Origin of the sequence: Arthrobacter sp. ISL-28 (assembly GCF_018613875.1) — a bacterium.
GTDB lineage: Bacteria > Actinomycetota > Actinomycetes > Actinomycetales > Micrococcaceae > Arthrobacter.
In genome coordinates, this window is the sequence record NZ_JAGGPJ010000007.1 from 229,631 (window position 1) to 343,655 (window position 114,025).

Genomic DNA, 114,025 nt, shown 5'->3' on the forward strand with positions numbered 1-114,025 from the left:
CACCACCTACGAATTCGCGGTCCACCTGAGGACCCCGGCCTTCCGGCAGGAAACCAGGGCGGACGACAGCGCCGGAGACACCACGATCGGCCCGGTCGTGTTTACCGACTCCCAAAAGGCCCTGATCGTTGCCCTCGCCGAGCCCATGCTCCGCCGGGAAGGCACCGGATTCAGTGCGATACCGTCGTCCGCAGCCGCCGCGAAGACCCTCGGCTGGGCACTCACCAGGTTCAACCGGAAGCTGGACAACGTGTGCGACAAGCTGGACCGCGTTGGCGTGGCAGGGCTTAGGGGAGGCGGCGGCAAACTGGCCACCAACCGCCGCGCGCGGCTCGTGGAGCACGCCGTCACTTCGCACCTCGTTACGCCCGACGACCTGTACCTGCTTGAAAAGATGAGGGGGGTCGACGAGGGATGAGAATCCGCCTGACGCTTCGCCGTGACCCTGCCGAAGCCAAAGACCTCGCCGTCACGGTGGACGGCCGCGCCACTGTGGCCGACATCGCTACCGAACTCTGGACCGCCGACCCTGGACGGCGGGACGACCCGGTCCCGCCCAACCTCTCGCTCCGGATCGACGAGGCATTTGTGGCCGGCGGGATGCGGGGCATCGTCCTCAACCGCGGGGACCACCTCCTGGAATCGGGCCTGCGCCCCGGGTCCGTCGTCTCCCTGACGCAGGTCAGCGAGCAGTTCGGCACGCCCGGCGCCCCTGGTGCCGGCAGCACGGCCAATCGTGGACCGGCCGCCGCCACGCTCCGCATCCTGTCGGGACCCGACGTCGGCCGCGAGTTTTCGCTCCCATCCGGCACCAGCTACATCGGCCGGGACCGGGACGCCGACATCCGGCTCAGCGATCCGCTGACGTCGAAGCGGCACGCGCGCATCACTGTGGGGGAGAGCGTCGAAATCGTCGATACGAATTCCGCCAACGGGCTCCTGATGGGCGGGCTGCCCGTCACGCGCGCCACGCTCAGTTCCTCGGACACCGTCACGTTGGGCGACACGGAGATCACGGTGGTGCCGCTTGCCCGCAGCGGTGCGGCAGCACCGACGTCGCCCCTGGTTGATTTCAACCGGTCGCCGCGGGTGGTTCCCCGGTTCAATCCGGCCAAGCGGGTCCCGCCCGCTGGCCCAAAGCGGCAGGACCACCACCCCTTCCCCTACATCATGCTGATTGCCCCGCTGATGATGGGCGCCGTCCTGTTCGCCGTCACACAGAGCCTGCTGTCGATGCTCTTCGTGCTGATGATGCCGCTGTTCATCGTGGGCCATTACGTGGATCAGAAGCTGCAGAGCCGGCGGGAACGGAAGGAACAGCTCAAGGAGTACCGGGAGTCCATGGCGGCGTTCCGGCACGACCTCAGCGCGCTGCAGCAGGTGGAGCGGGCTGTCCGGCTGCAGGAGGCACCGTCGGTCAGCGACACCGTGGACTCCATCTACAAGCTCGGGCCCCTGCTCTGGACCCACCGGCCCGAGCACCCGGGCTTTCTGGGCCTCCGGTTCGGTCTTGGGACGGCGCCCTCGCGGATTCCGCTTGAGGAGCCGAACTCCTCGGAAACCGAAGCGGAGTACCGGCGGGAAGTCCAGGACTGCCTGGACCAGTTCCGGGAGATTGAGGGCGTGCCCATCGTCTCCCAGCTGCGCTCGTCCGGCGCGTTTGGATTGGCTGGCCCGCGGGGACTCGTGGATGACGTGGCCCGGGGCATGGTGCTGCAGTTGGTGGGCCTCCATTCGCCCGCCGAAGTCGCGGTGGCAGCCATCACCTCGACCCGTTCGCGGGAACGCTGGAACTGGCTGCAGTGGCTGCCGCATGTCGGCTCGAGCCACAGCCCCATTCCGGGAGACCATTTGGCGGCCGGCTCCGCCAGCGGTGCAGGCCTGCTGGCGCGGCTGGAGGACCTGGTGGAATCACGCGAAGCCGCGATGCAATCCACGGGTCCGGCCCACCGGCCCCGGATCCACGAGGAAGGCGCGGACCTGCCGGCTCCCGTGCTGCCCTCGGTCCTGGTCATCATCGAAGACGACGCCCCTGTGGACCGGGGCCGGCTCACCCGCCTGGTGGAAAGGGGGCCCGACGCCGGGGTGCACGTTCTGTGGGTGGGCACCGGCGTTGAGGCCCTCCCGGCCGCATGCCGCGATTTCATGGAGGTCGACGGCGAACATGGCACCACGACGGGGCAGGTCAGGCTGGGGCGCCACACGTATCCGGTGAGCTGCGAGAGCCTCGACGCCGAACTGGCCGGCCAGCTCGCCCGGATGCTCTCGCCCGTGGTGGATGCCGGAATGCCTTTGGAGGACGACTCGAATCTGCCGCGGGCCGTGTCGTACGCGGCGCTGATCGGCAAGGACTTCCTGGACAACCCGGACGCCGTGGCTGAGCGGTGGAAGGAGAACAACTCCGTGCGTTCCACCGCCGTCGCCAACCGCAAGGACAACGGGTCGCTGCGTGCGCTGGTGGGATCCAAGGGGGTTGAGCCGCTGTACCTGGACCTCAAGAACGAGGGACCACACGCCCTCGTCGGCGGAACCACTGGCGCCGGCAAGTCCGAGTTCCTGCAGTCGTGGGTGATGGGGATGGCCACCGCCTACAGCCCTGACCGGGTCAGTTTCCTGTTCGTCGATTACAAGGGCGGCGCCGCGTTCGCAGACTGCCTGCACCTGCCGCACACGGTCGGCCTGGTCACGGACCTTTCCCCGCACCTGGTCCGCCGCGCCCTGACATCCCTGCGCGCCGAACTCCACTACCGGGAGCGCCTGCTCAACCGGAAGAAAGCCAAGGACCTGCTGGCCCTGCAGCGCGCGGCAGATCCGGAGGCACCGCCGTACCTGGTGATCGTGGTGGACGAGTTCGCTGCCCTCGCCACGGAGGTGCCGGAATTCGTGGACGGCGTGGTGGACGTCGCCGCCCGCGGCCGGTCCCTCGGGCTGCACCTGATTCTCGCCACACAGCGTCCTGCCGGTGTGATCAAGGAGAGCCTGCGTGCCAACACGAACCTCCGGGTGGCCCTGCGCATGGCTGATGAGGACGATGCCACAGACATCCTCGGTGTCCCGGACGCCGCCTATTTTGACCCCGCCATCCCCGGCCGCGGCGCCGCGAAGACCGGCCCCGGCCGCATCCAGGGTTTCCAGACGGGCTATGCCGGCGGCTGGACTACGGAGCGGCCCCAGCGACCGCAGATCGATATCGTGGAAATGTCGTTCGGTTCCGGCCCCGTCTGGGCTGCGCCCGCGCCTGATACCGCGGCCAGGGAAGAACCCGCCGGGCCAAACGACATCGCCAGGATGACGGCCAACGTCATCCGCGCAGCCGACATGCTGGCCATCGAGCCGCCGCGCAAGCCGTGGCTGAACGAGCTTGCCATGACGTACGATTTCTCGCTGCTGCCAAACCCGCGCAGCGACGAACGGCTCCTGCTGGGAGTTGCGGATGACCCCGCCCGCCAGGACCAGCCCACCGTCTTCTACGAACCGGACAGAGACGGCAACATGGCCATCTACGGTACGGGCGGCTCCGGCAAGTCGGCGGCACTGCGGGGCATCGCCATCGCGGCCGCCGTGACGCCGCGTGGCGGTCCGGTGCATGTCTACGGCATCGACAGCGGCTCCTCCGGACTGACGATGCTCGAAGACCTTCCGCACGTTGGCGAGATCATCGACGGCGACGACGTCGAGCGCGTGGGACGGCTCCTGCGCTGGCTGCGTGACCTCGCCGAAGACCGCGCATCCCGTTTCGCCGAAGTCAGGGCATCCACGATCGTGGAATACCGGAAGCTGGCCGGCATGCCTGACGAGAAACGGATATTCGTCCTCGTGGACGGCATGTCCGCTTTCCGCGAGGCCTATGAATACACCCGGCTGTCCGGGCTGTGGGACATCTTCCTGCAGCTGGCCACCGACGGCCGTCCGCTGGGCATCCACCTCGTCGTCACCGGTGACCGCCCCAACTCCGTGCCGCCGTCGTTGCTTGCCTCCATCCAGCAAAGGCTGGTGCTGCGGCTGTCCTCAGAGGACGACTATCTGTCCATGGACGTCCCCAAGGACGTGCTGGGCAAGGCCTCGCCTCCGGGGCGCGGGCTCCTGGGTAACCACGAAGTGCAGCTGGCGGTCCTGGGCGGCAACTCCAACTTGGCCCTGCAGGCACGGGAAGTCCGCAAGCTCAGCGAGGCCATGCTGCGCCAGGGCGTCGAGAGGGCCCCGGCGATCGAGCGCCTCCCGGAGCAAGTGGACCTGGACATCCTGCCCGCCGGCGCGCCGGACCAGCCCGTGATCGGCGTCGACGACGACACGCTGCAGCCGGCTGCGCTCATGGCCAAGGGTCCGCTGCTGCTCGCCGGGCCTCCGGGTGCCGGCCGGACCGTGGCGCTGGTGACGCTGGCCTACGCACTGCGGCGTTCCAATCCGGATACCGAGCTGGTCTACATCGCCTCGCGGAGGTCCGCGGTGGCCGCTCTGCCCGTCTGGAACCGCTCGCTTGTGGGAGCGGACGACGTCGAGGAAGCGGTCGATGAGCTGACGGACCATTCCTCGGCCAATCCGGGACGGCTGGCCATTTTCATCGAGGGGCTGACGGAGTTTACGGACACCCTTGCGGAATCGGGCCTCGAACGGCTTGTCACGGCCTCTGTCAAAGCGGACCAGTGGGTGGTCGGCGAATCCGAGGCTTCCACCTGGTCCTCGGCCTGGTCCCTGGCCCAGCCGTTCAAGTCCGGCAGACGGGGATTGTTGATTAACCCCGGCGACATGGACGGCGACAGCCTGCTCAACACATCGCTCGGGCGGGTCAGTTCGGACTTCATTCCCGGCAGGGGCTACATCGTGGGCAGGGGCAAGGTGCGCAAGCTTCAGATCGCGCTGCCGCCGGAAAACCGGAAGTAGGAATTTGGTTGTCCCGCGCGGCCTATAGGAAGATACCCGGGACAAGAACTCCGTGCGGGAGAGTCCTGCGCGCAGCAGCAAAGGTGATCCCATGACCCGAATCCATTTCCTGCGGACCGCGCTGGTGCCCGGACTCGCTGCCATAGCGCTGGCCTTTGTCGCGGTGGGAGGCGTCGCCGGGACTGCGCAGGCCGATCTATGCCTGCCCACACGGCCGTGCTCGACCGATTCGCCAGCGCCGACAGCCGAGCCTTCGCCGGCACCGGCGCCTGCCAAGAAGGTGCCGGTGCCTGCGCCGCCACCTACGGTAGCTCCCGCCCAGCCTTCAGTGGCTCCGGTTGCGCCTACCGCCGCGTCCGCGCCGACCGCGCAGGCCACGGAGGAAACGACAGCGACTGCGGCACCGTCCGCTACATCCGTCCGCACGACGGCCCCCACCACAGCCAGTCCCTCGCCGAGCCGTTCGGATTCCAGCCCAACGGCCGAGTCCAACTGGAACAAGCCGATTGAATCGTCCCCGAAGGCCAGCCACGCTGCCGCCGTCAGCACCGGCGACGAAGGCCCCGGCGCCGGAACGATGAGCGTCTTCGCCATCACGGGAGGCGTCCTGCTGGTGGGCTTCGGCGTCCTCGTGTTCGCCTTCTGGAGCCGCAACCGCCTCGCAGGCCACTGGTGAGCGTGACGTTGCAGGCGCGATGTTTCACATTGTCCTTCTCCAATGGGCAGTATCCCGAATCGGCACATTGTCAGGGCTGTAAGGCAAGATAGGTCTGTGAGCACAGCATCGGGTCCCGCAGATATGACAGCATCCGTAACTGACCAGGCATCCGGAATTGACCAGCTCGAGCCGGAAGCGATTCCATCTGAGTCGGTCCGCGACGAGTACCAAAAATTGGTGGACCTCGTGCGGAAGTACCGCTTCGCCTACTACCAGGAGGATGAGCCGCTCGTCTCGGATGCGGAGTTCGATACTCTCTTCCGCCGGCTGGAGGAGCTGGAGGCGCTCCATCCCGAACTGGTGTCCAACGATTCACCTACCCAGGAAGTGGGCGGGGAAGTATCAGCGGCGTTTGCCGCCGTCGAACATCTCCAGCGCATGTACAGCCTTGAGGACGTATTCTCCCTCGAGGAGCTGGAAGCCTGGATCGCCAAGGCGGAGGCCAGCATTGCGAAGATCGGGAACCACAAGGTTTCCTGGCTGACGGAACTGAAGATTGACGGACTTGCGGTCAACCTGCTGTACCGGGACGGCAAGCTGGTCCGGGCGGCCACCCGCGGTGACGGCACCACCGGTGAGGACATCACCCACAATGTGCTCACCATCAAGGAAATTCCTCAGCAGCTCAGCGGCAGCGGATTTCCGGCGGAAATGGAAGTCCGCGGCGAGGTGTTCATACCCTCCAAGGCTTTTGCTGAATTCAACGAGGCACTGATCGAGGCAGGAAAAGCGCCCCTGGCTAATCCGCGCAACGCGGCCGCAGGCTCGATCCGGCAAAAGGATCCGGCCGAGACTGCCAAGCGGCCTCTGAGGATGTTCGTCCACGGGATCGGGGTCCGTGACGGTCTCCCGAGTTCGAGCCAGTCCGAAACGTACAAGCAGCTTGCGGAGTGGGGGCTTCCCGTCAGCCCGTACTTCGAGGTGCTCGGCAGCTTGGCAGAAGTCCTGGAATTCATCGCCAAGTTCGGGGACAAGCGCCACAGCCTGCTGCATGAAATTGACGGCATCGTGGTCAAGGTGGATGACTTCGCCACCCAGCGCGCCCTGGGCTTCACTACCCGTGTTCCGCGCTGGGCGGTGGCCTACAAGTACCCGCCGGAAGAAGTGCACACCAAACTGCTGGACATCGCGGTCAACGTTGGACGCACGGGGCGCGTCACGCCGTTCGGCATTATGGTGCCGGTGAAGGTGGCCGGGTCCACCGTGGAAATGGCCACGCTCCACAACCAGGATGTGGTCAAGGCCAAGGGCGTGAAGATTGGCGACATCGTGGTCCTGCGCAAGGCCGGCGACGTCATTCCGGAAATCGTAGGGCCGGTGCTCGCGCTGCGGGACCAGCAGGATCCGCCGGTGCGTGACTTCGTCATGCCCACGGAATGCCCCTCCTGCGGCACGCCGCTCGCGCCCGCGAAGGAGGGCGATGTCGATATTCGCTGCCCCAACGCGCGGTCCTGCCCGTCACAACTTCGCGAACGGGTCTTTCACCTGGCCGGACGGGGCGGCTTCGACATCGAGGCACTGGGCTGGGAGGCCGCCATCGCCCTCACCCAGCCGGCGGAACCGGACGTTCCCCCACTCACCACCGAAGCCGCCCTGTTCGACCTGAGACCCGAGGATCTCGCCCCGGTGAAGATCCGGCGAGAGAAGCGTTCCAAGGGCGTGGGCACGGGGGAGTACGAACTCGTGCCGTACTTCTACAGCAAGGGCACGGCGAAAGCGCCGTCCAAGCCGACGGCGACCACCGAAAAGCTCTTCAAGGAACTCGAAAAAGCCAAAACCCAGCCTCTGTGGCGGGTGCTCGTGGCGCTGTCCATCCGGCACGTCGGCCCGCGCGCCTCGCGGGCGCTGGCCAACCATTTTGGCAGCATGAACGCCATCCGGCAGGCCTCGGAGGAGGAACTCGCGGGGGTGGACGGGGTGGGTCCCACCATCGCTGCCGCGCTTAAGGAGTGGTTTGCCGAAGACTGGCACGTTGAGATCATCGACCGCTGGGCGGCAGCCGGGGTGCGGATGGAGGACGAACGGGATGAATCCACACCGCGCACGCTCGAAGGGCTGACAATCGTGGTGACGGGAACGCTGGAGGGCTTCAGCCGGGACGAGGCCAAGGAAGCGATCCTGGTGCGCGGAGGCAAGGCGGCAGGTTCGGTGTCCAAGAACACCAGCTACCTCGTCGCCGGCGAGAACGCCGGCACCAAGCTGGACAAGGCCGAACAGCTGGGTGTTCCCGTCCTCGACGAAGAGGGGTTCCGTGAGCTGCTGACCAACGGGCCCGCTGGCCCGGAAGCTGACGCAGATGCCGACGCTGAGCCTGGATATCTGGACGCTGCTGCCGGGGACGCTGACGAATGAGTCCGGACCCGCACGAGCTGCTCGAGGTGGCGAAGGCTGCGGCCGCGGCCGGTGCCGCCGTCCTGTCCACGCGGAGCAACGCTCCGCTGGATTCCGGCAACATCAGCAACAAGGGGGCCGCGGGGGACTGGGTCACGGCCTTCGATGTGGCGGCAGAGAACGCCGTCCGGAACGCCATCAGGGGTAGCCGACCGCAGGACATCATCACCGGGGAGGAGCACGGCACCACCCGCCCCGAGCATCCCAGTGGCTTCCGCTGGTCCATTGATCCGCTGGACGGCACCACCAACTTCATCCGCAACATCGTCTACTACGCCACCTCGGTGGCGGTTGCCGATGCCGACGGCGCATGGCTGGCCGGCGTCGTCAACGCCCCGGCGCTCGGGCGCGTGTATTACGCCTCCCGGGGCCACGGTGCATGGCTCGAACAAAACGGCAGCCTGACCCAGCTCACCGGACCGGTCACCGGGCGCGCCGGGCAGATCCTTGCCACCGGCTTCAGCTACGACCCCGCCACCCGGGACGACCAGGCCAGTTTCCTCGGCGGCCTCATGGAGGGCTTCGCCGACATCCGGAGGCTCGGGTCCGCCGCCCTGGATCTTTGCCTCGTGGCCGACGGCACCCATGACGCCTTCGGAGAGCGCGGCCTGAACGAGCATGATTTTTCGGCCGGCGCGCTGATTGCCGAGGAAGCGGGATGCTGGGTGCGCAGGCCCCGGCTGACAAGCCCCTTGGACGGCGGGCCCTCGGACGAGGAGCGGCTGGCGGCCTGGACGTGCGCCGGCACCCTGGAGCTTTCCGGAAAGTTCCCGCTCTGAGGCGTAGCCCCCGGCCCCACATGGCGGGGAGGGGCCAGTTGGTGATAGTTCAGTCACTGAAACAGCCGTTCCGCGGTGCGCAACAAGTGTCTGGAACTAGCATTGACGGGTGCAGCCGCAGATCATTGTCCGTCCAGCCGTCCCCGCCGATTACGAGGCGATTGCCCGGATCACCCGCGATTCCTATCTGACGGCGGGATACTTCGACAGTGCCGATCACCCCTACATGAAGCAGATCCAGGACGTGGCACGGCGTGCCGCCCAGGCGACCATCTGGGTGGCCGAGCGGGATGGGCGGATCGTGGGATCCGTGACGCTGGCGGTTGCCGGTGAGCCGTATGCGGACATCGCTCTCGACGACGAACTCGAATTCCGGATGCTGGTGGTGGATCCGGCGGTGCAGCGCAGCGGCGCGGGCCTGGCTATGGTGGAAGCGATCATCGCGCATGCCAGGTCGCTGGACGGGATTCGCGGTGTTGCCCTGACAACGGGCGGGACGTGGGAGAGCGCGCACGGGCTGTACCGGAAGACCGGATTCCGGAGGGTTCCCGAGCGGGACTGGTTCGTGCCGGGCACTGACATAAAGCTGATCGTTTTCCGGCTGGACGTCTAGCCGCCCTAGAGTGGTGCCGACTCATTTCTCCCGCCCCATTAGCCGGGCCCATTCCAGGCTGCGAAAGCGCCGGGCCGGCGTGCGGCCCCAGTGAAAGGCGCACCATGCGCAAGACTTTCGGCACCGGTTCCGTCTGGGAACAGGCCCTTGGCTACTCCCGTGCAGTCCAGGTGGACAACACGCTGTACATTTCCGCCACCGCTGCAAGCGGCGAGGACGGCATCGTGGGCACCGATTTCTATGAGCAGACGAAGTACATCCTGCAGAAGCTGGAGAAAGTCCTCGCGGACGCCGACTTCGCGCTCGCCGACGTCGTGCAGTCCAAGCTGTACCTGACGGACATCAGCAAGTGGGAAGACGCCGGCCGCGCCCATGGCGAAGTCTTCGGCGACATCCGCCCCACCTTGTCCCTCGTGCATGTGCTGCCGTTCCTGGACCCCAAGATGCTCGTGGAGATCGAGCTCGTGGCCCAGAAGGGCGCCAGCTAACTCGTCCCCCTTTCCCCTGCGCGAACGTGCAGCTAATGCCCTCAAAACCCGGTTTTGAGGGCATTAGCTGCCAGTTCGCGCGGCCTGGTTAGGACATGGGGAGGCCGTAGCGGTGCTCCGGGCGGCCGGTGGTTCCGTAGCGCAGTTGGATCTCGACGGCGCCGTCGTCCGCCAGCGACGAAAGGTACCGCTGGGCGGTGGCCCGGGACACCCCCACGCGGCCAGCCACATCGGCCGCGGAGTACTGCTCGCCCGGCACCAGGGATTCGAGCACCGCTGCCTCCGTGGCTGACCGCGGCCTTGCCGAGGGCGCGGCGTCCCCGGGAATGAGCGCGCGCTTGGCCCGCTCCACCGTGTCCTGGTCCAGCGCCCCCGGCTGGGACAGGATGCGGCGGTACCGGGCATAGGACCGCAGCTGCTGGGAGAGGGTCTCGGCCGTAAACGGCTTCAGCAGGTACCCGAGGGCACCGCGGCGGAAGGCCGTCCGCAGCGAGGCGGCATCGGATGCCGCGCTCAGGATCATCGTGTCCACGTCCAGCTGGTGCAGGAGATCCAAACCCGAGGCGTCCGGCAGGTACACATCCAGCAGCACCAGGTCCGGGCGCAGGCTGTGGATGGACTGCAGCGCCAGCGACGCCGACCCCGCAGGCGGCAGCGCCAGGAATCCCGCCACTGTATCCACGTAGGCGGCGTGGAGCTTGGCCACATGGAAATCGTCATCCACGATCAGCACCCTGAAATCCTCAGACATCATCGTCCTATCTTGCTCGTCTCTGCGCTCGTCATTGTGCGTTCATTCATCTCTGCCGTTCCGTCAGTCTTTGCGGGAGACGGTGGTCCCGGGAAGTGTCGCCATGAACACCGCGCCCGGCCCGCCCGGAGTGCCGGGTTCCAGCACCCTGACGTCGCCGCCGCGGCGGCGCGCCACCTGCCGCGCCAAAGCCAGCCCCAGGCCCTGCCCGCCGCCTGCTCGGACCGGGCCCGCCGCCGTCGTAAATCCTTCCGCAAAAACCGCCTCCGGATCAGCATCGCTCCGCAGTCCGTCGCCGGAATCGGCGACGACGATGTGCAGCGTGCCGCCGTCGTCCAACGGTTCGTCCAGCAGCTCAAGCTCCACCCAGCGCTCGCCGGCAGAGCCTGCCACCGCGGCATTGACCGCGTTGTCGATCAGGTTGCCCAGGACTGTGGTGACGTCCTGTGGATCCGTGACCTGGCCGCGCACCAGGGTTTCCGGCCCGACCCGGAGCGTCACGCCGCGTTCGTCCGCTTCCACGCCTTTCGCACCGACAAATGCCTGAAGGTACGGGTCCTGCAGGAGCTCGGCCTGGTCGACGGGGAACTTCAGCGGCCCGGTGGCGGCGAGCCGCTCCAGGTATTCACGCGCCTGCTGATGCTGGCCGATGCTCATGAACCCGGCGATAGTGTGCAGCTGGTTGGCGAACTCATGCCGCTGCGCCCGGAGCGCCGTTGACATAGTACCGACTGCGTCCAACTGGCGCGTCAGCTGCTGCAGCTCGGTGCGGTCCCGGAGCATCACCACCCAGCCGAGGTCCTCTTGGTGGTGCAGGGCCTTCCGGGCACTCGCCACCAAAACCTGGCCGCCGGCGATCAGCTCCACAGCCTCACCCTCCTTGGCGTCGGCCTGCGTGAGAGCCTTGAGCTGCGGCGGAACCGGCGCGGCCGACCACAGCGTCCCGGACAAGTCGGGCTGGCCCAGGAGCCGCTGTGCTGCGGCATTGAAGACGCTGATGCGGCCTTCGGCGGAAACGCCCACCACGCCCTCGTCCACGCCCTCCAGCACGGCGACCTGGTCGTGCACCAGGGTATTGATTTCCTCCGGTTCCAAGCCCAGCGTCAGCCGCCGCAGCCGCCGCCGGAGCAGGAACGACGCCAAGACCCCGGCCACGAGGGCGCCTGCCGCCGTCAGTGCGATGGGAACGATGTCCCTCGCCAGGCTGTCGCCGATGGTCTCGGTCGAGTACCCCACGCTGACTTCGCCCACCACGGCCGGCGTTCCGGTGCCTGAACCCGTTCCGGAGCCGGAACCCGAGCCGGAACCCGAGCCGGAGCCTGCCCCGGTCTCCACGCCCGGCGCGAAAACCGGCACCTTGGCGCCGGCCGAAGGGCCCAGCGTCCCGGTGTTGCGGGTGGTGACCTCGCGTCCGGCCAGCGCCTCCGACGGGTCAGTGCTCACCCGCTCGCCCAGCCGGTCAGCTTCGGGATGGGCCAGGCGGATTCCCTTTTCGTCCGTGATCACGACGAACAGGGCGCCGGTCCTGGCCCGCGCGCCTTCCGCCGCCGCCATCAGCGGACCGGCAAGCAGCTGGGCCCGCGGCGGAGTGCCGGCTTCCCGGCTGATGGAGGCCACATCCGCCCGGACGGAAGGATCCGAGGCCACAGTCCGGGCCAGCGTGAGCGCCTGGTTCTCCGCCTCGCGCCACGACCGTTCATACGTCAGCCAGGCGTGAACGGCGCCGCTCAGGAGCACCACCAGGAGCACCACGCCGAGCTGCAAAAGCAGCGTCTGGGTGGAGAACCTGAGCGGCAGCCGTCGGGCCGGTCTCGTCATGGCGCTCCTCTTTGGGCGGTCGTTCTGGTTGGCGGTCATTCCCGTTGGGCGGTGCTTCGGGCCTCGGGGTGTGGGGCTCCTGTGGCTTGTGCGCAGTCTGCCTGAATGCTGTGAGCAGAATGCGCAAAATGCTCCCAATAAGCAGTATGCCAATCAATTGAGCCAAAGGCACTGCCGTGACCCGGACCACTCTAACGTCTGTAGTGCGCATCACATCGAGGTGGTGCCGTTCATCAAGAAGGAGCCGGCCGTGCTGGTATTACTTGGATTCGCCATGATCGCGGTATTCATGGTCCTGATCATGACGAAGAAGTTGACGCCGGTGCTGGCGTTGATCATTGTGCCCACCGTTTTCGGTCTTTTCGCAGGCGCCGGCCTGGGCATCGGCGACATGGTCATGGACTCGATGAAGTCCATGACCTCCACCGCCGCCCTGCTGATGTTCGCCATCATCTACTTCGGCCTGATGATCGACGTCGGGCTGTTCGACCCCCTGGTCCGGTTCATCCTGCGCAAGCTGGGCAATGACCCCGCCAAGGTTGTTCTCGGCACCGCCCTGCTGGCCGCCGCAGTCTCCCTCGACGGCGACGGCTCCACCACCTTCATCCTCACCACGGCCGCCATGCTGCCGATCTACCTCCGGCTGAAGATGAGTCCCGTGGTCCTCACCTGTGTGGCCGGCCTGGCCAACGGCACCATGAACATCGTTCCCTGGGGCGGTCCCACCGCCCGCGCCGCCACCGCCCTGAAGATCGACGTCAACGACGTCTTCGTTCCCATGATCCCGTCGCTGATCGCCGGCCTGGCCGTCGTCCTCGTCTTCGCCTGGCTGCTCGGCCTGCAGGAACGCAACCGCCTCCGGGCCACCGCTCGGGAAATCTGGGGTGTGCCTGATACCGCTGAAGGGTTCGACGGCGGATCGTCCGCCGGCGGCCCCGGTTCCGGCGTCGGTGGTTCCGGCACCCGCGGTGCAGTGTCCCCCGCAACGGGAGGTCCCGCCGTCGGCGGCTCCTCGGTGGCTGTCCTGGAACATACCGCGACCCTCGTGGATGACAGCGACACCGCCATGGCGGACACCGCCCTGGACCCCAACCGCAAGACCCTCCGGCCCAAGCTGCAGTGGTTCAACCTGGGCCTCACCGTCGCCGTGATGGGCATGCTCATCGCCGACCTCGTGCCCCTGCCGTACGTCTTCATGGTCGGCTCGGCCATCGCCCTGCTGGTGAACTTCCCCAGGGTCAAGGACCAGGCCAGCCAGCTCATCGCCCACGCGCCGTCCATCGTCGCCGTCGTCAGCATGGTCATGGCCGCCGCCGTCCTCACCGGCGTCCTCACCGGCACCGGCATGGTCGAGGCCATGTCCGCCTGGCTGGTGCAGATCATCCCCTCGGACATGGGACCGCTCATGGCAGTAATCACCGGTGTCCTCAGCATCCCCATGACGTTCTTCATGAGCAACGACGCCTTTTACTTCGGCGTGCTGCCGGTCCTGGCCGAGACGGCCGGCCACTATGGCATCAGCGCCGCAGACATGGCCCGTGCCTCCATCACCGGCCAGCCGTTCCACATGCAGAGCCCGCTGGTTCCCGCAATCCTGCTGCTCGTTTCCCTGGCCAAGGTGGACCTGGGCGACCACCACAAGAAGGTGCTGTGGCGGAGCGCCCTCATCTCCCTCGTCATGCTTGCCGTCGGGATGCTGACCGGAGCTATCGGCATCGGCTAGCCTGTAGCCGCCCGCGGCCATGCCGCGTGGCCGGAAGTGCCCGTCTGGAGCCCGCTGGGGGTCGTCAGGCGGGCACTGACGTTTGCCACGTAGACTATGGGGAAACCAACTATATTGCAGGGGAGATCCATGGCTGCGATCAACCGTGACGACGTCGCGCACCTCGCGCGGCTCGCGCACATTGAGATGAGTGCTGAAGAGCTGGACAGGATGGCTGGCGAGCTTGCCGTCATCGTAGATGCGGTGAAGTCCGTGAGTGAAGCCGCCGGAGAAGACGTTCCGGCCACCTCGCACCCGATTCCGCTGAACAACGTGTTCCGCGAAGACGTGGTGGGGCACACCTTCACCGCCGACCAGGCACTCTCCGGAGCTCCGGATTCCGATGAGAACCGTTTCAAGGTCCCGGCAATCCTGGATGAGGCATAGACACATGAATGAAAACCACAGCAACCAGCTGGTCCGCCTCACCGCAGCCCAGCTTGCCGCAAAGCTTGCCGCCCGCGAAGTCACCGCCGTCGAAGTGGTGCAGGCCCACCTGGACCGCATCGCCGCCGTCGACGGCGGAGACCGCGGAGTCCACGCGTTCCTGCACGTCAACACCGAAGAGGCGCTCGCCGTCGCCGCCGAGGTGGACGCGATCCGTGCCGCCGGCGGTGCCGCAGCCGACGAACTGCACGAGCTTGCCGGCGTTCCCATCGCCGTCAAGGACCTCATCGTCACGGTCGGCCAGCCGACCACGGCCGGCTCGAAGATCCTCGAAGGCTGGTACAGCCCGTACGACGCCACGGTGGTGGAGAAGCTGCGCGCCGCGAAGATGCCCATCCTCGGCAAAACCAACCTGGATGAATTCGCCATGGGCTCCTCCACCGAGCACTCCGCGTTCGGACCCACCCGCAACCCGTGGGACCCGGACCGCATCCCGGGCGGTTCCGGCGGAGGTTCGGCAGCCGCCGTGGCCGCCTTCGAAGCCCCGCTCGCCCTGGGCACCGACACCGGCGGATCCATCCGCCAGCCCGGCGCCGTCACCGGAACCGTGGGCGTGAAGCCCACTTACGGCGGCGTATCCCGTTACGGTGCCATCGCCATGGCGTCCTCCCTGGACCAGATCGGCCCCGTATCCCGCACCGTCCTGGACTCGGCGCTGCTGCACCAGGTCATCGGTGGCCACGACCCGCGCGACTCCACGTCTCTGCCCGACCCGCTGGCTGACCTCGTCGCCGCGGCACGCCTCGGCAACGTGGACGGCATGAAGATCGGCATCATCAAGGAACTCCACGGCGAGGGCTACCAGGCCGGCGTCGAGCACCGGTTCAACGAGTCCCTCGAACTGCTCAAGCAGGCGGGCGCGGAAATCGTTGAGGTCTCTTGCCCCAACTTCAAGTACGCCCTCGGCGCCTATTACCTGATCATGCCGTCCGAGGCCTCCTCCAACCTGGCCAAGTTCGACGGCGTCCGGTACGGCCTGCGCGTTCTCCCCGAGGAACCGCCGATGACCATTGAGCGCGTCATGGGCGCCACCCGCGCCGCCGGCTTCGGTGACGAGGTCAAGCGCCGCGTCATCCTGGGTACCTACGCCCTGAGCGCCGGGTATTACGACGCCTACTATGGTTCGGCCCAGAAGGTCCGCACGCTCATCCAGCGAGACTTTGACGCCGCCTTCGCCAAGGCCGACGTCCTGATCTCCCCGACCGCCCCCACCACGGCCTTCAAGCTGGGGGAGAAGCTGGACGATCCGCTGGCCATGTACCTCAACGACGTCGCCACCATCCCGGCCAACATGGCCGGCGTCCCGGGCCTTTCCCTGCCGGGCGGCCTGGCCGACGAGGACGGGCTGCCCGTGGGCATCCAGCTCCTGGCCCCGGCCCGCGAGGACGCCCGCCTGTACCGCGTGGGTGCCGTCCTGGAATCACTGCTTGAAGAGAAGTGGGGCGGCCCCCTCCTGGACAAGGCTCCTGAACTGCCGGCTCCTGAGCTGCCGGCGCCTTCCCTCGCCGAGACTGTTACGAGCCACGGAGGTTCACACTGATGTCCGACGCAATCCTGAGCTTCGAAGAGGCCATGGAGAAGTACGATCCCGTCCTGGGGTTCGAGGTCCATGTGGAGCTGAACACCAAGACCAAGATGTTCTCCTCCGCCCCGAACGTCTTTGGCGATGAGCCCAACACGAACGTCAACGAGGTGGACCTCGGCATGCCCGGCGTCCTGCCTGTGCTGAACAAGACCGCCGTGGAGTCCTCCATCAAGATCGGCCTCGCGCTCAACTGCAAGATCGCCGAGTACTGCCGCTTTGCCCGGAAGAACTATTTCTACCCGGATACCCCGAAGAACTTCCAGACGTCCCAGTACGACGAGCCCATCGCATACGACGGCTACCTGGACATCGAACTCTCCGACGGCACCGTGTTCCGCGTCGAGATCGAACGCGCGCACATGGAGGAGGACGCCGGAAAGCTGACCCACCTCGGCGGCTCGGCCGGCCGCATCCAGGGCGCGGACTACTCGCTTGTGGACTACAACCGCGCCGGCGTTCCGCTCGTGGAAATCGTGACCAAGCCCATCCAGGGCGCCGGCTCACGCGCTCCCGAACTGGCCAAGGCCTATGTGGCCGCGGTCCGCGAGATCGTCAAGAACCTCGGCGTTTCGGACGCCCGGATGGAACGCGGCAACGTCCGCTGCGACGCCAACGTCTCGCTGCGCCCGCACGGCCGCGAACGCTTCGGCATCCGGTCCGAGACCAAGAACGTGAACTCGCTGCGCGCCGTCGAACATGCCGTCCGCTACGAGATTCAGCGGCACGCCGCCGTGCTGGACTCCGGTGAGCCCGTGGTCCAGGAAACCCGCCACTGGCACGAGGACACCCGCACCACGACGTCGGGCCGGGCCAAGTCCGACGCCGATGACTACCGTTACTTTCCGGAGCCCGACCTCGTGCCCGTGGTCGCCTCGCGCGAATGGGTGGAGGAGCTGCGCGCCACGCTGCCCGAGCCCCCCGCCGAGCGGCGGAAGCGACTCCAGGCTGACTGGGGCTATTCGGACCTGGAGTTCCGCGACGTCGTCAACGCCGGCGTCATGGACGAGATCGAGGAAACCATCGCCGCCGGAGCTGCCGCCTCCGTGGCCCGCAAGTGGTGGATGGGCGAGATCGTGGGCCGCGCCAAGAACGCCGACGTCGATCCCGGCCAGCTGGGTGTTGAGCCTGCAACCATCGTCGAACTGAGCAAGCTGGTGGAAGACGGCAAGATCAACAACAAGATGGCCACCGAGGTCCTGGATGGCGTGCTCGCCGGGGAGGGCACTCCCGCCGAGATCGTCGAGAAGCGCGGCCTCGCCGTCGTCTCCGACGACGGGCCGCTCCTGGAAGCCATCGATGCAGCACTCGCCGCGCAGCCCGACGTCGCGGACAAGATCCGCGGCGGCAAGGTGCAGGCCATCGGCGCGATTGTGGGCGGCGTCATGAAGGCCACCCGCGGCCAGGCCGACGCCGGCCGCGTCCGCGAACTGATCCTGGAGAAGCTGGGCGTCAACGCCTAGCGCTTTCACCAACTGGGTGGCAGTTAACGTCGTTTTGAGGCTCAGAACGACACCTACTGCCACCCAGTTGGGGGTTAACGCGTTTTCGGCTCCATGTTCTCCATAAGGTCCCGATTCTAAAGTGGGGACTCAGGCGCCGGAGTCCCGCCGGCGCAGCGAAAGGACATGCCATGCCGGTTCACCACCCGAACACCTTACGCCGCGCCGTGCTGGCAGGGGCGGTGGTACTGGCCTTGACCGGCGCCGGAGGTGCGATGGTTTGGGCGGCCGGCGAGCCCGCTGCGCTTCGGGATGCTACGCTCCAGGATCCTGCCCCGCAGCTGGTTTCCCCGCAGGACGCGGCGCCGCCACCGGCATCCGAGGGCCCCGGTAAATCGGAGAAATCCCAAGGCCAGGGCAAGGGCCGGGAGCTTCGCGGCGGAAGCGTGGTGAAGAAGGGCGACGGAAGCCTTAAAACGCGGATAATCCAGTTCGGCACCGTGGAGTCAGTGAGCGAGTCATCGATCACGGTCAAGAGCGAGGACGGCTTCAGCCAGGTGTATGCCATCACTGCTGAGACCAAGATTCGCAAACAGCCCGCAGCCGCTGCCGACGGCACCGCACCCAAGGGCAGCACCGCACCAAGTGACGACGCCGGCGAACGGGACGACGACGAGCGGGTCAATCCGTCTGCCGCCACCGCCGCCGACATCAAGCAGGGGGATACCGTGCGCATCAAGGGCACCAGGGCCGGCGACACCGTGACCGCGACGATGATTCGTACGGGTGCCAAGGGAAAAGGGCCCGGCCAAGGTAAGGGACTTACCCAAAGTAAAGGGCCCGGCCAAGGTAAAGGACTGGGCCACGGCAAGGCCAAAGGCGAAGGCCGGGGGCAACCCGAAGGTGGGCCAAGCCCCGTCCTGCCCAAGTGACCAGGCGCCCAAGTGACTTGCCGGCCCAACTGAGTAGCGCGCCCAATTAAGTAGCAGCTGACGTCGTTCCCAGCGTTGAGAAGCCGCGAGCTGCGACGCAGTTGGGCTAATCGTGGACCAGGCCCGCCATGATGTCCTCAAGCGCCTCGCAAACAACCCGGACGGACGCCCGCTTGAGGTTCTCCGGCCGGGCCAGGATGTCGATTCTTCGCCGGGTGCTGATGCCCCTGAGCGGCCGCAGCACGATGTCGGGGCTCAGCACGGGCCGCGCCGTATGCCGGGGCAGCAGGCCGATCACGCCGCCTGCCGCCACAAGGGCTGCCACCGTGGAATAGTCGTTGATCCGGTGGACGATGTTCAGTTCCCGGCTGGAAACGGCGGCGACGGCGGACAGCACGTCCGCCGGGGAGTAACCGGTGCGGCTGGTCACCCAGGGTTCGCCGACGACGTCGTCCGTTTCCAGCGACGCCTGGGCGGCGAGCCGGTGGCCGGCCGGAAGGGCCACGTCGAGGGGCTCATGCGCCAGCGGTATCACCGCCACCCGCTCCTCGGGCCAGCGCGGGCTGTGGTCCATGCGGTGCGCGAGAACCAGGTCGTACCGCGCCGTCAGCGCGGGGAAGTCCTGCTGCGCGACGTCCTCGTCAAAGAACTGGACCTTGGGCCTGCCGGGCCCGTCCAGGAGCCGCGCAAGCGGCGCAAACAGCGCCTGCCCGGCGCTGTGAAACCCGCTGACCGTCACCGGCGCCACAATGGAACCGTGATAGGCGCCGATCGCCATGCGCGCATCGGCCATGGCACTGACGACGGCGGCTCCGGCGTCGGCGAGCACCTGGCCGGCCTCCGTGAGGACCAGGTTCCGGCCCTCCTTGCGCGTGAGCGGAACCTCGACACTCTTTTGCAGCTGCGCCAGCTGCTGAGACACGGCCGACGGTGTGACGAGCAGCGTATCGGCCACGGCTTTGACGCTGCCCAGGGCCCCGAGTTCGCGCAGCATCTCAAGTTGGTGGATTTCCATGGCCACCATCTTATGCCTTAGCAATTCCTAAATCGTCGATTGAGAAAAATCCCCTTGTGCTAATGCTTTGAAGTGGCTCTAATGAAGGGAGATTCCCCGCATGCACCATCGTGCATGCCCAAAGTTAGGAAGCCAATGAAGGCTCTGTTCAAGGCCGGCGCACACGCCGGATTCGAGCTCGTCGATCGTCCCGAGCCGGAAGTTGGCCCCGACGACGTCAAGATCCGCGTTCTGACCACCGGCATCTGCGGCACGGATCTTCACATCCAGTCCTGGGACGCCTGGGCCCAGAGCATTATCGAGACGCCCCTGATTGCCGGCCACGAATTCTACGGCGAAGTGGTGGAAGTCGGCGAGGACGTCCGGGACGTCAAGGTGGGAAACCGGGTCTCCGGCGAAGGCCATATCGTGTGCGGGATCTGCCGCAACTGCCGCGCCGGCCGTCGCCAGATGTGCATCCACACCGTGAGTGTGGGCGTGCAGCGGGACGGGGCCTTCGCCGAATACGTCGTGATCCCGGAAACCAACGTTTGGGTCCACCAGGATCCCTCCGTAACTCCGGAGCTGGGCGCCATCTTCGACCCCTTCGGCAACGCCGTGCACACCGCACTGAGCTTTCCGCTCGTGGGCGAGGACGTACTGATCACGGGGGCCGGGCCCATCGGGCTTATGGCCATTGCTGTGGCCCGCCATGCCGGAGCCCGGAAGATCGCCATCACGGACGTTTCGGCGCCCCGGCTGGAGCTGGCCCGCCAGCTCGGCGTCGACCTTGCCATCGACGTCTCGAAGACGCGCGTCCATGAAGCGCAGCGCGAACTGGGAATGCGTGAAGGCTTTGACATCGGCCTGGAAATGTCCGGGCACCCCACGGCACTGCCGGAAATGATCGACAACATGAACCACGGCGGCAGGATCGCCATGCTGGGCCTCCCCAGCCAGTCCATTGATATCGACTGGGGCAAGGTGGTCACGCACATGCTGACGCTGAAGGGCATCTACGGCCGGGAAATGTTCGAGACCTGGTATGCCATGAGCGCCATGCTGTCCTCCAACCCGACCCTGCACACCAATATCGCTGCCGTGGTCACCGACGTGCTGCCCGCCAGGCAGTGGGAGAAGGGCTTTGAGATTGCCCGCGCGGGCGTCGGCGGCAAGGTTGTGCTCGACTGGTCAGAACTGTAAAAGCCCCAAGCAACCACAACACCAGACTTTCGACGAGCCAAGGAGCACGCCATGTATTCAGAAATCAAGGACCAGCTGCGCAACGAACTGGAGGAGATCCGGGAGGCAGGCCTTTACAAGACCGAGCGCCACATTGACTCCGCGCAGGCCAGCCACATCACCGCCGGCCAGATCGGCGAGGCCGGCTCACCCGTCCTGAACTTCTGCGCCAACAACTACCTCGGCCTTGCCGACCACCCGGACATCATTGCCGCGGCTAAGGCCGCCATGGACCAACGCGGCTTCGGCATGGCCAGCGTCCGATTCATCTGCGGAACCCAGGATCTCCACCTGCAGCTTGAAGCCCGTGTATCGAAGTTCCTCGGAACAGAGGACACCATCCTGTTCTCCAGCTGCTTCGATGCGAACGGCGGCGTCTTCGAATCGCTCTTCGGCCCTGAGGATGCCGTCATCTCCGATGCACTGAACCATGCCTCGATCATTGACGGCATCCGGCTCTGCAAGGCGCAGCGCTTCCGCTACGCCAACCAGGACATGGCGGATCTGGAGGCGAAACTCCTGGAGGCCAAGGACGCCCGCCGCAAGATCATCGTCACGGACGGTGTCTTCTCAATGGACGGCTACCTGGCCCCGCTGGAGGCCATCTGCGACCTGGCCGAAAAGCACGACGCCCTGGTCATGGTGGATGACTCCCACGCCGTGGGCTTCATGGGCCCCACCGGAGCGGGAACCCCGGAACATGCCGGTGTGTCCGACCGCGTGGATATCTACACGGGCACCTTCGGCAAGGCCCTGGGCGGTGCCTCGGGCGGCTACGTTTCCGGCCGCAGCGAAGTCATTGCCATGCTCCGGCAGAAGGCCCGCCCCTACCTGTTTTCCAACTCCCTTGCCCCGGCCATCGTGGCGGCCACCATCAAGGCTCTGGACCTCGTGGAAACCTCCGGCGAGCTGCGCACGCGGCTGTTCGAGAACGCGGAACTGTTCCGCCGCCGCATGACGGAGGAGGGTTTTGAGCTGCTCGACGGCGAACACGCGATCGTGCCCGTGATGTTCGGCGACGCCGTCCTGGCCGCAAAGATTGCCGACCGGATGCTCCAGCACGGCGTCTTCGTAACGGCTTTCAGCTTCCCCGTGGTGCCCCGCGGCGCAGCCCGCATCCGTGTGCAGCTGTCCGCAGCGCACAGTGCCGACGACGTCGAAACCTGCGTGCAGGCGTTCGTCAAGAGCCGGAACGCCGTCGCTGCCTAGGAAGGCCGAAGGACTCCGACGCGTCTGCAAGGATGGAGCCATGGCAGCAACTTATGAAGTGGTGATTGTTGGCGGCGGGATCGCGGGCCTGTCCCTCGCATCCGCCCTGGCGGGCAAATGCAGCGTGGCACTGGTCGAAGCCGAGCAGGAGTTGGCGTACCACTCGTCCTCCCGCTCGGCCCGGCAGCTCATCCCCAGCTACGGTCCGGCCGTGGTCCAGGAGCTGACAGTCCGCACGCTGGAGCTGATCGCCGCCAGGGACGCCTCGCTTCCCGAACCGGTGCTGTCCCGGCGCAGCTTCATGCTGATTGGCGATGAGGAAACCGTCAGGGCCGGGGCCAGCGGACAGATGCAGATGATCAGCCACGCCGAGGCCCTGGAGCTGTGCCCGGTACTGAAGCCAGGAGCCTTCTCCGGGGCGGGGCTGGACACCGGTTCCTTCGGCTGCAACGCACCGGTCCTGCTCGAAGACCATCGGACACGGGCCGTAGCAGCGGGAGCGGACATCGTCACCGGTGCCCGCCTTCACTCGGCACAGCGGCTCGGCAGCGGCTGGGAGATCGGTGCCGGCCAGGAGGCCTTCCAGACCGGAGTGCTCGTCAACGCCGCCGGCGCCTGGGCGGACGAAGTGGCCGTCATCAGCGGCGTGGAGAAGCTCGGACTCCAACCGTACCGGCGCACCGCGGCGGTTGCCGCCGTCGAACAATCCCTTCCCGAGGGCAGCCCCATGGTGGCGGCAGCGGACGACTCCTTCTACTTCCGCAGGGAGGGGGCCGACGTCCTGGTTTCGCCGTCGGAGCATGTCGCCAGCGGGCCGGAGGACGCGCGGCCGTTCCCCGGCGATATTGAGCGGCTGATCGCCCGGCTCAACACCCTGACCACGCTCGGCATCGGCACTGTCCGCAGGGCCTGGACAGGATTGCGCACCGAAGCGGCCGACGGCGTCCCGGTAGCGGGGTTCGACGCCGAAGCTCCCGGGTTCTACTGGCTCGCCGGCCAGGGCGGGTACGGATTCCAGACGTCGTCCGCCATTGCCGAGCTCGCTGCCGCCCAGATACTGGCAGGGCCGACACGCGGAGCCAGTCCGGAATCCCGGACAGCGGAAGCCCTGGCGGCGACTCGCTGGTCCATCCGGCGCTGAAGAATGGATCCATGAGCACCCTTCTTACCAACCTCGGCGAGCTGATGACCCAAGACCAGGAACAGCGTGTCCTGCGGAACGCCGCGGTGGTGATCGAGGGGGAGCGGATCGCCTGGCTCGGGGCCGCCGCGGCTGCCCCGGCGGCCGACGACGTTTTCGACGCCGAAGGCCGGGCGCTGCTGCCCGGCTGGGTGGATTCGCACACGCACCTGATTTTCGCCGGTGACCGGACCGCGGAGTTCGAAGCCCGGATGGCGGGCGAGAGCTACAGCGCCGGCGGCATCGCCGTCACCACCGGTGCCACGCGCAGCACCGGGGACTACGACCTCACCCGGCTCGCGCTGGGCCGGGTGGCGGAGGCAGTGTCGCAGGGCACCACGTATCTCGAGACCAAGACGGGGTACGGCCTGGACGTAGAGCAAGAGGCACGGAGTGCGCGGATCGCGTCCACAGTGGCCGATGAGGTCACCTACCTCGGGGCGCACCTGGTACCGGCGGGCATGGACGCCGACGACTACACCGACCTCGTCTGCGGCCCGATGCTGGACGCGGTCCGTCCCTATGTGAAGTGGGCCGACGTGTTCTGCGAACGGGGTGCCTTTACCGAGGAGCAGTCGCGCCGTGTGCTGCGGGCATGCCGCAACGCCGGGCTCGGGCTGCGGGTCCACGGCAACCAGCTGGGTCCGGGTCCGGGCGTGCAGTTGGCCGTCGAGTTCGGGGCCGCGAGCGTGGACCATGTGAACTATCTGTCCGACGAGGACGTCGACGCGCTGGCCGCCAGCTGGTCCGGGTGGGATGCCGGTTCCGGCGCACGCGGCACCGTGGCCACCTGCCTCCCCGCCTGCGACCTCTCCACCCGCCAGCCGCTGGCGCCGGGCCGCAGTCTCCTGGACGCCGGTGTGCCTCTGGCCCTCGCCTCCAACTGCAACCCTGGAACGTCCTACACGAGTTCCATGGCATACTGTGTGACCACCGCAGTGCTGCAGATGCGGCTCAGTGTCCACGAAGCTGTCCGGGCGGCGACCTACGGCGGCGCCCTGGCGCTGGGGCGAGAGTTGGGGAACGACGTCGACGGCGAACGCGCCGTGGGTTCCATCGCCGTCGGGCACCGCGCGGACCTGCACCTGCTGAACGCACCGTCGGCGACGCATCTGGCCTACCGCCCGGGAATGCCGCTGACGCACGCTGTGTGGCGCGCAGGGGTCCGGGCGCGGTAGCGCGTGGTACACGGCGGATAGTGACGGGAACTGATCGTTTTGTGTCTGTTACAATCAAGAAACGTCACTTTCTGGTGATGGTTTGATCTTGAGAGGCTAGTCATGACCCGCACTGACCGACTGACGGCAATCCTTGATCTCCTTGCCGAAACCGGGCAGGTTGAGGTGGAGGAAATCGTCACCCAGCTTGGCGTGTCGCCGGCAACGGCCCGGCGGGACCTGGACAGCCTGGCCAAGCGCCGGCTGCTCACCCGGACCCGCGGTGGCGCCACCACCGGTGCCTTGGCGTACGACCTCCCTGGCCGGTACAACAGGGACGACCACGCTGCCGCCAAGCAGCAGATTGCGCTGGCTGCCTCCGCCCTCATCGCGCCGGGCATGGTGATCGGGCTTTGCGGCGGCACCACCAGCACCGCCCTGGCCCAGATCCTGGCTACCCGCGAGGACCTAAATTCACCGTCCAACCAGCCCACGCTGACGGTGGTCACCAACGCCATCAACATCGCCGCCCAACTGGCGGTGCGCCCCAACATCAAGGTCATGGTGACCGGCGGCGTCCTCAACCCGCGCTCCTACGAACTCGTGGGCCCTTACACGGACATCATCATGCAGAAGGTGGTGCTGGACATCGCGTTCATCGGCGTCAACGGCGTCGATCCCGTCGTGGGGCCCACCAACACAGGTGAGGGCGAAGCGTCAGTCAATGCGCTGCTGGCCAGCCGCGCCAGCATCTCTTACGTCATCGCGGACTCATCCAAGGTGGGCCGCCGGGCTTTCGCCACCATGGACGGGTATGCGTTCACCCGGCTGATCACGGATTCCGGGATCTCCGCAGAGGACAAGGCCGCCTTTGAAGCCATCGGCACCGAAGTCATCGTGGCGCCGGAAACGCCGCGAACGCGGCTGTCATAGGCCTGTTTGTCATAAGCCCGGCCCGACCGGCATGGATCCGGGCCTAGAAAACCATGGGCGGGGCATCGAGCACGGTCTCGTCCACCCGCCGCTCCACCCATTGCGTGAACGGCTGGTCGAGTACGTACTTGCCCTCCTCGGTGCGCACCAGCATGCGAATCTCCGCGTTGTCCGGGTTGTTCAGCGACTCGAAGTACTCCACGGACCAATGGAACCAGCGCATGCAGAACAGGCGCATCGTCAGCCCGTGCGTGACCAGGAGCGCGTTGGGGGAGTAGTCCGGCTTGGCCCAGTGGCGGTAGAGGGTCTCCATGAATGACGAAATGCGGTCGTAGACATCCGAGCCGGACTCGCCTTCGCGGAACCGGTAGAAGAAGTGGCCGTAGGCGTTACGCAGCTCCTTCTGGTCTTCGATGTCGCCCGAGATCTGGAAATTGGCCCAGTCCTGCTCGCGAAGCCGGGGCTCCTCGATGATCCGTTCGGTGAGGGAGCCAAGGCTGAGCGCTTCGAGGGTCTGGTAGGCGCGCAGGTAGGGCGATACGTAGACGCTCACCTTTTGTCCGTCCAGTTCGCGCCGGATGCGTTCACCGGCCGCTTTGGCCTGTTCGACGCCCAGCGGCGTCAGCGGAATCCGGTAGTCGGGAACCCGGTTGTAGATGGAGGTGTCGGCATTGGCGGCGGACTGGCCATGCCGGATCATGATGATTTTCCCGGGCGCACTCATAGTCTCCCAGCATAGGGCCAGCATTGCTGACAGATGGAGGCGGGGCGGGGCTGAGGAGCGGGGCCCAGCAGCACAGGCCCAGGAGCACGGGCCCTGGGGCAGGGGCCCAGAAGCACGGGGCCCAGCAAGCAAACAGGAAACAACCAGCAACTGCAGGCAAGATAGGAACATGTTGGTTCCTTCCCGCCGTCGCCTGCGGATCGAAGTCTGGATTGTCCTGGGACTGTCCCTGGGGCAGTCAGCGGTGTACTCCGTGGTGCAGCTCCTGGACAAGATGACCCGGGCGCCCCTGGCCCAGGGCACCTCGACGCTGAACAGATCCCAGAGCACCCGCGAATACTTCGACCTGACGTACCAACTCCTGGACATCACCTTCGCTCTGGTACCCGTCCTGCTGGTGATCTACTTCCTCACGGACCAACGCCAGACGAAGGTCGGCATGGGCCAGGTCGGCGGCTCGGCATTCCAGAAGCTCGGCTTCAATTTCGCCCGGCCGGGCAACGATCTGCTGCAGGGTCTCGGCCTGGCTGCCCTGGTCGGAATCCCCTCGCTGGGACTCTATGCGGCGGGCCGGGCAATGGGCATCACGACGGCGATCATCCCCAGCGCCCTGGACGCTTACTGGTGGACAGTTCCCGTGCTGATTCTCTCCGCGCTGCGGCATGCAATCGTGGAGGAAGTCATCGTGGTGGGGTACCTCATGGACCGCTTCGGAAAGTTCGGCTGGTCCGTGCCGGTGTCCATTCTCGCCAGCTCCATGCTCCGAGGCAGTTACCACCTGTACCAGGGCTTCGGGCCGTTCATCGGCAACGCCATCATGGGCGTACTGTTCGCCTGGATCTACACCAGAACCCGCCGCGTGATGCCGCTGGTCATCGCCCACGCGCTGCTGGACATCGTGGCGTTCGTCGGCTTCAGCCTGTTCGGAAAAAGCATCGGGCTGGGATAAAGACGTTCCGGGCAAAATAATTCGGCCGCCATCGGCTGGGTGGCGTCGTTGGCACCCGCTGATGGCGGCCGAAGCTTGGCGGCAACACACATCCGTGGCCGGCTACGATGCCGGAACCGGGCGTGCTGCCGGATGGAGATAAAAGGTCAGATGGTGACGGCCCCCGCTGCCGTTTCAAACGTGACGGACAGGATGCCCGGGGTTCCGTGCGGGGCCACCCAGTTCACGGCGACGTCCTCAAGGGGCCGCTCCACGGGTTCGCCGAGCCATTCGGTGACGCGCTCCGCGGATCCCGCGATGGTGAGGCTGGACATCTTGACGTTGCTGTCATAGGCGTTGGAAGGGTGAAGCGAAGGGTCTCCCTCCCACTTCAGCATGTACGGAACCTGCGGATCTGCAATGAGCCCCAGGATTCCGATCTGCTTCCAGACGAGTTCCCGGCCATCCGGGAACTTGCGGTTGCCGTTGACAGCGGCGCGTCCAAGACGCTCCTCGAACGGGGCGAGGTCGTCCACTTCGACGCACCATCCCATCCAGCCGCCGCCGGCTGCCGACCGTGCACGCACAGCCTGCCCGAACGGGGCCTTGTCCGAAGCCGGGTGGTCAAGGACCTCCACAACCTCAAGATATTTGTGCCCGGCGAGCGGGATAATCATGTTCCGGGTCCCGAAACGGGGGTGGACTCCACCCTTTACGGCTTCAACGCCGAGGGCGGACGAAATACGTTCGGTGGTGGCAGCCAGGCCATCGTGTTCACAGGCGTAAGAGACGTGATCCATGCGCATGCCCTCATCTTGGCATCTTGTGACGCGGCTCTCAGCTAAGGTCACCCTAACCTCATCAGAGGTCCCGTCCATCACCTGATCCGGAGGCCCTGCGGGCGGCGGTAATGGGGGTTTTGCCGGGTCCGGGAGTCACACAACCGTCACAATCTTCGCGCAGTCGGCGCACTGTTTCGTAAGCTTGTCGCAGGTCATGAGTGCCAGCAACAGCCCCGGCTTGCTGGCCGGCAACCCTCCTTCCGCGGTGGGGTGCCCCGGGTGAAGACCTGGCCTGCCGGTCAGCTGACGGCGGGCAAGCGCGTAGAAGAGGTTTACCTATGACGATTTCTGCCACCCGCAGCGAGGTTCCGGACGGCACTGTCCGTGACGCTGCACTTCCCGAAGGCTCTGCTGTTCACGAGGGCATTGCACTTCCCGGCACTGTCCTTCCCGGCACTGTCCTTCCCGGCACTGTCCAATACGCCAACATCGGCAGCCTGGAACTCGAGGCCGGCGGGTTCCTGCCGGACGTCACCCTCGCGTACGAAACCTGGGGGACGCTCAACGAGGACGGCTCCAATGCCATCCTCGTGCAGCACGCCCTCACCGGGAGCACGCATGTGACGCGGGGCAGCGGGGACGAAGAAGGCTGGTGGGAACAACTGGCCGGACCCGGTGCACCGGCGGACACGGACCGGTTCTTTGTCATCTCCATCAACATAGTTGGCGGCTGCTACGGATCCACGGGACCGTCATCGGCTGCTCCGGACGGCAAGCCGTGGGGCTCACGCTTCCCGCTGATTACGCTCCGGGACTCCGCTGCTGCGGAAGCACGCCTTGCGGACCAGCTGGGCATCAGCAGCTGGTTCGCCGTCCTCGGTGGCTCGATGGGTGGTGCCCGCGCGCTTGAGTGGGCGGTCAGCTATCCGGAGCGGGTGCAGCGCTGCGGCGTTATTTCGGCCGGCGCCAGCAGCACCGCCGAGCAGATCGCCTTTGCGCAGGCGCAGACGCTCGCCATCCGGCAGGACCCCAACTTCAAGGGCGGCGACTACTACGGTGGTCCGCTGCCCGAGGCTGGACTCGCACTGGCCCGCCGGATTGCCCATATTACCTATCGCTCGGCCCATGAGCTGGACTTCCGATTCGGCCGGAACGCGCAGCGCGGTGAGTCGCCTTTCCAGGCGGATGCCCTGGGCGGCCGCGGCCGGTACCAGGTGGAGAGCTACCTCGACCACCAGGGGGGCAAGCTTGTGCGGCGTTTCGACGCCAATAGCTACATAGCAATCACTGAAGCGCTGATGAGCCACGACATTTGCCGGGGCCGCGGAACCCTGAAGGAGACCCTGGCGCGGACAACGGCGGACTTCTTCATTGCCGCCGTTGACACGGACCGGCTGTACTTCCCTGCACAGTCCCGGGAGCTCGCCGAGGCCCTGCCGGGAGACGTGGACGTCCACGTGATCGAGGCGCCGATCGGCCATGACGGGTTCCTCACCGAAATCGGGCAGCTGAGCCAGCAGCTCCGCGGCCACTTCTTCGGCTGAACGGTCGACTGAACTCCCACCTCACGCGCTAGTCTTCGGACCGCAGCATGTGCATTTATGCAGATGCCTTCTGCACTATTTGTCGTTGAGGTTGCAGCAACGGCAGACCATACTCATTGAAACCGGCGATTCGTGGTGCATATCACACACGTCCGCCAAGTCTGGTCCCAGTGGTGTCGACGGAGACGCCGAAGGAGTTCACAAAAATGAGTATGTATAACTCCGCCGAAAGGCGCGTAGAGGAACCTGATGTCAAGGCGTCAGGGCTGAGAAAAGTCGTCACGGCCTCTATGGCTGGCACAGTGGTCGAGTGGTATGAGTTCTTCCTCTACGCATCCGCCGCCACCCTGGTCTTCGGCAAGATGTTCTTCCCGAACTCGGGAACAGAACTGGACGGAATCATTGCCGCCTTCGTCACGTACGCCGTCGGCTTCGTCGCCCGGCCCATCGGCGGCATCGTCTTCGGCCACTTCGGTGACAAGTTCGGCCGGAAGCAGCTCCTGCAGCTGAGCATCATCCTGGTGGGCGTCTCCACCTTCCTCATGGGCTGCCTCCCAACCTTCGCCCAGATCGGCTACTGGGCCCCGGCCCTGCTGGTGTTCCTGCGCTTCGTCCAGGGCTTCGCCGTCGGCGGTGAATGGGGCGGTGCCGTGCTGCTCGTCGCCGAACACAGCCCCAACCGGTCACGCGGATTCTGGTCCAGCTGGCCGCAGTCTGCGGTGCCCATGGGCAACCTGCTGGCCACCGCCGTGCTGTTCACCCTCTCCTCCACGCTTTCCCAGGCCGACTTCCTCGGCTGGGGCTGGCGCGTGGCGTTCTGGCTCTCCGCCGTGATCGTGATCATCGGCTACTACATCCGCACCAAGGTCCAGGATGCGCCGATCTTCCTGGAGGCACGCAAGGAAGTCACGGTCGAGAAGAAGGGCTACGGCGTCGCCGAAGTCTTCCGTCGCTACCCGCGCGGCGTCTTCACGGCCATGGGACTGCGCTTTGCGGAAAACATCCTCTACTACCTTGTGGTCACGTTCTCCATCACGTACCTGAAGGTCGTGGTCGAGACCGACACGTCCCGGATTCTGCTCCTGCTGCTCGTGGCGCACTTCATCCACTTCTGCACCGTCCCGCTTGTCGGCAAGCTGTCCGACGCCTTCGGCCGTCGTCCGGTGTACATGGCAGGCGCCGTCCTCGGTGGAACCTGGGGCTTCTTCGCCTTCCCCATGATGGATACCGCCAACGACATCATCATCCTGGCCGCCATCACCATTGGCCTGATCTTCCACGCCCTCATGTACGCAGGGCAGCCGTCCATCATGGCCGAGATGTTCCCCACCCGGATGCGCTACTCCGGCGTCTCCCTGGGCTACCAGGTGACGTCCATCGTGGCCGGTTCGCTGGCACCGATCATCGCCACCTCCCTGCTGGGCAGCTTCGGATCCTCCACGCCGGTTGCGCTCTACCTCCTGGGCGCCTGCATCGTGACGGCAATCTCGGTGTATTTCCTCAAGGAAACCCGCGGCATCTCGTTGCACGACGTTGACGCCGCCGACGCCCAGGGCACCGCCGACCTCCTGGCTGCTACCAAGAAGTAAGGCCGCCACGAAGCAAGGCGACAACAGCCAGTGCAGCTGCCCGGAACCGCGCTACTAGCGCAGGCCCCGGGCAGCTGTGTGTCAGCGATTATGAAGAAGACAGGTAATCCCATGCGAGCAGCAGTCCTCTACTCGACCGTTCCGTCCGGAACGAGTTACACCGAAGCCCGTCCGCTGGTGGTGCAGGAACTGGACCGCCCCAGGCCCCGCGCCGGTGAGCTTGGCGTCGCCATCACCTACTCCAGCCTGTGTCACTCGGATCTCTCTGTGGTGGACGGCTCGCGGGTCAGGCCGCTTCCGATGGCACTCGGGCACGAGGCCGTGGGGAGAGTCGTCGCCGTAGGGGACGGCATCGCGGACATTTCCGTGGGGGACCACGTGGTACTTGTCTTCGTGCCGAGCTGCGGCGATTGCCGTGCTTGCCACGCCGGACGTCCCGCGCTCTGCCACCGGGCTGCCGACGTGAATGGATCCGGCGACCTCCTGCACGGTGAGGCGCTGCTGCGGACGCCTTCCGGGGAACGGATCAACCACCACCTTGGGGTCTCTGCCTTTGCGGACTACGCGGTGGTGGCCCGCGAATCCGTCGTGGTCATTGGCGACGACGTCCCGGACACCGTGGCGGCAATGTTCGGCTGCGCCGTGCTTACGGGCATGGGGGCAGTGCTCAACTCAGCGGCGGTCAGCAGCGGACAGTCTGTTGCGGTCTTCGGACTGGGCGCAGTGGGTCTCTCGGCAGTCATGGCTGCCGCGCTCGCGGAGGCCTCGACCGTGATCGCGATTGACCCCAACACCGGGAAGCACCGGTTGGCCCGCGACTGCGGCGCAACAGCCGTAGGCACTCCTGATGACGCCGCGCGGCTGATTGCCGAGGCAACCGGCGACGGCGTGGACGTTGCCATCGAAGCCGTGGGCTCCGCCCGCGTGATCGCCTCGTGCCTGGAGCATGTGACGCGGGGCGGTGCCGTGGTCTCGGTAGGACTGCCGCATCCCTCCGCCGAGCTGACCGTCCCGGCCCTGCAGTTCGCCGGCGCGGGCAAGCGCCTGCTGGGTTCCTATATGGGCGACGCCGTGCCCGAACGGGACATTCCCCTTTACATCGGCTATTGGCGCGAGGGACGGCTGCCCGTCGAACTGCTGCACACCGACACGAAGCCACTGGCTGAAATCAACGAGGGACTCGATGCCCTGACGGCCGGCAAGGTGGTCCGGCGGCTGTTTCAGGCCTGACGGCGGTCCTACGGCTGACGGCGGTCATGCAGGGTGAGGGCATCTCAGGCAGCCAGCAGTTCCTGACGTTGGTGCACTTCCTCCTTGAGTGCCGCGATGACAGCCTGCACCCGCTCCGACCGCAGGGATTCAGGGCGGGCCACGGCCCAGATGGGGAGCTGGCGCTGGAAGTCGTGGGCGAGTACCGGCACAAAGTCCGGCTTCCCGGCGACCATGAAGTTCGGCAGCAGGCCGATTCCCGCGCCCCGGCGCACCGCCTCCACCTGGGCGAAAATGCTCGTTGCCTGGAAACTGGACTTCGGCATCGGCAACTGCGAGGACCGGTGTCCCAGTTCTTCCACCTGGAGCGCCGACTCAACGTAAGACACGAAGCCGTGCTGCCCCACGCCGTCGAGCGTTTCAGGCAACCCTAGCTCGGCAGCGTAGCCGGGGCTGGCGTATAGCCGGAGGAAGTAGTTGGCCAGGAAGATCGTCTGCGCGCTGCTGACGTCGGCCCGGCCCACCACGACCTCAAGGTCCACGCCGGACCGGTTCTGGCTGACCTTGCGGGTGGCGCTCAGCATCTCGACATTCAGCAGCGGATGCCGGCGCTGGAGCCGGACCAGGGCGGGGGCCACGAACTCGGCGCCGAAGCCGTCCGACGTGCTGATCCGTACCAGCCCGGAGAGCGCGTTCTGGTCCTCGCCGATGAGGCCGGCCAGTGAGCCCAGCGTCTCCTCGATGGCTTCAGCAGCGGCGACTGCCGACGCGCCGAGCTCCGTCAGCTCCCAGCCATGCGGGCTCCGCTCGAGTGTGCGCCCGCCCAGTTGCTTGTCGAGGGCGAGGATCCTGCGCGAAATCGTGGTGTGCGTGGTGCCCAATGTTTCGGCCACGGCGTTGAACCGGCCAAGGCGGGCCACCGTCAGCAGAATCAGCAGGTCATCCGGATTCGGGAGCCGCCTCACTTGGTTGCGCCTTTCGCTCTATGTGCATCAATGCACATGCCGTCTGTGATTTTTCCCCTTGATTGCACTGTAGCAGGGTGTGATCGTTGACGAAGGTACTTCCGGTCTGAGCGGCCGGACACGAAGCAAAGGAGCTTGCGCATGGCAGTAATCGGTTGGATCGGTCTGGGGAACATGGGCGGTTCCATGTCAGCGAATCTGGCAAAGGCGGGGCACGACGTGCGCGGGTTCGACCTCAATCCCGCAGCCGTCGCCGCCGCTGAAGCCGGCGGAGTGAAACCGGTCAAGAGCATCGCCGAGGCCGTGAACGGTGCCGATGTCGTTTTCACGATGCTGCCCAAGGGCGAGCATGCGAAGTCTGTCTACCTGGGTGCGGACGGCGTCCTGGCGCATGCCGACACCCGCACCCTCCTGGTGGACTCCTCCACGATCGATATTGCCTCCGCCCAGGAGCTGCACGACGCCGCCGCTGCCGCCGGCTTCCGCTTCGTGGACGCCCCTGTCTCGGGCGGCATGAGCGGAGCCAAGGCCGGGACCCTCACCTTCATGGTGGGCGGCGAAGAAGGCGCCGTGGCTGACGCCACAGACTACATCGGGCCCATGGCTTCCAACATCATCCCGACCGGGGGTGCCACCACCGGCCAGGCCGCCAAGATCTGCAACAACCTGATGCTGTTCATCAACCTGGCATCGACCGCCGAAGGTGCCGTGCTGGCGGACCGGCTCGGCCTGGACAAGCAGGTGTTCTGGGACATCGCTTCGGTCTCCTCAGGAGACAGCTGGGCCCTGCGCACCTGGTACCCCGTTCCTGGCGTGGTCTCGACCGCTGCATCAAACAACGACTTTGCGCCCACCTTCACCACGGAGCTGGCCAACAAGGACATCGGCCTGGCCATCAGCGCGGCCGAGGACACCGGAACGCCGCTCGAAATCGGCAGGCACGTCCAGCAGCTGTTCCAGCAGCTGATCGATGCCGGGGAGTCCGGCAAGGACTGCTCCATGATCATCAAGCTCGTCGACGGCTCGCTGGATTCGGCAAAGTAACCGGCACGCCTCGCCTGTGCCCCAAGAAACTCCCCTCAGAAAGAGATATTCCATGGAAACCATTCCCCATTTCATCAACGGCAACCGCGTCAGCGACGCCGAGCGGTTCGGCCCCGTCTTCAACCCGGCAACGGGGGAACAGGAGAAGGAGGTTGCCCTCGCCTCAGCCGCCAGGGTCGAGGAAGCAATAGCCACCGCTAAAGCTGCCCTGCCAGGCTGGCGGGCCACCAGCCTGGCGAAGCGCACCAACATCTTCTACCGGGTCCGGGAGATCCTGACGCAGCGCAAATCCGAGCTCGCGGCCATCCTCACTAGCGAGCACGGCAAGGTGCTCTCCGATGCCGAGGGCGAAATCTCCCGCGGCCTCGAGAACATCGAGTTCGCCACCGGACTGTCCCACATGCTCAAAGGCGAGCGTTCAGAACAAGTCTCCAACGGCGTCGACGTTCATTCCGTACGGCAGCCCGTAGGCGTCGTCGCGTGCATTACGCCCTTCAATTTCCCGGCGATGGTGCCGTTGTGGATGATCGGCAGCGCACTGGCCTGCGGCAACACCGTGCTGCTGAAGCCCAGCGAGAAGGATCCGTCGTCGGCCGTGTTCATCGCGGAGGTCTTCGCCGAAGCAGGGTTGCCCGCAGGCGTGCTCAACGTCGTCCAGGGCGATAAGGAGGCGGTCGACGTCCTGCTGGAACACCCGGACGTGAAGGCTGTCAGCTTCGTGGGCTCGACACCCATCGCCCAGTCCATCTACAAGCGCGCGGCCGATCACGGCAAGCGCGTCCAGGCCCTCGGCGGCGCCAAGAACCACATGGTGGTCCTGCCCGACGCAGACCTGGACATGGCAGCAGACGCAGCAATCTCCGCAGCCTACGGTTCCGCCGGTGAGCGCTGCATGGCGGTCAGCGTGCTCGTGGCCGTGGGGAACATCGCTGACGACCTCGTGGCGGCGATCACCAGCCGGATGGCGACGCTCAAGATCGGTCCCGGCACTGATCCGTCCTCGCAGATGGGGCCGCTGATCACGGCTGAACACCGCGATAAAGTTGCCTCCTACGTTGCCGGTGCAGAAAACGAAGGTGCCACGGTCGTCGTGGACGGACGTGCTCAGCAGTTTGATTCGAATGGCTTCTTTATCGGCGTCAGCCTGGTGGATCACGTCAAGCCCGGCATGAAGGTCTACGACGACGAGATCTTTGGTCCGGTGCTGTCCGTTGTCCGCGTCGATACCTACAACGACGCCGTCCGGCTGGTCAACGAGAACGAGTTCGGCAACGGCGTCGCTATCTTCACCCGTGATGGCGGGGCCGCACGGCAGTTCGAGTTCGATGTCGAGGCGGGCATGGTGGGCGTCAACGTGCCGATCCCCGTACCGGTGGGCACCTTCTCCTTTGGCGGCTGGAAGAACTCCCTGTTCGGCGACACCCACATGTACGGTCCGGAAAGCATCCGTTTCTACACGCGGGGCAAGGTAGTCACCACCCGCTGGCCGGATCCGGCCACGTCCGTCATCGACCTCGGATTCCCGCAGGTCGACTAAGCGGAGCAAAAAGTCAGCCCGTCCCCCCGCAGTCAAAAATTGCGGGGGCACGGGCTGTTCGTTCGCCCTGCAGGTTTTAGCTAACAGCCGTGCGGCCCCAGGTTCCGCCACTCGTATTCTTTTCTGGGGGTCGAATAGCCGTCCTGCGATTGCCGAAAGTCAGCCGTTCATGATGTCGTTGCGCCGGGTCATGTACTCCTCCATGGAGATCTCGCCGTTGCTGTACTGCTGGTCGAGCTCGGCCAGCTTGCGCGCACGGAAACCCTGCGGGGCCGACGGCGGCGGGGGAGTCGGGGGAACTGCCTGCTGCTGTGGCTGGGACTGCTGCGGCCGCGAGGTGTTGGCCTGAAACTCGGGGCTGTCCTCATAAGGGACCTGGCCCGGATACGCCTGGCCCTGATACCCCTGACCCCGATAACCCGGCCCCTGGAATCCCGGCCCGTTCGGTGTGGCACCGGGGTACTGGAAATTCGGGGGCTGGGAGTTGGGATACTGGGCGTTCGGATACTGGGCGTTCGGGTACGGCGTGCCAGGGTCTGGCTGATCCATCGGCGGAAGCGGCTCCTGCCCTCGGCCCTGAGGAAGCCCAAGGCCGCCGCTGAAATAGTCCTGCTGGGTGTAGCCGTCCCGGGGCTGGTTCTTCTGTTTGCCCGAGAAGGAACCGGGGAACTGGTCCGGATACTGTCCGGAGAAATTCTGACCCTGGTCCCGCTTCTGGACGGACCGCCGGTACATCCGCATCCCCACGGGAATCAGGAGCGACAGAATAATGATCCAGAAAAACAGATTGTTCACGGTGCTGGGCCTCTCATGGGTTTGAATCCAGCTTAGCCCCGGATCAACGGGGCGGCTCTTTACGCCGGATCCTGTCCGTTGCCCAAGGCAAGACGTGCCCAGCCAGCGGGTGCTGCAGCACGTGACGACCGCTCAGATCCTGTTTGTTGGCATTCCGATGAACGCCTCATACCTCCGTACCGCGCGGTCCAACTCCCGTGCCAGGGCTTCGTCCTGCAGGCGCCCGCCCAAGGCATTGCCGCCGTCAGTGGCTCCGCCGGAATCGAACATGCGGATGTCCAGTTCGCAACGCTGGTCGCGCTTGCCGGGCTGCACAAACCTGTGCCGCCAAGAACCCGCCATCCGCCCGTCCAGCAGGACCACATGCATGGGAGCATCATCCACCGGAAGTGCCGGCGCGATCCCGCCGAGGTAACCGCGGGAGACCGAATAACCCATGATGTATTCGTCATAACACTGGACCAGGTCGATCCGTGGAGCCGGATCAGTACGCAAGGCTGGATCGCTGTTGCTGCCGCTGGCACTTCGGCGGGCGACGTTGTCCGGGGCGAAGTAAAAGACGACGCCGTCAATCACCGCAGACTCCAAGCCCGGCTGATCCTCTTCCAGAATGAGCTGCAGCCCCTGCCGCACATCGGCCATGGTCAGCCCGGACCAGTCTGCGCAGTCCTTGACGCTGGCGGGGCCACGGCTCCGGAAATACCTCAGGGCCAAAGCGGCGAGCGCCTGCTCCCTGGACAGCTCTTCGGGCGCGGCGGACGGCATCACGGACGGGACGGTTGATGGCCCCGCTGGTGCACCTTGTGTCACTGCTCGGGCCGGCACCACGCGTTCGTCGAAGGCAGCATACGTTTGCCGGAGCGCGCCCCCGGCAGTACGCACCGGCGCTCCGCTCACGAGGATGCCGCTGATCTCTGCGTGCATGATGAGGTACGCAAGAACCGGGCCGTTGGCAGCGAATCCCGCGCGCTGCAATTCCTCCGCCAGCTGCTCGCGGGTGAGATGCCGGCCGCCCGCGACTGCTGCTGCCAGCACATCGCCGCTTCTTGTTGCCGCCGCATCAATCCCTGTCCTGCGGTACATGCCGGCATTGGCCTGGTGCAGGCGCGGTGCGGACAATGCCCGGAGCCACGTCAGATCCTCTCGGTGCACAAAGTGCCACGTTGGCCGCAGGATATGCGTGCGCAGAATCCGTCCATCAGCGACGGCCTGTTCAATCTCGTTCGCCGTAGCGCCAGGGGTTCGCTGGGCCAGGGACCAGCGCGCATAAGCAAACTCCTGCGCCTGGACGGCCAGCAGATTCTTCAGGGCGTCCTCTGCCGAAGTCGCCAAGGGAGCACGGAGCTTCTGGCTTGCCAGCCGGATCCGGACGACGTCCCCGGGGCCAAGCCCGCCGTCATCGGCCAGGATCCCGGTCCTCATCAGACGTGGCCGTTCATGGCACGGCGGCTGCGGCTAATGCCGCACGGCATGTTCGGACCCGAGAGGACCCTCGCCGGAGCCCAACGGGACACCCGGCCCGAAGACGGGACCCGGCGTCGGCCGTTTTGGCGTGATTCCGTCGCCGGAGGAACGGTGGCGGACCCTGCGGACCACCCACGGCACGAAATACTCCCGCGCCCAGACCAGGTCGCCGGTGCGGGCCTCGCGCCAGCTACGCGCCGGTAGCGGTTTGGGGGCCAGCGGTTCCAGGCTGTGCTCGATGTTAAGTGAATCGAGCACCATCGCGGCGATGGTGTGGTGGCCCAGCGGGGAAAAGTGCAGGCGGTCCTCGTCCCACATCTGGGGATCCTTCAGCTGCCGAAGCGACCACATATCGGCGATGATGGCGTCGTGCCGGGCGGCGACGGTCCTGAGATTCTCGTTGTAGATGGCAACCCTGCTCCGGATCCGGCCCAGCACGGAGGACCCGGTGTCGGGACCATTGAACAGGACCACTGTTGCGCCGCTCATGGCCAGGATCTGGATCACGTGGTCCAGCTTCTCGGCCAGGGCGTCAGGATCTCCGCCGGGTCGGATGAGGTCGTTGCCTCCGGCGGACAGGGTCACAAGATCAGGCTTCAGGGCCAGGCACGGGGCAAGCTGCTGGTCAATGATCTGCTGGAGCAGGCGGCCACGGACAGCAAGGTTGGCATAGGCGAAATCGTCGTGGCCGCGCCCCAGTTCCTCCGCTACGCGGTCGGCCCAGCCCCGGTAGCCGCCCGGACTGCTCGGTTCGGGATCACCGATTCCTTCCGTAAAGGAGTCGCCCATCGCGACGTATCGGCTCCAGGGATGGCGGTCTGACGGGCTCTGGGGATTCTGCAACGATTCGGTTCCGCTCACGGTTCACATCCTGCCCTCTCCCTGCCAAGCTACGCCACCGTAGGTAGTTACCGTCCGGTAACTGTAAGAATGGAGCCATGACTTTAGCCGACTCCTTTCCTGCCCCTATTGTCGTGTGGTCCGAGCCCGAGGAAACCCGGGCTGGCAAGCCCCTGCTTGTCCTCCTGCACGGCCACGGAGCAAACGAGCAGGATCTCCTCAGCCTGGCGGACATGCTCCCGGACGACTTCGCAGTGGCGTCTGTCCGTGCCCCCATCCCCGTAGGCCCCGGCTATTCCTGGTTCCCGCTGACCAATACTGTCGAATACTCGGTGGAGGCAGTGAAGTCCGCCGCCGGCTATGTGCTCGACTGGATCGACACCGTCAAGGCCAACCACCCCTCCGTGACGCTCCTCGGGTTCTCCATGGGGATGGCCATGGCCACCACGCTGCTCCGGCAACGGCCCGCCGACTTTGCCGCCGTCGTCGGGCTTTCCGGTTTTGTTGTCGACGCCGGCTCCGACGGTGAGTTCCGCGATGCCGAACTGGACGGAACGGTGCCCCTTTTCTGGGGTCGGGACCAGCAGGACCCGGTCATCACCCCGGACAAGATCGAATACACGATGGGCTGGGTCCGCAAACACGTGAAGCTGACCAAGGTCCTGTACACCGGAATGTGGCACAGCATCAACGCACAGGAGATCGGCCACGTGTCGGAATTCCTCACGCATGAGGTGCTGAACAAGTAGCCGTTCGCGGCAAAAGCTCCAGAGTCCCCTGGGATCAGGCGCCGGGTGCGATGATCCGGACTGTGTGGTTATTGACCGTGACGGTATCTCCGTGATGGAGCTGCCGGCCGCGCCTGTCGTCGATTTCGCCGTTGACCTTGACCAGTCCGTTCTTGATCAGCTCGGTTGCCTCGACGCCGTCCTCCACCATGTTCGCAAGTTTCAGGAGCTGACCGAGGCGGATCATGTCGTCGCGGATGGGGATGTCTTCGATTTCCTGGTTGCTCATACAAGCAATGATGCCCGACGTAAGGTAAACCCAATGACCCACGCACCGCGGCTGCCCCTCGCCGCAGGCCTTCCGATGGCCGTGGCCGCCGGCCTCGCCATCCCTGTCCAGGGGCGGATCAACGGGGCCCTCGGCGCCCGCCTCGGGGATGGAATCGCCGCCGCCGTGGTCAGTTTCAGCACCGGACTCGTGCTCATGATCCTGGTCTCGCTGATCCTGCCCCGCGGACGGGCCGGTCTTGCCCGGATCCTCCCTGCCGTGCGGCAGCGCCGGTTCCCGCCCTACTACGTCCTCGCCGGCGGAATCGGCGCCTTCTTTGTCTTCGCGCAGTCCTTCACAATCGGCCTGTTGGGGGTCGCGCTGTTCACCGTATCTACCGTCACGGGCCAGACAGCCAGCGGGCTGCTCGTGGACAGGCTGGGAATTGGCCCCGGCGGCAAGAAAGCGGTGACCGGCATCCGCGTCATCGGCTGCATCCTCACCATCGCGGCCGTGGCATGGGCTGTGTCGCCCCGCTTCAATGGCGGCGGCGCCGGCGGCTCAGCGGGAGGACCGGCCGGAGGAGACCCGGGCCAGCTCATCCTGCCGGTAATCCTTCCGGTTCTGGCCGGCTTCCTCATGAGCTTCCAGCAGGCGATGAACGGCACCGCCACCATGCACTACGGAACCCCGATCGCCGCCACCCTGGTGAATTTCGTGGCAGGCACGTGTGTGCTGTGGGCCGCCTGGCTCGTCAAGGCGGCAGTCGCCGGAGTAGGCAACCCGCTGCCGGAAGAGTGGTGGTACTACCTCGGCGGGCCCATGGGCTGCGTGTTCATCGGGCTCGGGGCGCTGCTGGTCCGCAGTCTCGGTGTGCTCGTGACGGGACTTGGCATGATCGCCGGGCAGCTCCTGGGCTCACTCGGGCTCGACCTGGTGGTTCCGGCTCCGGGCAGCGTGGTGGAGGTTCCCACGGTGCTCGGCACGCTACTCACTCTGGGTGCCATCGTCCTTGCCACTCTTCCATGGCCGCGGGGAGCGATCCGCAGGCAGCGCCCGGTAGGCTAGGACACGCAGCTTTCTGCACTGTTTTCCCTTCGCACACCACCCCCGCCCGGCAACCAGCCGGGGTTTCGGGGCCATAAACCGCGGACCGCACCCAGCGGCCCTGTAGAAATTGGAGTTCCCATGGCAGCAAAATCCGTCCTCGACCAGGTCATTTCCCTTTCCAAGCGGAGAGGTTTCGTTTTCCAGGCCGGCGAGATCTACGGAGGCTCCCGCTCCGCCTGGGACTACGGACCCCTCGGTGCAGAGCTGAAGGAGAACATCAAGCGCCAATGGTGGCAGTCCGTGGTGCGCGGCCGTGAGGACGTTGTAGGCCTGGATTCCTCCGTGATCTTGCCCCGCCAGGTATGGGAAGCTTCCGGCCACGTCGAGGTCTTCTCCGACCCGCTGGTGGAATGCCTGTCCTGCCACAAGCGCTACCGCGCCGACCACCTCGAGGAAGAGTACGAGGAAAAGAAGGGCCGCCCCGCCGAAAACGGCCTTAAGGACATCGCCTGTGCCAACTGCGGCACCCGCGGCGAATGGACCGAGCCGCAGGAATTCTCCGGCCTCCTCAAGACCTTCCTGGGCCCGGTTGCCAACGAGGAGGGCCTGCACTACCTGCGCCCGGAAACAGCCCAGGGCATCTTCGTGAACTTCAGCAACGTGCTCACGACGTCGCGGAAGAAGCCCCCGTTCGGCATCGGCCAGATCGGCAAGTCCTTCCGCAACGAGATCACGCCCGGAAACTTCATCTTCCGCACCCGTGAGTTCGAGCAGATGGAGATGGAATTCTTCGTCGAGCCCGGCACGGACGAGGAATGGCACCAGTACTGGATGAAGGAGCGCATGGCCTGGTACACCGGCCTGGGCATCAGGGAGGAAAACCTCCGCTTCTTCGAGCACCCGCTGGACAAGCTGAGCCACTATTCCAAGGGCACCACGGACATCGAATACCGCTTCGGTTTCCAGGGCTCGGAGTGGGGCGAGCTGGAGGGCATTGCCAACCGCACCGACTTCGATCTCTCCACCCATGCCAAGGCCTCCGGCCACGATCTGAGCTACTTCAACCAGGCCACGAACGAGCGCTACACGCCGTACGTTATCGAACCCGCTGCAGGCCTGACCCGCTCCTTCATGGCCTTCCTGGTGGATGCTTACACCGAGGACGAAGCCCCCAACGCCAAGGGCGGGGTGGACGTGCGCACCGTGCTGAAGCTTGACCCCCGCCTCGCACCGGTCAAGGCTGCCGTCCTTCCGCTGAGCCGGAACGAGGACCTGTCCCCGAAAGCCAAGGACCTCGGCGCCCAGCTCCGCAAGAACTGGAACATCGACTTTGACGACGCCGGTGCGATCGGACGCCGCTACCGCCGCCAGGACGAGATCGGAACCCCGTTCTGCATCACCGTGGACTTCGACACCCTTGATGACCAGGCCGTCACCATCCGTGAGCGCGACACCATGAGCCAGGACCGCGTCTCCCTGGACAAGGTGGAGGGCTACCTGGCCGCACGGCTGATCGGCGCCTAACCGTGGCGATCCAATACCGTGAATGGCGCGAAGGCGACGACCTTGCGCTCCTGGAAATCTGGGGAGACCCGGAAACTGTCCAGGCCGGACAGTTCCGGGGCACCCTGGCGCCTTCCAGCAACGCACCCTGGCGGCGCTGCATTGTGGCCGAGGACGTCGTGGACGGCGTCAGCATTCCGGTTGCCGCCGGCGTGGTCCACGAGGCGTCCCTGCACCCGGAGCGCCTGTGGGTCTATGTCGAGGTAGCCCGGGACCACCGCCGCTCCGGCATCGGTTCCACGCTGCTCATGATGCTGCGCCGCGAAGCCGAAGCGTCGCCGTCGGGAGTTAACCGGCTGCGGTGCAAGGTCGAGCCGGGCACGCCCGGTGCAGCGTTTGCCGAAGCCGCGGGACTCACTCCGATCCAGCGCTCGCAGCTCGTCGTCGTGGAACCTGCGGCCCTGAAGCTTCCGGTGTTCGGGGACGGTTCTGAGGAAGCCGCTGCGGAGCGTGTGGAGGACCTGGCCACCGGTTCGGTGGAACTGTCCGACGTCGTAGGGCGGTATTACACGTCAGTCCACGGCTGGGACAGCCCGGGCGAGCTGAGCATCCCCACGGTCCAGCGGCTGTTTCTCGATGAACTCAGCGGCGCCCACGGGGCGATCGTCTTGCGTGCGCCAAAGGCCAGCGCATTCGGCCAGGGCGTGCCGACGTCGAAGAAGGGCAGGCTGCAGGCGTTCGCCATCAGCTACGCGGAGCTCAATCCCGAACAGGGACCGTCAGGCCACCCCTCGGACGTGTTCCTCGGCCATGAGCCGGAGCTGGAGCCCGACGAGGCACAGGCCGCGGTCCGTGACCTGCTCGCGCTGATCGCGTACCAGTACCCGGTCCTCATGGAAGTGGATGATTCCATGACAGCGGTGCGCTCCGTCGTCGAGCCGCTGATGGAGACGGGCAAGGCCCGCCGCCAAGGTGCCGAGACGTTCGTCGTCTCCGACTAACCCCGGCGACGACGGCGGCCCCTCGCCCGGTCCTCGGCATCCAGCCTTTGCCGTTCGGCCTCGGAGGGGGCGCCGCCGCCGAGATCGGCGGGCATCCACCAGTCGCCAGGTTTAGCGGCGACCGGAAAACTGGCGATGCAGTAATCGATCCCTGCCTGGAGTATTTCCCGGAGCCTTGCCGTTTCGGCCTCCGCATCGATGCCGGGTGCCGGCGTCATCGGCGGGCCGATATGGACGCGGACGGGAGCGCGCCAGGCGGTCCGGCCCGAAAATCGGCGGCCGCGGGTCAGGAGCCGGTGGGCGCCCCAGACGGACATCGGGATGACGGGCACGCCGGCCTCTGCCGCCATCCGCACGGCACCGGTCTTGCATTCGCGCACTTTGAAGCTGCGGCTGACGCCCGCTTCCGGGAACACGGCAAGGTATTCCCCGGCACGGAGCTTGGCCACTGCGGCATCATAGGCAGCGGAGCGGGAACCGTAGCTCACCACGACATTCCCGGTGGCACTGATGACCGGCCCCGCGAGCCAGTGATCCGCCGCGCCCTGGGTGATGAGGAAGCGGAGCTGGGCCCGGGCATGGTTCCAGACCACCAGTTCGGCGGCGGCAAAATCGAGATAGCCAAAGTGCGTGACCGCCATGACCGCTCCTCGACCAGGCTGTACCAGCCGCGACGAACCGTTCCGCGGATCGGAAGCGGGCAGGTGCTCCCGGCCGGTGACGATGACGCCGACCTGGAAAATCCAGCGCAGGAAGAGACCTGCCCGGACGAGCAGCCGGTAGAAGCGGTCATTCGGCATGGGCGTGAGTCACAGCACTGCCGGGGAGGTCTGCGCAGTTGGCGGGACCAGCCGGTCGAGCGAGGCAACGGACCTCAGCGGAGATTCAGCAGGGACACCGGATCTCTCGCTGAAGGCCTTCAGCAGGAAGCCGGTGGCCAGCGTGTGCCAGAGCCGCACGCGCCGGATCATGAAGTGGCCGGTCGCCTTGAGCGAAACGTACTGCAGCACCTCAGCATCCGGGGCCGCCCGCCGCGCAAACCGCAGGGACGCCGTCGGGCTCGTCCAGCGATCCTGGTCGCCGTGCACGATGAGGACCTTCCGCCCGGCCACGGGTGCAGCCGGTGTTGCATCGTTGAGCCACGGGGCGAGCGCCACCACGGCATCCACCTGGGGGTCGTCGGCCACGCAGAGGGCGGTCAGACCGCCCATGGAATGCCCCAGCAGGTACACCGGGACGCCCGGGTGTTCCTCCCGGATCTTCGCCAGGGCCCAGCGGGCATCCTTCAGCGGCGACATCTCCTCGCCGTTCCAGCCGCGCACCCGGTTCCGCAGAATCCACACTTCCAAGCCGAGCTTCCGGCCGGCCCGGTGCAGTTGCCGCGCGAACGGCACCATCCGGGCGGGGCCCAGGTGGCGGGCCTGGACAGGTTCGAAAGAGTGGGAGCGGCCGCCGTGGAGGACCAGCGCCACGCCCCGGGTGATGCCGGTGGGCCTCAGGACAGTCAGCACCGCTTCCGCGGGCGGTACTGCGCCAGCCGACGGCGGTCCTGCGCCAGCCGACGGCGGCGCCACCCTCGGTTGAGCGGCTTCGGCTGGGTCCGGTTTGGCAGTATTGCGGTGGCTCACGCCTGCATCCTCCGACTTTGTGTCCTCCATTTATCAACACTATGGTGACCGTCGTAGAGTTCAAGCATGAGGTCTAACAGCTGATGGGTTCCGGTCACTCCCACGGTCACGCAGGTCATTCGGAGCCGACGCCCCAGGCGGTAGCTGCACGCAGGAAGGCGAACCGGATTCTTGCCGCCGTGCTGATTCCGCTGACCCTGCTGACGCTGGCCGCGATGGCGGCGCTCTGGCCGTCCGGCAGCAAGGAGGGCCTGACACTTGCCAACCCCTATGCGGCGGCACCTGGAGTAACTTTCGATACCGGGCGGATCCAGCGCGTGGTCACCGAGAGTTGCACGGCTACGGCCAGCCAAAGCCCCCAGCAAGGGACGCGGCAAAGCCCGCAGCAAGGAACGCAGCAGGGAAGCCAGCAACGCACCGACGGCGGCTCCCGGTGCACCTTCGCCTTCACCGAGCCGGACAAGGGCGGCAACCCCGTCAAAGTGGTGATCAACCCGGACATCGCCAAGTCGCACGGCGTGGACGTGGGGGATAACATCCGCTACCTCAATCTCACCAATGCCCAGGGCGCCGCGGCCGCGGGACCGAACGGACCGGCCGCCCAAGGCGCGCCGGCGTACATCTTCGTGGACTTCGTCCGGACCATGCCCATTATTCTGCTGGCCGTCCTGTATGCCCTGGTGGTGGTTGCCGTGGCCCGGTGGCGCGGGCTGCGTGCCCTGATCGGCCTCGTCGGTGCCTACTTCGTGCTGGTGAGCTTCATTCTGCCCGGACTCGTGGAGGGAAAGCCGCCGCTGCTCCTCGCCCTGGTGGGGTCCACCGTGATCATGATCGGGGTGCTGTACTTCGCCCACGGCTTCTCGGCACGGACCTCCACCGCGCTGCTGGGCACGATCTTCGGCCTGGGCATCACGGCGCTGCTGGCGGCCTGGGCAACCGACGCCGCGAACCTCGCCGGCGTGGGCAGCCACGACGCCGCCACCCTCGTCAATATCTCGGGGAACATCTCGATTTCAGGCATTATCCTGTGCGGACTCATCATTTCCGGGCTGGGTGTCCTCAACGATGTCACCATCACACAGTCGTCGGCGGTGTGGGAGCTCTACGAGTTGGCGCCGGCCACGAGCGCCCGCAAACTGTTCAGCGCCGCCATGCGGATCGGGCGGGACCACATCGCCTCCACGGTGTACACGATTGCCTTCGCCTATGCCGGCGCCGCCCTGCCCATCCTCATCATCGTGATGCTGTACAACCGCCCGCTCGGGGAGGCGCTCACCAGCGCCGAACTGTCCGAGGAAGTCATCCGGACCCTGGTGGGATCGATCGGCCTCGTTCTGGCGATCCCCGTCACCACGCTGATCGCGGTCCTCGTGGTCAAGGCTACGGGGATCCGGAGCGGCGGGCAGACGTCCGTAACGGCCGACGATGTCGATGACACCGGCGCGCTCGCGGCTGCAGCAGCCGTGGCCGCCGAAAGCGGTCCAACCCTGCCGGAAACGCGCCGCGGCCGGCGTGCCGTCCAGCAGGAGCAGGAGCGGGCCAGGGAATAGCACTTGCGCCCGATTTGCCCGCCTTTGAGACAATGGACGGGTGACTGTTGTAGCAACGCCTCCCGCCCCCAAGCTGGAACTCCCGCCCCTGAAGCTGGGACCGATCACGGTGGACACCCCCGTGATCCTGGCCCCGATGGCCGGCATCACCAACTCGGCCTTCCGCAGGCTCTGCCGTGAATACGGCGGCGGCATGTATGTGGCGGAGATGGTGACCTCCCGCGCCCTCGTGGAGCGCACCCCGGAGTCGCTGCGCATCATTTCCCATGACGACGACGAAAAAGTCCGCTCCGTCCAGCTCTACGGAGTGGATCCCGTGACCGTGGGCCAGGCCGTGCGCATGCTGGTCGACGAGAACCGTGCGGACCACATTGACCTGAACTTCGGCTGCCCCGTGCCCAAGGTAACCCGGCGTGGGGGAGGTTCGGCCCTGCCCTGGAAAATCGATCTCTTCACCTCGATCGTGCAGACGGCGGTCAAGGAAGCGTCGAGGGGCGGCATCCCGCTCACCATCAAGATGCGCAAGGGCATTGACGAGGACCACCTGACGTACCTCGACGCCGGCCGCATCGCCCGCGATTCCGGCGTTGCCGCCGTCGCGCTCCATGGACGGACGGCGGCGCAGTTCTACTCCGGCCAGGCCGACTGGTCCGCCATCGCGCGCCTCCGCGAGGCGCTCCCGGACATTCCCGTCCTGGGCAACGGCGACATCTGGTCCGCCGAGGACGCCGTGCGCATGGTCCGCGAGACCGGCGTCGATGGCGTCGTGGTCGGCCGCGGCTGCCAAGGCCGGCCCTGGCTTTTCGGGGACCTGCAGGCCGCGTTCGAAGGAAGCGACGAGCGGCATCGCCCGGGCTTGCGCCAGGTGGCCGAAGGCGTCTACCGCCATGCCGAGCTCATGGTCGAAACCTTCGGCAACGACGAATACAAGGCCCTCCGGGAAATCCGCAAGCACATGGCCTGGTACTTCAAGGGCTACGTGGTGGGCGGGGAACTGCGCGCCAAACTGGCCACAGTGCCCACCCTTGAAGTGCTGCGCGAACTGCTGGGCGAGCTGGACATGGACCTGCCCTACCCCGGCGCCGACTCCGAAGGCCCCCGAGGCCGTGCCGGTTCCCCGAAGAAGCCGGCCCTGCCCAAGGACTGGCTGGTCAGCCGGCAGATGGATGCAGACCAGACGCGCGACATTGCCGCCGCGGAGCTGGACGTGTCCGGTGGGTGAGAGCCAGCTTGCCCAGGCGCGCCGGCTGCCACAGTTCCTCTCCGGCTACGAGGCCCACGATTCAGCCCGCTGGGTGGAGGAACCGCCCAAAAGCACCTACCGTTCCGACTTTGAGCGGGACCGTGCACGGGTCCTGCATTCCTCGGCACTGCGTCGGCTCGGTGCCAAGACCCAGGTGGTGGCGCCGGACACGGATGACTTTGTCCGGACCCGGCTAACGCACAGCCTTGAAGTGGCGCAGGTGGGCCGTGAACTGGGCCGGGCGCTGGGCTGCGATCCGGATGTGGTGGACACCGCCTGCCTGAGCCACGACCTCGGACACCCGCCGTTCGGCCACAACGGTGAGTCGGCGCTCAACGAAATGGCCCACGCAATCGGTGGCTTTGAAGGCAACGCGCAGACACTGCGGCTGCTGACCCGGCTGGAGCCGAAAGTCCTGGACAGTGAGGGCAGGCCGGCCGGCCTGAACCTGACCCGGGCAAGTCTCGACGCCGCGGCAAAGTACCCGTGGTCAGCCCTCGACGCGCCCGTGATCCACGGCCAGCGGACCAGCAAGTTCGGCGCCTACGAGGACGACCTGCCCATCTTCAACTGGATCCGGGAAGGGGCGCCCGGGCGGCGGTCCTGCCTCGAAGCCCAGGTCATGGACCTCGCCGACGATATTTCCTACTCGGTGCACGACGTCGAGGACGCCATCGTGGCCGGCCACTTCCAGCTGCGCTGGATGGATAATCCGGACCACCGGGCCCGTGTGGTGGGGTACGCCAAGCAGTGGTACCTGCCGCACAACGACCCCGCAGCCATCGACGCCGCCCTGGCCAGGCTGGAAGCAACGGACGTCTGGGTCCGTGAGGCCGACGGCAGCCGCAAGTCCATGGCCGCCCTGAAGGACATGACCAGCCAACTGATCGGCCGGTTCTGTCAAAGCGCCCTGGAAACCACTCGTGCCGTGTACGGCCCGGAACACCTGACCCGCTACAACGCGGAACTCATGGTGCCGGACGAGACCGTGATGGAGATCGCCGTCATGAAGGGCCTGGCCACCACGTTCGTGATGACCACGGAGCACCGCCAGCCCATCTATGAGCGGCAGCGCGAGGTCCTCCACGCCCTGGTGACCGCGCTGAACGCCTCCGGCGACCGCCACCTCGAACCGATGTTCGCCGCTGACTGGCGGGACGCGGCCGACGACGCCGCCCGGCTCCGCGTCGTCATCGACCAGGTGGCATCGCTGACTGACGGCTCCGCGCTGGCCATGTACGAACGGCTTGTGGGCAGCCTTCCGTCACTGTGGTGATCGCCGACACAGGGCACCCTTCGCTGTCCCGCCCCCGGATTAGGATGGCTTCGTGGCCGGCCTGATCAAACGTGAAGACATTGACGAAGTCCGCCAGCGCACGGACATCAAGGAAGTAGTTGACGGCTACGTCACGCTCAAAAACGCCGGGCTGGGCTCCTTCAAGGGCTTGTGCCCGTTCCATGACGAGCGCTCGCCGTCGTTCACGGTCCGGCCGCAGGTGGGCCGCTACCATTGCTTCGGCTGCGGCGAAGACGGCGACGTCATCTCGTTCGTCCAGAAGCTGGACCACACAACATTCCATGAGGCCGTGGAGAAGCTGGCAGCCCGGATCGGGTACGAGCTCCGCTACGAGGACGGCGGCACGGGCCCCAACCGTGAGGAAGTGGGCAAGCGCCAGCGGCTCCTGGACGCCCATAAGGTGGCGGATGAGTTCTTCCGTGCCCAGCTGCTGACCGCCGGCGCAGCCGAAGGGCGCAAATTCCTGCAGCTCCGGGGGTTCGACCGCGGCGCTGCCGAGCATTTTGGCGTCGGATACGCGCCCCAGGGCTGGGATGCGCTGCTCAAGCACCTGCGCGGCCGCGGATTCATTGAGCCGGAGCTGAAGCTCACCGGGATGTTTTCCGAAGGCAACCGGGGCATCTACGACCGATTCCGGGGCCGTCTCATCTGGCCCATCCGGGACATCGCAGGGGACACCATCGGCTTCGGCGCGCGCAAGCTCTACGAGGACGACCAGGGCCCGAAGTATCTCAACACCCCGGAAACAACGCTCTACAAGAAGTCGCAGGTGCTGTACGGCATCGACCTCGCCAAACGGAGCATTGCCAAGGACCGCCAGCTGGTGGTCGTGGAAGGCTACACCGACGTCATGGCCTGCCATCTCGCGGGGATCCCGACGGCGGTGGCCACGTGCGGGACCTCGTTCGGTGCCGACCACATCAAGATCGCCCGCCGGCTGCTGTCCGACGACGGCACCGGGGGAGAGGTCATCTTCACCTTCGATGGCGACGCCGCCGGTCAGAAGGCGGCCCTGCGGGCCTTTGAAGAGGACCAGCGCTTTGTGGCCCAGACCTACGTCGCCGTGGAGCCGACCGGAGCGGACCCTTGCGACCTGCGGCAGACGCGGGGGGATGCGGCTGTCCGTGAGCTGATCGCCTCGCGGCGCCCGCTGTTTGAGTTTGCTATCCGGGCTGCGCTGAAAAGGCACAACCTGGATACCGTGGAAGGCCGGGTTGCCGCGCTGCGTGAGTCCGCTCCTGTGGTGGCCCAGATCCGCGACGCCGGCATCCGGCCCGCCTACGCGCGTGAGCTGGCGGGATGGCTGGGGATGTCGATCGAGGACGTTGGCAGCGCTGTGGCCGCTGCTGCCAAGCGGGGGGCCCATGGCCCGGGACAGTCCGCAGCCGGCCCCGCTGGCCGGGGCGGCGCCGGCACGCCTGGTCCGGGCGTTGCCGCGTTGCCGCCGTCGGGCGTTCTGCCGTCATTTAACCGTCCCGATCCCCGCGACCCGGTTGCATCCATGGAGCGGCAGGCGCTCGAAGTGGCGCTGCAGGAGCCGGCGATGCTGGGCGGAGGCATCTGGGAGCGCTTCGCCGCCGTACGGTTCGCCACGCCCGCTTATCAGGCTATCCACGACGCCATCCGCGCCACGGGACTCGGTTTCGCCGGGGATCCGGTGGTGTGGGTGGAGAAGCTGCGCCAGGAGGTCCCGGAACCGCTGCAGCCGCTGGTTTCGGAGCTTGCGGTGGTTCCGTTGCCCGCGAACACCGCCGAGGCCGTGCAAAAATACTGCCGGGACATCCTTGCCCGGCTTTTCGAACTGCAGATCACGCGCGTGAAGGCCGACAAGATGGGGCAGTTGCAGCGCCTGGACGCGGCAGCCCATCCTGAGGAGTTCCAGAAGCTCAACCGAGAACTGATGATGCTGGAAATGGAGCGCCGCTCACTGCGTTCCGAGTCCTGAAACGCCGGTAGCTGCCCGGCATGACCCTCGATTTCGTTTCCCGGCGGAGTGTTTGCTAGGCTTATATCCGCTTCATTCCTCCTTAGCTCAATTGGCAGAGCATTCGACTGTTAATCGAAGGGTTGCTGGTTCAAGTCCAGCAGGAGGAGCGCACAGTCCCCGTTCCGGACCTCCGGAACGGGGACCTTTTTTATACCCGGGGAGGGTATTTGTTCCGCGTAATTCCGCCGATTTCCCATAGCGCGGGAACCTTTGCTAATGTCATACCTGCTTCATTCCTCCTTAGCTCAATTGGCAGAGCATTCGACTGTTAATCGAAGGGTTGCTGGTTCAAGTCCAGCAGGAGGAGCGCACAGGTCCCGCAGCCAGCACAGAGTTGGCTGCGGGACCTTTTTCATGGCGGATCTTCACGCGTCTCGTTCTTTGGATGTCGGGGCTAGACGAAGTCCATCTCCACCTGGAGGAACCGTTCCGCCTCGGCGACGGCCGCTGCGAAGGCCTCGCTTTCAGTGGGGGACGTGCGCGGCTGGCGGGGATGCCACTCGTGCGGCGAGGAGTGCACACGCGTGAAGCCGCCGTCGGGCGGTGCGTAGAAGATGCCAAAGCGCTGCACCGGCCATTCGGGGGACGTCTCCGGCGCCACGAGCAGGGCCGCATTGACGGCCGGATTGAACCACTGGGCTATGGGGCGCCGCCGGTCCTCGGTGAAAAGTCCCGCGGCATAGAGAGCTGCCGACTGCGCACTGGTCTGCGTGCACAGCCGGTCCCACCACAACGGCAGTATGCCGGTGTCGCACCGCTGCCACGTGGCTGGAAGGGGAGGATGATCCTGCCAGTGGGGCACGTATCAACTTTATCTCGCGGCGGGCCGCCCGGAACAGATGCGGGCCAGATGCCGGCGGCGGAAGGGGCCGTCAGGGAACTGTTGCCAGGGGCGGTTCCGTTGCGAGCCCGGTCCCCTGGTCATGACCGGTTCCAGGGCCCCGGATTCACGCGGTACAGCAGCGCTGAGCCCGCCACGGCGCCAAGGATGATCCCCATCGCGACGTTGCCCATGGCCCGGCCGGCAAAGAAGCCCGCCACGCCGCCAAGGATGGCTCCGAGGAACAGTCCGCGGCGGTTGCGGTGCGGTTTTCGAGTCATGCGGCCAGCGTACCTGCGGGCTTGGGGACCGAGTGCATCAGCGGGCGGTCCATTAGTGGCCGGTCCTTCAGTGGATCGACGGAACGGTCTTGGGCCGGACCACGATCCACAGTGCCGCGGCTGCGAGGAAGATACAGCTGGCTTGGACGGCACCCATGGGCGTGGCGGAGCTGCCGCCCAGCCAGCCCACCACGGGCGAGATGAGGCCGGCCATCAGGAAAGTGGACGCGCCCAGCAGGGACGCCGCGGTGCCGGCCTGGGCGCCGTGGCTGGACAGCGCCAGGACCTGGACGCTCGGGAAGGTGAAGCCGGTCCCAAGGATGTAGAACCAGAGCGGCACCATGACACCCCAGAGCCCGAACCCCAGCTGGTCGAAGAGGACGATCAGGAGGGCCATCAGGAACATCCAGGCGGTGGAACCGGCAAGGATCCACTGTGGCGGCACCCGCCGGATCAGCCGCGAGCTCGTTTGGACCCCGGCGACGATGCCCAGTGAATTGATGCCGAACAGCAGGCCGTACTGCTGCGGAGTGAAGCCGTAGGTGTCCTGGAAAAGGAACGGGGACGCGGAGAGATAGGTGAACAGGCCTCCGAAGTTCATGCCGCCGAGCATCAGGAGGCCGACGAAGATCCGGTCGGAGAAGAGTGTCCGGTAGCGCTGGCGGGCAGTCATGCCGGACAAACCGCGTTGCTCACGCGGAAGTGTCTCACGGACCAGGAACATCGCGGCGACGATCACCGTAGTGCCGTAGCATGCCAGGAACACGAAGATGCCCGGCCAGGGCATCACCAGGAGCAGCTGCGATCCGATCACGGGAGCCAGGATGGGTGCCAGTCCGTTGACCAGCGCCATGCGGGAGAACATCCGCACCATGGGATAGCCGCTGAAGAGGTCCCGCACCACGGCCATGGCGACGACGCTCCCGCCCGCGGCGCCGATTCCCATCAGGACGCGGAAGAGACCGAGGGTGCCGATGTCCGTGGAGATCGACGCACCCACCGAGGCGGAGATGTGCACGGCGGTGGCGAGGATGAGTGGCAGCCGCCGGCCGAACTTGTCGCTGAAGGGGCCAACAACCAGCTGCCCGACGGCGAACCCGACGGTGGTACCTGTCAGTGTCAGCTGGACTGCGGCTTCCGAAACGTTGAGGCTTTCTTCCAGCGCGGGGAAGGCCGGCAGGTAGAGGTCCACCGTGAAGGGTCCCAGAGCGGTGAGGGCGCCAAGAAGAAGGATGTAGAGGAACTTTTGGCGTCGGCTCAGGGCATCGCCCGGATTGGTGGTGGTCACAGAGAACAATCCTAGGGCGCAAAGATCATACTTTTACAGCGTTGGAGGGCTCGCCGGAAAGTATTTCCAGAAGTTGCGGCTGAGCCTGAATGATAGTTTTGTCACCGGGGCGTGCTGAGCCACATGCTGGCCCTGCAACAGCCGAAGAAGAATCGATGATGGAACCAGTTAGGCGGAACCTATGAGCGGGCGTCACAGCGGGCGGGCCAAGCACGGCTTGCGTATTACTGCGCTGCCAAAAACGTTGAAGCTCATCTTCAAACTGGCCCCGCGGCAGCTCAATGATGAGATCGCAATGGCCAAGTTTGAGGTCAAGCGCAAGGGCAAGCAGCTCGGCGTGGCGGGAGCGTTCTTCGGGGTGGCGGCGGTCTTCCTGGCTTTCCTGGTGACGGGACTGATCGTCGCGGCCATCATGGGGCTCGCTACCATCATGCCGGCCTGGCTCGCGGCGCTGCTCGTGTGCGCGGTCTTCCTCCTCATCGCCCTGATCGGCGGGCTCATAGGCCTCCAGAAGTTCAAGAAGGCCATGCCGCTGATTCCGGAGGAAACCGTCCGCGGCCTGAAGCATGATCTTGGCATCGCCAAGGAGGGCTCGGACTTTGACGCCGCAGTACTGGATCCGAACTCACCCCAGGCCAGGGCCGCCAAGGAAGCCAAGGCTGCTGCCAAGGCGCAGGAGAAGGCTGAGAAGGAAGCAAAGGCAGCCGCGGAGGCGGTTGAGATTCCGCCGGTCAGCGAGCCTGACCTTCACCGTCGCCTGAAGCAGCGGCGCGAACACCTCACCGGCGTACGCGACGAGCTCGGCGAGGAACTTGATGTCAAGACCCAGGCCGAGGCGCTGCTCGGCGTGGCCAGGCACCGCCTGGATGAGGGCAAGGACATGCTCAGAGACAGCAAGGACCGGGTCGGCGAAAAAATTGCTGCCCTGTCCGCTGCGGCCTACTCGTCCTCTGCATCCCGGGATAGCGTCGGGGAGTCCTTGCCTGGACAGCTCGAAGCACGGTGGAAGCCGCTGCTGGCCTTCGCCGCCTCCACTGCCGTCCTGTTTGCCCTGCTGCGGAAACTGTTCAAGAGCTGAACGTTGCCCTGATCGTGGACAGGACGACGCGGCCGGCCACAGAGAGGGGGACCGCATGAGATTCATCGGCGCTGGTTCCCGCCCTGGCCAGCCGCACGTCGATCATGACCTGGTCTTCACTGTTCCCAATCTCCTCACGGTGCTGCGCTTCATGGGCGTGCCGCTCTTCATCTGGCTCGTCCTGGCTGAAAGGGAGTACGGGTTCGCCGTGCTCGTGCTGGCGATCATGGGCAGCACGGACTGGGTGGACGGCTACGTTGCCCGCCGGTTCAACCAGGCGTCCAAACTGGGCAGGGTCATGGACCCCGTCGCCGACAGGCTTGCGCTGCTCTCCGTGGCGATCACGCTGGTGATCGCCGGTGTGCTCCAGTGGTGGTACCTCGCAGCGCTCGTGATTCCCGACGCCATGCTCCTGGCCATGTCGCTTTTCTACTTCCACAGCCATCCTGATCTTCCGGTCAGCATGATCGGCAAGACCCGCACGGCGCTCCTGCTGCTGGGCACTCCGCTGCTGGTGCTCTCGAAGCTGGACATTCCCTATGCCGACACCTATTTCGTTGTTGCCTGGATCGTGCTCGGCCTGGGACTGATCGGCCACTGGGTGGCCGCCTACAACTATTTCTGGGCTATTCGCCGCAAAGGCAAAATGCTGGCTGCAGACGGCGGCGGGGACAGCTGATGGTGTGGGTTGCGGTTTTCCTCGCCGTCATGGGCGCTTTTTTCCTGGCTTTTGGCGCCCAGCGGCAGGGGAGCGCGGTTAAGGCCGACACCGGCGGGTTGGCGCTTAGCTCCAACGGTTTCCTGCGTCTCCTGCGGAACCCCCGCTGGGTCTTGGGGCTCCTGTTGCTCTGCATGGGCATGGCCATGAATGCCGTCGCGCTGGTCAGTGCTCCTCTAACGGTGGTCCAGCCCATCGGCGCCATCGCGCTGGTGATCACCACCGTGGTCAATACCAAGGACCAAGGACTCAGCATCAACCGGGCCACGGTGGTGGCCATCACCGCGTGCGTTACCGGCTCGGCGCTGTTCGTCCTGCTTGCCGTGAACGTCACACAGGAAAACCACCACGTAAACGCCGACGACGAACTCACCATTGTGCTGCTGCTTGCCTTGGCCGTGGGGCTTTTCGGCACCCTCGCGGCCATGTTCAAGCACCGCATGAGTGCTTTTATCTACATTCTTGGCGCCGGAGTGCTGTTTGGTTTCGTGGCCGTGCTGACCAGGATCATCGGCAAGCACCTCCTCGATCCCAACGGCCTGGCGCTGCTGAATGTGCCGTGGTACTCCGTTGTTGCCATTGCGGCGGCCGGAGGGCTGGGATCGTGGTTCGTGCAGAGCGCCTACTCCACTGGTCCGCCGGACCTGGTGATCGCCGGGCTGACTGTGATCGACCCCATAGTGGGCATCGCAATCGGCATCGTCATCCTGGGAGAATTGCGTCCGGACGTCCACGCCGTGATGGCAATTGCGATGGGTACGGCGGCAACCCTTGCTATCGTGGGGGTAATCGCCCTCTCCCGACACCATCCCGAGGTCACCAAGCGGAAGAAAGACGCTCGGAAGGCCGCGGGCAGGGCGTCCCATTAGCCGACTTTTCTCAGCGGGCCAGGCGCGAATGCGCCAGCGGCCACCCGGCGTGGACAGCCGAAGCTGACCGCACCATGACCACCAGGAGCTCTCCACGTGACCATGCCCGATGCCCAGCGCCCACTGACTATCCTCCTTGCGGCCGACACCTACCCGCCCCATGTCAACGGTGCAGCCCAGTTTGGCTACCGACTGGCGAAGGGCATGACGGAACGCGGCCACGATGTCCACGTCCTGGCCTGCCGGCCCGACAAGGGCAAGAGCTTTACCGAATTCCGCAAGGAAGGGACGGTCCACCGCCTGCGCTCCCACGGCGTCTTCACGCATGAGTACTTCCGGATCTGCTTCCCCTGGGAGATCAAGAAGGAGATCAGCCTGCTGTTCGACAAGGTCCGGCCGGACGTCGTGCATATCCAAAGCCACTACATGATCGGTGAGCACGTGCTGTACGAAGCCGAGAAGCGCGGCATCCGGATCGTTGCCACCAACCACTTCATGCCGGAAAACCTCAATCCGTTTCTCCCATTCCCGCAGTGGTTCAAGGACATTATCGGGAAGATTTCCTGGCGGGACATGGGCAAGGTGATGGGAAAGGCCGACGTGGTCACGACTCCCACGCCGCTGGCGGCCAAGGCCATGCACGAGCATGCCTTCCTGCGCAAGGTCCTGCCGCTGTCCAACGGCATCGAGTCCTCGGTCTACGAGCTCCAGCCCGGCGAGGTCATCGAACCCCACGCCCATCCGACGGTGCTGTTTGCCGGCCGCCTGGCCGAAGAGAAGCACGTTGATGTGCTGATCAAGGCTGTGGCAGCGACGCCCGCTGATTTGAATGTCCACCTGGAGATCGTGGGCGGCGGCGAGGTGCGTCCTGCCCTGGAATCGCTCGTGGAACGCCTCGGGCTGCAGAACCGGGTAAAGTTCCTGGGTCTTGCCAGTGACGAGGAACTGCGCGAGGCCTACATCAAGGCGGACATCTTCTGCATGCCGGGAACCGCCGAATTGCAGTCCCTCGTGACACTGGAGGCGATGTCTGCCTCCACCCCCGTCCTTCTGGCTGATGCCATGGCCCTTCCGCACCTGGTGCGGGACGGCGAGAACGGCTACCTGTTCACTCCCAATGACAGTGCAGACCTGTCCGAGAAGATCACCCGGATTTTGCGGCTGCCTGTCGAGGAACGGAAAGCCATGGGCCAGGCCAGCCGGTGCATGGTGGAGCCGCACAGCATCCAGGGAACCCTGCAGACCTTCGAAGACCTGTACCGCGGCGCGAGCTACGACGACAAGGTGCTCTAGAAGGGAGATCATCTGGAAGCCGGTGGTCTAAAGCCGTTCACCAGTTTGCTAGAGTGTTTTTGCCCTCAGATGACAGGCCCCGGTCCCGGGGTGGTGGAATTTTGGGGCGGGGGGCTATAGCTCAGCTGGTTAGAGCGCGGGACTCATAATCCTAAGGTCCTCGGTTCAAGTCCGAGTAGCCCTACCCAAGTAAGCCCCTGACCTACGGAAACGCCGGTCGGGGGCTCTCTCATTCACAGTTCTCACGTAGCCCCCACCTGCTGGCCCATCTTGTCGGTGTGTTGGGGCAGTACGCACCCCCAGCCGCCTCATGCACAGCCGCGAGCCGGTGCACGTGAAGGCGGCGCCGGCTTCCATGAGCATGAAGTCATTGATGTCGGCGTCGGCCACACTGACGATGAAGTTATGGATGTCGACACCAACCGCTCCGCCGCCGTCGTTTTCCCCCGGCTGCTCCTGAAGCTCCCGCCATCGGCGGGATGGCCTGAGTATACGAGCAGCCCTACCTGCTTGGCATGAGGGCCATGACCGACGTTTCGTCGTCGGCCACGGCTTTTTTCTGTTTTCAGCGTGACTTGGGTTTTGTTTCCCGAATCAACTGCGATAAGTTACTCGTCAGTAACATAGTGCAGGCGCGGTGCCTGGAACCTCTCCGGTCGCTGCCGATCATCGCGGAGGAACGCCATGTCCACAGACGTAACCGACGTCAACAACCTTCCCTACGCCGACGGCGATTTCTTCGCTTTCGAGCAGCTTCTCAGCAGCAAGGAGCAGGACCGTCTGGTCGAGATCCGTTCGTTCCTGGCGCGCGAGGTAAAGCCCCTCGCCGTGGACTGCTGGAACCGCGGCGAGTTTCCGATGGATCTGATTCCCAAACTGGCCGAGATCGACCTCGTCAGCCCGGTGCGGCGCCAGGGCCACTCCAATCTCTTCGCCGGCATCGTGCACGCTGAGGTCACCCGCGCGGACACGTCGATCGCAACGTTCATGGGAGTTCACGACGGACTGTTCACAGGATCCATCGAAGCTCTGGCCTCCCGCGAGCAGCAGGATGCCTGGTTGCCGGACATCTACTCCCTGAAAAAAATCGGCGCCTTCGGACTGACGGAACCGCTGGGCGGATCGGATGTTGCCGGCGGAACCCGCACCACGGCGCGGCGCGACGGCGATTACTGGATCCTCAACGGTGCCAAGCGCTGGATCGGCAACGCCACGTTTTCGGACTGGGTGGTCATCTATGCCCGGGACGTGGCCGACAACCAAGTGAAGGGATTCCTCGTGGACACTACGCTCCCGGGGTTCAGCGCCACCAAGATCGAGAACAAGATCTCCCTGCGCACGGTCCAGAATGCGGACATCACCCTTGAGGACGTGGCAGTTCCAGACTTCTTCAAACTGGCCAATGCCAACAGCTTCCGTGACACCAACAAGGTCCTGAAAGTCACACGCCTCGCCGTAGCGTGGCAGGCTGTGGGCCAGCAGCTTGCCGCGTTCGACGTCGCCCGCCGGTATGCCGTTGAGCGCCACCAGTTCGGACGCCCGCTGGCTTCCTTCCAGCTGGTGCAAAGTCAGCTCGTGCAGATCCTGGGGAACGCCGTCAGCTCCATGGGCATGATGGTCCGCCTTTCCCAGCTCGAGGACGCCGGACAGGCCAAGGACGAACAATCCGCTCTGGCCAAGGCCTTCACCACCGCCCGCATGCGCGAAAGCGTGGCGATGGGCCGCAGCCTGCTCGGCGGAAATGGCATTGTGACCGACTTCGAGATGGCGAAGATCTTCGCCGACGCCGAGGCGATCTACTCCTACGAAGGCACACACGAGGTGAACACCCTGGTTACAGGACGCGCCATTACCGGCGTTTCGGCAATTGTATAGTCCAGTTTCGGCAAATCGCATGAGCCATCCGGGCCGTTTCTGCGCCATGTCTTAGCTCTCGGCAGCCGGCGGCCGTCGTCCTCGCGCCTCGGATCAGCCGGGAGGGTCCCTGGTCAGCGGCAGGAGAACGGACGGCCGTAGGTCCGTCACGAACTGGAGCGGGTTCAGGTACTCGTCTCCCCGGCGCACGCCCCAGTGAATGCACGGTGTGGCTCCGCAGTGACCAACGAGCAGCGTGCCCAGGGTGTCTCCCTTGGCTACCCGGTCGCCTTTCGCGAGCGTGCTGCGCACGGGTTCGAAGCTGCTGCGCAAGCCGTTGCCATGATCCACCGTGATGACGGGCCGGTCCACCACAACTCCTACGAAGCTGACGGTGCCTGACTCCGGCGAGGTGACCGGGCCGCCGTCGGACGCTGACCTGAGATCCACGCCCCGGTGGCCACTGAGCCACGGCTTGTCCGGGGGATCGAAACCCCTCAGGACGGCGGGCCGGGGAGTCAGCGGCCAGCTCCACGACGGTGCGGCCGTCGAGGCAACGCCCGGCGGATCACTTCCGGGCAGGGTTAAAGGTGCCATGCTGAGCAGGAGAACGGCTATGAGGGCGGGAGTTTTCATCTCCCCAGCTTCATGGCGGATTGGGGCGGTGAAAACAGGCGTCCGCTCCTATGTGGAAAACGACGCCGACGGCGGCAAGCTGGTGCTTGGGCAGGTGACCGCTGTAGTACACTTGATGGAGCAGTTCGCTGTGCCCTCAACGTGTTCCAATTCCCTTTGGGTAGCGTCAGCACGCCCCATTCAGGAGTGCGGGGGAGCAGCAGCTGACTACGCGCATCCAGCCCTCCATCACCGGAAGCCACAGGTTCCCGGCGGAGGATTGTGCCTCTTGCGGTCAGGTCCGGCAACGGTCCTGATGAGAAGCGCAATGGATGCCAGGAGCAGCACCCGCCTTGGGTGAAGCTAATCAACCGTCAACTATTGGCAGGGTAAGAGCGGCCTTCGGGCTCTCTCATGAATGACCTGCCGGAAGGAGCGTCGGCATGCCCGTCGTAACTATGCGCCAGCTGCTTGACAGCGGCGTCCACTTTGGACACCAGACCCGTCGTTGGAACCCGAAGATGAAGCGATTCATCTTCACGGAGCGCAACGGCATCTACATCATTGACCTCCAGCAGTCGCTGTCCTACATCGACCGCGCCTACGAGTTCGTGAAGGCCACCGTTGCACACGGCGGCACCGTTCTCTTCGTCGGCACCAAGAAGCAGGCCCAGGAAGCAATTGCTGAGCAGGCTACGCGCGTTGGCCAGCCCTACGTCAACCAGCGTTGGCTCGGCGGTATGCTGACCAACTTCCAGACGGTTGCCAAGCGTATCCAGCGCATGAAGGAACTCGAAGAGATCGACTTCGACGACGTCGCCGGTTCCGCTTACACCAAGAAGGAACTGCTGCTCCTCCGTCGCGAACTCACCAAGCTTGAGTCCAACCTCGGCGGTATCCGCAACCTCACCAAGGCACCTTCCGTGCTGTGGATCGTTGACACCAAGAAGGAACACCTGGCTGTTGACGAGGCCAAGAAGCTCAACATCCCGGTTGTGGCCATCCTGGACACCAACTGCGACCCCGACGAAGTCGACTTCCCGATCCCGGGCAACGACGACGCCATCCGCTCCGTGAACCTCCTGACCCGCGTTGTTGCTGACGCCGTTGCCGAGGGTTTGATCGCCCGTAACCAGCGTGCAACCGGCACCACCGAGACTCCGGAAGAGCCGCTGGCCGAGTGGGAGCGCGAACTCCTCGAGGGCAGCAAGGCTGAGGCCGCTGCCGCTGAAGCACCTGCTGCTGAAGCGCCCGCCGCTGAAGCTGCTCCCGCTGCAGAGGAAGCCCCGGCTGCTGCCGAGGGCACCGACGCCGAGAAGTAAACAACTCCACCGGGATTTCCCGGCGCTGACCAGTGCCGGGGTAACTGACAGGATGGCGGCTCACCAGTGAGCTGCCGTCCTGTCGGTCCGTACACCACATAAATTTTCTAGACAGAGGGGTTCACATGGCGAACTACACTGCCGCCGATATCAAGGCTCTGCGCGAGCGCACCGGCGCCGGCATGATGGATGTCAAGAAGGCTCTCGACGAAGCCAACGGCGACGCCGAGAAGGCGATCGAGATCATTCGCATCAAGGGCCTGAAGGGCGCTACCAAGCGTGAAGGCCGTTCGACCGCTGAAGGCCTGGTTGCTGCCAAGGTCGACGGCAGCGTCGGCGTAATGATCGAGGTCAACTGCGAGACCGACTTCGTCGCCAAGGCTGACAAGTTCATCCAGCTCGCCGACAAGGTCCTGGCTGTCGCCGTCGAGTCCGGCGCTGCCGACCTCGAGACCCTGCTCGCCACTGACGTCGACGGCAAGCCGCTGTCCGAGGTTGTTGTCGAAGAGGGCGCCATCCTCGGCGAGAAGGTAGTGGTCCGCCGCATCTCCCGCATCGAGGGTGCCACGGTCGACGCTTACCTGCACAAGACCTCCAAGGACCTCCCGGCTCAGGTCGGCGTGCTGTTCGCTGTCGACGGCGAGGGCGAAGCTGCTGCCACGGCAGCCCACGACGTTGCAGTCCACATTGCAGCCATGGCCCCGAACTACCTCTCCCGCGAAGACGTTCCGGCCGAACTGGTCGAGTCCGAGCGCCGCATCGCCGAGGAGACCGCCAAGGCCGAGGGCAAGCCCGAAGCCGCCATGACCAAGATCGTGGAAGGCCGCGTTACGGGCTTCTACAAGGGTGAAGTCCTGGTTGACCAGGCCTTCGCCAAGGACGCCAAGAAGTCTGTTGCGCAGGTCCTCGAAGAGGCCGGCGTCAAGGGAACGGCCTTCACGCGTTTCCGCGTCGGTTCCTAGTCAGGCACGCATGGGGGTGGTCACTTCGGTGGCCGCCCCTTTTGCATGCACCGGCCAAGCAGGAATATGAGCTTTGGCCGCATAGCACGATAATCTAGCTCAGAACGCACCAACGGGAAGGCACCATGGAAGCCGTCAATACTTCAGTCCAGTCAGAGAAGAGCAGGCGCCGGGTCCTCCTGAAGTTGTCCGGTGAGGTCTTCGGCGGCGGCAAGCTGGGCGTGGATCCCGACACGGTCCGGGCCGTCGCCAAGCAGATTGCCGCAGCTGTTCCCGACGTCGAGGTGGCCATTGTGGTCGGCGGCGGCAACTTCTTCCGTGGAGCCGAACTTTCGCAGAGCGGCATGGACCGCTCCCGCGCCGACTACATGGGCATGCTTGGAACTGTCATGAACTGCCTTGCCCTGCAGGATTTCCTTGAGCAGGCGGGCGTGGAGACACGCGTCCAAAGCGCGATCACCATGGGACAGGTCGCCGAGGCCTACATTCCGCGGCGGGCCATCCGCCACATGGAGAAGAACCGGGTGGTGATCTTCGGCGCGGGCGCCGGCCTGCCCTACTTTTCCACTGACACCGTGGCCGCTCAGCGCGCCCTTGAGGTGCACGCTGACGTCGTGCTCATGGCCAAGAGCGGCGTGGACGGCGTCTACACGGCCGATCCCAAGAAGGACCCGGCCGCCGAGAAGCTCGAGACGCTCAGCTACGATGACGCGCTCCGCCGGGACATCCGGGTCATGGACCAGACCGCCATGACCATGTGCAAGGACAACAACCTCTCCATGGTGGTGTTCGGGATGGAAGGCGAAGGCAACGTCACCCGTGCAATCCGCGGCGAAAAGCTGGGTACGCTGGTCACCCCCTAGTTACAGCTAGGATATTTCTAGGACGGTTCCGCCCATTGGGCGGGACCGGGATTGTGAAATGCCCCCGGCCCGCCGGGAACCAATTTCTGAGGAGAGATCGTGATCGAAGAAACCTTGCTCGAAGCCGGGGACAAGATGGACAAGGCGGTTGAGGTAGCCAAGGAAGACTTCGCCTCGATCCGGACCGGTCGGGCAACCCCGGGTCTGTACAACAAGGTGATGGTGGAGTACTACGGCACTCCCACACCTCTTCAGCAGCTGGCATCCTTCGCCGTTCCCGATGCGCGGACCATCCTCATCACCCCGTACGACAAGACCGCCCTGCGCGACATCGAACGTGCGCTCAGCGACTCCGAGGTCGGAGCCAACCCGTCCAACGACGGTAACGTCATCCGCATCACCATTCCGGAGCTCACCCAGGAGCGCCGCAAGGAATACGTGAAGATCGTGAAGTCCAAGGGCGAAGACGCCAAAGTCTCCATCCGCAACATCCGCCGCAAGGCCAAGGAAACCCTGGACCGGCTGGTCAAGGATGGCGAGGCCGGCGAGGACGAAGGCAGCCGCGGCGAAAAGGAACTCGACGCCATCACCAAGCAGCATGTCGACGGGATCGATGAGCTGCTCAAGCGCAAGGAAGCAGAGCTGCTCGAAGTCTGATGGGCCAGGCACAGCAGGCCCCCGGAGCGCGGGCGCGATCGAGGACCCGACAGCCGAAGCCCAACCCGACGCCGGGAGCCGGGCGCAACCTGCCGCAGGCGACCGCCGTCGGACTGGCCATGCTCTTCGCAGTTCTGGGCGGGCTGCTGTTCCTGCCGCTGGGCTTCGTCGCCATCACCACCACCTTCGCCGTCTTCGGCGTGTGGGAAATCTTCCGGGCCCTTGAGGCCAACGGCACCCGGCTGCCCATCGTCCCCGTGATGGTGGGCACCGTGGCCATGCCCTTTTCGGCCTACTTCGGTGGGCTGGAAAGCCTGTTGTTCGCCATGCTCGCCAGCAGCGTCGCGGTTCTCCTGTGGCGCTCCATCGAAAGCGCCACCGGCTCGGCACGCAGCATCTTCGCCGGCGTGTTCACGCTCGCCTGGGTGCCCTTCCTGATCAGTTTCGCCGCATTGCCGCTCCATGTTGCCGGCGGGGTAACCCCCATTGGCCTGTGGCCGGGCGGGATGGTGCCGGAGGGTGCCTGGCAGGTGGCCATCCTGCTTCTGCTGGTGGTGTCCAATGACACGTTCGGCTATCTGGTGGGCGCGTCGCTGGGCAAGCATCCGATGGCCCCCAAGATCAGCCCGAAGAAGACGTGGGAAGGCTTTGCCGGATCCATCGCGGGAGCGATGCTGATCGGCATCCTGGCCTGCATCTTCGTCCTGGGAAAGCCCTGGTGGGTGGGAGTGATCCTCGCCGTGGGGATGGTGGCGTCCGCCACCGCCGGGGACCTCGCAGAGTCGATGGTCAAGCGCGAACTCGGCGTCAAGGACATGAGCAGCATCCTTCCCGGACATGGCGGGGTCATGGACCGGCTGGACTCCATCGTCTTCGCCTCCCCGGTGGCCTTCCTGCTGTTCGTCCTCGTGTCAGGGGCCTGAAAGGCAGCCTGACCCACCGCCTGTCGCGGAGTCTCGGCCGGTCTCCGGCGCCGGGCGGAACAACCACAGCACCCTAGAATGGTGCGGTTACAACTGAGCTGAAAAGCATGTGAAGGCATTGAAGGAAATGGTGAGAGTGGACAGCAAACGGCAGATTCCCGCGTCTTTCGAGCGCGTGGCCCGCACCGAATACGGCTACAACGCCAAGCAGGTGGACCAGTTCCTGCAGCGGGCCCGCGTTTCGCTGGAGACCCCCGGGGCGGCCGCCCACCCCATCAGAAGCAACGACGTCCGGGCAGTGTCCTTCGACCCCGTCAAGGGCGGCTACTCCGCCGCGGCCGTGGATGCGGCACTGGACCGGCTCGAAGATGCCTTCGCCCGCCGCGAGCGGGACGAACTCATCGCGGAGCGGGGGGAGGAGGCCTGGCTGCGCCAGATCGGGCAGCTGTCCGGAACCCTGCGGGGCCGCCTTCACCGGCCCGACGGCGAACGGTTCCGCCGCCCGAGCAGGAAGAAGGCCCGCAGCTACAACACCAAGGACGTGGACAGGCTGTGCGTGGACCTGATCGGCTACCTCGAGGAGGACAAGCCGCTCAGTGTTGATAACGTCCGCCGCGCCATGTTCCGCCCGGCCGTGGGACAGGACGGTTACGAGGAAACCCAGGTGGACGCTTTCCTGGACCGCGTCGTCGAACTCATGGCTGCCATCGACTGACTGCCGCTGCCTAGCGTTCCGTCGCCAGCGGCCTTTCGGGCGTATGGAGCCTGGTCATCACCTTCGTGATCGTGCGGGGGACCCGTGTCTTCGTCGCGCGGGACGTCAGGACCATGACGGCGAAGGCTGCCGGCACGGTCCACGCCGCCGGCTGCGCCAGCCAGAAGGGCGTCCCGGCCGCGCCCAAGGCGGTGCCCGCCACCATTGCCCCGCCGCACAGCAGGCCGCCGGTCACCATGCCTGCAATCGCGCCGACGTCGGTAAGGCCCCGCCACCAGATGCCCAGCAGCAACACCGGGCAGATGGTGGAGGCCGTGAAGGCGAATACCAGGCCCACGCTGCCGGCCAGTGCCAGCGAGTCCGACATGAACGACAGTCCCAGCGGAACAGCGGCGGAAATCAGTGCGGCCAGCCGGAAACCGCGGACGCTGCCGCCCAGGACATCCTGGCTGATCACGCCGGCCAGCGAAACCACGAGTCCCGACGTCGTGGACAGGAAGGCGGCGAAGGCGCCCGCGACCACAAGCGCGGACAGCAGTTCACCGGCCGTTCCGCCGATGAGGTGCCCCGGCAGCAGCAGGACGAGGGCGTCGGCCTGGCCCGCCTGCGCAAGTCCCGGCGCAAACATGCGTCCGGCGAGGCCGTAAGCGGTGGGGAACAGGTAAAACACTGACAGCAGCCCCAGCACAATCAGGGTTGTCCGCCGGGCTGACTGCCCGTCCGGATTCGTGTAGAAGCGGACCAGCACATGCGGAAGCCCCAGCGTTCCGAACAGCAGGGCGACCAGCAGCGAGATGTTCTGGTACGGACCGGCCGGAGCCAGCCCGGTGGGGTTCGCGGCGGCGGAGGCGATGGCAGGGGAACTGCTGTCTGTCAGCCCCAGGACGATGAACACGAGCGGTACAGCCAGCGCGGTCAGCTTGAGCCAGTACTGGAAGGCCTGCACGAAGGTAATGGAGCGCATCCCGCCCGCAACAACCGACAGGCACACCACAACCACGACGGCGGTGGACCCCACCCAGGCGGGCAGGCCCGTTGTAATCCGGATCGTGAGGGCAGCACCATGGAGCTGCGGCACGATATACAGCCAGCCCACGATGACCACAGCGAGGCTGGTCACCCGCCGCACGGCGCGGGAATCCAGCCGGGCCTCCGTGAAATCAGGAATGGTGTACGCGCCCGAGCGGCGGAGCGGGGCAGCCACGAACAGCAGGAGCATCAGGTATCCGGCGGTGTAGCCCACGGGAAACCACAGGGCGTCGGTGCCGGAGAGCAGGATCAGTCCGGCCACGCCCAGGAAGCTCGCGGCGGACAGATACTCCCCGCCGATCGCCGACGCGTTCCACCATGGCCTGACGGTGCGGGAGGCGACGTAGAAGTCGCCCGTCGTCCGGGAAATCCGGAGCCCGTAGAAGCCGATCACGGCGGTGGCGGCTGAGACGGCAGCGATGGCGGCGATCCCGATTGCGGGGTTCATCGATTCATCACCTGTCCTCGGCGAGGTCGCGGTAGCGGGCCTCGTTCCGGGCGGCGCTGCGGATGTACAGCCAGGCGCTGATCCCTGTCACGGGGTAGATGCCGGCGCCGAGCAGCAGCCAGTCGAAAGGGATGCCGGCAATCCGTGACTCGGCCAGCCCGGGGATGGCTGCCAGCAGCGGAAAGGCGCCCAGAATCAGCAGGAAGCCGGCCGCTACCACGAGGGCCAGCCGGAGCTGGGAACGGATGAGGGACCGGACAAAAACCTGCCCCACTGCCGATTCCTCTGCTGCCTCCCGCGACTCGGCAGGCCTCGCGGCGGAGCGCGGCGCCGTCACCCTGACGCGCGTCATGCCTGTGGCCGGATCCGGGTCGCTTCGAGCTTCTCCCGAACGGCGGGCAGAAGGCGTCGGCTGATCGGCAGTTCAGCTGCTTCAACCGTGACGCTGGGACGGACCGCCGCGAGCTTCAGATGCCTGACGTGGGACAGGGCGATGAGATACGAACGGTGGGTGCGGATAAATCCGGCGTCAGCCCACTGCTGTTCCAGGTCCGCCAGCGGGACCCGGATCAGGTAGCTGGCATCAGCGGTGTGGAGGCGGGCGTAGTCGCCCTGCGCCTGGACGTACGTGACGTCGTCGCGCCTGATCATCCTGGTCGTGCCGCCCTGGTCCACCGTGATCATCTCGGGTGCGGCGCCGCCATCGCGGATCAGCTCACAGATCCTGCCGACGGAGCGTGCCAGCCGTTCGGCACGCACGGGTTTCAGGAGGTAGTCCACTGCCGCCAGCTCGAACGCCTCAAGAGCACAGTCCTCATCGGCGGTGACAAAGACGACAGCGGGCGGCCGGCTGCTGCGGGAGATCACCCGCGCGATGTCCAGACCGGACACGGCCGGCATATGGATGTCGAGGAAGACGGCGTCCACTGCCTCGGTTTCCAGCGCCCGAAGAGCTTCCGCTCCGGAGGAGGCGCGGTGGATGGTGCCGATGCGGTCATCCCGGCCCAGCAGAAAGGCGAGTTCTTCAACGGCCGGCAGCTCGTCGTCGGCGACGAGGACGTTAATCATGGTTCAAGATTATCTTCCGATGCTGAATGGTCAGGCGTCATGGCCCGGCTGGGACTTCGGAACCCGCATCGTGATCAGCGTCCCTTCGCCGGGCGCCGTTTCAATCACCAGTCCGTGGTCGTCACCGTAGACCTGGCGCAGGCGGGCATCCACGTTCCGCAGCCCAACGTGTTCACCGTCCGTGTGTCCGGCGAGCATTGACTGGAGCTGCACCGGGTCCATCCCCACGCCGTCGTCCTCGATGGTGACTTCAGCGAAGGCGCCGGAATCGTTGGCAGTGATTGTGATGTGCCCGGGCCCTTCCTTCGCTTCCAGCCCGTGCCGGACGGCATTTTCCACGAGCGGCTGCAGGCTCAGGAACGGAATGACAGTGCTGAGCACCTCTGGTGCGACCCGCAGGCTCACCTGGACGCGGTCGCCGAAGCGGGCGCGTTCCAGCAGGAGATACCGGTCGATGCACCGCAGTTCCTCGGCCAGGGTGGTGAAATCACCGTGCCGCCGGAACGAATAGCGGGTGAAGTCCGCAAACTCCACCACCAGCTCACGCGCCCGAGCGGGGTCCGTATTGATGAAGGAGGCGATCGCGTTCAGGGAGTTGTAGATGAAGTGCGGGCTGATCTGGGCCCGCAAGGCCCGTACCTCCGCCTCCATCAGCAGGGTCCGCGAGGCATCAAGTTCGGCCAGCTCCACCTGGGCGGCCACCCAGTCAGCCACTTCACTGGTGGCGCGCACGAGGCCTGCGCCGGCCGACGGGGCGAAGGCCGCAACTACTCCCACCACCCGGGAACCCGCCCGGATCGGCGCGATGACCGCCGACGCCACGCGTCCGGATTCCACGGCAGGAAACTCTTCGCCGCTGATCACCCGAGTCCGCCCGCCGGCGAGCACATCGGCGGCCAGCGCCATAAGCTGTGGCCTGAGCTCCTCGGCGGCGCCGTCCCACGCCAGCACGCCGGAGACGTCCGTGATGGCCAGTGCATCGCATCCCAGCAGGGCGCGCAGCTGCCGGCTTGCCTTTGCTGCGCCGGCCGGGTTCAGGCCCGTCCGCAGGTGCTGGCCGGCTTTCGAAGCCGCGTGCAGGGTGTTATAGGTGGCGCGTTCGGCATCTGTGCCCAGCTCACGGAAAGAGCGGAGCACCTTGAGTCCAACGCCGACGACGACGGCAATCGCCAGGGCGATGACCGCAACAGCGGCTGCGGAATAGAGGGGGGAGTCCGGCATGCAGACAGCGTAGCGCGTGCCGTTTGTCGCAGCATCGCGACCGCTAAGCGACCGGACGCCCGCAAACACTGGAACCCGGGGCGGGGGCGGAGCACAGTGATGGGAGTCACATTGGCGGTGGGGTGAACGGCCGGTGTGGGAGACAGTCTCAATGAGGAGGAATGATGGGTACTGATGCCCGAACTCCGGACGTCGCGGCGTCCGCGGACTTCGAGGAAGTCCAAACCACCGAGCAGTTCAAGGAACTGCGCAAGCGCCACCGCAGTTTTGTCTTTCCCATGGCCATTGCGTTCCTGGCGTGGTACTTCGCGTATGTCCTGCTGGCCGATTACGCGGTCGGCTTCATGTCCACCAAGGTGTGGGGCAACATCAACGTGGGCCTCATCATGGGCCTGCTCCAGTTCGTCACCACGTTCGCCATCACGGGCTGGTACGTCAGCTACTGCAACCGGAGGCTGGATCCGATCGCAGCGGAGATCCGCCACGGCATTGAGGGCCACGAATTCGACAAAACGGGCGCAGGAATGTCCGGCAGCGCAGTGGGCGGAGCAGCTAAATGATCAGCATTCCAACGGCGGTTGACGTTGCCGCCCTAAAGGACACGACCCTCCTGAACATGGCGATCTTTGGCCTGTTCGTTGCCGTCACGATGGTGATCGTCCTGCGGGCGAGCCGAAACAACAAGACGGCGGCAGATTACTACGCCGCCGGCCGGTCCTTCACGGGATCCCAGAACGGCACCGCCATCGCCGGCGACTACCTGTCCGCGGCTTCCTTCCTTGGGATCACCGGTGCCATCGCCATCAACGGCTACGACGGCTTCATGTACTCCATCGGGTTCCTGGTCGCCTGGCTTGTGGCACTCCTCCTGGTGGCGGAGCTCCTGCGCAACACCGGCAAGTTCACCATGGCCGACGTCCTCTCCTTCCGCCTTAAGCAGCGTCCGGTCCGCATCGCGGCCGCCATCTCCACCCTGGCCGTCTGCTTCTTCTACCTCCTGGCCCAGATGGCCGGTGCGGGCAGCCTGATCTCGCTCCTTCTCGGCATCAGCGACTGGGGCGGGCAAGCGCTCGTGATCATTGTCGTCGGCGCGCTCATGATCATGTATGTCCTCATCGGCGGGATGAAGGGCACCACCTGGGTGCAGATCATTAAGGCGATCCTGCTCATCGCCGGTGCCGCCGTCATGACCCTCTGGGTCCTGGCCATCTATGGCTTCAACCTCTCCACTTTGCTGGGCGCGGCTGTGGAGACCGCCAACAACCCCGCCGTCCTGAACCCCGGCTTGCAGTACGGCAAGACCGAAACGTCCAAGCTGGACTTCATGTCCCTGGGCCTGGCCCTGGTCCTTGGCACAGCTGCCCTGCCGCACGTCCTGATGCGTTTCTACACCGTTCCCACCGCCAAGGAGGCCCGGAAGTCAGTGGTGTGGTCCATCTGGCTGATCGGTCTGTTCTACCTGTTCACCCTCGTCCTCGGCTACGGAGCCGCTGCACTCGTGGGCGCCGAAACGATCAAAGCAGCCCCGGGCGGGGTCAACTCCGCGGCTCCGCTGCTGGCTTTCCACTTGGGCGGTCCGCTGCTCCTGGGCTTCATCTCGGCCGTGGCCTTCGCCACGATCCTGGCCGTGGTGGCCGGACTCACCATTACGGCAGCGGCCTCGTTTGCCCACGACATCTACGCCAGCGTCATCGCCAAGGGCAAGGCCGACGCCGACACCGAGGTCAAGGTGGCCCGCCGAACCGTTGTGGTCATCGGAGTCATGGCCATCCTCGGGGGCATTTTCGCCAACGGGCAAAACGTGGCCTTCCTGGTGGCGCTTGCGTTCGCCGTCGCGGCCTCCGCCAACCTGCCGACCATCATCTACTCGCTGTTCTGGCGCCGGTTCACCACCCAAGGCGCGGTCTGGAGCATGTACGGCGGGTTGGCCTCGGCCATCATCCTGATCGCGTTGTCCCCTGTGGTCTCCGGAGCCAAGACTTCAATGATTCCAACAGCCAACTTCGCGATCTTCCCGCTGAGTAACCCCGGCCTTGTATCCATCCCGCTCGCCTTCCTGCTCGGCTGGCTGGGCACAGTCCTGGACAAGAAGAGGGAGGACGTCAGCAAGCAGGCCGAGATGGAGGTCCGCTCCCTGACCGGCGTCGGTGCGGAGAAGGCTGTGGACCACTAGTCCGCCACTCACCCGACCGGCAGCCAGCCTTCCGGACAGCCAGCCTTCTGATCAGGCAGGACGACAGAAGCCCCCGCGTGAGCGGGGGCTTCTTGTCTGCCAGTTCCTGGCTTGTGGTACTCCGGGCTGCTGTCCGGGGTGTTCGTCAGGGCCTGTCGTTAGGGGCTGTGGTGGCCGCCTGCCGCACCACCCCCGGAGTGGCTTCCGTGGGGAACAGCGAACTGTCCGGCCGTGGAGGCCGCGAGTCCCGGCGTCGCAATGGCTGCGACCGCGAGCGCTCCCGCGAAAGCTGCAACGAGCATGCGTCCTGCACCCGAACTGCCGGCCCCAGGGCCGCCGGCCCCTGAGCCGCCGGCGGCGTGGCCGCCGTCGTCCGTCCTTCTGCTGGCCTGGCCTGTTGCGGTCCGGCGGGCCAGCCACCCCTTGGCCGCGACGACGGTGAGGGTGAGCAGCAGCGCCGCGGGGTTGCTGACGTTCAGACCCGCAAGATCGTCCTCTGCCCCGATCACAATGGCCAGCAGATGGGCAGCGCCGGCCGCCGGGAGCAGGACGGCGGACAGGCGCGGCAGCGGAAAGCTGCCCTTCCGAAGTGCCGCCACAGTCCAGCCGAGGAGGACGGCTCCCCACAGCGCGGCGGCCAGGGCGGGAAGCAGCAGCCACTGCCGGGCGGAAGCCGCAGCCGTCAACAGGCTGGAGGAAATGGCGAGCGAGACGGCCGCCGCGCCGAATCCGGCAAATCCGGCCAGCAGCCGGACTGCTGTTTCCCCTGGAGAGTCCAGGGTTGTTGCCGCTCCGTCCGGAGTTGCCGCTGCTTTCGCCCCCGCAGGTACTTCGACTGCTTCATGCGGCCGCATCGCTGCCTCCTTCTCTGCCCTTGCCGACCGTATTAGGCCCTGGCGGTTGCGGGAGTTTTCTCGACGGACAGGCCGACACCCAGCAGCAGCACGGCGCTCGCCAGGTGCAGAACGTTGTCAGCACCGTTGAGGGCGATGATGTTCAGCGGCGAGCTGAGCAGGAACAGGCCCAGGACGCCCACCAGGAGGTAGACAGCGCCTACTCCCGCATTGACGGTCCTGGCAGTCTGGACGTTCTTGAGCCCGGCGTACAGCAGGGCTGCGCCGATGGCGAGGTGAATGACGTTGTGCAGGGGATTGACTTCGAAAATGATGAGGTTGCGGCCTTCAGTGGAGAAGAAGCCGATTCCCGACGTCACGGCGAAGCCGACAAGTCCCACGAGCAGATAAACGGCCCCGAAGACGGTGGCGACGAGGCGGTTGGGTGAGTTGCGCATGGCCCGAATCCTTCCGGTATGGCCGGGATACGTCCCGGCCGGATCGTGGAGCCCCGGACGGGACTCTCGGAAGCAATTCGGACCATAAGGGCCAGCGGATGGGTGAAGGTCAGGCTTTCGGTTTGAGCCGGATGGTGACCATCTTCAACTCGTCCTTGCCGGCAAAGCGGTACACGAGTTCCACATCCCTGCCGTCGCACTGGATGAGGCCCGCCACGTCGGCAAAGTTGGAGCCGTTCTCGCCGGTGACTTTCAGGTCGTCGTAGGCCGTGGTGCAGGATGGATCGAGGTTCAGGCTCCGGACTCCCGAAGTGAAGTCCTCCCGGGTCAACTGCTGCTTCAGCGCCGGGTCCAGGAAGTCATCGTAGGCCTTGTCCGTTTCGCCTGAGATGACCAGCCTTGTGAATCTGTCCGCGAGGTCCGAGGCCTGGCGGGTGGCGCCGCCCACGAGGTTCACCAGGAGTCCAACGCCGACGGCAACCAGGAGCAGGACACCACCCACGATCCCCAGGACGATCCATAGCCCCTTGCGGCTTTTGGTCAGAGGCCGGCCCGGCAATCCGAAGGGAACAGGAGGCAGGGGAGTGTTGCCGTACCGCTGCCGTCGGGAGGGCAGTTGGTTGTCAGGCTGCGCTGCGGGCTGCCCGGCAGGCGGTACTGCCGGTTGCGCTGGGGGTTGTCCTGGGGGCTGTGCTGGTGGTGGCCCGGCAGGTGTCGCACCTGGTTGGTACGGGTCCTGGGTGTTGCTCACAGGTGGCCTTTCCGGCAGCCGCCGGACCGGCGCGCCTGGTTGCGGGCCCGCGGTCGGCGCCCGGTCACTTCACGTGGCATTAGCCTATAGCCCGGCGGCCGTTATTCTGCTGCCGAGCCGCGGTCGAGGAGGGGCTGGATCCGGAAGGGAATGAGCTCTCCCATGGCCAGCGCCGTGTCCGTTCTCTCAACGCCGTCGCAGGCCAGGATTTTTCCGTTGATCCGGAACAGGTCCTCGGCGTCGAGCGCCACGACACGCAACAGCAGGTCTGCCGGACCCGTGAGCCCATAGCCTTCCAGAATTTCCGGCACGCTTGCCAGCTCTTCGGCAAGACTGCCGAGCTTCTGCTGCTGGACATGCACCGAAATGAAGGCCATCAGGGGGTACCCCAGGGAGACCGGGTTGATGCGGCGTTCAAAGGAGAGGAAAACATGTTTCTTCTCGAGCTGGGCCATCCTGGCCTGGACCGTGTTCCGGGACAGGCCCAGCTTCTGTGCCAAGGCAACCACCGTCCGCCGTGGATCGCGTGCCAAGGCCGAAAGAAGCCGGGTGTCGGTGCCATCCAAAGCTTGCATAATGCGCAAGGCTAGCACGGTCTAAGCTGCCTGAATGGTGCATTGTGCTCAGTTTTTCCGGCGGTGGTTGTACCCCCTGAACATTGTGAGTATGGTCACAATTATCCGGAGCAACGGCGCCCGGAAGGCCGGAATGCGGCAGGATCACGAGTCCTTCCGCGGCACGGTGACACGACGTCAGAAGGTTGCACAACTGTGTTGACAGACGAGTTGGGCCAGGGCGGTACAGCCGCCGAGGGCCCGGGCAACAGGGCAGAACATCAAGGCAGGACGAGTGGGAACCTGGTCCAGCTGATCACCCCGGCAGGGGAACGCGTCAGCCACCCCGAGTACGATCCCTGGGTCCAGGACGTGACGGACGAGCAGCTCTGTTCGCTGTATGAGGACCTGGTGGTCATTCGGCGGATCGACACGGAGGCCACGGCACTTCAAAGGCAGGGCGAGCTGGCACTCTGGCCGCCGCTGCTGGGCCAGGAAGCCTCCCAGATTGGCTCGGCCAGGACGCTCCGGGATGACGATTTTGTTTTCCCCAGCTACCGCGACAACGGGGTTGCCTACTGCCGGGGAATCAAGCTGACGGACATCATCCGCGTCTGGCGCGGCAACGCCGCGGGCGGGTGGGATCCCTACACCGTCAACATGGCGACCTCCCAAATCGTTATTGGCTCGCAGACGTTGCACGCCACCGGCTACGCGATGGGCATCCAGAACGACGGCGCTGATTCGGTGGCCATCACCTACTTTGGCGATGGCGCGACCAGCGAGGGCGACGTCAACGAAGCCATGGTCTTCGCGGCCAGCTTCCAGGCGCCGGTCGTGTTCTTTTGCCAGAACAACCACTGGGCCATTTCCGAACCCGTCCGACTGCAGTCCCACATTCACATTGCGGACCGTGCCGCGGGCTTCGGCATTCCCAGCATGCGGGTGGACGGCAACGATGTCCTCGCCGTGATGGCCGCCACCCGTGTTGCCCTGGACCGCGCCCGCCGCGGCGGAGGACCCACCTTCATTGAAGCCGTCACGTACAGGATGGGTCCGCATACGACCGCGGACGATCCCACCAGGTACCGCGATGCCAACGAACTCGAGGATTGGGCCGCGAAGGATCCGATCCGCCGGGTCAAGGCGCTGCTGGACCGCAAGGGCCTGCTCACAGAAAAGCTTGAAGCAGCGGTGCAGCAGAAGGCGGACGCCGTGGCCCGCGAGATGCGGTCCGGATGCATCAACATGCCCGACCCGGAGCCGCTGGACGTCTTCAAGCACGTGTACAGCACGCCGAACTCGTGGCTGGACCGCCAGCAGGACCATTACGCCCGCTACCTGGCTTCCTTCGGTGATCCCGCAGGAGCCGCCTCTGAAGAAGGTGCACACTGATGACCCAGATGACCTTTGCCCGGGCCATAAATTCCGGGCTGCGCAAATCACTCGAGAACGATCCAAAGGTCATCCTCATGGGGGAGGACATCGGAGCGCTCGGCGGCGTGTTCCGGGTGACGGACGGCCTGCAGAAGGACTTTGGCACGCATCGGGTTGTGGACACCCCGCTGGCAGAGTCCGGCATCATGGGCACGGCGGTGGGCCTGGCCTACCGGGGCTACCGCCCGGTGGTGGAGATTCAGTTCGACGGATTCATCTATGCCGCCTTCGACCAGATCGTGTGCCAGGTGGCCAAGTTCCATTACCGCACCCAAGGCGCGGTGAAGATGCCGCTGACCATCCGCGTTCCCTTCGGCGGGGGGATCGGGTCTCCGGAATTCCATTCAGAATCTCCCGAGGCGTACTTCACCCACACCTCGGGCCTGCGCGTTGTTAGCCCGTCAAACCCGCAGGACGCGCACGTCATGATCCAGCAGGCCATCTCGTGTGACGATCCGGTGCTGTACTTCGAGCCCAAGCGCCGCTACCACGATAAAGGCGAAGTGGATGAGTCCCTTGACGCCGCCGGTGCGCTGTCCATGGAAAAGGCCCGCGTGGTCGCCGATGGCAGCGACGTCACGCTGGTCGCCTACGGCCCGCTCGTGAAGACCGCCCGCGACGCCGCCACGGCGGCAGCCGATGAAGGCGTCTCGGTGGAAGTCATCGATCTCCGCTCCTTGGCCCCGGTGGACTATGCCACGGTAGAGGCCTCTGTGCGCAAGACCGGCAGGCTCGTGATAACCCACGAGGCCAGTCAGTCGGGCGGGCTGGGCGCCGAAGTGGCAGCCAGCATCACGGAACGGTGCTTCTACCATCTGGAGGCGGCTCCGGTCCGCATTACAGGCTTTGATGTGCCGTACCCGTATTCCAAGTTGGAGATGCACCACCTTCCGAGTTTGGACAGGATCCTCGACGGCGTTGACCGTGCACTTGGCAGGCCGAATTCGCTGAGCGGGCGGGAAGGATGACCGCCGCCATGATCAAGGAATTCCGGCTCCCCGATCTCGGCGAAGGCCTGACCGAATCCGAAATCGTCAACTGGAAGGTCAACGTTGGGGACACGGTACGCCTGAACCAGGTCATTGCTGAGGTGGAGACCGCCAAAGCCGTGGTGGAGCTTCCCTCCCCGTTCGCCGGCGTCGTCACCGCCCTGCATGAGCAGCCGGGCACCGTGGTGGAGGTGGGGAAGCCGATCGTCTCCTTCGAAGTGGAAGGCGACGCCGACGGACCGCCCGCCGCCGGTGCTGAGGCTGAGGCGGAGCCCGCGAAGAGGGAACCGAACCTCGTTGGGTACGGCGCCGTCGTCGAAACTACCGGCCGCCCCGTGCGCCGGCAGCGCAATCTCGCCGCAGTCCCACCGCTGGTTGAGCCTGCCGAAACCGAGCGCCCGCCGGTTGAGCCTGCCGAAACCAAGCCTGCCGAACGCCCCCGTTCCACGCCGCCGGTGCGGAAGCTGGCCAAAGACCTCGGCGTGGCCCTCGAGGACGTTCACGGCAGCGGCCGCGGCGGACTCATCATCCGGGACGATGTGCTGAACTTCGTGGGCGGCGGGGATCTGCCCGCCGCCGGCCAGGAGTTCGCGGCAGCCGGGGCCGGGCAGCCCCCAGAGCGGGCGGTGTCCGGGCAGGGTGAACGTGAAGTTCGGTCTCCCATCAAGGGGGTCCGCAAGCTCACCGCGGCAGCTATGGTGTCCAGTGCCTTCACGGCGCCGCACGTTACGGAGTTCCTCACCGTTGACGTCACCCCCGCCATGGAACTGCTGGCCCGGCTCAAATCCAGCAAGGCGTTTGCCGGGCTCAAGCTGACGCCGCTGACCCTCGTGGCCAAGGCTGCCCTGATTGCACTGCGGCGCAACCCTTCCCTGAATTCCAGGTGGGACGAAGCCAACCAGGAGATCGTGCAGTTCAACTACGTGAATCTCGGGATCGCCGCAGCCACCCCGCGCGGCCTCACCGTGCCGAACATCAAGGACGCGGACCGGATGTCGCTCGCCGAGCTGTCCAGGGCGCTCACCGAACTGACCGAATCGGCCAGGGCCGGCAAGACGAGCCCCGCGGACCTCTCTGGCGGCACCATTTCCATCACCAACATCGGGGTCTTCGGGATCGATGCGGGCACGCCGATCCTGAACCCGGGCGAGGCCGCCATCCTGGCCATGGGTGCTGTGCGGAAGATGCCCTGGGAATACCAGGACCAGGTCGCGCTGCGGCAGGTCATGACCCTGAGCCTGTCCTTCGACCACCGGCTGGTGGACGGCGAACAGGGTTCCCGGTTCCTGGCGGACCTCGGCGCCCTGCAGGCCGACCCCGGCATGGCTCTGGCACTGGCCTAAGCACTAAACCGGCCCTGGCCCTCACAACCGTCGTTGTCCAGCGACGGTTGTGAGGGCCAGGGCCGTTCGTGGGGCTAGAGCCGGTGAGGCCGCCTCTTAGCCCGGTGCCGTCAGGGCCGCGAGCGCCATGTTCTCGAGCAGCGGCCTGGCGGACTTGATGGCCATTTTCCGGCCATGGTTCCGGACCGAGTGGGGGGTCGAGTTGATCAGTCCGAAGGTCGCATGCGCCCGCATCCGGAGATCCGCCGTGTCCGTGCCGCTGTGGATCCGGGCCAGGACGTCAACCCAGAGCTCAACATAGCTGCGCTGCAGGGCCCGCACCTGCGCCTGGTCTTCGTCAGTAAGGTTGGTGAAGTCCCGGTCCTGCACGCGGATGACGTCGGGATTGCTCAGGGCGAAGTCCACGTGGAACTGCACGAGCCGGCCAAGCGCTGCGGCAGCGTCCCCGGATTCGGCCACGACCCGCTGGCCGCCGTCGAGCAGGTCCTGGCTGACACTCAGCAGCAGGGCGCCCAGCACGGCCTGTTTCCCGGGGAAGTGGCGGTAGACGGCCGGACCGCTGACTCCGGCGGCGGCGCCCAGGTCCTCTAGGGACACACGGTTGAAGCCGTTGACGGCGAAGAGCGACGCAGCGGCGGTCAGCAGTGCCTGCCGGCGGGTTTCCTTCGCCCGGCTGCGCTGGGTTGCCTTGGCCGGCTGGCTGTCCTCGCCCACGGCGTCCGGCTGCACGCCGGGCCCGCTCCCGGCAAGCTGGCCCTGCTCTGTGATCGGCACATTTCCTCCTCGAAAGAGCAAACTCTAGCAACTCGCGACTGTGTTGGACATCACAGTTAATAGAGACTAACGTAATCTCAGTTACACGGCACTAACCGAAAAGCGGCCCGCGCCGGACAGAATCCGGAGCGGCCCAGGAACGGAAGCGGTCAATGGAGACACTCGCCAGCCGGCTGGATCCCACCAGCGAGGCTTTTACGGCCACCAGCCTCGCGCAGCAGGCGCTCGCGGGCGAGCTGCGCAAGCGGCTCGCCACAGCGGCACAGGGCGGACCGGAGAAGTCCCGCGAGCGCCATGTGGCCCGCGGCAAGCTGCTTCCGCGGGAGCGTATCGACCAGCTCCTGGACGACGGGAGCCCCTTCCTCGAGATCGCTCCGCTGGCGGCCAACGGAATGTACAACGACGATTCGCCCGGCGCCGGGGTGATCGCCGGCATCGGGCTGGTGCACGGGCGCCAGGTCCTGGTCATCTCCAACGACGCCACGGTCAAGGGCGGCACCTACTATCCCATGACGGTGAAGAAGCACCTCCGTGCCCAGGAGATCGCGCTCGAAAACCGGCTGCCCTGCATCTACCTGGTGGACTCGGGCGGGGCCTTCCTTCCCAAGCAGGACGAGGTCTTTCCCGACAGGGAGCACTTCGGCCGGATCTTCTTCAACCAGGCGAAGATGTCGGCGGCGAAGATCCCGCAGATCGCCTCCGTCATGGGCTCCTGCACGGCCGGCGGAGCCTACGTTCCCGCCATGAGCGACGAGACTGTCATCGTCCGCAACCAGGGCACCATCTTCCTGGGCGGACCACCGCTCGTGAAGGCCGCCATCGGCGAGATTGTCACAGCGGAGGAACTCGGCGGCGGGGATGTCCACTCCCGGATCTCCGGCGTCACGGACCATCTGGCCGAAAACGACGAGCATGCCCTGCAGATTGTGCGGGACATCGTCGCCACCCTGCCCCGCCCGGCCGCGCCCGCCTGGGACGTGGACACCGCTGTCGACCCCGTTGTTGACCCGGGGGAGATCTACGGCGCCGTCCCCACGGACGTCAACGCGCAGTACGACGTCCGTGAGGTCATCGCCCGGCTGGTGGACGGCAGCAGGTTCCACGAGTTCAAGAAAAACTACGGCATCACGCTCGTCACCGGCTTCGCCAGGCTGCATGGCCATCCGGTGGGCATCGTGGCCAACAACGGCGTCCTGTTCAGTGAGTCCTCACTCAAGGGGCCGCACTTCATCGAGTTGTGCGACCAGCGGGGCGTTCCGCTGATCTTCCTGCAGAACATTTCCGGGTTCATGGTGGGCAAGGACTCCGAGCAGGGCGGCATCGCCAAGAACGGCGCCAAGATGGTTACGGCGGTGGCCACCGCACGGGTGCCCAAGCTGACCGTCGTGATCGGCGGTTCCTTCGGGGCCGGAAACTACTCCATGTGCGGCCGGGCCTATTCCCCGCGGTTCCTGTGGATGTGGCCCGCAAGCCGGATCTCCGTAATGGGCGGCAACCAGGCCTCGAGCGTTCTGGCCACCGTGAAGCGCGACCAGTACGAGGCCGCCGGCCAGGAATGGTCGGCCGAGGATGAGGAGGCCTTCAAGGCTCCCGTCAGGCAGCAGTACGAGGACCAGGGCAGCCCCTACTACTCCACCGCGCGCATTTGGGACGACGGCGTGATCGACCCCGCGGACACGCGCACCGTGCTGGGCCTCGCCCTCGACGTCGTCTCCCGCGCCCCGCTGCCGGAGACATCCTTCGGCCTCTTCCGAATGTGAGCCAGCAGTGACGAATCCAGCAGTGACGAATCCAGCAGTGACGAATCCAAAAGTGACCACCACGGCAATGACCAGCACAGCAGTAGTCCAGTCCGACGGGGAGGCCAAGCCTGCCATGTTCCACACCGTCCTGGTCGCCAACCGCGGCGAGATTGCCTGCCGCGTGATCCGCACGCTGGGTGCCATGGGCATCCGTTCGGTTGCTGTCTACAGCGACGCCGACGCCGGAGCCCGCCATGTGCGCGAAGCGGATGCTGCCGTCCGGATCGGGCCGGCCGCGGCGGCCGAAAGCTATCTCAAGATCGAGGCGATCATCCGGGCGTGCAAGGACTCTGGCGCGCAGGCGGTGCACCCCGGCTACGGCTTCCTCAGCGAAAACGTCGAGTTCGCCCGTGCACTGGCGGCTGCGGGGATCGCCTTCATCGGTCCCGGCGTGGAGCCCCTGGAGGTCATGGGGGACAAGATCCGGTCCAAGAACCACGTGGCCGGTTACGGCGTGCCTGTCGTTCCCGGCATCGCCGAACCCGGGCTGACGGACGAGGACCTGATCAGCGCCGCCGCAGCCGTGGGATATCCGCTGCTCATCAAGCCGTCCGCGGGCGGCGGCGGCAAAGGGATGCACATCGTGGAGCGCCCGACCGACCTTCCGGCCACCCTGGCAACGGCCCGTCGCGTTGCGGCCAGCGCGTTCGGCGATGACACCCTGTTCCTTGAGCGCCTGGTCATGGCCCCCCGGCACATTGAAGTCCAGGTGCTGGCTGACAACCACGGTAACGTGATCCATCTGGGGGAGCGCGAGTGTTCCCTGCAGCGCCGGCACCAGAAAGTGATCGAGGAGGCGCCGTCGCCGCTCCTCGAATCGTTGAACGATGGCGGCGCTACCCGCGCGCGCATCGGTGAAGCCGCCTGCCAGGCGGCCCGCAGTGTGCACTACACCGGGGCGGGAACCGTCGAGTTCCTGGTCTCAGACAACGCACCGGACGAATTCTTCTTCATGGAGATGAACACCCGCCTCCAGGTGGAGCACCCGGTCACGGAAATGGTCACCGGGGTGGACCTCGTCGAGTGGCAGGTGCGCATCGCCGCCGGCGAGGTACTCACCGTGGCGCAGGACGACGTTGTGCTTGAAGGCCATGCTGCGGAGGCCCGTGTCTACGCGGAGGTTCCGGAGCGGAACTTCCTGCCGTCGTCCGGCACAGTGGTGCTGCTCGACGAGGCCGGAACCATCTTTTCCGCCCCTTCCGCCGTGGCGCGTGCTGATTCCGCCGCGGCGCGTGGTGATTCCGCGGGGGCCGCCGATCCCCACATCCGCATCGATTCCTCGCTGCAGCCGGGGCTGGAGATCTCCAGTGATTACGACCCCATGCTGTCCAAGGTCATCGCCTGGGGACAGGACCGCCAGTCGGCGCTCGACAGGCTGGACACAGCGCTGGAGCGGTACACGGTCCTCGGTGTGGGAACCAACGTGGAATACCTTCGGCTCCTGATCAACGACGACGACGTACGCGCCGGCCACTTGGATACCACGCTGATCGACCGGAAGATGCCGGACCTGGCGTTCCGGAGCGTCGCGGACGCCGACCTCATCGCCGCGGCCATGCAGTTCTGGATTGTCGACGAGGGTCCCGCAGGCGTCGCTTCTCCCTGGAACAGCGTCCGCGGCTGGCGCCTGGGCGTCCCGGCGCCCTGGCGGATGAGTTTTGGCCTTTCCGGCGGAGCGATGGCCACCGTGGCCGTCACCTGGCTGGGCGACGACAACCTTGGCCACGCCCTGGTCCGGGTCAACGGGGGACCGGAACACAGAGTCCGGGTCCAGAGGCTGACCGGCGAATCCATTCGGCTCACAGTGGACGGGCAGGAACAGACCTTCGCGTTGGGCTCCCTCCGGGAGGACCGCCAACGGGAAGGGCGGCCGCAGCACGTCTACGTGGGCAACGGCGGCTGGTCCTGCGGACTCGAAGTGCTCAGCCGGGAGTCCCGCCTTGAACGCGTGCTGGCCGCCATACAGCGTGAAGTGGGCGTTGCGGATCCCGAAGTCCGCTCGCCCATGCCGGGGACTGTCGTCTCGGTTTCCGCCAGCGACGGCGAGACGGTGGAAGCCGGCCAAGTGCTGCTGTCCGTGGAAGCCATGAAGATGGAGCACCAGCTCGTGGCCGAAGTTGCCGGCACCGTGCACATCACCGTCAGGACCGGGGACCTTGTGAAGGCCGACCAGGTGCTGGCGACGATCCACGCGGAGCCCGCCGCCCACCGGGGAACGGCCGGGGAAGAAGCGGCAGACGACTCACCAATCCACGATCCAACACATGAACGTAAGGGAGCCTAGCTATGGCCGATTTTGAGCTCAGCGAGGAGTACCAGGACCTCAGCAACACCGTCCGCGAGTTTGCCGACGAGGTCGTGGCGCCCGTCTCGGCCAAGCACGACGAAGAACACAGCTTCCCGTACGAGGTTGTCTCGCAGATGGCGGACATGGGCCTGTTCGGCCTGCCCTTTCCCGAGGAGTCCGGTGGCATGGGCGGGGACTACTTCGCGCTGGCACTTGCACTGGAACAGCTCGGCCGGGTGGACCAGTCCGTGGCCATCACCCTGGAAGCCGGCGTATCGCTTGGCGCCATGCCGGTCCACCGGTTCGGCACGGAGGCTCAGAAGGAGGAGTGGCTGCCGCTGCTCGCCTCCGGAAAGGCGCTCGCAGGGTTCGGCCTGACCGAGCCGGAAGCCGGCTCCGATGCCGGCGGCACGAAGACCACCGCCCGACTGGAGGACGGCCACTGGGTCATCAACGGCAACAAGGAGTTCATTACCAACTCCGGAACGGACATCAGCCGGCTGGTGACGGTCACCGCCGTGACCGGCAAGCAGGAGCGCCAGGACGGCAGCATCAAGAAGGAGATCTCCACCATTCTGGTGCCCACCAACACGCCGGGCTTCACGGCGGAGAAGGCCTACAACAAGGTGGGCTGGAATGCCTCCGACACGCACCCCCTGACGCTGAAGGATGTCCGCGTTCCCGAAGCCAACCTTCTGGGCGAACGGGGCCGGGGCTACGCAAACTTCCTCTCCATCCTCGACGAGGGCCGGATCGCCATCGCGGCACTCGCGACGGGCGCGGCCCAGGGCTGCGTGGATCTCTCGGTCCGGTACGCCAAGGACCGCAGCGCGTTCGGCAACAACATCGGCAAGTACCAGGCCATCTCCTTCAAGATCGCCCGCATGCAGGCACGCGCCCATACTGCCCGCCTGGCCTACTACGACGCGGCCGCCAGGATGCTCGCCGGCAAGCCGTTCAAGACCCAGGCGGCCATCGCTAAGATGGTCGCAGGCGAGGCGGCCATGGACAACGCGCGGGATGCCACCCAGGTATTCGGCGGCTATGGCTTCATCAACGAATTCACCGTGGCACGCCACTACCGCGACTCCAAGATCCTTGAAGTCGGAGAGGGCACCACGGAGGTGCAGCTGATGCTTATCGCCCGGGAACTGGGACTGTGAACGCCCCGGTGGCCGAGCCTGTCGAGACACCTGAAAGGATCAACGATGATTGACAAGGTTGTTGCCAGCGCTGCCGAGGCCGTTGCGGATATTTCGGACGGCGCGTCGCTCGCCGTCGGGGGGTTCGGCCTGTGCGGGATCCCGGTGGCCCTGATCGATGCCCTGCATGAGCACGGCACCAAGGATCTGGAAACGGTGAGCAACAACTGCGGCGTGGACGACTGGGGGCTCGGGATCCTGCTCAGGGACGGCCGCATTCGGCGGACCATCAGCTCCTATGTCGGGGAGAACAAGGAGTTCGCCCGGCAGTACCTTTCCGGGGAACTCGAGGTTGTGCTGACCCCGCAGGGAACGCTCGCCGAGAAGCTGCGCGCCGGCGGCGCCGGCATTCCGGCGTTCTACACGAAAGCGGGCGTCGGCACCCAGGTGTCCGAAGGCGGCCTGCCGCAGAAGTACGACGCCAACGGCGGCATTGCGATCGCCTCCGCGCCCAAGGAAGTTCGCACCTTCAACGGCGTGGACTACGTGCTCGAAGAGTCCCTCGCGCCCGACTTCGGCCTGGTCCATGCCTGGAAGGGCGACCGGCACGGCAACCTGGTCTTCCACGCAACGGCCATGAACTTCAACCCGCTGTGCGCCATGGCAGGCCGGATCACCATCGCCGAGGTAGAAGAACTGGTGGAACCGGGGGAGCTGGACCCCGAACACGTCCACCTGCCCGGCATCTTCGTCCAGCGGGTTGTCGTCGCGCCGCAGGCGGAAAAACGCATCGAAAAGCGGACGGTGGCGCTCTCCGCCCCGTCGGCAGCCGGCACCACCGACCAGGCAGGAGCATAGCCATGGATCCGAACAGCCCGGAGGCTCCCCGCCCGGAGGGGGTCCGTCCCGAGTACCGGCGCGCTGCCATGTCGCACCCAGAGGGCAAGGGCTGGACGCGGAACGAACTCGCCGCACGCGTGGCACAGGAGCTCAGCAACGGCCAGTACGTCAACCTCGGCATCGGGATGCCCACGCTGATCCCCAACTACATTCCCGCCGGAGTGGAAGTGGTGCTGCATTCGGAGAACGGGATCCTCGGCGTCGGGCCCTACCCGGGCGAGGACGAGATCGACCCGGACCTGATCAACGCGGGCAAGGAAACCGTCACCGTCAACAAGGGTGCGGCGTTTTTCGACTCCGCCCTGTCCTTCGGCATGATCCGGGGCGGGCACGTGGACGTGGCCGTGCTTGGCGCCATGGAAGTTGCCGCGAATGGCGATCTGGCCAACTGGATGATCCCGGGCAAGATGGTCAAGGGCATGGGCGGCGCGATGGACCTGGTCTTCGGAGCCAAAAAAGTCATTGTGATGATGGAGCACGTGGACCGGAACGGCAGGCCCAAGATCGTGGAACAGTGCACGCTGCCGCTCACGGGCAAGGGCTGCGTGGACCGGATCATCACGGACCTCGCCGTGATTGACGTCGTTGCCGAGGGCGGGCAGTCCCGGCTGGTGCTGCGCGAGCTGGCGCCCAACGTGTCCATTGACGATGTGGCGGCGGCCACCGGCGTCGAGCTTTTCGAGGAAGACCAGGAACTGACCGTATGACGGCGAACCCTCCGGAGCGAGTCACTGAGGAGGCGCAGGTGACTGAACAGCGTGTCGTTGAACAGCGCGGTCTGTACTTCGAGGAACTCGAAGAGGGCGTGGTGTACGCGCACCGGCCGGGCCGGACAGTGACCGAAACGGACAACGTCCTCTTCACCACCATGACCATGAACACCCAGGGGCTGCACCTGGACGCCGCGTGGAGCGCGGGGCAGCCGTTCGGGCAACGGCTGGTGAACTCCATGTTTACGCTGGCAACCGTCGTCGGGCAGTCCGTCACGCAACTGACGCAGGGCACCATCGTCGCGCAGCTGGGACTCACCGACGTATCCTTCCCAAACCCGCTGTACCACGGCGACACCCTGTACACGGAGACCGTCATCTCCGGCAGGAGGCTGTCCGGATCCCGCCCGGGGCAGGGCATCGTCACCATGAAGCACACGGGCCGCAACCAGGACGGCGCCGTGGTTGCCCTCGTGACGCGCAGCTGCCTGATGTGGACACGGGAGGCTCATCTGGAGGCGGAGGCCGCACAGAAGTCAGTTCGAGGGGGAGAATGAAGCCATGAGTTTCGTCATGGGTCCTGCCCTGCTGTTCTGCCCCGCCGACCGCCCCGAACGCTTTCAGAAAGCCGCTGAGCGCTCCGACGCCGTCATCCTGGATCTTGAGGATGCGGTGGCCCCGGCAGACAAAAAGCGCGCCAGGGGGGCAATCCTCGCCCAGGTCGGTGCCCAAGGCGATGTCCCCGAGCTCGAACCCACCCGCACCATCATCCGGATCAACCCGGCCGGCACGGAGGACTTCGAGAAGGACCTCCACTGCCTCGCGCATACGCCCTATCGCACGGTAATGCTTGCCAAGACAGAAAGCGCGGAGCAGCTGCGGGCGCTGGAGGACTTCCACGTCATCGCCCTCTGCGAAACGGCGGCCGGGATCATCAACGCCCCCGCCATCGCCGCCGCGCCCAACGTCGTGGCGCTGATGTGGGGCGCGGAGGACCTCCTGGCGTCCCTCGGCGGCACCTCGAGCAGGAGGGACGACGGCGGCTACCGTGCGGTGGCGCTGCACGCCCGCTCCTCGGTGCTGCTGGCGGCAGGCGCCTTTGGCAAGGAAGCCGTGGACGCCGTCTACGTCAACATCCCCGACCTCGAGGGGCTGACCGAGGAATCCCGCGATGCCGTGGCCTCCGGCTTCAGCTCCAAGGCGTGCATCCACCCCGACCAGGTGGCGGCCGTCCGGGCAGCCTACGCGCCCAGCGAGGAGGACGTCGCCACGGCCCAGGAGCTTCTGGAGGCGGCCCGCGCCGCCGGTACGGGAGTGTTCCAATTCAAGGGCAAGATGATCGACGGGCCCATCCTCAAGCACGCGGAGTCGACTATCCGGCGGGCCGGCGCACTGGCCTAGCAGGCGGCTTACTGCTGGCGCCCCGGTGCCCGACGCAGGGAGAGCGGCGGGATGGCCTCATACAGCGGGGTTCTGATCCAGCGCTGGCCGGTCTCGCGGAACTCGGCCCGGCTGGAGAAGCGGTACAGGTAGGTGCGGGCGCGCACCCAGCGGGGGCGTTCGCCGTCGAACGGGTCATGGCGCAGCAGGCGCAGCACCGTGCGGTCGCCCTCCAGAAGCTTGGCCAGGAAAGCGTAGAACCACTCCTCATGGACGGTGCGCAGCGGGAGGAACCACATGAGCCAGTCCAGCCGCAGGTGGTAGGGCGCCCACTGGCGCGGCACCCTGCGCACATCTCCGGGCTTCCCCTTGAAGCCGTACTCTTGCCAATCCGCGGTTTCGTCCGGATCCTCGTCCATGGTGCCTTCCACCGCTACCTCGACGCGCTGCTTCGTCACAGTGCCGAAGGCGCCGTACGTGTTCACGAGTTGCCAGCGGTTGAAACTGGCGTTCATCAGCTGGTGGTGTGAGAACAGGTTGCGGATCGGCCAGTAGCTGAGCACCACCAGCAGCAGAGTGGCGGCGAGAGTCAGCCCAAGCCACCACAGCGGCGTCTCGTCGCCCGAGTAGGCGGGATGCCAGTTCAGCGGGAGGAACGGCAGCACCGCGTGGGCGACCGGATCGCTGACCGCTGCGAAGGCCAGCACTATGGCGATCCAGTTCAGCCAGGCGAAGTTGCCGGTGGCCACGAGCCACAACTGCGTGAAGATGACGATGCCGGCAGCGATGCTGGCCAGCGGCTGCGGGGCAAAAAGGAAGAAGGGCACCACGAGTTGGGCGAAGTGGTTGCCCAGCACCTCCACCCGGTGGAACAGCTTGGGCAGGAGATGCGCCTGCCGGCTCAGCGGGCCAGGCATGGGCTGCGTCTCGTGGTGGTAATACAGGGCTGTCAGGTCCCGCCACTCCCGGCCGCCCCGGATCTTGATCATGCCCGCGCCGAATTCCAGGCGGAACACCAGCCAGGCCACGAGGATCAGGATGGTCCGGGGCGGATCGGTCTGGTCGGAGCCAAGAAACGCCACGGTAAAGCCTGCCTCGAGAAGCAACATCTCCCAGCCGAAGCCATAGAACGTCTGCCCCACATTGACGATCGACATGTACAGCAGCCATAGCGCCAGGAAGGCCAGGAGCGGCACCCAGGGCGGACCGAGCTGGGGAAGGCCCGCAACGAGGGTCGCCGAGATGGCCATCCCGGTCCCGCACACCGCCCGCAGCAGCCGGTCCGAGTAGCGCCAGCGGAACAGCGTGGGCCGCCGCAGCCTGCTGAACGCCTCCAGGTAATCCGGAACGGGGAGCAGCCCGCGCTCGCCGAGCAAAGCCGGGAACTGGTTCAGCGATGAAAGGAACGCAACGAAGTAGAGCGCAGCGACGCCACGCTGCAGCACTTGCCGGGCGAATTCAAAATCCGGCGCGTCGAACCAGGCGGCCCAGTCCACGCTTCCACGTTACTCACGGCAACAAACGCGTCAAGGTGCGGTGACAAGGGCGGGAGCGCCAAAGATAGGAGGGACGTGCCGCGGCACTAGGATCGAAACCATGTTTGTTGTGGTGCTCGTCGCCGTGGTGGCGGGAGCGCTGGCGCAAAGACTCGCCGGCCTGGGGTTCGGGCTTCTCGTGGCGCCGGTCCTGGTGGTGCTCCTGGGACCCTTCGACGGTGTGATGATCGTCAACCTGTGCGGAGCGGTGTCATCGCTGCTTATCCTGTCCAGGGTGTGGCGGCACGTTAACTGGCGGCGCTATTTCGGCCTCGCGGCATCCGCCATCACCGGCGTGCTGCCCGGTGCCTGGCTGGCAAGCCACGCTCCCGAGGCGCCGCTGGAGATCTGCATCGGGGTCCTGCTGATCCTCGGACTCCTGGCTTCACAGCGGCTGAACCGCAGCCCATGGCAGGCCTCGGGTCCGGTTCCGCTGGTCTCCCTGGGATTCTCCAGCGGCCTCATGAATGCGGCCGCAGGCGTCGGCGGGCCCGCCATCACTGCCTACGCCATCGTCACCCGCTGGGAGCAGAAAGGCTTCGGCGCAACCCTGCAGCCCTACTTTGTGACCACGGGGCTGTCCTCGCTGCTGAGCAAATACCTGTTTTCCGGCGGACACCTTCCCGGGCTTGAAGGCTGGCAGTGGCTGGGCATCCTGGCCGCCATGATCGTGGGGATCGTGGCCGGCGACCTGCTCTCCGGGAAGGTGCAGCCCGGGATCATCCGCAGGATTGTCGTCATGATCGCCTACGCGGGAGCCGTATCCACGGTGGCCAAAGGCATGCTCGGACTGGCCATGAGCTAGTCACCCCACCCTCTGCCGGATCCGACGGCGGCCAGGGGTGCGGGATACTTAAGTCATGCAGACTTCGGGCGCCAGCCGTTCAGCCAGCCGATCAGCAGCGGCCCAGCCGCGCAGAATCGTCCTCCTCGGATCCACCGGTTCCATCGGCACCCAGGCGATTGACGTCGTCGACGACGCCCCGCACCTTTTCGAGGTCGTGGCGCTCAGCGCCGGCGGCGGCAATCTTGAACTCCTCGCACGGCAGGCTGTTCATACGAGGGCACGGGCGGTGGGGATCGCCGCCGGCGATCCCGGCCGCCTCCAGGAGCTGATCGACGACGCCGCCCGGGCCGCCGGGCTCGCGTCGTACCGTCCGGAGATCATCGCCGGCCCGGACGCCTCCACCAGGATCGCCGCCGTGGACGCCGACGTGGTGCTCAACGGCATCACCGGTTCCATCGGCCTGGCGCCGACCCTTGCCGCCCTCGAGACCGGAGCCACCCTCGCGCTGGCCAACAAGGAGTCCCTGATTGTGGGCGGCTCGCTCGTCAAAGCCGCCGCCGCGGACGGGCAGATCGTGCCGGTGGACTCCGAACACTCTGCCATTGCGCAGTGCCTGCGCTCAGGTTCCGCCGCCGAGGTGGACAGGCTCATCCTCACCGCGTCCGGCGGCCCGTTCCGCGGCCGCACCCGGGAACAGCTGGCGGACGTCACCCCCGAGGAAGCCCTGGCCCATCCCACCTGGGACATGGGCCTGATGGTCACCACCAACTCCGCCAGCCTTGTCAACAAGGGGCTGGAGGTGATCGAGGCGCACCTGCTCTTCGATATCCCGCTGGACCGGATCGACGTGGTGGTCCATCCGCAGTCCGTGGTCCACTCCATGGTGCAGTTCGTGGACGGCTCCGTGATCGCCCAGGCCTCCCCCCCGGATATGCGCCTGCCCATCGCCCTTGGGCTGGGCTGGCCGGAGCGGGTTCCGGGCGCGGCCCCCGCCTGCGACTGGACCCGGGCCACGAGCTGGACCTTCGAGCCGCTGGATGCGGGAGCGTTCCCCGCCGTCGGGCTCGCGAAGGCCGCCGCGAAGCAGGGGAGCACCTACCCCGCCGTGTTCAATGCAGCCAATGAGGAGGCCGTGATGGCCTTCCACGAAGGCCGCATCCGGTTCACTGACATTGTGGATACCATCGAAGCTGTTCTCAGCGAACATCCGGGTTCTTCCCGGCTAACGGTCGAGTCCGTGCTGGATGCTGAAAAGTGGGCACGAGCGCGCACCCACGAACGTTTAGCAGTGAGCAGTCTCTAGGAAGCAGCAGATCGAAGCATGAGTCCCGTTATCCTCTTCATCCTCGGTGTCGTCTTTGTTGCCATCGGCATCGCCGTTTCCATTGCCCTGCACGAGGTGGGGCACCTGCTTCCCGCCAAGCTGTTCAAGGTGCGCGTCACCAAGTACATGATCGGCTTCGGCCCCACCCTCTGGTCGAAAAAGAAGGGTGAGACCGAATACGGCTTCAAGGCCCTTCCGCTGGGCGGCTTCGTGTCCATGATCGGCATGTACCCGCCCAACAAGGAGGACGGTACCGTGCGGCCCTCCAGCACCGGCATGTTTCAGACGCTGGCCACCGAGGCCCGCTCCATGGCCCATGAAGAGGTGGGTCCGGGCGACGAAAACCGGGTCTTCTACCGGCTTCCGGTCTGGAAGAAGATCGTCGTGATGCTGGGCGGGCCTGCGATGAACCTGCTGATCGGCCTGGTGCTCACCGCGGTGCTGCTGATGGGGTTCGGCATCGCCACCCCGACCACGACCATCGCCGACGTCTCCAAATGCCAGGTCAAGGCCGGAGAGACCATCGACCCGGACTCCGCCGACTGCAAGCTGACGCCTGCCGCCTCCGCCGGCCTCAAGCCCAACGACGTCGTCACCTCCTTTGACGGCAAGCCCGTGACCAGCTGGGACCAACTCACCGGCTGGATCCGCGCGTCCGCCGGAAGGGAAGTCAGCATGACCGTAGAGCGGAACGGCGCCCGGGTTGCCACCACCGTTACACCGGTGCTGTCGGCGCGGCCGGTCATCGGGGCGGACGGCCGGCAGGCGAAGGACGACCAGGGCAAGCTCCTGTATCAGGACGTCGGCTTCCTGGGCGTCGGTGCCCAGACCACGCTGGTTGCCCAACCGGCGTCGTCCGTCCTGCCCATGGCGGGGGAGAACATCAAGCAGATTGCCGGCGTCATCCTGAACCTCCCGGCGCGGGTGGCCGGAGTGGCCAAGGCTGCCTTCAGCGAAGAGCCGCGCGATCCGAATGGTCCCATCAGCGTGGTCGGCGTAGGCAGGGTGGCCGGCGAAGTCGCCGCGATGGAACAGGTGCCGGTGCAGTCCAGAATTGGCGCCCTCGTAGGCCTGCTCGCCGGACTGAATTTCGCGCTTGCGGTCTTCAACCTGATACCGCTGCTGCCGCTCGACGGCGGACATGTGGCGGGCGCGCTGTACGAAGCGGTCCGGCGGCGCGTGGCCAAACTCTTCGGCAAGCCTGATCCAGGCGCTTTCGACATCGCCAAAATGCTCCCCGTGACGTACGTGGTGGCTGGGTTGCTGATGGGCATGGGTGCGCTTCTCATCTATGCGGACATCGTGAAACCAGTAAATCTCTTCGGCTAGAACTCATCGGCTGATTACCGATTATCAACGATTTCAGACTGATATCCGATAATCAGCCTTAAATGATTGATATTTTCGAATATGCCCCTTACGGTTGAGGCATGTACGTTCTGACGATCGACCAGCGGGGGAGCAGCACCGATATTGACCGCGTGCCCGAACTCCTCGACGGACTGGGCCGGATATCCCCCCGCCGTTTTGAACGCACCGTCGGGGACGAGGTCCAGGGCGTCCTCGATGAGCCCGCCGATGTGGTGGAGGTGGCTCTCCACGCACTGCGCAGCGGCCTCTGGTACGTGGGGATCGGGATCGGGCCCGTCAATGAACCGCAGCCCGTGAGTCCCCGCGAAGGGGCGGGAGCCGCCTTCGTGGCCGCTCGGCAGGCAGTGGAACGGGCCAAGGCCGCCGCCGGCCACGTTCCGGTGGCAGTGGTGTCCGGCGGAGTCCGGCGGGGTGCGGCAGCGACGGGGGGCGCGGAAGCCGGGGCCAGGGCCTGCGCCAACGCCGAAGCCGTCTTGCGGCTCGTCGGGAGGCTGGTCCAGGAGCGGACCGACGCCCAGTGGCGGGTAGTGGACGCACTCCGGGCCAAGAACGGGAGAAATCCGGGCCGGCACGGAAAGCAGAAGCAGGTGGCCCAGGAACTGGGAATCAGTGAACAGTCGGTGAGCCGGGCCATCATCAGGTCAGGATGGCAGGAAGAATGGGCGGCGAGACCCGCGGTGGAAATGCTGCTGGCCACCGCCCATGGGCTGATCCTTGATGCGTCCAGCCCGGAAGCACGCAACCGAGGAGAACGGTGAACGCACTCTGGATCGCAGCGGCCCTGCTGACAGCCGGCTTCGTGGGCTGGCCCGTCACGGCGCTGGTATTCAAGCTCGCCCGCACCATCGATGACAGGGCCGACGCCGTCACCGGCGCGGCCGACAACGCCGACGATCCCTCGGCCGATGTCACCGTGGACCGTGCAAACTCCCTAGACCTTGAAAACACCGTGGACGGCAACATCACGGTGCCCGGGGAATCCTCCACGGAGCCGCCAACGACGCGGATCCTGCGTGGCGGGGCCATCATCGGAGTGCTGGAACGGCTGGCCGTGTGCCTTGCCATCCTGGCTGGCCAGCCTGTGGCCATCGCCTATGTGGTAGCCATCAAAGGCCTTGGCCGCTTCGCCGAACTCAAGGAGACGCCGGTCGCTGCTGAACGCTTCATCATCGGGACCCTCTCCTCCATGCTCTGGGCGGCGGGAGTTGCTGCCTTCGTGAAGGTGGTGATCCTCGGGTAGGGCGGCTGCGGGATAGGGTATCTGTATGACTGTTTTTGCTGTTGAGTACGTATACGATGCCGAGTCTTCTGAAGCCCGTGACGCCAGCCGTCCGTCGCACCGTGAATGGACCGCGGAACTGGTAAAGGACGGCGTGCTCCTCGCCAGCGGGCCTTACGGTGACGGCGCCGGTGCCCTGCTGATCTTCAAGGCCGCCGATGAGAGCGCGCTGAACGACATCCTCAAGCAGGACCCCTTTGCAGCCGCCGGTGTCATCTCGGGCATCCGCACCACGGAATGGGCCCCGGTGACCGGCCTCCTCGCCGACCACGCCTAACCCCGTACCACCACCTCTTCTATACAAGGAGTCCTCGTGACCTCGGTCAGCTTGGGAATGCCATCCGCACCACCTCCCGTCCTTGCTCCCCGCCGCAAGACGCGGCAGATCAAAGTCGGCTCCGTAGGCGTCGGTTCCGACTCGCCCATCAGCGTGCAGTCGATGACCACCACCCCCACCACGGACATCAACGCCACGCTGCAGCAGATCGCAGAACTGACGGCGTCCGGCTGCGACATCGTCCGGGTGGCCTGCCCCTCCGCGGATGACGCTGAGGCCCTCCCCATCATCGCCAGGAAGTCCCAGATCCCGGTCATCGCCGACATCCACTTCCAGCCGAAATACGTCTTCGCCGCCATCGAGGCCGGCTGCGCCGCCGTGCGGGTCAACCCCGGCAACATCCGCAAGTTCGATGACCAGGTCAAGGAAATCGCCAGGGCTGCCAAAGACCACGGCACGTCGATCCGCATCGGTGTCAATGCCGGGTCCCTGGAGCCGGGCATCCTGAAGAAATACGGCAAGGCCACCCCGGAAGCCCTGGTTGAATCGGCCGTCTGGGAAGCCTCCCTGTTTGAGGAGCACGGCTTCCACGACTTCAAGATCTCGGTCAAGCACAACGACCCCGTCATCATGGTCGCGGCCTACGAGATGCTCGCCGAAAAGGGGGACTGGCCGCTGCACCTGGGCGTCACCGAGGCCGGGCCCGCCTTCCAGGGCACCATCAAGTCCGCCACCGCCTTCGGCGCCCTGCTGTCCCGGGGCATCGGCGACACCATTCGTGTGTCCCTGTCCGCCCCTCCGGTTGAGGAGATCAAGGTGGGCAACCAGATTCTGCAGTCGCTGAACCTCCGCCCACGCAAGCTGGAAATTGTGTCCTGCCCGTCCTGCGGGCGCGCACAGGTGGACGTCTACACCCTGGCCGAACAGGTGACCGCGGGACTCGAGGGCATGGAGATCCCGCTGCGCGTCGCCGTCATGGGCTGTGTGGTCAACGGACCGGGTGAAGCACGTGAAGCTGACCTGGGCGTTGCCTCCGGCAACGGCAAGGGCCAGATTTTTGTGAAGGGAGAGGTCATCAAGACTGTCCCTGAGAGCCAGATTGTTGAGACACTGATCGAAGAGGCCATGCGTATCGCAGAAGAGATGGGGGAGGCCGATGGCGAAGATGCTGTCAAGGGTAGCCCCGTGGTTAGCGTCTCATAGGGATGGAACCGCCCCGGACGGGGTAACCGTGCGGGCACTCGGTGTGCCGGATACGGCCGCGCTGCATGGACTGGCCAGCACTGATCCGGTGGCCAATGTCTTCATCCTGGCGCACTTGGAATCGACGGGGTCCGCTGCCCCCACTCCCGGCGGTGCCACTGTCCTGGGCGTCTTCGACGACGATTCACTGGTTGGGGCCTGCTGGGCAGGCGCCAACCTGGTCCCGGTCCAACTCACACCCGGGCTTGCCGGGGCAGTGGCCGCTGCGGCCCACCGCTCCGGCCGCAGGTATGCCTCCATCTTCGGTCCAGCGCCCACCGTGCTGGCGCTGCACAGCCAGCTGGAGCAGCTGGGTCATGTGGCGCACGAAGTGCGGCCGGACCAGCCCCTGATGACCATTGCGGGACCGCCCGCGGTGGAGCCCAACTGGCAATTGGGGTTCGGGCAATACGCCGACTTCGACACCATCCTCCCCGCCTGCGCGGCGATGTTCGAGGAAGAAGTGGGCTACTCGCCGTATCTCGGGGGCCGCGACTTCTATAGCCGCCGCGTCGCAGGGCTGATCCGCCAAGGGCACTCCCTGGTTCACCTCAGCGACGGCGAAGTAGTGTTCAAAGCCGAGCTCGGCGCGGTGACCTCCGAGGTCACTCAGGTGCAGGGCGTCTGGATGAATCCCAGCTACCGCGGACTTGGACTGAGTGCCGGCTACATGGCTGCCGTGGTGCTGCTGGCCCAAAAAATGGCACCCATCACCTCCCTCTATGTCAACGACTACAACTCCCGTGCCCGCGCCACCTACGAGCGCGTTGGCTTCCGCCAAGTAGGAACGTTCGCTACAGTGCTGTTCTGACCGGCCGCCCTGGCGGGTATCAGGTTCTTTGGGGGATAAATGAACAAATCTGCTGCGCGCCTCTTCGGAGTGACCATTCTGGCGGCTTTCAGCGTTGCCGCCTGCGGCGGAAACGGGGACAACGCGGGCAGCGGCAATACGGCTGCAGCTGAGACCGCACCGTCGGCCACCGCCCCTGCAGCGCCGGAAGCCACCACGGCCAGCCCCACACCCACGGCGCCGCCGGTCAAGATGTACACAAGCCAGGAACTGGCCGCGCTCATGAACAAGATCCGTGACGGCAAAGGGGCAAAGCTGGCTGTGATGTCCGGCGAAGACCTGTCGGGCCAAGTTGAACAGGCCAATGCTCTGATGGAGCAGATGACCATCGAGCCCAAGGAATGCGGGGATATGGTCGTGGCAGGTTCCATGGAGCCGCCCGCCGGTGTTGCCGTGGCAGCAGGCGTCAGCATGGACGCCGCTGCTGAAGCGCTGGCGACGGTGACCTTGATGTCCGGGGTGGATGAGGACCTTTTGGAGAAGACCGTATCCACGAACGCCGATCAGGTCACAAAATGTAAGGCCATGTCGATCACCATGCAGGGGGTCAAGGTCGAGGCCGCTACCACCGAGATCACCGGCCTTGGATCAACCCCGGGAACCCTCGCCTACCGCACGGACATCACGCTGCCAGACGGGCAGCAGCAGTCCACGGTCACGGCCTACGCGATCAAGGGCGGCGTCCTCATATCCTCAATGGCCTCCGGAGCCAACGCCGGCACCGCAGGGGCCTCCACCGCGGGCGCCTTGCTGGACCAGGCAGCAAAACTCATCAAGTAAGGATTCAGCCCAGGAGTCCGTCGAGGGAGCCCCTGTTGCGGAGCCGCTGTGCACCTGTTGCGGCCCTGTTGCAGGACCGCCCGGAAGCCGCGTCGCCTGGTTGCCGGTAGATTAGTATCCAGACAATCAGCAATTCCCCCCAGAAACGGATACTTACCCGTGGTCCTTCGACTTTCCAAGCTGTTCCTGCGCACCCTGCGTGAAGACCCCGCTGATGCCGAAGTGGCCAGCCACAGGCTCCTCGTGCGCGCCGGCTACATTCGCCGCGCGGCACCGGGAATCTACACGTGGCTGCCCTTGGGACTCAGCGTGCTGCGCAAGGTGGAGCAGGTGATCCGCGAGGAGATGGCTGCCATCGGCGCGCAGGAAGTCCACTTCCCGGCCCTGCTGCCCAAGGAGCCCTACGAGGCCACCAACCGCTGGACGGAGTACGGCGAGGGCATCTTCCGGCTGAAGGACCGCAAGGGCGGGGACTACCTGCTGGCTCCCACCCACGAGGAAATGTTCACTCTGCTGGTCAAGGACCTGTATTCCTCGTACAAGGACCTGCCGCTGAGCATCTACCAGATCCAGAACAAGTACCGCGACGAGGCACGGCCCCGCGCCGGCCTGCTGCGCGGCCGCGAGTTCATCATGAAGGACTCTTACTCGTTCGACGTTGACGACGCCGGCCTGGACGCGAGCTACAACGCGCACCGCGCCGCCTACCTGAAGATCTTCGACCGTCTCGGCCTCGACGTTGTTCCCGTGGCTGCCACGGCGGGGGCCATGGGTGGCTCCAGGAGCGAGGAGTTCCTGCACCCCACGGAGATCGGCGAAGACACGTTCGTGCGGTCGGCAGGCGGTTACGCCGCTAACGTCGAGGCCGTGACCACCGTGGTCCCCGGTAAGATCGACTTCACGGATGCCCCGGCGGCCGAGATCAGGGATACCCCGAACACCCCGACGATCGAGACCCTCGTGGCTTCAGCCAATGAGCTTGTTCCCCGGAGCGAGGCCGACGGCGGCCCGTGGACGGCCGCCGACACGCTGAAGAACGTGGTCCTCGCCGTGACCCTGCCGACCGGTGAGCGCCAGATCGTGGTTATCGGCGTGCCAGGTGACCGTGGCGTGGACCTGAAGCGCGTTGAGGCCAATATCGGCGCCTACCTGCCCGTCGCCGGCGAAATCAACGTCGAAGCTGCCGGAGACGAGGACCTGGCAAAGAACCCGCTCATCGTGCGCGGCTACCTTGGCCCGGGAATGTCGCTGGACGAACCCCTGCTCGGGTTGGAAGGCGCTGCCAAACTGCTCTACCTCGTGGACCCTCGCATCGTCAGCGGCACTGCCTGGGTGACCGGTGCCAACATGGCCGGCAAGCACGTGTTCGGGTTGGTGGCCGGCCGCGACTTCGGCTGGGATGGCGTCATTGAATGCACCGAGGTCCGCGCCGGTGACGAAGCACCGGACGGCTCCGGTCCGCTCGAGACCGCCCGCGGCATCGAAATGGGTCACATCTTCCAGCTCGGCCGCAAGTACGCCGAAGCCCTTGAGCTGAAGGTCCTGGACAAGAACGGCAAGCAGGTCGTGGTGACGATGGGTTCCTACGGTGTTGGCGTGACCCGTGCCGTGGCCGCCCTCGCTGAATCGAACCACGACGCCAGGGGCCTGGTCTGGCCGCGGGCAGTGGCTCCGGCGGACGTCCACGTCGTGGCCGTGGGCCGGGGGGATGAGATCTTCGCCGCGGCGGAGCAGCTCGCCCTTGAACTCGAAGCGGCCGGCCTGGACGTCATCTACGATGACCGTCCCAAGGTATCTCCGGGCGTGAAGTTCGGCGACGCGGAGCTGGTGGGCGTACCCACCATCCTGGCCGTCGGCAAGGGACTCGTGGACGGGGTCGTCGAGATCAAGGACCGCCGCAGCGGCGAGGCGGAAAACGTTGCAGTGGACAAGGCCGTTGACTTCGTGGTCAACGCCGTCCGCAACAGCTGACAGCCAGCCCACAGGGTGGTTTCGGGTTTCGAATCGATCCAGCTCGCCACTGTCATCCTGATAGTGGTGGCCGGCTTCGCTGCGGGTTGGGTGGACGCGGTGGTGGGCGGCGGAGGCCTGCTGCAGCTTCCGGCGCTACTGCTCGTCCCGGGCATCACTCCGGTGCAGGCCCTCGCCACCAACAAGATGGGGTCCATCTTCGGCACCACGACGAGCGCCGTCACGTACTACGGCCGTGTCCGGCCGGACTTGTGGACTGCCCTGCCCATGGCAGTCATAGCACTCGCCGGCAGCTTTGGCGGGGCTTTGCTGGCGGCCCGGTTGCCGGTGGAAGTGTTCAAGCCGATCATCGTGGTGGCGCTGGTCGCCGTCGCGCTTTTTACCGCTTTCAAGCCCGACGCCGGCCACCTCACCGTACTGAGGCACGGCGGCGGCACCCACTATGTGGTGGCCTGCACCATTGGTGCCGTGATCGGTTTCTACGACGGCCTGATCGGCCCTGGCACCGGCTCGTTCCTCGTGATCGCGCTGGTTTCGGCGATGGGGTACGCCTTCCTTGAGGCGAGTGCCAAGGCCAAAATCGTCAACATGGCCACGAACGCCGGTGCGCTGCTGTTTTTCCTGCCACATGGCTCCCTGCTGTGGGGAGTGGGTCTGCTGCTGGGACTCGCGAACATGGCTGGCGGCTATTTGGGCGCGCGCACGGCGGTCCGGCAGGGAAACCGGTTCGTGCGGATCGTCTTCCTGGCAGTGGTGGCTGCCCTGATCATCAAACTCGGTTACGACGTCTGGCAGGAGAACTTCGGGACGGCGTAGCATGCATTTTATGTCAGCGGGTGCGGAGCCGTATGAGGAAGCCCTTGCTTCGGCGGTCCGTCATGCCACGCGCTGGCTCGATAGCCAGCCAAGCCGCCGGGTAGGTCCGCGGCAGACAGCCCAAGACCTGGCCGCAGCGTTTGGCGGGGCGTTGCCGCAGTCCGGCATGGCACCGGCGGACGTGGTGGACTACCTCGCCAACCATGCCGACTCCGGCCTCATGGCCATGCCGTCGGGCCGCTTTTTCGGCTGGGTCATCGGTGGCACCCTGCCCGCTGCCATGGCGGCCGACTGGCTGGTCAGTGCCTGGGACCAAAACGCCGTGCTCCGCTATGCCACTCCTGCGATCGCCGCCATCGAGGAAGCGGCAGGTGACTGGCTGCTCCAGCTGCTGGGCTTGCCGAAGGACTCCGACGTCGGCTTCGTCACCGGAGCCACCATGGCCAACTTCGCCGGGATGGCCGCCGCGCGGTGGCGGTTGTTGAAGGATGCCGGCTGGGACCTGGAGCGGGACGGGCTGTTTGGCGCCCCGCGGATCCACTGCCTGGTGGGGGAGGAACGGCACGAGACGGTCGATGTCGCACTGCGCTACCTCGGCCTGGGCACGCCCACCGTGGTGCCCTGCGATGATCAGGGGCGCATCGACGCCGCTGAGCTGGACTGTGCCCTGGACAGAATCGCCCTGGACAGAATCGCCCTGGACCGAGCAGCCCGGGACGGAGCCGCTCGGGAGGGAGCAGCCCAGGACGGAGCAGGGATGGGCTCAGCTCCAGCCCCGGTTTTGGTGTGCCTGCAGGCCGGCAACCTCCACTCCGGGGCCTTCGACCCCTTTGCCGCGGCCGTCGCGGTGTCGAAAGCGCACGGCGCCTGGGTCCACGTGGATGGGGCCTTCGGGCTCTGGGCTGCGACCGTCCCCGAGCTCTCGGGGCTGACGGCAGGAGTTGGACAGGCCGACTCCTGGGCCACTGACGCCCACAAGAGCCTGAACGTCCCCTATGACTGCGGAGTCGTCGTCGTCAGGGACAAGCAGGCCCTGCGGAGCGCCATGGGTGTCAACGCGATTTACCTCATCCAGGCCGCCGACGGTGCGGCTGATCCCAGCCAGAAGGTTCCGGAGCTCTCCCGCAGGGCGAGAGGGGTGCCGGTCTGGGCAGCCCTGAAATCGCTCGGCAGCGATGGCGTGGCCCAACAGATCCGCGGGCTTGCGGCAGCCGCCGCCCAACTGGCGGAGAATCTTGCGGCGATTGACGGCGTGGAGGTGCTCAACGACGTCGGCTTCACCCAGGTTTCCGTCGCCTTCCGCGACGATGCCACCACCCTCGGCGTGGCGGCGCAGCTCATCGCCGACGGAATGGTGTGGATGTCCGGTTCCCGCTGGCACGGGAGGGCGGTGCTCCGGATCTCCGTCAGTAACTGGACCACCGACGCCGATGACGTCGCCACGGCAACCGACGCCGTCAGGGCGGCTCTCGAACATGTCAGGTCCAGGGCGGACAGTAGTCGTTCCGACGGGGGCCGTTCCGACGAAGGCCGTTCCAATGACGGACGTTTCGATGACGGCGGGGCGGACGAACCGCTGCCGCCCTAGGGAGACGCGGCGTTCCCGGCTGCCTGACCCGGTTCGGGCAGCGCATGCGGGGGCGGAAGCCCGTCCAGCGTCCGGCCGGCCAGGGTGCTGGCAACCCAGAGGGACCGGGCCAGGTCTCCACCGTGGCCCGGCTTGGAGGCGTAGGACAGGGCGTTGTCCACCTCACGGGCGAGGCTCCACTGACGTGCGGCTTCATCGTCGAGACCGGCTGCGAGGCTGAAGTCGCGGCACCGGTCAAGCAGTCCTGCGGCGGGATCGGCCGCAGGGAGATCGGTGATCCGGTTCCACAGCACGGGAGCAACGGCGAACTCGGCTTCTCCCACCATCGGCTGCGGATCGATGGCTGCATAGTTCCGGTGGACTGGCTGTTCCGATCCGCCCGGCCGGGCGAGGATGTTGAGGAAGTGGAAATCGGTGTTGACCAGCACATCAGCACCGGAGCGCCGGCCCACTGCGCCCCGGGTTTGGCACACCTCAAGCGCGGCCTCCAGGAGCCAGCGGGGGAAAGGTCTTCCGAGCTGCTCCCATTCAGCGGGAAGATCGTCGCTCCATTGCTCTGCCCGGGCAGCGACGTGCCCGAACTCCCGCCATTGCGGCTTGCCGTCCGGAATGAGGCTCAGCTCGCGCATGAGTCCGCCCCACACCTCGGCGGCAGTGTCCATCGGCACCGTGTGAAGCGACCTGCCGGCCTCAAGGCGCTCCAGCAGCATGGAGCAGGTTCCGGCGTCGGACGCCAGCATCCGGACGGCCCCGTGCCCGTTCCACAGGGCCAGCGCATGGCGTTCGACGAGGGCTTCGTCATGGGGAAAGGCCACCTTCAGGACCGCCGGAACGCCCGCAGCCAGCACCGGTACAACAAGTCCGCCGTGGCCGCTCCAGGGCAAGGCGCCGGGCTCAAGATCCAGTGCGAGGTCCCAGTGCTCCAGACGGCCACGGACCAGCCCGGGAAGTGAAGCCAGCCAGGCCCGGCCGGCACTGTTGCCGGAGTAGCGGCGTGCCAAATCCGGTGGTACGGGAACGGCTGGTGACTGGTTCATCAGTTCCAGCGTAGTTGACGCGGGGCAGTCCCCTTCGCATGCGGCTGCTGCACCACAGCAGCCGAACAGGAGGCCTCCTAGACGACCCCGGTGGCTCCGAGCAGGTTACCGATGGTGAAGGTCGCAACCAGGGCGAGACCGCCGCCCACCACCACCCGCATAGCGGCCCGGACTTTGGACCCGCCGCCAATCCAGGCGCCCAGTGCACCGGTCAGGGCCAGCGCCAACAGGACGGCTCCGAAGGTGACAGCGACGCGGATGTTTTCAGGCGGCAACAGGATGGCGAGCATCGGCAGGACCGCACCCAGTGTGAAAGCTATCGCAGAGGCAAACGCCGCATGCCACGGGCTGACAATGTCCTCTTCGCCGATATTCAGTTCCGCCGACAGATGCGCGGCCAGGGCATCATGCTCAGTGAGCTCCCGCGCCACATTCTGCGCCGTTTCCTCGCTCAGGCCTTTGCTCCGGTAGATGGCGGTGAGCTCCAGCAGCTCTTCCTCGGGCTGCGCGCTCAGTTCCCCGCGCTCCTTTTCGATCAGGGCTTTCTGGCTATCGCTCTGGCTGCTGACAGACACGTATTCCCCCAGCGCCATGGACACTGCACCGCCCACGAGCCCCGCGACTCCGGCGGCAAGAATGGGGCCGTGCTCGCTCGTCGCACCGGCCACGCCTACCACGATTGCGGCCACTGACACGATGCCGTCATTAGCGCCAAGGACTCCGGCGCGAAGCCAGTTCAGACGGTGGACCATGTCGTTGTTATGGGGCTCGTTTTCGTGATGTCCCCCTTGATGTCCCTCTGGGGGCGGTCCGGCAACGTGCGCTGACTCCATGATTCCAGCAAACCACCACAGGCGTCCCCCTGCCAGTGGGGAGCGCGACATTAAGAATGCTGGGGCGGGGGAGCAGCCGACGACGGATCCGCCGGCGAGGATGATGGCGGCAACGGGGGAAGCCGGGAGGTGTCAAGCACGAGGCCCGGGACGGGGCCGGGGTCTGACCCCCACAGGATTGAACGCTGCGCGGCCCCCAACAGCGACGCGATGGCCCACGCTCTGGTGGGACCTTCGCTGAGGGCTACGAGGTCCCCGTAGACCGGCAATGTGCCGGCCTCGAGGCTGGCCAGACCGGGGGCGGGGTTTTTCAGGAATGCCGCATTGAGCGTATAGCCGGGCTCCCGGGGCGGAACCGGAGCGCAGTTGAAGCGGCTATGCGTCTCTGCCTCGCCAACAAGTGCCTCGTGCCGGGCCAGCAGGTCCCTGGCCTGTTGCACCGCCGGGCCGTCGAGCCGTGTAAGCGCCACCTGGTAACCGTAGACGGTCTCCGACTCGGTACGGACTACCCTTGCGAGTGCGGCCGTCTCGGATGCCCGGCCGGTGGCCGGTGCACTCGCCGTTGCCAGGCCGGTCGTCTGCCCGGCTGAGGGCTCTGCTCCGCCCGCTGAGGGCTCTGCTCCACCCGCTGATGGATCCGGGCACGCAACCGCAGGTTTATTCAACGGTGCCGGGGCCGCCGGGAGTGCAGGCACCGGTGTCCCGGACGCCTGGGCGAGAGCCACCGCCTGCAGAAGCTGCCCGGTGCCGACGGAGGACAGCAGGCGAGCCATCCCGCCGTCGGCGGTTGCCGCATGGCTGAGGCGCAGCTTGCCGCTGGCCGACAGGCCGGCCACGAGGGCAGGCACTGTTGCAGTCGTGGCGGACGGTGGAGCTGCAGTTCCTGAACCGGTGGGGGATGGTGCGGCGGCGTCCGGGGCAGCTGCCTCAGGTGCCGGGGAAGCGTTGGCCGCGGCCGCATCTGCCGGAAGGGCCAGCGCCCTGGCCTGGATAGTCAGCAAAGTCACAGTCCGCGAATACAGCTGTCGCTGCGCGCCTGAAGCGTCCTGGGCGAGCTGCCGGCTGGCTGCCCGCAACCGCATGGTTTCGGCAAGGGCAGAGGCCCGTGCCTGTTCGGAAAATGGCGGAACGGCAGGCTCCGGGGCTGTCGGCGGAATCAACGCAAAACCGAGGCTGAGGACCAGGAGCGCGCTGAAGGCGATCAATGCCAAGCGGAAATGGCTGGCCCGCCGGCCTCTTTCCCTGGTGTCCTCTTTCACAACAGACCATGTTGTCACGGACGCGGGGAACTCCGTGCACCAAGGCGCCCGGAAAATCGCTACGCTAGTAGTCACAACATCATCTATCGGGAGGCGGCCGGCATCGTGAGCAATGCAGAAGCCACGACTTCATCAGACCGGACCGGCGCGGGAAAGGCTGAATCCGCGGCTGTCCACAATCCCGAGGCTGAACGCCTCCGGGCTTTGCTTGAGCCCGCGGTCCAGGCCCACAGGCTGTACCTGGAGGATGTTGCCATCAACATCGCGGGCTCCAACCGGGTGGTCCACGTGGTGGTGGACCTGCCGCAGGAGGAAACCGGCGGGGTCAGCCTTGATGTCATCGCAGACATCTCCAAGGAGCTCTCCGACATTCTGGACAGCGATCCCAACACTGACAGCCGCCCCTACGATCTTGAAGTGTCATCGCCTGGGGTGGCGCGCCCGCTGACGGAGCCCCGGCACTGGCACCGTGCCCGCGGCCGGATGGTGAGCGTCAACGTCATTCAGGGCGACAACGTCACCGGCAGGATCCAGTCGGTGGACGACTCCGGAGTGATCCTGGTCCCCGAAATCACAGTGAAAAAAGGGATGAAACCCAAACAGGGCGAACCCGTACGACTTCCTTTCGACAAGATCCGCAGCGGAAAAGTTGAAATTGAGTTCAGCCACCTCGACGAGGCCGGTCTGGAAAATGAGCACAATGGACCTTCTGAGGAGGCCTGATGGATATTGACATGAGCGCACTGAGACTACTGGAGCGTGAGCGCGAAATCCCGCTGGATCTCCTCATTCCCACGATCGAGCAGGCACTGCTGGTCGCCTACCACAAGTCCCCGGGCGCCTTCGAGAAGGCCCGCGCTGAACTGGACCGCAAGAGCGGCCACGTGACCATCTGGGCCACCGAAATCGACGACGACGGCATGCCCATCGGCGAGTTCGAGGACACCCCTGCAGGCTTCGGCCGCATCGCAGCCAGCACCGCCCGCCAGATCATCCTGCAGCGCCTTCGCGACGTCGAGGATGACAACGTCCTCGGTGAGTTCAAGGGCCGCGAAGGCGAGCTGGTGGCCGGACTGATCCAGCAGGGCAACAACCCTCACATGATCCAGGTCAATCTGGGAACGGTCGAGGCACTGCTGCCGCCGCCCGAACAGGTTCCGGGAGAGAAGTACGTCCACGGCAACCGCCTCCGCGCCTATGTGATTGACGTGCACCGCGGCACCAAGGGCCCGTCCATCACGCTGTCCCGCTCCCACCCGGGCCTCGTGCGGAAGCTCTTCGAGCTGGAGGTACCGGAAATCGCCGACCACTCGGTCGAGATTGTTGCCCTGGCCCGCGAAGCCGGGCACCGGACCAAGATCGCGGTGAAGGCCAATACGCCCGGCATCAACGCCAAGGGCGCCTGCATCGGCGAAATGGGGTCCCGCGTCCGGGCCGTCATGACCGAGTTGAACGACGAAAAGATCGACATCGTTGACTACAGCGAGGATCCGGCAACGTTCATCGCCAGTGCACTGTCCCCGTCGCGTGTGAATTCTGTCACCATTACCGATGAAGCCACCCGTTCGGCCCGCGTTGTGGTGCCGGACTACCAGCTGTCCCTGGCCATCGGCAAGGAAGGCCAGAACGCCCGCCTGGCGGCGAAGCTGACCGGATGGCGGATCGACATCGTGTCCGACGCCGCGGCGCCGCGCGCTTAAAACAGCCCTCCGGCAGTCCGCCACGCGTGAACCGGAATCTGGAACTGTCCGCGATTGCAGCGGGCAGTTCCGGTCCGGGGGCCCCTGGGGGCTAGAATAGAACATGACCGTGCCTAACAGCCGGCATCAGTGTGCCTGTGTGTGCCCGCGTTTCTGCCGAACGGCAGCAACCGGCCCCCGGGCAGGCAGATATGTACAGGCAGGAAGATACTCGTAAGTGGCAGCAGTGCAACACCTCGGGAATCAGCCGCAGCGTACCTGCATCGGATGCCGGAAAAAAGGATCACGGTCTGAGTTACTCCGGCTCGTCTCCGACGCCGGCGGGTCACCCGCCGTCATAGTGGATGAACGACGCCGGATGGCTGGCAGGGGTGCATGGCTGCACCCCAGCGAAGCGTGCCTTGCCCTGGCGGTCAAGCGGCGTGCATTCGGACGGGCCCTCAAGGGCGCAACCGAAACCGCCGCGATCGAACGCTGGATCAAGGCAGGCACGCACGCCGTGGACACCCCGGTGGCCGCAGCAACAACCGTCCAACCTGAAAGCGGGTCAGAAAACTGATGGAAACCCGATGAGTTCCCAGCGATGAGTGCGCAACGATGACAACTTTGTTGCGCTCTGCAATGGACCTTTCAGCTGCACTCGCGGCGGAGGTCCGCAGTAAGAAGTAGACGGTTCGTGCCTGGCTCGGTGCGGACCGAGACAGGAGAAATGTGGCCAAGGTCCGCGTACATGAGCTTGCGAAAGAGCTCGGTATTACTTCCAAAGATGCAGTAACCAAACTGCAGGAACTGGGCGAATTCGTTCGCTCTGCCTCTTCCACCATTGAGGCCCCCGTTGTGCGGAAACTCCGCAACGCCTTCCCGGCTGCTGCCGGTTCGAAGACAGAAGCACCCGCAAGCGCCCCCAAGGCTCCCGCCAAGGCGGCAGAATCACGTCCTGCCCCGGCACCCGGTCCGGCGGCCCCGAAGGCCCAGGCCCCGGCGCCCGCTCCGGCACCCAAGGCTGAAGCTCCGGCGCCCAAGGCTGAAGCTCCGGCCGCGCCTGCAGCCCCGGCTGCTCCCGCTGCAGCAGCACCCGCAGCTCCCTCTGCTGCAGCCCCCGCTGCTCCCTCGACGGGCGCCAAGCCCGGAGCGCGTCCGGCACCCAAGGCTGAAGCTCCGGCAACGCCCGCAGCACGGCAGGGCGGTTCGGCTCCCCGCCCGGGCGGTCCCCGCCCCGGCAACAACCCGTTCGCAACATCGCAGGGCATGCCTCGCGGTCGTGGCGGCGATGGAGAGCGTCCGCCGCGCCCGGGCAACAACCCGTTCGCAACGTCGCAGGGCATGCCCCGTCCCGGTGGCAGCCGCACTGACGGCGACCGTCCCGGCGGTCCCCGCCCCGCGGCGGGCGCCGGCGGTCCCCGTCCGGGCGCTCCGCGTACCGCCGGTGCTCCCGGCGGCGCTGGTGCGCGTCCCGGTGCTCCGCGTACCGGTGGTGCTCCGGGTGGTCCGCGTCCCGCGGGTGGCGCCGGTGGAAACCGTCCGACTCCGGGCATGATGCCCAACCGCACTGAGCGTCCTGCACCGGCTGGCGCCGGCGGACGTCCGGGCGGCGGCGGCCGTGGTCCGGGACGTCCCGGCGGTGCTCCCGGCACCGGTGGCGCTCCCGGTGCAGGCGGCGGCGCTCCGGCCGGCGGCGGCTTCGGCAAGGGCGGCCGCGGTCGCGGCGGTACCCAGGGTGCCTTCGGTAAGGGCGGTGCAGGCCGTGGCAAGCAGCGCAAGTCGAAGCGTGCAAAGCGCCAAGAGCTCGAGCAGATGAGCGCCCCGTCGCTGGGTGGCGTGAGCGTACCCCGCGGCGACGGCAACACCGTAGTCCGGCTTCGCCGTGGCTCGTCCATCACGGATTTCGCCGACAAGATCGAGGCAAACCCCGCCGCACTGGTGACCGTGCTGTTCCACCTTGGTGAAATGGCAACCGCAACCCAGTCGCTGGATGAGGAAACCTTCGCACTGCTTGGCGAGGAGCTTGGCTACAAGCTCCAGGTCGTTTCCCCGGAGGACGAGGAGCGCGAGCTGCTCTCCACCTTCGACATCGACTTCGACGCCGAACTGGAAGCCGAAGGCGACGAAGACCTTGAGGCACGTCCTCCGGTAGTCACCGTCATGGGTCACGTTGACCACGGTAAGACCCGCCTGCTCGATGCCATCCGCAAGTCCGACGTCATGGCGGGCGAACACGGCGGCATCACGCAGCACATCGGTGCCTACCAGGTCACGCACAACCACGAAGGCGAAGACCGCAAGATCACCTTCATCGATACCCCGGGCCACGAGGCGTTCACCGCCATGCGTGCCCGTGGTGCGAAGGTCACGGACATCGCCATCCTGGTGGTCGCAGCGGACGACGGCGTTATGCCGCAGACCGTTGAGGCCCTCAACCACGCGCAGGCAGCAAACGTGCCGATTGTCGTGGCCGTGAACAAGATCGATAAGGAAGGGGCCAACCCGGAGAAGGTCCGCGGGCAGCTGACCGAATACGGACTGGTTCCGGAAGAGTACGGTGGCGACACCATGTTCGTTGAGGTCTCTGCACGCCAGAACCTGAACATCGACGAGCTGCTCGAGGCTGTGCTGCTGACCGCAGACGCAGCCCTGGACATGCGCGCCAACCCGAACAAGGACGCCCGCGGTATCGCGATTGAAGCCAACCTCGACAAGGGCCGCGGTTCCGTGGCAACTGTCCTGGTCCAGTCCGGCAGCCTGCGCGTCGGTGACACGATCGTTGCCGGTACGGCCCACGGCCGTGTCCGTGCGATGTTCGACGACGACGGCAGCGCCCTGACCGAGGCCGGCCCGTCCCGTCCCGTCCAGGTGCTGGGTCTGTCCAACGTGCCGCGCGCCGGCGACACCTTCTTTGTGACCGCTGACGAGCGCACCGCCCGCCAGATCGCCGAGAAGCGTGAAGCAGCCGACCGCAACGCCGCCCTGGCCAAGCGCCGCAAGCGCATCAGCCTGGAAGACTTCGACCAGGCCGTCGCCGAAGGCAAGATCGACACCCTCAACCTCATCCTCAAGGGTGACGTGTCCGGTGCCGTGGAAGCCCTCGAAGACGCGCTGCTCAAGATCGACGTCGGCGAGGGTGTCCAGCTCCGCGTTATCCACCGCGGTGTTGGTGCGATTACGCAGAACGACGTCAACCTGGCGACGGTCGACAGCGCCGTCATTATCGGCTTCAACGTCAAGCCCGCCGAGCGGGTTGCCGAACTGGCAGACCGCGAAGGCGTGGACATGCGCTTCTACTCCGTCATCTACGCAGCAATCGATGACATTGAAATGGCCCTCAAGGGCATGCTCAAGCCGGAGTACGAAGAGGTTCAGCTTGGCACCGCCGAGGTCCGCGAAGTGTTCCGCTCCTCCAAGTTCGGAAACATCGCCGGTTCCATCGTTCGCTCGGGCATTATCCGACGCAATACGAAGGCACGCATCAGCCGCGACGGCAAGATCATCGGTGACAACCTCACCGTTGAGACGCTCAAGCGCTTCAAGGACGACGCCACCGAGGTCCGCACGGACTTCGAGTGCGGTATCGGTCTTGGCTCGTACAACGACATCAACGAAGGCGACATCATCGAGACCTTCGAGATGCGCGAGAAGCCGCGCGTCTAATTTGTCCTAGCGTTACAAAGGTGCGGGGCCGTTGGAATTTTTCCGGCGGCCCCGCCCCTTCGCTGGGTGGCCTACGTCTGACGACGTCAGCCACCCAGCTTCGGCAGGCCCCAAGCCACTCCCAGGTCGCCGGAAAAATCCAGCGGGAGTCCGTCGTTGACTCGCCGTCGTGCGTGGCAGAAAACTGAAACCAGCGACGCAGCCCACCGGGCCGCCGTCGTACATCCAAATATTGAGGAGTGGAAATGGCTGATCCGGCACGCGCTGCCAAGTTGGCGCAGCGGATTAAGGTTGTTGTTGCGGAGGCCTTGGGCCGGAAGGTTAAGGATCCGCGGCTTGAGGGCATTACTGTTACCGATGCCCGGGTGACCAATGACCTGCAGCACGCCACCATCTACTACACCGTTTTCGGTGACCAGGCTCTTCAGGCGCATGCTGCCAAGGGGCTGGAGAAGGCCAAGGGCGTACTCCGGCAGGAAGTGGGCCGGAACGTGACTGTCCGGCTGACTCCCACGCTGGAGTTCGTGGCGGACCAGATCCCCGTGAATGCCTCCAACCTGGAGGAGCTGCTCCGCGAGGCGAAGAAGCGCGACGCCGAGGTTGCCGCCCTGGCCGAGAACGCCCGGCACGCCGGCGACCCCGACCCGTACAAGAGCGACGTTCCGGCTGACGTGGAAATCGATGAGGACGACTTTGACGAAGAGGACACTGTCCTCGGCGGTGACGACGCCATCGATGAGGACCAGAGCAAGTAAAAGCCTGCAGAAACGGTGCGGCCGGATCCCTCAGGATCCGGCCGCACCGTTTTCTATTGCCTACTCCGACTGTTTGCCTGTCAGGAAGCCGGTCATTCCTCCCAGTGTAAGGTCAGTCGTCCCTGTGCCCCGTCAGGGCCATTGAGACAACGCGCCCGTCCGGGGCCTTCATCGGTTCAGGCAGGGCATTCACCGTGGCATAGAGGGTGTCGCCCCTGAGGTCCACGTCAGCGGCCAGCTTTGCCGGGAGCAGAACACGCTGTTTGCCGTCGTCGTCTGAGATCCTGAGCACACCCTTCCCGAAAAGGGAAGCCACGTACACGTTGCCGTCGTCATCCGTCTCAATGCCCGTCGGCGACATCACGTGGTCCGCAAACAGCTTGACCTTCCCGGTGTGGGGATTGACTTTGTAGACGGAACCGCGGGCGCCGAGGGCGGGATCTTCAGGCCCGCCGGGGAGCAACGACACATACAGCCAGCCGTCAGGACCGACGGTGACGTCGGTAGGAACCGGCTCGAACCTATACGTGTGGCCGACAATGCAGCTCGGCATCTTCAGCGCCGCCGCCTGTTCGGCTGTGATGCGGTGCGGCTGTGGCGGCAGTACGGCGACGGTTTTTGTCGAGCCGGACTTCACATCGACGGAGACGATGCTGTTGGCTCCCGCATCTGCCACGTACACCGTCCTACCGGAAACTTCGATGCCGTAGGGATGGGAATCTACGTCACCCTTGTAGGCGACCGGAACGTCCTTTGGTAGCTTGGCCGCGCAGGTGGCCGGCAGGTTCCGGAAACCGTACTGGGTCTTGCCGTCAGCGTTTTCCTTTTTCTCCAAGGCAGCCAGATCGCCAAACGTGCGGTGTTTCCCGTCGGCGCCGATGCTTCGGATGCGCCCGGCCAGCGGGCGGGGATCCATGGGTCCGGCCCCTTGGCTCACGGCGAAGTAGATGGTTCCGCGCTGCCGGTCGGAGCCCGCAACGTCCCAGGCAGCGTTCTCATAGACCGTCGAACGGGCACCGTTCCGGGCTATCCGCACCAGCCGGCCCGCGAATTCTTCGCTGACGAGAACTGAACCGTCATACCCCGCACTGACGTGCAGCGGAGTGAGCAGGCCCTTCGCGAGCACCTTCGGGGCTACGGGGGCGGCCGCGACCGCGGTGCCGGAGGACAGAATCACGGATGTCGCGGCGAGGACTGCCAGGATTGAGAGTTTCTTTTTCATGCTGTCTCCAATGTCAATGGTGATCATCCAGAGCATTGAGACCGTTAATTTTGGCCCGCATTATGGGGTTCCCCCGACGCGCGCATTCTAGTCCCGCGGGTTCGGGACTGTCGATGGGCCTGGAATAAGTCCGCGTCCGCGGCCGCCGAAAATCGCGCCGTTCTGGCTATGATCGGATCATGCTTGCGCAACCAACGGCCGCAGATGTCCAGGAGTACCTCACCGAGGCAGTCGCCCTCGCCGAACGGAACGTGGCCGCCGGGGGCGGGCCCTTCGGTGCGCTGGTGGTTACCGCGGACGGGGCAGTCCATGAAGGCGTCAACCGCGTCACCCGGGACAACGACCCCACTGCCCACGCTGAAGTGGTGGCCATTCGGACGGCAGCAGCCGAATCAGGGAATTTCGACCTCAGCGGTGCGGTCCTCTACACAAGCTGCGAGCCCTGTCCGCTCTGCCTGGCAGCTGCGCTCTGGGCACGCATCGACTGCGTGTACTTTGCCGCCGACCGGCACGGTGCGGCGGCCGCCGGGTTCGACGACGCCGTGTTCTATGAGTATTTCGGCGGCACCCGCCCGGAACTACTGCCCGTCAGCCATACGCCCGTTCCGACGTCGGACGCACCCTTTGCCGCCTGGCGCAACAATGCCCAACGCACCCACTACTGATCTGGCCACCGGAGCCTGATGACTGAAGAAGGGCGGGGGAGTGGGCTCTCAACTGATTAAGTGTCCAAGCTGCGGAAAGACAAACCGGGTTCCCGATGCAGCGGCCGGCCACCCTCGCTGCGGAAGCTGCCGCCAGGTCCTTCCGTGGATCGTGACGGCCGGTGATGCCGACTTTGCGACCATCGCGGAGCAGTCAACCGTGCCCGCCCTGATCGATTTCTGGGCCGCCTGGTGTGGGCCCTGCCGGGCGGTCAGCCCCGTGCTCGACAAGCTCGCCCAGGAAAAAGCCGGACAGATTAAGCTCGTCAAAGTCGACGTGGACCGTGCCCCGGAACTATCACGCCGTTTCGCCGTGCAGTCGATTCCCACGCTTCTGGTCATCAGCGGAGGCAAGGTGGTAGCCCGGCAAACCGGAGCGGCACCCGCTCCCGCGCTTCGATTCTGGCTGGAGCAGGCACTCGCCGCCACCAGCGGCTGAGCTACGCCGGTTTGCCGACGGCGGCATCACCGCCGCCCGGGGAGCCGGCTCACGCCCTCCACAAGGTCCGCCTGGCTGGCGCACAGCGCTATCCGGATCCAGCCCTCGCCAATCGACCCGAAAGCGGTTCCCGGGGCAAACGAGACGCCCGACTCGGTGAGGAATCGTCGGACCCAGGACCGGACATCACCTCCGCTCACATGCGACACATCGGCCCACAGGTAAAACGCCCCCTGCGCGCTGAGGAACGGGATGCCCTTGGAGCGCAGGAGGGCGGAGGCGGCGTCGCGGTTGGTCCGGTAGTGGTCCCGGGCCTGCACCACGTAGTCCTGGGGGCCAGTCAGTGCGGCCAGAGCCGCGTACTGCGACGGCGAGGCCACGCAGGAGACGATGGACTCCATCACGTTGTTCATCCGCTGCTCCAGTCCGGGCGGACAGATGAGGCCGCCGATACGGAGCCCGGTCAGTCCGTAGGTCTTGGACAGCGTCAAGGACGTGAACACCCTGGCCTCACCGGGGACATTGCTGTCGAAGCGTGCCGGGCTGACATGGGGGACATCGTAGGTGAAGGCCTCATAGCACTCATCCGAAATGATCCAGAGGTCGTGCCGCTGGGCCAGTTCCACGAGTTGACGCGTCACGTCCTCGGCCAGTACGGCGCCCAGCGGGTTCGACGGCGAGTTGAGCATGAGAACGCGGGTCCGGTCCGTGATCAGGGCTTCGACATCCTCGATCCGGGGCTGGAAGTCGTATTCAGGGTAGAGGGGATACCTCACCGGGACAGCGTGCAGCAGCCTGCTGGTCATGGCGAAGGTGGGATAGCCGGGATTGGGAATCAGGATCTCATCGCCGGGGGCGAGGAGCAGGCTCATGGCCATGTGCAGGCCCTGCTGTGCGCCAGCGACGACATACACCCGGTCGGCTCCGATGTCGGCGCCGGACTGCACCCGGAACCTGGCGGCCAAAGCCTCCCGAAGGGCAGGGATTCCGGCGTTCGGCGTGTAGTTCGTCTCGTCGCGGTCCAGGCAGGCCATTCCGGCGTCAAGGACGTGCCGGGGAAGTGGGAACCCTGGCTCACCGATACTCAGCACCACGGCGTCGGGCACATGCCAGGCCGCCTCTGTGATCTCGCGTATCTGATTGACAGGGACATCGAGTACGTGCGGCGCAAGCTCAGGCATGACGCCATCCTAGCGCCGGTAGCGCAGGGGGCCAGACCCCGCCGGGTACCCCGATATACTGGGAGGCGTGCTTTCTGGACTGGTAATAGTGGACAAGCCGCAGGGATGGACCAGCCACGATGTGGTTGGACGGATGCGGCGGATCGCCGGTACCCGGAAAGTAGGCCATGCGGGAACGCTGGATCCCATGGCCACCGGCGTACTTGTGGTGGGAATCAACAAGGCGACCCGGCTGCTCACGTACATCGTGGGAACCTCCAAGACCTACACTGCAACCATCCGGCTCGGCGAATCCACCGTCACCGACGATGCCGAGGGCGAAGTGGTGGCCACCACCAGCGCGGCCGCCGTCACGGATGAGGCGATCCGTGCCGGAGTGGCCTCCCTGACAGGCGAGATCCAGCAGGTGCCCAGCAGTGTCAGCGCCATCAAAGTCAATGGAGAACGTGCCTACGCCCGCGTCCGGTCCGGTCAAGACGTGAAGCTCGCCGCCCGGGCCGTGACCATTCACCGCTTTGACCTGCACGGGATCCGCCGCGAGCAAGGCGGAGACGTGGTGGACGTTGACGTCACCGTCGAATGCTCTTCCGGAACGTACATCCGGGCCCTTGCCCGGGACCTGGGCATTTCGCTGGGCGTGGGCGGCCATTTGACGGAGTTGCGCCGGACCCACGTGGGCCCTTACTCACTGGACCAGGCGCGGACCCTCGAGCAGCTTGCCGAGGACCTTGAAGTTCTCGAAATGTCCCAGGCTGCCCGCGCCCTCATGCCCAACCGGGAGCTGAGCGCGGAGGAAACCACCGAAATATCCTTCGGCCGCCGCATCGCTGCGGGGGCCCCTGCCGGCTCTGCGGCGGCGGCCACCGCGGACCGTCCGG

At 65.9% G+C, this 114,025-nt stretch carries 104 protein-coding genes, 3 tRNA genes, 1 pseudogene and 1 riboswitch (2 of these 109 cut by a window edge); of the genes and pseudogenes, 77 read left to right on the forward strand and 31 right to left on the reverse strand.

The genetic code is table 11. The features are described 5' to 3' along the window. From J7E80_RS05865 to J7E80_RS05895, 7 genes are all read left to right on the forward strand, one after another. On the forward strand, nt 1-418 hold the 3' portion of the coding sequence (locus J7E80_RS05865; protein WP_215050538.1) for a hypothetical protein. It extends 287 nt beyond the left edge of the window; the window shows 418 of its 705 coding nt (coding positions 288-705); its start codon lies off the left edge, out of view; its stop codon occupies nt 416-418. Beyond that, entirely contained in the window at nt 415-4,881 is a 4,467-nt protein-coding gene (locus J7E80_RS05870) for an FtsK/SpoIIIE domain-containing protein (protein WP_215050539.1), read from the forward strand. Before J7E80_RS05865 ends, J7E80_RS05870 begins: the two co-directional genes overlap by 4 nt. Before the next feature lie 91 nt (nt 4,882-4,972). Next, nucleotides 4,973-5,557, forward strand: coding sequence for a hypothetical protein (locus J7E80_RS05875; protein WP_215050540.1), 585 nt, complete (start codon nt 4,973-4,975; stop codon nt 5,555-5,557). A 123-nt stretch (nt 5,558-5,680) separates the two neighbouring features. After that, complete coding sequence (ligA, locus tag J7E80_RS05880) at nt 5,681-7,951, forward strand: NAD-dependent DNA ligase LigA (protein ID WP_215050716.1); 2,271 nt, start codon at nt 5,681-5,683, stop codon at nt 7,949-7,951. Further along, entirely contained in the window at nt 7,948-8,769 is an 822-nt protein-coding gene (locus J7E80_RS05885; protein ID WP_215050541.1) for an inositol monophosphatase family protein, read from the forward strand. The genes ligA and J7E80_RS05885 overlap by 4 nt, the downstream gene beginning before the upstream one ends. A 109-nt stretch (nt 8,770-8,878) precedes the next feature. Then, entirely contained in the window at nt 8,879-9,382 is a 504-nt protein-coding gene (locus J7E80_RS05890; RefSeq protein WP_215050542.1) for a GNAT family N-acetyltransferase, read from the forward strand. Between the two features lie 104 nt (nt 9,383-9,486). Next, on the forward strand, nt 9,487-9,870 hold the full coding sequence (locus J7E80_RS05895) for a RidA family protein (protein ID WP_215050543.1): 384 nt from the start codon (nt 9,487-9,489) through the stop codon (nt 9,868-9,870). Between the two features lie 88 nt (nt 9,871-9,958). Here the strand turns inward: J7E80_RS05895 and J7E80_RS05900 are convergent, their stop codons facing one another. Both J7E80_RS05900 and J7E80_RS05905 read right to left on the reverse strand, forming a co-directional pair. Next, nucleotides 9,959-10,621 (reverse strand): response regulator, encoded by a 663-nt coding sequence (locus J7E80_RS05900; protein WP_215050717.1) that lies wholly within the window; start codon nt 10,619-10,621, stop codon nt 9,959-9,961. A 63-nt stretch (nt 10,622-10,684) separates the two neighbouring features. After that, nucleotides 10,685-12,439 (reverse strand): ATP-binding protein, encoded by a 1,755-nt coding sequence (locus tag J7E80_RS05905; protein WP_215050544.1) that lies wholly within the window; start codon nt 12,437-12,439, stop codon nt 10,685-10,687. Nucleotides 12,440-12,689: 250 nt separating this feature from the next. On the opposite strand from J7E80_RS05905, the gene J7E80_RS05910 reads away from it, so the two are divergent. The 5 genes from J7E80_RS05910 to J7E80_RS05930 all read left to right on the forward strand — a co-directional run bounded on the left by J7E80_RS05910 (nt 12,690) and on the right by J7E80_RS05930 (nt 18,604). Continuing rightward, complete coding sequence (locus J7E80_RS05910; protein ID WP_215050545.1) at nt 12,690-14,162, forward strand: CitMHS family transporter; 1,473 nt, start codon at nt 12,690-12,692, stop codon at nt 14,160-14,162. Between the two features lie 129 nt (nt 14,163-14,291). Beyond that, nucleotides 14,292-14,588: an Asp-tRNA(Asn)/Glu-tRNA(Gln) amidotransferase subunit GatC gene (gene gatC / locus J7E80_RS05915; protein WP_215050546.1), complete on the forward strand. Its 297-nt coding sequence runs from the start codon at nt 14,292-14,294 to the stop codon at nt 14,586-14,588. A gap of 4 nt (nt 14,589-14,592) precedes the next feature. Next, nucleotides 14,593-16,188: an Asp-tRNA(Asn)/Glu-tRNA(Gln) amidotransferase subunit GatA gene (gene gatA, locus J7E80_RS05920; RefSeq protein WP_251036493.1), complete on the forward strand. Its 1,596-nt coding sequence runs from the start codon at nt 14,593-14,595 to the stop codon at nt 16,186-16,188. After that, nucleotides 16,185-17,693, forward strand: a complete 1,509-nt coding sequence (gene gatB / locus J7E80_RS05925; RefSeq protein WP_215050718.1) for an Asp-tRNA(Asn)/Glu-tRNA(Gln) amidotransferase subunit GatB — start codon at nt 16,185-16,187, stop codon at nt 17,691-17,693. Before gatA ends, gatB begins: the two co-directional genes overlap by 4 nt. Before the next feature lie 170 nt (nt 17,694-17,863). Then, complete coding sequence (locus tag J7E80_RS05930; protein WP_215050547.1) at nt 17,864-18,604, forward strand: DUF5666 domain-containing protein; 741 nt, start codon at nt 17,864-17,866, stop codon at nt 18,602-18,604. Between the two features lie 106 nt (nt 18,605-18,710). Here the strand turns inward: J7E80_RS05930 and J7E80_RS05935 are convergent, their stop codons facing one another. Beyond that, complete coding sequence (locus J7E80_RS05935; protein ID WP_215050548.1) at nt 18,711-19,619, reverse strand: LysR family transcriptional regulator; 909 nt, start codon at nt 19,617-19,619, stop codon at nt 18,711-18,713. Between the two features lie 135 nt (nt 19,620-19,754). Here J7E80_RS05935 and tdh point away from each other — a divergent pair, with 135 nt between their 5' ends. From tdh to J7E80_RS05960, 5 genes are all read left to right on the forward strand, one after another. Beyond that, the gene (gene tdh, locus J7E80_RS05940; RefSeq protein ID WP_215050549.1) at nt 19,755-20,801 is read left to right on the forward strand and encodes an L-threonine 3-dehydrogenase; all 1,047 of its coding nucleotides are present in this window, start codon (nt 19,755-19,757) and stop codon (nt 20,799-20,801) included. A gap of 51 nt (nt 20,802-20,852) precedes the next feature. Beyond that, a complete protein-coding gene (locus tag J7E80_RS05945) occupies nt 20,853-22,049 on the forward strand; it encodes a glycine C-acetyltransferase (protein WP_215050550.1) in 1,197 nt (398 codons plus the stop codon). 40 nt (nt 22,050-22,089) lie between these two features. Next, nucleotides 22,090-23,190, forward strand: a complete 1,101-nt coding sequence (locus tag J7E80_RS05950) for an FAD-binding oxidoreductase (protein WP_215050551.1) — start codon at nt 22,090-22,092, stop codon at nt 23,188-23,190. A gap of 11 nt (nt 23,191-23,201) precedes the next feature. Continuing rightward, the gene (gene hutI, locus J7E80_RS05955; RefSeq protein WP_215050552.1) at nt 23,202-24,407 is read left to right on the forward strand and encodes an imidazolonepropionase; all 1,206 of its coding nucleotides are present in this window, start codon (nt 23,202-23,204) and stop codon (nt 24,405-24,407) included. A 102-nt stretch (nt 24,408-24,509) separates the two neighbouring features. After that, nucleotides 24,510-25,319 carry a DeoR/GlpR family DNA-binding transcription regulator gene (locus J7E80_RS05960; RefSeq protein ID WP_215050553.1) on the forward strand — a complete coding sequence of 270 codons (810 nt, stop codon included), beginning with the start codon at nt 24,510-24,512 and terminating at the stop codon, nt 25,317-25,319. Nucleotides 25,320-25,362: 43 nt separating this feature from the next. Here J7E80_RS05960 and J7E80_RS05965 read toward each other — a convergent pair whose 3' ends face one another. After that, nucleotides 25,363-26,043 (reverse strand): histidine phosphatase family protein, encoded by a 681-nt coding sequence (locus J7E80_RS05965; RefSeq protein WP_251036494.1) that lies wholly within the window; start codon nt 26,041-26,043, stop codon nt 25,363-25,365. A 169-nt stretch (nt 26,044-26,212) separates the two neighbouring features. On the opposite strand from J7E80_RS05965, the gene J7E80_RS05970 reads away from it, so the two are divergent. Then, on the forward strand, nt 26,213-26,992 hold the full coding sequence (locus J7E80_RS05970; RefSeq protein WP_215050554.1) for a CPBP family intramembrane glutamic endopeptidase: 780 nt from the start codon (nt 26,213-26,215) through the stop codon (nt 26,990-26,992). Nucleotides 26,993-27,138: 146 nt separating this feature from the next. Here the strand turns inward: J7E80_RS05970 and J7E80_RS05975 are convergent, their stop codons facing one another. Next, nucleotides 27,139-27,777, reverse strand: a complete 639-nt coding sequence (locus J7E80_RS05975) for a VOC family protein (RefSeq protein WP_215050555.1) — start codon at nt 27,775-27,777, stop codon at nt 27,139-27,141. 186 nt (nt 27,778-27,963) lie between these two features. Then, nucleotides 27,964-28,079: riboswitch (SAM riboswitch) on the forward strand. Nucleotides 28,080-28,091: 12 nt separating this feature from the next. Here J7E80_RS05975 and J7E80_RS05980 point away from each other — a divergent pair. From J7E80_RS05980 to J7E80_RS05990, 3 genes are all read left to right on the forward strand, one after another. Beyond that, nucleotides 28,092-29,297 carry a homoserine O-acetyltransferase gene (locus J7E80_RS05980; protein ID WP_215050556.1) on the forward strand — a complete coding sequence of 402 codons (1,206 nt, stop codon included), beginning with the start codon at nt 28,092-28,094 and terminating at the stop codon, nt 29,295-29,297. 206 nt (nt 29,298-29,503) lie between these two features. Next, on the forward strand, nt 29,504-30,886 hold the full coding sequence (locus J7E80_RS05985; RefSeq protein WP_215050557.1) for an MFS transporter: 1,383 nt from the start codon (nt 29,504-29,506) through the stop codon (nt 30,884-30,886). 111 nt (nt 30,887-30,997) lie between these two features. After that, complete coding sequence (locus tag J7E80_RS05990; RefSeq protein ID WP_215050558.1) at nt 30,998-32,116, forward strand: zinc-dependent alcohol dehydrogenase family protein; 1,119 nt, start codon at nt 30,998-31,000, stop codon at nt 32,114-32,116. A gap of 44 nt (nt 32,117-32,160) precedes the next feature. On the opposite strand, the gene J7E80_RS05995 is transcribed toward J7E80_RS05990, so the two are convergent. Continuing rightward, complete coding sequence (locus J7E80_RS05995; protein WP_215050559.1) at nt 32,161-33,060, reverse strand: LysR family transcriptional regulator; 900 nt, start codon at nt 33,058-33,060, stop codon at nt 32,161-32,163. A 120-nt stretch (nt 33,061-33,180) separates the two neighbouring features. On the opposite strand from J7E80_RS05995, the pseudogene mmsB reads away from it, so the two are divergent. Continuing rightward, nucleotides 33,181-34,104, forward strand: a pseudogene (mmsB, locus tag J7E80_RS06000) (3-hydroxyisobutyrate dehydrogenase); the annotation flags it as partial. A gap of 52 nt (nt 34,105-34,156) precedes the next feature. Continuing rightward, on the forward strand, nt 34,157-35,641 hold the full coding sequence (locus J7E80_RS06005) for a CoA-acylating methylmalonate-semialdehyde dehydrogenase (RefSeq protein ID WP_215050561.1): 1,485 nt from the start codon (nt 34,157-34,159) through the stop codon (nt 35,639-35,641). A gap of 159 nt (nt 35,642-35,800) precedes the next feature. Here J7E80_RS06005 and J7E80_RS06010 read toward each other — a convergent pair whose 3' ends face one another. From J7E80_RS06010 to J7E80_RS06020, 3 genes are all read right to left on the reverse strand, one after another. Beyond that, the gene (locus tag J7E80_RS06010) at nt 35,801-36,436 is read right to left on the reverse strand and encodes a hypothetical protein (RefSeq protein WP_215050562.1); all 636 of its coding nucleotides are present in this window, start codon (nt 36,434-36,436) and stop codon (nt 35,801-35,803) included. 132 nt (nt 36,437-36,568) lie between these two features. Further along, a complete protein-coding gene (locus J7E80_RS06015) occupies nt 36,569-37,858 on the reverse strand; it encodes a winged helix DNA-binding domain-containing protein (RefSeq protein ID WP_215050563.1) in 1,290 nt (429 codons plus the stop codon). A 33-nt stretch (nt 37,859-37,891) separates the two neighbouring features. Further along, the gene (locus J7E80_RS06020; protein WP_251036553.1) at nt 37,892-38,689 is read right to left on the reverse strand and encodes an SGNH/GDSL hydrolase family protein; all 798 of its coding nucleotides are present in this window, start codon (nt 38,687-38,689) and stop codon (nt 37,892-37,894) included. A 149-nt stretch (nt 38,690-38,838) separates the two neighbouring features. On the opposite strand from J7E80_RS06020, the gene J7E80_RS06025 reads away from it, so the two are divergent. Next, nucleotides 38,839-39,489, forward strand: a complete 651-nt coding sequence (locus J7E80_RS06025) for an alpha/beta hydrolase (RefSeq protein ID WP_215050565.1) — start codon at nt 38,839-38,841, stop codon at nt 39,487-39,489. A 34-nt stretch (nt 39,490-39,523) separates the two neighbouring features. Here the strand turns inward: J7E80_RS06025 and J7E80_RS06030 are convergent, their stop codons facing one another. Next, entirely contained in the window at nt 39,524-39,757 is a 234-nt protein-coding gene (locus J7E80_RS06030) for an RNA-binding S4 domain-containing protein (RefSeq protein ID WP_215050566.1), read from the reverse strand. Nucleotides 39,758-39,790: 33 nt separating this feature from the next. On the opposite strand from J7E80_RS06030, the gene J7E80_RS06035 reads away from it, so the two are divergent. The 3 genes from J7E80_RS06035 to J7E80_RS06045 all read left to right on the forward strand — a co-directional run bounded on the left by J7E80_RS06035 (nt 39,791) and on the right by J7E80_RS06045 (nt 43,290). Next, nucleotides 39,791-40,804: a DMT family transporter gene (locus J7E80_RS06035; protein ID WP_215050567.1), complete on the forward strand. Its 1,014-nt coding sequence runs from the start codon at nt 39,791-39,793 to the stop codon at nt 40,802-40,804. A 120-nt stretch (nt 40,805-40,924) separates the two neighbouring features. After that, nucleotides 40,925-42,310, forward strand: a complete 1,386-nt coding sequence (locus tag J7E80_RS06040) for a glycine--tRNA ligase (protein ID WP_215050568.1) — start codon at nt 40,925-40,927, stop codon at nt 42,308-42,310. A gap of 2 nt (nt 42,311-42,312) precedes the next feature. Next, on the forward strand, nt 42,313-43,290 hold the full coding sequence (locus tag J7E80_RS06045) for a GNAT family N-acetyltransferase (protein WP_215050569.1): 978 nt from the start codon (nt 42,313-42,315) through the stop codon (nt 43,288-43,290). On the opposite strand, the gene J7E80_RS06050 is transcribed toward J7E80_RS06045, so the two are convergent. Together J7E80_RS06050 and J7E80_RS06055 are read right to left on the reverse strand one after the other, a co-directional pair. Then, nucleotides 43,287-44,090 carry a 1-acyl-sn-glycerol-3-phosphate acyltransferase gene (locus J7E80_RS06050; RefSeq protein ID WP_215050570.1) on the reverse strand — a complete coding sequence of 268 codons (804 nt, stop codon included), beginning with the start codon at nt 44,088-44,090 and terminating at the stop codon, nt 43,287-43,289. The genes J7E80_RS06045 and J7E80_RS06050 overlap by 4 nt on opposite strands. 9 nt (nt 44,091-44,099) lie before the next feature. Then, entirely contained in the window at nt 44,100-44,948 is an 849-nt protein-coding gene (locus J7E80_RS06055) for an alpha/beta hydrolase (protein ID WP_215050571.1), read from the reverse strand. Nucleotides 44,949-45,001: 53 nt separating this feature from the next. Here J7E80_RS06055 and J7E80_RS06060 point away from each other — a divergent pair, with 53 nt between their 5' ends. From J7E80_RS06060 to J7E80_RS06085, 6 genes are all read left to right on the forward strand, one after another. Next, nucleotides 45,002-46,468 carry a YibE/F family protein gene (locus J7E80_RS06060; RefSeq protein ID WP_215050572.1) on the forward strand — a complete coding sequence of 489 codons (1,467 nt, stop codon included), beginning with the start codon at nt 45,002-45,004 and terminating at the stop codon, nt 46,466-46,468. 40 nt (nt 46,469-46,508) lie between these two features. Further along, complete coding sequence (gene dusB / locus J7E80_RS06065) at nt 46,509-47,690, forward strand: tRNA dihydrouridine synthase DusB (RefSeq protein WP_215050573.1); 1,182 nt, start codon at nt 46,509-46,511, stop codon at nt 47,688-47,690. Beyond that, the gene (locus J7E80_RS06070; protein ID WP_215050574.1) at nt 47,683-48,987 is read left to right on the forward strand and encodes a deoxyguanosinetriphosphate triphosphohydrolase; all 1,305 of its coding nucleotides are present in this window, start codon (nt 47,683-47,685) and stop codon (nt 48,985-48,987) included. The genes dusB and J7E80_RS06070 overlap by 8 nt, the downstream gene beginning before the upstream one ends. 52 nt (nt 48,988-49,039) lie before the next feature. After that, the gene (dnaG, locus tag J7E80_RS06075; protein ID WP_215050575.1) at nt 49,040-50,953 is read left to right on the forward strand and encodes a DNA primase; all 1,914 of its coding nucleotides are present in this window, start codon (nt 49,040-49,042) and stop codon (nt 50,951-50,953) included. Nucleotides 50,954-51,029: 76 nt separating this feature from the next. Next, a tRNA-Asn gene (locus J7E80_RS06080) sits at nt 51,030-51,102 on the forward strand. Nucleotides 51,103-51,229: 127 nt separating this feature from the next. After that, a tRNA-Asn gene (locus J7E80_RS06085) sits at nt 51,230-51,302 on the forward strand. Between the two features lie 87 nt (nt 51,303-51,389). On the opposite strand, the gene J7E80_RS06090 is transcribed toward J7E80_RS06085, so the two are convergent. The 3 genes from J7E80_RS06090 to J7E80_RS06100 form a co-directional block, all read right to left on the reverse strand. Continuing rightward, the gene (locus tag J7E80_RS06090; protein ID WP_215050576.1) at nt 51,390-51,797 is read right to left on the reverse strand and encodes a hypothetical protein; all 408 of its coding nucleotides are present in this window, start codon (nt 51,795-51,797) and stop codon (nt 51,390-51,392) included. 119 nt (nt 51,798-51,916) lie between these two features. After that, entirely contained in the window at nt 51,917-52,096 is a 180-nt protein-coding gene (locus J7E80_RS06095) for a hypothetical protein (protein WP_215050577.1), read from the reverse strand. A 67-nt stretch (nt 52,097-52,163) separates the two neighbouring features. Continuing rightward, nucleotides 52,164-53,384, reverse strand: coding sequence for a multidrug effflux MFS transporter (locus tag J7E80_RS06100; RefSeq protein WP_215050578.1), 1,221 nt, complete (start codon nt 53,382-53,384; stop codon nt 52,164-52,166). Nucleotides 53,385-53,565: 181 nt separating this feature from the next. Between J7E80_RS06100 and J7E80_RS06105 the strand changes: the two genes are divergently transcribed. From J7E80_RS06105 to J7E80_RS06130, 6 genes are all read left to right on the forward strand, one after another. Next, on the forward strand, nt 53,566-54,462 hold the full coding sequence (locus J7E80_RS06105) for a phage holin family protein (protein ID WP_215050579.1): 897 nt from the start codon (nt 53,566-53,568) through the stop codon (nt 54,460-54,462). Nucleotides 54,463-54,517: 55 nt separating this feature from the next. Continuing rightward, nucleotides 54,518-55,141, forward strand: a complete 624-nt coding sequence (locus tag J7E80_RS06110) for a CDP-alcohol phosphatidyltransferase family protein (RefSeq protein ID WP_215050580.1) — start codon at nt 54,518-54,520, stop codon at nt 55,139-55,141. Beyond that, on the forward strand, nt 55,141-56,049 hold the full coding sequence (locus tag J7E80_RS06115) for a DMT family transporter (protein ID WP_215050581.1): 909 nt from the start codon (nt 55,141-55,143) through the stop codon (nt 56,047-56,049). The genes J7E80_RS06110 and J7E80_RS06115 overlap by 1 nt, the downstream gene beginning before the upstream one ends. A 96-nt stretch (nt 56,050-56,145) precedes the next feature. After that, complete coding sequence (locus J7E80_RS06120) at nt 56,146-57,342, forward strand: glycosyltransferase (RefSeq protein WP_215050582.1); 1,197 nt, start codon at nt 56,146-56,148, stop codon at nt 57,340-57,342. A gap of 110 nt (nt 57,343-57,452) precedes the next feature. Next, nucleotides 57,453-57,526 (forward strand) — tRNA-Ile (locus tag J7E80_RS06125). 500 nt (nt 57,527-58,026) lie between these two features. After that, nucleotides 58,027-59,217, forward strand: a complete 1,191-nt coding sequence (locus J7E80_RS06130; RefSeq protein WP_215050583.1) for an acyl-CoA dehydrogenase family protein — start codon at nt 58,027-58,029, stop codon at nt 59,215-59,217. Between the two features lie 93 nt (nt 59,218-59,310). Here the strand turns inward: J7E80_RS06130 and J7E80_RS06135 are convergent, their stop codons facing one another. Continuing rightward, nucleotides 59,311-59,832: a M23 family metallopeptidase gene (locus tag J7E80_RS06135; protein WP_215050584.1), complete on the reverse strand. Its 522-nt coding sequence runs from the start codon at nt 59,830-59,832 to the stop codon at nt 59,311-59,313. Nucleotides 59,833-60,254: 422 nt separating this feature from the next. Here J7E80_RS06135 and rpsB point away from each other — a divergent pair, with 422 nt between their 5' ends. The 6 genes from rpsB (at nt 60,255) to J7E80_RS06165 (ending at nt 65,253) form a co-directional block, all read left to right on the forward strand. Next, nucleotides 60,255-61,133, forward strand: coding sequence for a 30S ribosomal protein S2 (gene rpsB, locus J7E80_RS06140; protein ID WP_215050585.1), 879 nt, complete (start codon nt 60,255-60,257; stop codon nt 61,131-61,133). A 125-nt stretch (nt 61,134-61,258) separates the two neighbouring features. After that, complete coding sequence (gene tsf / locus J7E80_RS06145; protein ID WP_215050586.1) at nt 61,259-62,095, forward strand: translation elongation factor Ts; 837 nt, start codon at nt 61,259-61,261, stop codon at nt 62,093-62,095. 125 nt (nt 62,096-62,220) lie between these two features. Next, nucleotides 62,221-62,958, forward strand: coding sequence for a UMP kinase (pyrH, locus tag J7E80_RS06150; RefSeq protein WP_215050587.1), 738 nt, complete (start codon nt 62,221-62,223; stop codon nt 62,956-62,958). A gap of 99 nt (nt 62,959-63,057) precedes the next feature. Then, nucleotides 63,058-63,615, forward strand: coding sequence for a ribosome recycling factor (gene frr, locus J7E80_RS06155; RefSeq protein WP_205654474.1), 558 nt, complete (start codon nt 63,058-63,060; stop codon nt 63,613-63,615). Continuing rightward, nucleotides 63,615-64,538, forward strand: coding sequence for a phosphatidate cytidylyltransferase (locus J7E80_RS06160; RefSeq protein WP_215050588.1), 924 nt, complete (start codon nt 63,615-63,617; stop codon nt 64,536-64,538). Before frr ends, J7E80_RS06160 begins: the two co-directional genes overlap by 1 nt. Before the next feature lie 127 nt (nt 64,539-64,665). Continuing rightward, nucleotides 64,666-65,253 carry a DivIVA domain-containing protein gene (locus J7E80_RS06165; RefSeq protein ID WP_251036496.1) on the forward strand — a complete coding sequence of 196 codons (588 nt, stop codon included), beginning with the start codon at nt 64,666-64,668 and terminating at the stop codon, nt 65,251-65,253. A gap of 10 nt (nt 65,254-65,263) precedes the next feature. Here J7E80_RS06165 and J7E80_RS06170 read toward each other — a convergent pair whose 3' ends face one another. The 4 genes from J7E80_RS06170 to J7E80_RS06185 are packed head-to-tail and all read right to left on the reverse strand — an operon-like array spanning nt 65,264 to nt 69,019. Beyond that, on the reverse strand, nt 65,264-66,730 hold the full coding sequence (locus tag J7E80_RS06170) for a cation acetate symporter (protein ID WP_215050589.1): 1,467 nt from the start codon (nt 66,728-66,730) through the stop codon (nt 65,264-65,266). A 7-nt stretch (nt 66,731-66,737) separates the two neighbouring features. Continuing rightward, nucleotides 66,738-67,082: a hypothetical protein gene (locus tag J7E80_RS06175; RefSeq protein ID WP_215050590.1), complete on the reverse strand. Its 345-nt coding sequence runs from the start codon at nt 67,080-67,082 to the stop codon at nt 66,738-66,740. Continuing rightward, nucleotides 67,079-67,798 carry a LytTR family DNA-binding domain-containing protein gene (locus tag J7E80_RS06180; protein ID WP_215050591.1) on the reverse strand — a complete coding sequence of 240 codons (720 nt, stop codon included), beginning with the start codon at nt 67,796-67,798 and terminating at the stop codon, nt 67,079-67,081. Before J7E80_RS06180 ends, J7E80_RS06175 begins: the two co-directional genes overlap by 4 nt. 30 nt (nt 67,799-67,828) lie before the next feature. Then, entirely contained in the window at nt 67,829-69,019 is a 1,191-nt protein-coding gene (locus tag J7E80_RS06185) for a sensor histidine kinase (protein ID WP_215050592.1), read from the reverse strand. Between the two features lie 164 nt (nt 69,020-69,183). Between J7E80_RS06185 and J7E80_RS06190 the strand changes: the two genes are divergently transcribed. After that, a complete protein-coding gene (locus tag J7E80_RS06190; protein WP_215050721.1) occupies nt 69,184-69,579 on the forward strand; it encodes a DUF485 domain-containing protein in 396 nt (131 codons plus the stop codon). Next, nucleotides 69,576-71,192: a cation acetate symporter gene (locus tag J7E80_RS06195; protein ID WP_215050593.1), complete on the forward strand. Its 1,617-nt coding sequence runs from the start codon at nt 69,576-69,578 to the stop codon at nt 71,190-71,192. The genes J7E80_RS06190 and J7E80_RS06195 overlap by 4 nt, the downstream gene beginning before the upstream one ends. A 158-nt stretch (nt 71,193-71,350) precedes the next feature. On the opposite strand, the gene J7E80_RS06200 is transcribed toward J7E80_RS06195, so the two are convergent. The 4 genes from J7E80_RS06200 to J7E80_RS06215 form a co-directional block, all read right to left on the reverse strand. After that, on the reverse strand, nt 71,351-72,046 hold the full coding sequence (locus J7E80_RS06200) for a hypothetical protein (protein ID WP_215050594.1): 696 nt from the start codon (nt 72,044-72,046) through the stop codon (nt 71,351-71,353). Nucleotides 72,047-72,078: 32 nt separating this feature from the next. Beyond that, complete coding sequence (locus J7E80_RS06205; protein ID WP_215050595.1) at nt 72,079-72,483, reverse strand: DUF4383 domain-containing protein; 405 nt, start codon at nt 72,481-72,483, stop codon at nt 72,079-72,081. A gap of 109 nt (nt 72,484-72,592) precedes the next feature. Next, complete coding sequence (locus tag J7E80_RS06210; protein ID WP_311380767.1) at nt 72,593-72,985, reverse strand: hypothetical protein; 393 nt, start codon at nt 72,983-72,985, stop codon at nt 72,593-72,595. A gap of 350 nt (nt 72,986-73,335) precedes the next feature. Then, entirely contained in the window at nt 73,336-73,809 is a 474-nt protein-coding gene (locus J7E80_RS06215) for an Lrp/AsnC family transcriptional regulator (RefSeq protein ID WP_215050596.1), read from the reverse strand. 195 nt (nt 73,810-74,004) lie between these two features. On the opposite strand from J7E80_RS06215, the gene pdhA reads away from it, so the two are divergent. From pdhA to J7E80_RS06230, 3 genes are read left to right on the forward strand one after another with little or no spacing between them, the layout of a single operon-like run. Then, entirely contained in the window at nt 74,005-75,183 is a 1,179-nt protein-coding gene (gene pdhA / locus J7E80_RS06220) for a pyruvate dehydrogenase (acetyl-transferring) E1 component subunit alpha (protein WP_215050597.1), read from the forward strand. After that, nucleotides 75,183-76,193, forward strand: a complete 1,011-nt coding sequence (locus J7E80_RS06225) for an alpha-ketoacid dehydrogenase subunit beta (RefSeq protein ID WP_215050598.1) — start codon at nt 75,183-75,185, stop codon at nt 76,191-76,193. Before pdhA ends, J7E80_RS06225 begins: the two co-directional genes overlap by 1 nt. Next, the gene (locus J7E80_RS06230; RefSeq protein ID WP_215050599.1) at nt 76,190-77,557 is read left to right on the forward strand and encodes a dihydrolipoamide acetyltransferase family protein; all 1,368 of its coding nucleotides are present in this window, start codon (nt 76,190-76,192) and stop codon (nt 77,555-77,557) included. The genes J7E80_RS06225 and J7E80_RS06230 overlap by 4 nt, the downstream gene beginning before the upstream one ends. Before the next feature lie 96 nt (nt 77,558-77,653). Here J7E80_RS06230 and J7E80_RS06235 read toward each other — a convergent pair whose 3' ends face one another. Next, the gene (locus J7E80_RS06235; protein ID WP_215050723.1) at nt 77,654-78,286 is read right to left on the reverse strand and encodes a TetR family transcriptional regulator; all 633 of its coding nucleotides are present in this window, start codon (nt 78,284-78,286) and stop codon (nt 77,654-77,656) included. Nucleotides 78,287-78,483: 197 nt separating this feature from the next. Between J7E80_RS06235 and J7E80_RS06240 the strand changes: the two genes are divergently transcribed. The 7 genes from J7E80_RS06240 to J7E80_RS06270 all read left to right on the forward strand — a co-directional run bounded on the left by J7E80_RS06240 (nt 78,484) and on the right by J7E80_RS06270 (nt 86,573). Beyond that, nucleotides 78,484-80,091 (forward strand): carboxyl transferase domain-containing protein, encoded by a 1,608-nt coding sequence (locus J7E80_RS06240; RefSeq protein ID WP_215050600.1) that lies wholly within the window; start codon nt 78,484-78,486, stop codon nt 80,089-80,091. A 67-nt stretch (nt 80,092-80,158) separates the two neighbouring features. Next, a complete protein-coding gene (locus tag J7E80_RS06245) occupies nt 80,159-82,417 on the forward strand; it encodes a biotin carboxylase N-terminal domain-containing protein (RefSeq protein WP_251036562.1) in 2,259 nt (752 codons plus the stop codon). Between the two features lie 2 nt (nt 82,418-82,419). Continuing rightward, nucleotides 82,420-83,583, forward strand: coding sequence for an acyl-CoA dehydrogenase family protein (locus tag J7E80_RS06250; RefSeq protein ID WP_215050601.1), 1,164 nt, complete (start codon nt 82,420-82,422; stop codon nt 83,581-83,583). Between the two features lie 45 nt (nt 83,584-83,628). Further along, nucleotides 83,629-84,420, forward strand: a complete 792-nt coding sequence (locus J7E80_RS06255) for a CoA transferase subunit A (RefSeq protein WP_215050602.1) — start codon at nt 83,629-83,631, stop codon at nt 84,418-84,420. Nucleotides 84,421-84,422: 2 nt separating this feature from the next. After that, nucleotides 84,423-85,169, forward strand: a complete 747-nt coding sequence (locus J7E80_RS06260) for a CoA transferase subunit B (RefSeq protein WP_215050603.1) — start codon at nt 84,423-84,425, stop codon at nt 85,167-85,169. After that, nucleotides 85,166-85,729 carry a MaoC family dehydratase gene (locus tag J7E80_RS06265; protein WP_215050604.1) on the forward strand — a complete coding sequence of 188 codons (564 nt, stop codon included), beginning with the start codon at nt 85,166-85,168 and terminating at the stop codon, nt 85,727-85,729. Before J7E80_RS06260 ends, J7E80_RS06265 begins: the two co-directional genes overlap by 4 nt. A gap of 4 nt (nt 85,730-85,733) precedes the next feature. Then, nucleotides 85,734-86,573, forward strand: coding sequence for a CoA ester lyase (locus tag J7E80_RS06270; RefSeq protein ID WP_215050605.1), 840 nt, complete (start codon nt 85,734-85,736; stop codon nt 86,571-86,573). 8 nt (nt 86,574-86,581) lie between these two features. Here J7E80_RS06270 and J7E80_RS06275 read toward each other — a convergent pair whose 3' ends face one another. Then, entirely contained in the window at nt 86,582-88,048 is a 1,467-nt protein-coding gene (locus tag J7E80_RS06275; protein ID WP_215050606.1) for a lipase maturation factor family protein, read from the reverse strand. 100 nt (nt 88,049-88,148) lie between these two features. On the opposite strand from J7E80_RS06275, the gene J7E80_RS06280 reads away from it, so the two are divergent. From J7E80_RS06280 to J7E80_RS06335, 12 genes are all read left to right on the forward strand, one after another. Next, a complete protein-coding gene (locus J7E80_RS06280) occupies nt 88,149-88,892 on the forward strand; it encodes a sulfite exporter TauE/SafE family protein (protein WP_215050607.1) in 744 nt (247 codons plus the stop codon). A 55-nt stretch (nt 88,893-88,947) separates the two neighbouring features. Next, a complete protein-coding gene (gene dxr / locus J7E80_RS06285; protein WP_215050608.1) occupies nt 88,948-90,177 on the forward strand; it encodes a 1-deoxy-D-xylulose-5-phosphate reductoisomerase in 1,230 nt (409 codons plus the stop codon). A gap of 18 nt (nt 90,178-90,195) precedes the next feature. Continuing rightward, a complete protein-coding gene (locus J7E80_RS06290; RefSeq protein ID WP_215050609.1) occupies nt 90,196-91,527 on the forward strand; it encodes an RIP metalloprotease in 1,332 nt (443 codons plus the stop codon). Between the two features lie 101 nt (nt 91,528-91,628). Then, nucleotides 91,629-92,327 (forward strand): MarR family transcriptional regulator, encoded by a 699-nt coding sequence (locus tag J7E80_RS06295; protein WP_215050610.1) that lies wholly within the window; start codon nt 91,629-91,631, stop codon nt 92,325-92,327. After that, nucleotides 92,324-92,809, forward strand: coding sequence for a hypothetical protein (locus J7E80_RS06300; protein ID WP_215050611.1), 486 nt, complete (start codon nt 92,324-92,326; stop codon nt 92,807-92,809). The genes J7E80_RS06295 and J7E80_RS06300 overlap by 4 nt, the downstream gene beginning before the upstream one ends. A 25-nt stretch (nt 92,810-92,834) precedes the next feature. Beyond that, on the forward strand, nt 92,835-93,125 hold the full coding sequence (locus J7E80_RS06305; RefSeq protein WP_215050612.1) for a YciI family protein: 291 nt from the start codon (nt 92,835-92,837) through the stop codon (nt 93,123-93,125). A 36-nt stretch (nt 93,126-93,161) separates the two neighbouring features. Next, complete coding sequence (gene ispG, locus J7E80_RS06310) at nt 93,162-94,328, forward strand: flavodoxin-dependent (E)-4-hydroxy-3-methylbut-2-enyl-diphosphate synthase (RefSeq protein ID WP_078026403.1); 1,167 nt, start codon at nt 93,162-93,164, stop codon at nt 94,326-94,328. After that, nucleotides 94,291-95,178, forward strand: coding sequence for a GNAT family N-acetyltransferase (locus J7E80_RS06315; RefSeq protein ID WP_215050725.1), 888 nt, complete (start codon nt 94,291-94,293; stop codon nt 95,176-95,178). Before ispG ends, J7E80_RS06315 begins: the two co-directional genes overlap by 38 nt. 39 nt (nt 95,179-95,217) lie before the next feature. Then, complete coding sequence (locus J7E80_RS06320; protein ID WP_215050613.1) at nt 95,218-95,997, forward strand: hypothetical protein; 780 nt, start codon at nt 95,218-95,220, stop codon at nt 95,995-95,997. Between the two features lie 159 nt (nt 95,998-96,156). Further along, a complete protein-coding gene (locus J7E80_RS06325) occupies nt 96,157-97,968 on the forward strand; it encodes a proline--tRNA ligase (RefSeq protein WP_215050614.1) in 1,812 nt (603 codons plus the stop codon). A 15-nt stretch (nt 97,969-97,983) separates the two neighbouring features. Further along, nucleotides 97,984-98,784 (forward strand): TSUP family transporter, encoded by an 801-nt coding sequence (locus tag J7E80_RS06330; RefSeq protein WP_215050615.1) that lies wholly within the window; start codon nt 97,984-97,986, stop codon nt 98,782-98,784. 10 nt (nt 98,785-98,794) lie between these two features. Next, on the forward strand, nt 98,795-100,372 hold the full coding sequence (locus J7E80_RS06335; protein ID WP_215050616.1) for a pyridoxal-dependent decarboxylase: 1,578 nt from the start codon (nt 98,795-98,797) through the stop codon (nt 100,370-100,372). Here the strand turns inward: J7E80_RS06335 and J7E80_RS06340 are convergent. From J7E80_RS06340 to J7E80_RS06350, 3 genes are all read right to left on the reverse strand, one after another. Continuing rightward, a complete protein-coding gene (locus J7E80_RS06340) occupies nt 100,369-101,409 on the reverse strand; it encodes an aminoglycoside phosphotransferase family protein (protein ID WP_215050617.1) in 1,041 nt (346 codons plus the stop codon). The two genes, J7E80_RS06335 and J7E80_RS06340, sit on opposite strands and share 4 nt — an antisense overlap. Before the next feature lie 77 nt (nt 101,410-101,486). Continuing rightward, a complete protein-coding gene (locus tag J7E80_RS06345; protein WP_215050618.1) occupies nt 101,487-102,242 on the reverse strand; it encodes a VIT family protein in 756 nt (251 codons plus the stop codon). Nucleotides 102,243-102,292: 50 nt separating this feature from the next. After that, complete coding sequence (locus tag J7E80_RS06350; RefSeq protein ID WP_215050619.1) at nt 102,293-103,453, reverse strand: DUF4439 domain-containing protein; 1,161 nt, start codon at nt 103,451-103,453, stop codon at nt 102,293-102,295. 153 nt (nt 103,454-103,606) lie between these two features. Here J7E80_RS06350 and rimP point away from each other — a divergent pair, with 153 nt between their 5' ends. The 5 genes from rimP to rbfA all read left to right on the forward strand — a co-directional run bounded on the left by rimP (nt 103,607) and on the right by rbfA (nt 109,601). Beyond that, a complete protein-coding gene (gene rimP / locus J7E80_RS06355; RefSeq protein WP_215050620.1) occupies nt 103,607-104,224 on the forward strand; it encodes a ribosome maturation factor RimP in 618 nt (205 codons plus the stop codon). Continuing rightward, the gene (nusA, locus tag J7E80_RS06360) at nt 104,224-105,201 is read left to right on the forward strand and encodes a transcription termination factor NusA (RefSeq protein WP_215050621.1); all 978 of its coding nucleotides are present in this window, start codon (nt 104,224-104,226) and stop codon (nt 105,199-105,201) included. The genes rimP and nusA overlap by 1 nt, the downstream gene beginning before the upstream one ends. A gap of 226 nt (nt 105,202-105,427) precedes the next feature. Next, complete coding sequence (locus J7E80_RS06365; protein WP_311380773.1) at nt 105,428-105,760, forward strand: YlxR family protein; 333 nt, start codon at nt 105,428-105,430, stop codon at nt 105,758-105,760. Nucleotides 105,761-105,912: 152 nt separating this feature from the next. After that, a complete protein-coding gene (gene infB, locus J7E80_RS06370) occupies nt 105,913-108,846 on the forward strand; it encodes a translation initiation factor IF-2 (protein ID WP_215050623.1) in 2,934 nt (977 codons plus the stop codon). 245 nt (nt 108,847-109,091) lie between these two features. Beyond that, nucleotides 109,092-109,601 (forward strand): 30S ribosome-binding factor RbfA, encoded by a 510-nt coding sequence (gene rbfA, locus J7E80_RS06375; protein WP_215050624.1) that lies wholly within the window; start codon nt 109,092-109,094, stop codon nt 109,599-109,601. A 112-nt stretch (nt 109,602-109,713) separates the two neighbouring features. Here rbfA and J7E80_RS06380 read toward each other — a convergent pair whose 3' ends face one another. Next, nucleotides 109,714-110,823 (reverse strand): ScyD/ScyE family protein, encoded by a 1,110-nt coding sequence (locus J7E80_RS06380; RefSeq protein WP_215050625.1) that lies wholly within the window; start codon nt 110,821-110,823, stop codon nt 109,714-109,716. Between the two features lie 179 nt (nt 110,824-111,002). On the opposite strand from J7E80_RS06380, the gene J7E80_RS06385 reads away from it, so the two are divergent. Together J7E80_RS06385 and trxA are read left to right on the forward strand one after the other, a co-directional pair. Next, nucleotides 111,003-111,488 carry a nucleoside deaminase gene (locus J7E80_RS06385; RefSeq protein WP_215050626.1) on the forward strand — a complete coding sequence of 162 codons (486 nt, stop codon included), beginning with the start codon at nt 111,003-111,005 and terminating at the stop codon, nt 111,486-111,488. Nucleotides 111,489-111,528: 40 nt separating this feature from the next. Then, complete coding sequence (trxA, locus tag J7E80_RS06390; RefSeq protein ID WP_215050627.1) at nt 111,529-111,966, forward strand: thioredoxin; 438 nt, start codon at nt 111,529-111,531, stop codon at nt 111,964-111,966. 26 nt (nt 111,967-111,992) lie between these two features. Here trxA and J7E80_RS06395 read toward each other — a convergent pair whose 3' ends face one another. Then, nucleotides 111,993-113,147, reverse strand: coding sequence for a pyridoxal phosphate-dependent aminotransferase (locus J7E80_RS06395; RefSeq protein ID WP_215050628.1), 1,155 nt, complete (start codon nt 113,145-113,147; stop codon nt 111,993-111,995). A gap of 67 nt (nt 113,148-113,214) precedes the next feature. On the opposite strand from J7E80_RS06395, the gene truB reads away from it, so the two are divergent. Beyond that, nucleotides 113,215-114,025, forward strand: the 5' portion of a protein-coding gene (gene truB / locus J7E80_RS06400) for a tRNA pseudouridine(55) synthase TruB (RefSeq protein WP_215050629.1). It continues 125 nt past the right edge of the window; 811 of the gene's 936 nt are visible here — the first part of the coding sequence; the start codon lies at nt 113,215-113,217; its stop codon lies off the right edge, out of view.

Bases quoted from the DNA above. Each gene is read 5' to 3' on its own strand.
- J7E80_RS05870 (WP_215050539.1), top strand. From the start codon at position 415: ATGAGAATCCGCCTGACGCTTCGCCGTGACCCTGCCGAAGCCAAAGAC.
- J7E80_RS05875 (WP_215050540.1), top strand. From the start codon at position 4,973: ATGACCCGAATCCATTTCCTGCGGACCGCGCTGGTGCCCGGACTCGCT.
- ligA (WP_215050716.1), top strand. From the start codon at position 5,681: ATGACAGCATCCGTAACTGACCAGGCATCCGGAATTGACCAGCTCGAG.
- J7E80_RS05885 (WP_215050541.1), top strand. From the start codon at position 7,948: ATGAGTCCGGACCCGCACGAGCTGCTCGAGGTGGCGAAGGCTGCGGCC.
- J7E80_RS05895 (WP_215050543.1), top strand. From the start codon at position 9,487: ATGCGCAAGACTTTCGGCACCGGTTCCGTCTGGGAACAGGCCCTTGGC.
- J7E80_RS05900 (WP_215050717.1), bottom strand. From the start codon at position 10,621: ATGTCTGAGGATTTCAGGGTGCTGATCGTGGATGACGATTTCCATGTG.
- J7E80_RS05905 (WP_215050544.1), bottom strand. From the start codon at position 12,439: ATGACGAGACCGGCCCGACGGCTGCCGCTCAGGTTCTCCACCCAGACG.
- gatC (WP_215050546.1), top strand. From the start codon at position 14,292: ATGGCTGCGATCAACCGTGACGACGTCGCGCACCTCGCGCGGCTCGCG.
- gatA (WP_251036493.1), top strand. From the start codon at position 14,593: ATGAATGAAAACCACAGCAACCAGCTGGTCCGCCTCACCGCAGCCCAG.
- J7E80_RS05930 (WP_215050547.1), top strand. From the start codon at position 17,864: ATGCCGGTTCACCACCCGAACACCTTACGCCGCGCCGTGCTGGCAGGG.
- J7E80_RS05935 (WP_215050548.1), bottom strand. From the start codon at position 19,619: ATGGAAATCCACCAACTTGAGATGCTGCGCGAACTCGGGGCCCTGGGC.
- tdh (WP_215050549.1), top strand. From the start codon at position 19,755: ATGAAGGCTCTGTTCAAGGCCGGCGCACACGCCGGATTCGAGCTCGTC.
- J7E80_RS05945 (WP_215050550.1), top strand. From the start codon at position 20,853: ATGTATTCAGAAATCAAGGACCAGCTGCGCAACGAACTGGAGGAGATC.
- J7E80_RS05950 (WP_215050551.1), top strand. From the start codon at position 22,090: ATGGCAGCAACTTATGAAGTGGTGATTGTTGGCGGCGGGATCGCGGGC.
- hutI (WP_215050552.1), top strand. From the start codon at position 23,202: ATGAGCACCCTTCTTACCAACCTCGGCGAGCTGATGACCCAAGACCAG.
- J7E80_RS05960 (WP_215050553.1), top strand. From the start codon at position 24,510: ATGACCCGCACTGACCGACTGACGGCAATCCTTGATCTCCTTGCCGAA.
- J7E80_RS05965 (WP_251036494.1), bottom strand. From the start codon at position 26,043: ATGAGTGCGCCCGGGAAAATCATCATGATCCGGCATGGCCAGTCCGCC.
- J7E80_RS05970 (WP_215050554.1), top strand. From the start codon at position 26,213: ATGTTGGTTCCTTCCCGCCGTCGCCTGCGGATCGAAGTCTGGATTGTC.
- J7E80_RS05975 (WP_215050555.1), bottom strand. From the start codon at position 27,777: ATGCGCATGGATCACGTCTCTTACGCCTGTGAACACGATGGCCTGGCT.
- J7E80_RS05980 (WP_215050556.1), top strand. From the start codon at position 28,092: ATGACGATTTCTGCCACCCGCAGCGAGGTTCCGGACGGCACTGTCCGT.
- J7E80_RS05985 (WP_215050557.1), top strand. From the start codon at position 29,504: ATGAGTATGTATAACTCCGCCGAAAGGCGCGTAGAGGAACCTGATGTC.
- J7E80_RS05990 (WP_215050558.1), top strand. From the start codon at position 30,998: ATGCGAGCAGCAGTCCTCTACTCGACCGTTCCGTCCGGAACGAGTTAC.
- J7E80_RS06005 (WP_215050561.1), top strand. From the start codon at position 34,157: ATGGAAACCATTCCCCATTTCATCAACGGCAACCGCGTCAGCGACGCC.
- J7E80_RS06015 (WP_215050563.1), bottom strand. From the start codon at position 37,858: ATGAGGACCGGGATCCTGGCCGATGACGGCGGGCTTGGCCCCGGGGAC.
- J7E80_RS06020 (WP_251036553.1), bottom strand. From the start codon at position 38,689: ATGGGCGACTCCTTTACGGAAGGAATCGGTGATCCCGAACCGAGCAGT.
- J7E80_RS06025 (WP_215050565.1), top strand. From the start codon at position 38,839: ATGACTTTAGCCGACTCCTTTCCTGCCCCTATTGTCGTGTGGTCCGAG.
- J7E80_RS06030 (WP_215050566.1), bottom strand. From the start codon at position 39,757: ATGAGCAACCAGGAAATCGAAGACATCCCCATCCGCGACGACATGATC.
- J7E80_RS06035 (WP_215050567.1), top strand. From the start codon at position 39,791: ATGACCCACGCACCGCGGCTGCCCCTCGCCGCAGGCCTTCCGATGGCC.
- J7E80_RS06040 (WP_215050568.1), top strand. From the start codon at position 40,925: ATGGCAGCAAAATCCGTCCTCGACCAGGTCATTTCCCTTTCCAAGCGG.
- J7E80_RS06050 (WP_215050570.1), bottom strand. From the start codon at position 44,090: ATGCCGAATGACCGCTTCTACCGGCTGCTCGTCCGGGCAGGTCTCTTC.
- J7E80_RS06055 (WP_215050571.1), bottom strand. From the start codon at position 44,948: ATGGAGGACACAAAGTCGGAGGATGCAGGCGTGAGCCACCGCAATACT.
- J7E80_RS06060 (WP_215050572.1), top strand. From the start codon at position 45,002: ATGGGTTCCGGTCACTCCCACGGTCACGCAGGTCATTCGGAGCCGACG.
- J7E80_RS06095 (WP_215050577.1), bottom strand. From the start codon at position 52,096: ATGACTCGAAAACCGCACCGCAACCGCCGCGGACTGTTCCTCGGAGCC.
- J7E80_RS06105 (WP_215050579.1), top strand. From the start codon at position 53,566: ATGAGCGGGCGTCACAGCGGGCGGGCCAAGCACGGCTTGCGTATTACT.
- J7E80_RS06110 (WP_215050580.1), top strand. From the start codon at position 54,518: ATGAGATTCATCGGCGCTGGTTCCCGCCCTGGCCAGCCGCACGTCGAT.
- J7E80_RS06115 (WP_215050581.1), top strand. From the start codon at position 55,141: ATGGTGTGGGTTGCGGTTTTCCTCGCCGTCATGGGCGCTTTTTTCCTG.
- J7E80_RS06130 (WP_215050583.1), top strand. From the start codon at position 58,027: ATGTCCACAGACGTAACCGACGTCAACAACCTTCCCTACGCCGACGGC.
- J7E80_RS06135 (WP_215050584.1), bottom strand. From the start codon at position 59,832: ATGAAAACTCCCGCCCTCATAGCCGTTCTCCTGCTCAGCATGGCACCT.
- rpsB (WP_215050585.1), top strand. From the start codon at position 60,255: ATGCCCGTCGTAACTATGCGCCAGCTGCTTGACAGCGGCGTCCACTTT.
- tsf (WP_215050586.1), top strand. From the start codon at position 61,259: ATGGCGAACTACACTGCCGCCGATATCAAGGCTCTGCGCGAGCGCACC.
- pyrH (WP_215050587.1), top strand. From the start codon at position 62,221: ATGGAAGCCGTCAATACTTCAGTCCAGTCAGAGAAGAGCAGGCGCCGG.
- J7E80_RS06160 (WP_215050588.1), top strand. From the start codon at position 63,615: ATGGGCCAGGCACAGCAGGCCCCCGGAGCGCGGGCGCGATCGAGGACC.
- J7E80_RS06165 (WP_251036496.1), top strand. From the start codon at position 64,666: ATGGTGAGAGTGGACAGCAAACGGCAGATTCCCGCGTCTTTCGAGCGC.
- J7E80_RS06170 (WP_215050589.1), bottom strand. From the start codon at position 66,730: ATGAACCCCGCAATCGGGATCGCCGCCATCGCTGCCGTCTCAGCCGCC.
- J7E80_RS06175 (WP_215050590.1), bottom strand. From the start codon at position 67,082: ATGACGCGCGTCAGGGTGACGGCGCCGCGCTCCGCCGCGAGGCCTGCC.
- J7E80_RS06180 (WP_215050591.1), bottom strand. From the start codon at position 67,798: ATGATTAACGTCCTCGTCGCCGACGACGAGCTGCCGGCCGTTGAAGAA.
- J7E80_RS06185 (WP_215050592.1), bottom strand. From the start codon at position 69,019: ATGCCGGACTCCCCCCTCTATTCCGCAGCCGCTGTTGCGGTCATCGCC.
- J7E80_RS06190 (WP_215050721.1), top strand. From the start codon at position 69,184: ATGGGTACTGATGCCCGAACTCCGGACGTCGCGGCGTCCGCGGACTTC.
- J7E80_RS06195 (WP_215050593.1), top strand. From the start codon at position 69,576: ATGATCAGCATTCCAACGGCGGTTGACGTTGCCGCCCTAAAGGACACG.
- J7E80_RS06200 (WP_215050594.1), bottom strand. From the start codon at position 72,046: ATGCGGCCGCATGAAGCAGTCGAAGTACCTGCGGGGGCGAAAGCAGCG.
- J7E80_RS06205 (WP_215050595.1), bottom strand. From the start codon at position 72,483: ATGCGCAACTCACCCAACCGCCTCGTCGCCACCGTCTTCGGGGCCGTT.
- J7E80_RS06215 (WP_215050596.1), bottom strand. From the start codon at position 73,809: ATGCAAGCTTTGGATGGCACCGACACCCGGCTTCTTTCGGCCTTGGCA.
- J7E80_RS06225 (WP_215050598.1), top strand. From the start codon at position 75,183: ATGACCCAGATGACCTTTGCCCGGGCCATAAATTCCGGGCTGCGCAAA.
- J7E80_RS06230 (WP_215050599.1), top strand. From the start codon at position 76,190: ATGACCGCCGCCATGATCAAGGAATTCCGGCTCCCCGATCTCGGCGAA.
- J7E80_RS06240 (WP_215050600.1), top strand. From the start codon at position 78,484: ATGGAGACACTCGCCAGCCGGCTGGATCCCACCAGCGAGGCTTTTACG.
- J7E80_RS06245 (WP_251036562.1), top strand. From the start codon at position 80,159: ATGACCAGCACAGCAGTAGTCCAGTCCGACGGGGAGGCCAAGCCTGCC.
- J7E80_RS06250 (WP_215050601.1), top strand. From the start codon at position 82,420: ATGGCCGATTTTGAGCTCAGCGAGGAGTACCAGGACCTCAGCAACACC.
- J7E80_RS06255 (WP_215050602.1), top strand. From the start codon at position 83,629: ATGATTGACAAGGTTGTTGCCAGCGCTGCCGAGGCCGTTGCGGATATT.
- J7E80_RS06260 (WP_215050603.1), top strand. From the start codon at position 84,423: ATGGATCCGAACAGCCCGGAGGCTCCCCGCCCGGAGGGGGTCCGTCCC.
- J7E80_RS06265 (WP_215050604.1), top strand. From the start codon at position 85,166: ATGACGGCGAACCCTCCGGAGCGAGTCACTGAGGAGGCGCAGGTGACT.
- J7E80_RS06270 (WP_215050605.1), top strand. From the start codon at position 85,734: ATGAGTTTCGTCATGGGTCCTGCCCTGCTGTTCTGCCCCGCCGACCGC.
- J7E80_RS06280 (WP_215050607.1), top strand. From the start codon at position 88,149: ATGTTTGTTGTGGTGCTCGTCGCCGTGGTGGCGGGAGCGCTGGCGCAA.
- dxr (WP_215050608.1), top strand. From the start codon at position 88,948: ATGCAGACTTCGGGCGCCAGCCGTTCAGCCAGCCGATCAGCAGCGGCC.
- J7E80_RS06290 (WP_215050609.1), top strand. From the start codon at position 90,196: ATGAGTCCCGTTATCCTCTTCATCCTCGGTGTCGTCTTTGTTGCCATC.
- J7E80_RS06295 (WP_215050610.1), top strand. From the start codon at position 91,629: ATGTACGTTCTGACGATCGACCAGCGGGGGAGCAGCACCGATATTGAC.
- J7E80_RS06305 (WP_215050612.1), top strand. From the start codon at position 92,835: ATGACTGTTTTTGCTGTTGAGTACGTATACGATGCCGAGTCTTCTGAA.
- J7E80_RS06315 (WP_215050725.1), top strand. From the start codon at position 94,291: ATGCTGTCAAGGGTAGCCCCGTGGTTAGCGTCTCATAGGGATGGAACC.
- J7E80_RS06320 (WP_215050613.1), top strand. From the start codon at position 95,218: ATGAACAAATCTGCTGCGCGCCTCTTCGGAGTGACCATTCTGGCGGCT.
- J7E80_RS06335 (WP_215050616.1), top strand. From the start codon at position 98,795: ATGTCAGCGGGTGCGGAGCCGTATGAGGAAGCCCTTGCTTCGGCGGTC.
- J7E80_RS06340 (WP_215050617.1), bottom strand. From the start codon at position 101,409: ATGAACCAGTCACCAGCCGTTCCCGTACCACCGGATTTGGCACGCCGC.
- J7E80_RS06345 (WP_215050618.1), bottom strand. From the start codon at position 102,242: ATGGAGTCAGCGCACGTTGCCGGACCGCCCCCAGAGGGACATCAAGGG.
- nusA (WP_215050621.1), top strand. From the start codon at position 104,224: ATGGATATTGACATGAGCGCACTGAGACTACTGGAGCGTGAGCGCGAA.
- rbfA (WP_215050624.1), top strand. From the start codon at position 109,092: ATGGCTGATCCGGCACGCGCTGCCAAGTTGGCGCAGCGGATTAAGGTT.
- J7E80_RS06380 (WP_215050625.1), bottom strand. From the start codon at position 110,823: ATGAAAAAGAAACTCTCAATCCTGGCAGTCCTCGCCGCGACATCCGTG.
- J7E80_RS06385 (WP_215050626.1), top strand. From the start codon at position 111,003: ATGCTTGCGCAACCAACGGCCGCAGATGTCCAGGAGTACCTCACCGAG.
- J7E80_RS06395 (WP_215050628.1), bottom strand. From the start codon at position 113,147: ATGCCTGAGCTTGCGCCGCACGTACTCGATGTCCCTGTCAATCAGATA.